We start from the raw sequence: 115343 nt of genomic DNA, 5'->3' as shown, positions 1-115343 counted from the left end.
TTTGAAAATGCATCAACAATTACTGCAACAGACGCGATTGTTGGATGGGCTTGGGATTTTGGTGATGGGAATTTTGAATTAGGAGAAGATGTCTATCATACTTATGCTGCTGATGGATCCTACGAAGTGAAATTAGTCACAGTAAGTAATAATTTTTGTGCAGATACCTTAATAGATACTGTAGTCGTATACCCGATGCCACAGACTAATTTTACCTTGACAAATGAATGTCTATATGATAGTTTAGCTTTAAATGACCTTTCTACAATCAATGCGCCAGACCTCATTAATGCTTGGGAATGGAGCTATGGAGACGGACAGACCAGTAATCAGCAAAATAATGCTCATTTATACGCTTTAGATGGGGCTTACGAAATTACACTCCTAACAACCAGTAACCATGGTTGTTCAGATACCTTAAGAGATTCGGTTGTGATATATCCTGTGCCACTCACTAATTTTTCATTAGTCAACCAATGTCAAATAGATACATTTAGTTTTGGTGACTTGTCAACAATAAATGGCCCTGATTCAATTACAGCATGGAATTGGAACTTTGGTGATGGAAACGGAGGACTTAACCAAAATGAAAGTCATCATTATTCCAATGATGGAACTTATCAAGTTACATTAATTACAACCTCTAATAATAATTGTTATGATACACTAGCGTTGCCTTTAGTCGTATATCCAATGCCGCAGGCTAATTTTTCTATAATGAATCAATGTATCGCAGAAGAGTATGCGTATAACAGTACATCAACAATAAATGCTCCAGATAATATTATTGGTTGGGAATGGACCTATGGTGATGGAAATGGAAGTATGCAAGAAAATGATACCCATTATTATTCAAGTAATGGTAATTATGAGGTGTCTTTAGTTACTATTTCAGACAATGGATGTAGGGATACATTAGTGGATTCGATAACGGTTTATCCAATGCCAAATTCCGTCTTTAACCTTTCAAATTTGTGTTTAACAGATACAGTGAATGTGAGTGATTTGTCAATCATCAATGCACCAGACAATATCCCCGTACGTCAATGGGATTTTGGAGATGGATCTAATGTAAATACAGATTCTTCAACATTTCATGTTTACCAAACTAGTGGAACATTTGATGTTTCGTTGATTACAATCTCAAATAATGATTGTAGAGATACATTAGTTCAAACAGTGGTCGTACACCCTTTGCCAAATGTTAATTTTACAACATCAAATGCTTGTATCAATGAACAACCAATTACTTTTACCAATAATTCAACAATTGTAAGTGGAAGTAATGTTGGGTACTCATGGAGTTTCGGAGATACTCAAAATTCGATGTCAACACAGGAAAATCCAAGTTTTCATTATCCAAGTCATGGGATATATGATGTACAGTTAATCGTAACGTCTGATTTGAATTGTCAGGATAGTCTAACACAAACAGTTCAAGTTTATCATAAACCAACAGCATATTTTTTACAAGATACAACAGAAGGTTGTGCGCCACTTTGTGTTACTTTTAATAGTATTTCAAACGATAGCTTAGGAATTGCAGACTGGAATTGGCAATTTGAAAATAGTTTAGGTGAAGGATCAAGTAAATATGTAGGGTATTGTTATGAAGGAGCAGGAACTTATGATGTAACTTTGATTGTTCAAAATACTGAGGGATGCTATGACACGATTGTGAAGCCAGCATTGATTACGACTTATCCGTTTCCAACGGCAGATTTTGAGCTAACACCTTCTACAACAACAGTCCAAGAGCCGAATATTACATTTACAAATTTAAGTGTAGATGCCGTATCATGGGTTTGGGATTTCGCTGATGGAACTTTGGATAGTATTCATTATGATCCAGCTCATGACTATCAAGATACAGGAGTTTATAATATTTCGTTGACTGTATATAACGATATTGGTTGCCCCAATACCGTATATCATCAATTAATTGTTCTGCCTATTGAGAATATATTTGTTCCATCTGCTTTTTCTCCAAATGGAGATGGGGAGAATGATGAGCTTTTTGTTAGAGGTTATGCCCAAGCAATGTATTTTACAGTGTATGATCGTTGGGGGAAAAAAGTATTTGAAACCAATAACCAAAATGTAGGTTGGGATGGTACAATACATGAGAAACCAGCAGTAGAAGGGGTTTATATGTGGTATTTACAAACTTCATTTAATGGAGAGAATAAGGTTTATAAAGGAGATGTTTCACTATTTAGATAAGATAAAATGATGAATAAAATTTTTAAATTAATGACAGTTTTAGCATTTGTATTTGCAGGGATGCAAACAATTGCTCAGGAAGCAGATAATGAGGGGTATGTTTTAATGAAAGTTAAAAGTGATATTTTAGATTGTCCCCATTTTAGTGTGCTTTTGCCTCAAGAGCTTGAAATGAAAAAGAAAATTAAGCTAACAAAAACAGACAACAAAACATACATGTTGTTTAAGGCTAAAAATTACTCAGATTCTACTTCAAATGAATTTTATCAAGTGGTAAAAGAAATTTATTTTCCAACCGAGAATATTGTAGAGTTAATAGTCAAAGAAGATTATGACGAGGTGATGAAGTTAATCAATGAATAAGAGGTGTATAGATGAATAAGTATTATTGTTTATTAGTTTTATTTAGTTTTCTTGTTGGGACGACTAGAGCTCAATATGTTCGATCGTTTAATTTTCCAGGAATGACTGGAGGTTTAGGGTTGGCTCCAACCAATGATGGAGGGTTTGTAGGTACTGGACAGCATAATGGAGGACTTGCAGGAGCTTGTGATAACTATGTTTATAAACTGAATACTTGTGGCGAGTTGATGTGGTATAAAACATACGGTTCGGCAGGATCTGATGGTGGAAGAAAAGTAATTGAAGCCCAAGATGGGGGCGTGTTAGTTTCTGGCTTGTATGATTCAGATGGAGGAGATGGATATGATTATTTATTGCAAAAATTAGATGCGAATGGGAACCAACAATGGATTACCGTTTGGAACAACTTGAATGGAAATTCAAATGATTATGCACATTGGGTAACCGAAGTCTCTAATCAGATTATAGTAAGCGGTTCTACTACAGGATTCCCTTATGGAGGTTGGGATGCTGTAGTGTCAAGTTATTCTAGCACAGGGAATCATCAGTGGAGTAAGGCTTTTGGAGGGGCAGGAGAAGATAATTTGTGTTCTGTTCATGCGGCTCCGACTCATATTTATATAGGAGGGATAACAACTTCATTCGGAGCTGGAAGTAGAGATTTGATGGTGATCAAAACAGATTTGCAAGGTAATGTAATCTGGATGAATGCTTATGGAACACCAGGTGTTGAAGGTGGGTATTGGGATACAGAGGGAACGCCTACGTTAGATGGAGGGTATTTGATGACTGGATCAACCGATCAAGCTGGATTAACAGCTGGGGGAAGAGATATCTTAGTCGTAAAATTAGATTCCTTAGGAAATGTAGAATGGTCTAAGTCTTACGGTGGCCCAAGTAACGATTGGTCAGAAGGAGTGTTAGTTTCTCCCGCTGGAGGTTATGCCATAGTTGGTACAAGTGAAAGTTATACCAATGGAGGAAGAGATGCTGTACTATTGAAAATAGACGATAATGGTAATTTTGAATGGGCAAATTCCTATGGGCAAGCTGGGTGCGATAGAGGAGTAGATGTGATTGCCAAAGACGGAGGTTATGTGTTGTCAATGAACTATAATAATAATTTGTCTGCTTGTGGTGTTGACAATGAATACGATCCGATGTTTATTAAGACGGATAGTGTAGGGAATTGTGGTTGTTCATTTGTCAATGCACCATATACATCAATAGATATGACAACTAGTACAGTAACAACTCCATTAAATCCAACAACTGCATCACAAATAATAACTTCAAATGTTCAAGTGTATTCTCCACCTGTAATAGAAGATGCACCAGCAGTTAATGAGAATACAATTTGTTCAGTCTGTACTTCAATCAATCCGCAATGGGCTTATAATGATACAGTGGGCTGTCATGGAGATACGTTGAAGTTTTATAATCAAACCGCAAGCTCTGTGGGATGTTTTTACTGGGAAAGTAGTAATGTAGGAACCCTTTCTAGTGGAGATACTTTACTATTCGTTTTAGATACGACCTATGGTTTAAATCAACAGGTTATGCTAATTTCTGTATGTGGAACCCTTTCAGATACACTATATCAAGATGTAGTTGTAAAAAACAAACCTACAGCTAACTTTTATCAAGAAACAGTATGTCTAATGGATACCAGTTTCTTTTTGGACTCTTCAATTATTGCAACAAGTGATACGATTGTTTCTTGGTCTTGGGACTTTGGAAATGGAGGTGGGAGTACTGTTCCGTCAACCAATTATATTTATAGCCAACCTGGAACTTATCAAGTAGAACTTAAAGTGGTTTCTAACTTAGGTTGTGCAGACAGTATTGTTTATAGTCATTTAGTTCATCCAATACCATATACTTATGCAGGGCTTGATACGACGATTAATTGTTCAGGAGATAGTGTAATGTTGGATGGAAGCCTTTCCGATCATGGGATTTATTATGCCAATTCTTGGAGTACAACTAACGGAATAATACTAGGGAATAGCGATTCCTTGTTTGTTTATATTGATAGCGTTGGAACTTACGTCTTAGAATCAGAAGATTTAAATACTGGTTGTTTGTCTAGAGATAGTTTGGTGGTAACTCTAGATACTGTAAAGCCTAATTTTAATTACCAAGATACGATCTTGAATTGTAGTTACCCAATGGTGTTTTTAACCGCTTTTATCAATCCTCAAAATCCATATTATCTTTTCGAGTGGACAACAGTTGATGGGAATATTTTATTTGGAAATTCCACTGATAGCCCATTGGTTGATTCAGCTGGAACTTATGTGGCGACAATTACCAATTCATTGAATCAATGTGTAACAGTAGATTCTCTTTTAGTGTCAATGGATACCGTTAAACCAATAGTGAATATTCTTTTGAATGGAGCAATAGCTTGGGATGAGTCAATTTATACGTTTGTAGAAAATATCTATTCTTATGTTGGTGATACCAATACTTTTGTATGGTATATAGATGGGCAATACCTAACTGAAGACTCAGTGTTTAATTATACATTCTTCGATGAAAATGAACACGACATAACAATTGTAATGACTAATATGTCAAACGGATGTGTTAATGCTGATACGTTGTTTTTAAATGTGACACATCAATTGAAAATCCCGTCAGCTTTTTCGCCTAATAGCGATGGTTGGAATGATGTGTTTGAAATTTTAGAGTTACAAGCTTTTGATCACAGCGAGTTGGTGATTTTTAATCGTTGGGGAGATGTTGTTTACCAAGCAACACCCTATCAAAATAATTGGATTGGTCAATCTAATACTACCAGCTTGAAAATAGGAGAAGAAGTTGTTGATGGAACATATTTTTATACCCTAAAATTAACCAAAGATGGAGAGGAGCAAATCTTTAAAGGCTCAGTTGAGCTAAAAAGATAGTTTATTCATTGACTTTTAGTCTTGCATTAGGAGTTGTAGCCTGGGTACTAAAGTCTTGATTTAAATATTGATAATAACCTGTAATAGCAATCATCCCTGCATTGTCTGTGCAGTATTGGAAATCTGGAATGAAAGTTTTCCAAGCATGCTTTGTTCCAAGTCGTTTTAGTTCATTTCTTAAGCGGCTGTTGGCAGATACCCCACCCGCTATAGCTATCTGATGAATGTTGTGGTCAAAAGCAGCTTTTTTTAGTTTCTTAAAGAGGTAGTTGATGATGTGAGCTTGATAAGAAGCACAAATATCATTCAGATTATGCTCAATAAAGGATTCGTCTTTAGAGAGTTCCTTTTTTAGAAAATTCATAAACTGAGTTTTTAAACCACTAAAACTGTAGTTGTATCCCGTGGTTTTAGGAAACGTAAAAGTAAACCTGTCTGGATTTCCCTTTTGGGCATGTTTATCAATTAAAGGGCCTCCAGGGTATGGAAGACCTAATAATTTAGCAGCTTTGTCAAATGCTTCTCCAGCAGCGTCATCAATCGTTTCTCCAATAACTTCCATTTCTAAAGGTGCCGTAACTTTAACAAGTTGTGTATGTCCACCAGAAACTGTTAGGCAGATAAAAGGAAATTGAGGTACCGCTTTTTCTTTACCTTCTTCTTGTATAAAGTGAGCGAGAATATGTCCTTTCATGTGGTTAACACCAATCAAAGGAATATTTAATCCTAGACTCAAAGATTTCGCAAAAGAAGCACCTACCAAAAGCGAACCAAGTAATCCAGGTCCTTTTGTAAATGCAATAGCAGTTAAGTCATTGAGTTCAATATTGGCCTTGTTTAAAGCCGCTTGAATAACTGGAACAATGTTTTGTTGGTGAGCTCTAGAGGCTAATTCAGGAACCACTCCTCCATACATTTCATGAACTTCTTGGCCAGCAGTAATATTTGAAAGCATTTTATCGTTTAAAATAATAGCAGCAGAAGTATCATCGCAACTTGATTCTATCCCAAGAATGATGTTATCTTTGTTCATTGTTTGATTGTAAAGCGGTTTTAATTGCACAAAAATATTAAAAATATACTCATCTATAGTAAAAGAACGCTCGGATATACCCTTGAGTTGCTCTTTTTCTTTTTGGTGTTTTGTTCTTTTGCAATTCAGTCTGAGGCCTTTCAACGAAAAGTAGCTCAGCAAGCAACCAATTATCTTAGCCAAGAGCTCAATGCAGAAGTGCATATCGATAACATAAGAATAAATGGTTTACATTATGTTAAAGCCGAAGGGGTGTACATTGAAGATCAGGAAGGAGATACTTTACTGTATGCCAATACAGTTATTGCCAATGTAAAAGAGTACAGTATTCAAAATAAATTAGTAGTACTCAACACTGTTGATTTGGTAGATGCTACAGTTAAATTGCAGAAATATAAGGAGCAAGAAAAGCTTAATTTGCAATTCTTGATCGAATACTTTAAAAGGACAGAAAAAAAAGATGAAAAAACAACTCCTTTTAAGTTCTTAGCAGATGATATTCGTTTAACTCATGTAAATTTCTCTTACAATGATTGGAATGTTGCTCAAAAATCATACGGTATAGACTATAAACATATAGGTATAACAGATCTAAATGGAGTTGTTAAGGATTTGCAAAATCATCAAGAAACAACTCGTTTTTCTTTGGAAAAGTTGACATTCAACGAAAAATCAGGTTTTGTATCAGAAAACTTATCAGCCTTTGTATTGATTACCCCTAATTTGATAGAGGTAAAGCAGCTAGAAATTTTAACTCCAGCTTCTGATATTAATGCCAATCAAATAACATTGTCTTATCACGATTATAAGGATTTTAGAGATTTTGTAAATGCAGTTGTAATGAAAGGGGATATTCAGTCGTCGCAATTAAACATGAAAGACCTTTCGTATTTCGCTCCTGTTTTTAAAAAAATGAGTAATACTGTAACACTTAAAGGGGAAGTTTTTGGGCCTGTCAATGAATTAGATTTGAAGCATTTGTTTGTAGGTTTGACCTCCAATACATTCCTTAGTTGTAATGCAGAAATGAAAGGGTTGCCCTACCTAGATGAAGCACTTTTCTATATTGATATCAATGAAGTGCAGACCTATCGTAAAGATTTGGAATTGATTGATTTTAAGTCTTTAGGCTTAAAAAATGATTTAGAGTTACCAGAACAGCTAAATAGTTTAGGTGTTGTAAACCTCTCTGGTGTTATAGACGGTTTTTATAATGATTTTAAAATGAATTTAGATATAGCTTCTGATATTGGAGCTGTAGAAGCAGATTTGCTGTGCTCAATTGATGAGCAAAATAAATTGGGGTACAAAGGAGTCTTAAATACATCAATGTTAGCATTGGGAGACCTGAGTGGTATGAGTGACTTAGGAGCGATATCAACCAACCTTAAGATCGATGGAAAGGGAACATCTTTAAGTGATTTGAACTTATTTATAGAAGGTGAGGCTCCATCTTTAGAATTCAGAGGGTATCACTATAAAAATATTGCACTAAAAGGAGATTTTAAGAATTCATCATTTAATGGAAACGTAGGGATGAAAGATAAAAATATTGATTTTTCGTTTGATGGTATTGTAGACTTAAACCAAAAGCCCGTCCAGTTTAATTTTGAAGCAGACCTTCAAAAAGTTGATTTAGAAGCTTTGAATTTGATTCAAAATAGAACCAATGCAATCGTATCTGTTAATGTTGATGCGAATGGTTTTGGAAGTAATTTAGACGAGTTTTCAGGGTATGTCCATTTTAATGATATTTCTTATTTTGAAAATGGTAAAAACTATTATTTTGATTCAATTCTTTTTGAATCACAGAGTAACACTAGATTTCATAGTATAGATGTTTTTGCTCAGTTTGCCGAATTAAGTATGAGAGGAGATTATAGCTTAGATTCATTGCCTCAAAGTTTATACGGGTTAGGAGCAAAAATACTGCCCTCTATTTTTACAGAGGAGGAACGAACAGAAATGGCCAACCAATATTTTGATTTAAACTTAAAAGTGAATGATTTATCAATGTTAACAGAGTTGTTTTATCCTGCTTTATCTGTTTCAAATGAAACAAAAATGAGTTGTGAATATCAAAGCAATGACGATTTGTTAGAATTGGCATTTCAATCAGATTATGTAAAATATAATAACATCGAATTCAGAGGAGTTCAATTGGATACCACCAGAAAAATAGCAGGGTTTGATCCATTCTATATTTTTGATTTAACAATCGACACGCTAATTCCTGTTCAAGGTCGCTTTATTGAAAATGTAGAAATACAGGCAAAAGCATACCAAGATAATGTAGCTTCAGCAGTATTATGGGGTAGCCCTGATTCTTCATATTGGGGGCATATAGATGTCGATGGGTATGTATTAAGTCCGCATCATTTTGAAACAGAAGTGTTGCCATCTGTTTTCTTTGCCGAAAAAGTAGGGCGTTGGGAAATACAACGTATCGCTAATATATCAATTGATACCACAGCTATAAAGGTCGATAATCTAGTAGCACACAATGAGTATCAAACAATACGATTAAATGGTAAAGTTTCAGAAAAACCAATTGATCAATTAAATTTTGAGTTAGGGAGCTTTGAGTTGAGTAATTTAAATAATGTTCTTAATAATGGAGATAGTGCATTAATGTTAGAGGGAGTAGTTAATTTATCAGGATTTGTTTCAGACGTTTATAATGATTTGTTTTTTGATGCTTATTCATGGGTCGACGATTTAACAATTAATAAAGAGCTAGTTGGAGATGTAGAATTAAATTCTAATTGGAATGAAGTAGAAAATAGGATAGAGCTTCTGGGAAATCTAAAAAGAGAAGATGGAATTCAAGACTTAGAATTAGTTCAAGGGTATTACTATCCTAAAAAGGAATACGATAATTTAGATATGATTTTGGCTTTTCAAGAAACAAATTTAGCGTTTGTTAACGTGTTCTTACCTTCAACATTACAGCATTTGAAAGGAAAGTTAAAAGGGGAATTGTTGGTTAAAGGTGAGCTCAAGGCTCCTCAATTAAAAGGAGACCTGTTGCTAGATAGCGCTGAGGTTACCATCGAAATGTTGAATACAACCTATTACACTAATGGCCCAATAAAAATAGAAGAAGATTTAATAGGGCTAGAAGCACTCACCGTAAAAGATAAGTTTGGAAGTGAGGCAATATTAATTGGGTCGTTTTTTCATGAAAATTTTAAAAATTATAGTTATGATTTCTTCGCCTTTTTTGATGCTCCTTTTTTGGTGATGAATACCAACTATGAACAAAATAACTTGTACTATGGAAATGCTTTTGCTACAGGAGATGTATCCATCAATTATGAGAAAGTTTTGGAAATTACAGTTAATGCTAAATCTGAAAAAGGAACCAACGTAACGCTGCCTTTGTATGGGTCAGAAGAAGTTGTGCTAGAAGATTTTATAACTTTTGTTGATGTCAATGAAAATGAAGAAGAATATGAAGTTGATTTAGATGGGGTTAACTTGAACTTAAGTTTAGATATTACAGAAGATGCCGAAATTCAATTGGTGTTTGATGATGTTGTAGGGGATGCAATGCGGGGAACAGGCTCAGGGCATATAGATATGTATATTGATCAATTTTATGATTTTTACATGTTTGGAAACTATACCGTTAAAGAAGGAAGTTACCTCTTTACGCTTCGAGATTTTATCAATAAGAAGTTTAATGTAAAAGAAGGGGGAACAATTAGTTGGTATGGTAACCCTTATGATGCAGATGTTAACTTAACAGCTATTTACCCTTTAAAAGCAAGTTTGTATGATATTATGCCAGAAAGTGAAAGAGATTTATATCGTCAAAAAGTTGCGGTGGATTGTGAGATGAACCTAACGAATAGTTTATTTAACCCAAACATCGACTTTAATGTGAGCTTACCTAGAAGTGATGAAAATGCTAAAAGTATATTGGCCAATTTGGTAAGTACACCAACAGAAATGAATCGCCAAGTATTTTCATTGTTGATTTTAAATAAATTTTTACCAAGAGTAGATGCCGTTTCAGCAACAGCCAATTCAGGAGTCTTGGGAGCAACAACTAGTGAAATGTTATCCAATCAATTGAGTAATATGTTGTCTAATTTTACAGATGATTTCGATGTGGGATTCAATTACCGACCAGGTGATGAAATTAGTAACAATGAGGTGGCTTTAGCTTTGTCAACACAGTTGTTGAATGATAAATTAACGATTTCCACCAACCTAGGAGTTTCAAGTGGAACCAATGGAAGTAGTACAGAGGAGTCAACGAATAATTTTATTGGAGATGTTGATGTAGAATATCAATTGAATGATAAAGGTAATGTGAGGGTTCATGCTTTTAATAAATCCAATGAATTTGATATTTCAAGCGCAGATAATAGCGCTAATACACAGGGGGTTGGTGTGTTTTATCAAGAAAATTTTAGCACTTTCAAAGAATTGTGGTGTAAGCTCAGAAATGTCTTTAAATCTAATGATAAAGACTGTAATATAGATGAATAAGTTAAATAACTCTCCTAAGTGAGTGTTTTTCCTGAATTATTGATATAAAAAAGCAACTACATATTTTATTTTTCGTTAGCTTAGAGAACTAAATATCAAGTAGCTATGAAATATTTTATAGGCTTTGTGTGGTTGCTGTTGGGATGGGGTAGTGTGTTAGGTCAATATGAAGCGACTCCATTTGAACAAAAAGTTTTTATCGAAAATAAAAAACAATTCAATCATGAACTACCCAAAGCATATCAAGACTTTGAGTATTGTGTTGATAACCAAACATTGGTATTAATCCAAAAGAACCAACTTGTTTATCGCTTTATAGAAAGGCATGACAAGGAATGGTTAGAAGAGGAAAAAAGAGAAGCTGAGAAAGGAGGGTTTAAGTCTGAAGAAGAAGAAGAGAGAGAAAAGGAGAAGTTTAAACCAACATATCAATATGTTGTTCTAAATTGGCTTAATGCTAATCCTAATGCAACAATAGAAGTAGAGGAGTTGTCTACAGTAAAATATGGGTATGCTGTTGATTGGGAAGAGCGCCAAAAAGGGAAAACTATTTTTTGTAAGGGGTATAAGAAGATGACGATAAAGAACCTTTATGAAGGGGTTGATGCAGAGTATTTCTTTACCGAAAATCAAGGAGAAATAAAGTACAACTTAATAGTTCAGCCCCATGCTGACTTGAGTCAGATTAACTATCGTTATGATGGTGCGAAACAAGAAATGATAGCTGGAAATATTGTCGTAGAGACAATCAAAGGGAAGTTGGTAGAAAATGCGCCTATATCTTACTTGTTAGAAGATAAAACTCCAGTAAAATCTTCATTTTATTTATCTCAAAACAATGTTGTAGGTTTCGATATTGTTCCTGCACAAGAAACAATAGTTATAGATCCTTTAATTGCTGTTCCTGGATTAAATGGAGGTCCTCCTGTTGATAATGGAATTGATCAATGGGGAAACCATTATGTGACAAGTTCAGCATTTCGTTTAGAAAAATATGATCCAGCTGGAACGTTGTTACATTCCGTAACTACTGGAAGTGGATTATATGGAGATATGTTAACAAGCTCTACAGGAGATTGCTTTTTTAATGCTGTAATTGGAACCAATAGTATAGCCTATGATGCTGGAGGGAATTTTCTTTGGAGTAGTGGAGGTATCGCAGAGTGTTGGCGTTTTGTTTTAAATGAATGTTATGGGCAAGTCTATTCACTTACAGGTAAAAGACATAGTGTAAGTGGTTTTGCGACAATTGATGCAGCAACTGGAGCTTTATTAAATTATAATGGAGGTGGGAGCTGTTGTTATGATCCACATTCAGGCGTAGTAGATGATAATGGAGATGTTTTTACAGTCGCTTCTAACCCGGCTACCATACACCATTGGAGTGCTGCGAATACTTCGATTGCAACATATCCATCGCCAATTCCATTCGGATATGCAAGTGGATATGCAGGAATGCAGGGGTATAATGGTATGGCTAAATTAGGTGATTTCTTGTTTTTACACAATGGAGCAACAATAGCTAAAGTGAATAAATTAACAGGAGCTTTAGTAGGCCAAAAAGCCGTGCCCAATGGGTCGAAAGGTGGTTGTGGAGGAATTTATATCACTTCATGTGGATATTTGTTAATCGGGTCGACAGATGGGGTTTATCTGTTGGATAATAATTTTAATCAATTGGATTTTAGGGCAACTAATGGAGCCGTTTATGATTTAGTTTTTAATGAGTTTAACCAAAATTTTGCAGTTTGCGGACCAGGACATGTAAGTGAAGTTAGTTTTAATATCCCACCATGTATTTTTGAAACCAATCCAGAAATAGTTCCATCTTGTAACAATACAGCTTCAGGAAGTATCAAATTGAATCTCACAGGAGGAGTGCCAAGTTATACTTATGTTTGGTCTGGAAATGGTTTGGTGGCCAATACAGATAGCGTTGGTGGATTAATGCCAGGAACATATAAATGTGTTTATGCTGATAATCGATGCCCTGTGCCTACGGTAGATTCTGTTGAGGTAACTGTGGGAGTTCAAACTGTTGTAGCAGCCTTTTCAGCAAACGATGTATGTCTGGGAGAAGTAACAGAATTTGAAAATAACAGTACGACCTCAGTAGGAAGTATCACCAATGTAGAATGGGATTTTGCAGATGGAAATAGTTCCTTGCTTTCATCTCCGGAAAATCTATATTTAACTGATGGAGGCTATCCTGTTAAACTAGTCGTTACCGCCACAAATTCTTGTCAAGATTCTGTAGATACACAATTAGTAACTGTTAATCCCTTACCAGTAGCAGATTTTACTAATCCAATAGAATGCCACAATGAAAGTCTGCAATTTACATCAGCAGCCACAGTGTCGTCTGGAAATATTGCTCAATGGGAATGGCATTTTGGAGATCATACTTATGGAAATGTAGAACATCCGAGTCATCAATACCCTGTAGATATTTATCCATTTTTGTCGACCTACGATGTTTATTTAAAAGTAACGACAAACCATGGATGTGTGGATGATACCATGATTCAATATAGGCCTCATCCTATGCCTAGAGCTGCTTTTGCAGGAGAAAATATCTGTGTGAATACACCAGTACAATTTACAAACCTTTCACAAGTAGTTGCTCCTGATGTGTTAAATAACCCTATCTATAATTTTGATGATGGTTCGGCTTTGGTGAGTATCAATAATCCCATTCATACTTTTACTACCGCAGGAGATTATAATGTTTCCATCATAGCGACATCAAATAATGGATGTGTTAACGATACAACAATAGTTATCTCAGTATATCCTGAACCAATAGCAAGTTTTTCAGCTAATACAATTTGTGAAAATGAACCGCCTACACAATTCCAAAACCTATCAACAATATCAGGAGGATCAATAGTTGGTTACACATGGAATTTTGGTGACGAAACATCATCATTTGCAAATCCATCACATGTTTTCGATGAAGCAGGGGTGTATCAAGTCGTGTTAACAGCTGTTTCAAATTATAATTGTGTCAATGTATATTCAGCTCCAGTCACTGTAAATGCAGCACCTCTTTCAAAGTTTATAGTAGATGCGCCAGAGGGGTGTGATGAGCATTGTGTACAGTTTACAGATTTATCGATTGCTAATTCCTCAAGTATAGTTAATTACCTATGGCATTTTGAGAATGGAGACACGTTAACAGAAGCCTCTCCAAATGTTTGCTTCACCAATAAAAGCAACACAGAAGATATCAGTTTTGACGTGAGAATGATTACACAAAATGACTTAGGCTGTAAAGACACCTTGAGCTTGCAGGACTACATTACCGTTTACCATAATCCATTAGCAATATTTTCGCCGACAGAATTACAAGAAAATATGTATGAATCGGAATTTTTGATGGAGAATACTTCAATAGGTAGTGATGGCTATGTTTGGGATTTTGGAGATGGAGCAAAAGGATTCGATTTTGAACCAGTACATTGGTATGCTGATACTGGGACTTACTATATTACATTGGTCGCTTATACCAATAACAATTGTATGGATACAACAGTTCAAGGAATCAGCGTTACACCTGTTATTAGTGTATACGTTCCCAATACTTTTACACCCAATGGAGATGGGGAAAATGATGTGTTTAATTTAAAATCTTATGGAATTGTAGAGGACGGATTTGAATTGTTTATTTTTGATCGATGGGGAGATCAAATTTATTATACAACAACGTTAGGTGAAGGATGGGATGGTACTCATAAATCAAATTTGTCGCAACAAGATACTTATGTCTATAAAATAATTTGTAAAGACGTTTTTGGAGAAATGCATGAGTATAAAGGTCATATTAATCTCTTAAAATAATGCGCGTTATGAAGTGTTTAGTAAGTGCCATATTGCTGTTTTTTTTGATGATTAATGTAGCTTTAGCTCAATGTACACAAGCTACAGGTACTGTTGTGATAACCGAACCTGGTTGTGATGGGAATTCAGGACAAATAGAAGTGTTGGCATCAGGAGGAACAGGACCTTATGAATATGGAATTGGAGGTTGGAATACACAAACAAGTAATATTTTTACAGGACTTTCTGCAGGAACGTATAATGTAAGAATTCTAACAGCAGATAATTGTGAAAGTTGGATTTATGGTGTTACACTGAATTATACTCCAATGGAATTTTCAGGTTCAATTGTTCAACAAACTTGCTATGACTATGTGGCAGGGTCAGTCAATATTATACCATCAAGAGGTGTGGCACCCTATACCTATAGCAGCGATGGTGGAGCTACTTATAATTCGATTAACTTTTTTCAGCAGTTAGATGTAGGTTCATATTCTTATAAAATAAAAGATGCCAATGGATGTGTCGAAGATGCTAGTTTTACCATCACAAAATCACATATAGACCCCTCAGTAGTGACTACACCTGTTCAATGTTCAGGGATCATGGGGACTGCTGTGGTTACATTTGGTGGGCCAGATAATTATACTTTTTCAATAGATAATAATGTAAGTATCCAAACAGCAACAGGAACTTATTCATATACTCAGCTAACACCAGGGAATTATCAATTACAATGTAGCGACATTAATGGATGTAACGAAACGGTAGATTTTGTTGTGGGAGATGAGAATATAGCTTCTTCAATTACAGGAGTGACACACGAAACCTGTAACGATACGAATGGAGTGTTTACAATAACGACAAGTAATGGAGTAGGTCCTTATCAATATAGTATTGATGAAGGACTCACTTTTGTAGGAACCAATCAATTTACCAATTTAGATGAGGGAGTATATCAAACAAAAGTAATTGATAGCAGAGGTTGCGAATCTGCCGATACAATTATAATTACCAATACAGGAGGTGTTGTTGCTACGATTAATCAAGATACAACAATATGTAGTGGGGATGGAGCGGTATTAGAAGTTAATGCAACAGGAGAGCAATTAAGTTTTAATTGGGATAATGGATTGTCCAATGATTCTATTCATAGTCTTTCTCCAGTTGTTACAACTCAATATAATGTAGCTGTAACCGATGTGTATGGTTGTACAGAAGCTTTAAATGTAACGATTGAAGTAAATGATTATCCTAGTTTGACAACATCTGTAAGTGCTATCGATTTGTGTAGGGGAGATTCAATAGCAATTAGTTCATCAGGAGCAACAACATATTTATGGAGCAACGGAGATACAGTAGCCAATACTATTGTGAATACACCTTTTGGGGCGGATTCAATCATCGCTTATGGATATAATGGGAATTGTGAGGTAAGTATTTCAATACCAGTTGTCGAGCATTCAATAGATGCGTCAATTACAGACACGCAACATGTTTGTATAGGAAATTCCACAACCTTATATGTGAATAGTGTGACTCCAGTTCTATATGAGTGGAGCAATGGAACAGCTACAGCATCCAGTCAAACTGTGTTTCCCAATACAGATACATATTATGAAGTCGTTTTAACAGATGCTTATGGTTGTAAGGATACATTGGGAACAATGGTTGTCGTTGATGAAGATGTTAACTTGGCTGTTTCGCCAACAACAATTGAAGTTTGTTTAGGCGAGGAGTTTATGTTGGAAGCAAGTGGAGCAACAGACTATCTATGGAGTGATGGCCAAACAATATCACTGGTTAATCATACAGCAACAGCAAACGAAGTGATTTCTGTTACAGGAATAAATGGAGAATGCAGCAATAGGATTGACGTTCCAGTAACAGTTCTTCCATTACCTGTAGTTGATATTTCTGCTAATGCATCTTCAATCAATACAGGAGATGGTATTCAGTTTGGTGTAGGGGCTTCCAATGCTTCAAGTTACACTTGGGACTTTGGAGATGGTACAACTGCTAATTATAGTATTCCATATCATGAATTTTTATTTCCTGGGGCGTATTATGTAACGTTAACAGGTACTGTTGGTCATTGTTCAACAGTTGATACGCTTTTAGTATACGTCGGTTTTATGGGAAAAGAAACTTTTGATCAAGAAGTTGTTACAGTTTATCCCAACCCAACATCCGATAAGATAACGATTAATATTCCTAGTTCAGTTGTTTATCAAGTTAACATATACAATGCTGGTGGAAAGTTAATGAATAGCTTTTACAATGAAACAGGAGAAACGATCATCTCTATAGAAGATTATCCTACAGGAGTTTATTATTTAGAAGTTCAGTCAGAACAAAAGAAAATAGTTAAAGTGATAGGCAAACAATAAAAGTACGATCCCACACGTTTTTGATAAATTACACTAAATAAAGTATATTTGTACAAAAGCATGGCTTATGTTTAAAAATAATAACGATAACACAAAAAGTAGAATGGGTAATTTAAATTCTCCAGAAAGATTAAATAGAATAGTTGAAGGGACAAGTATTGAAGGGAGTATTTCTTCTGAGAGCAATATTAGAATAGATGGAGAGGTAAAAGGTACGATTACCACCAAAGGGAGGTTAGTTGTAGGTGTATCTGGAGTTATTAAAGGCGATGTTGTTTGTCAGAATGCTGAGATAGAAGGTCATGTAAAAGGATCAATGAAAGTAGGGGAGTTACTTTCTTTAAAGTCAACAGCAAAAGTAGAGGGAGACGTCATAACAGGTAAACTAGCGATTGAGCCAGGAGCAATTTTTGCTGTAACTTGTAGTATGGGTGGAGTTTCGCCATCTAAAAAATCTATAGAAAATAAAGAAAGAAAAGAAGAGGAAGTTGTCGCTTAAATGAAGAGCACCAATAAATACTTAAAATTTACTTCTGTAGCTTTTCAAATGATCTTCATTATAGGAGGAGGAGCTTTGTTAGGAATCTATCTTGATGGAGAGGAGGGGAAATTATATACTATTTTGTTTTCCTTATTAGGTGTTTTTGTTGGAATGTATTTGGTGATCAAAGAAGCCATTAACATGATGAAGAAATAAGATGGAAAAAATATACTCTTCCATGAAATTAGGGGGAATAGGAGTTCTGATTTGTTTAGTTCATATCCTAATTAATTATTTATTAGCAATTAAGGTCAGTTTAAGCTTTATTGTCTGTTTACACCTCTTTTATCTTGTTTTTCTAGTACTAACGAATTGGATTATCGCTAAGAAATCAGTTAAAAACTATGATCGTGTGTGGGTGGTGTATATAGGAATTGCTTCCATTAAGTTTTTTACTTTTTTGGGATATATCTATTGGTTAAAAACAGCTTTTGAAATTTCAAAAACTCAGGCATTATTACATGTTTTTTTATGGTTTTTTGTCTATACATTGATCGAAATTAAAGCCTTAATGAAAATTTTAAAAATTAATAAAAGAGGAATTTTTAAAAACTAAAAATAAGCATGTTTTTGCTATCTAAATGTCGAGAAGCCTTGCATAGCTCGATAAAAATAATTAATATTACGCAGGAAAATAAAACTAAGTAAAAAATAGAAATTTTATATAGATGAGTACAAAACCAATTTTAGTACCAACAGATTTCACTGAAGTTGCTCATACAGCTATAAATCATGCTGTTGAATTGGCAAAGACAATCAATACTTCGGTTGTAATATTACATGTGGTGAAGGGGGAGTCTGAAATTCATTCAGCTAATGAAAAATTAGAAGAAGAATTGAAGTTAGCGAAAAGCATTGAAGGAGATGTAGAAGTTTCGAAACTGGTAAAAGTTGGAAATATATTTGATGATATTGGAGATGCTGCCAATGAAGTGAATGCTTCATTAATTGTTATGGGAACTCATGGAGCTAGTGGATGGCAAAGAATTACAGGTAGTAATGCACTAAAAGTAATCACCAATTCAACTGTGCCTTTTGTGGTTGTTCAGAAGCAAGTGATGAAAGAATCTGGATATGATTGTATTATTGCTCCATTAGATTTGCATAATGAAACAAAGCAAAAGTTAGAGGTTGTTGCTGATATGGCGCAATACTTTGATTCGGAAGTTCATATTGTAACACCTAAAGAGACGGATGAATTTTTAATTCACAAGTTAAATGGAAATATTGCTTGGGCTAAAAAATATCTTAAAGAGAGAGGAGTAAGAAATACTACTCATATTTCGAAGAAAAAAGGAGATTTTGTAGAGCAAATGTTAGAGGTTGCAAATGAGGTAGATGCAGATTTGATTTCTATTATGAATTTACAAAAGAACTCTTTAATTGGAATGTTGAGTAATTATGAACAAGAAATAATTACGAACAAGAGCCAAATTCCTGTGCTTTGTGTAAACCCTGTTTATATTGGGAATTCAGGAAGTGTTTTTACTAGATAAACCTTTAGGAAGAAAAAAAAGAATGAAAGCACAGAGTATATTAGATATTTTTAATTTGATGACCAATGGGAAAGTTATTTATGTTTTCCATGGGGAGTTTAATTATAAACTAGTAAATACTTTGTTGACTGATATAAAGAAAGAACTTTCTTTATATCAAGATAAAAAAAGGGCTGCAAAAAAAACATACAAAGTACTTGTAGAGTGCTTAGAAAATGTACATAGACATACTAGCAAACCAACGATAGAAGACGAGCATTTAAATGAAGGAGTTTTTACCCTTTTACAAGAAGAAGCGGGCTTTTCTGTAGTAGTAGGAAATGTAGTTAAATCTTCAGATGTAGAGCCTATTAAAGCTCGTATAGAAGAAGTTAATGCTATGAATGCTGAGATGTTAAAACTCAGGTATAGAGAGATGATAAAAGAAGCTACTATATCAGATAAAGGTGGTGCAGGATTAGGATTGATCGATATGGCGATGAAGTCTGGGAGTCAATTACAATATAATTTTGATAAACATATAAAAGACAAACATTTTTTTACTCTTAGAGTAGACATACTTGCATAAAACAAATAAAAATGGAAGCATTAAAACTAGAATTAACGGAGAATACTCCAAAAATAGTATTAGATCATACAACACATGCATTAGAATTTGAAGGAGATTCAAGACCTGAAGATGTTCAGAAGTTTTTTCAGCCTGTAATGAATTGGTTGAATGATTATGAGAGCTATGTTCAATCGGCTGGAGATGTTACCTTAAATGCAAATTTTAAATTAGAGTATTTTAACTCTTCATCAGCGAAGTATATCATGGATATTATCTTAAAATTAGGAAAAATAGCTGAGCCTGGGAATGTAACCTTAAACATTAACTGGCACTATGATGAAATGGATGAAGATATGTTAGATGCTGGAGAAGAATTTGAAGATATGTTAGATGTGGAATTTAATTTTGTTGAAATACCAGATTAATTGATACTAAAATAGAATTGAAAAACTCGAAGTTTATTTATGCTTCGAGTTTTTCTGTTTTTATAAGTTAATGATCGATGAAAAAAGAAGACCCTTTAGGTAATGCATGTCTAACTTTTATGGAGGGAGTTAGAGGAGAAGAAATAGAAGTGTTTTGTTCTATTACAGAACAAGATGTGATCCCCGTTGATTATTTGTTTAGAGCCTATGATGAAATGCCTAAGGTTGAGCAAATAGCTTTAAGTCTTTGTAAGGGAACCGTTTTAGATGTAGGAGCTGGAGCTGGTAGCCATGCGCTTTGGTTGCAAGATAAAGGAATAGAAACCTATGCTTTAGATGTCTCTGAAGGAGCAGCTGAAGCCATGAAAAAGCAAGGGGTTAAAGAGGTGGTTTGTTCTAACTTTTATACCTTAGAAGAGCATAAAAAGTTTGATACCTTATTGTTTTTGATGAATGGAATAGGAATCGCAGGAACCTTAGAAGGTTTGCCCGAATTTTTTAATAAATGTTTGAGGCTACTAAAAGATGGTGGGCAAATATTATTAGATTCTACCGATTTAATCTATTTAATTGAAGGGGAAGATTATAGTGAAGAAAACGAGGGATATTTGGGAGAAGTAGCCTATCAAATGAAATATAAAAATTCTGAAACAGGCTGGTTCAACTGGTTGTATATTGATCAAGAAAAGTTAAAAGATGTATGCAATAAAATGAACTTAAACATGGAAGTAATAATAGAAGCAAATTATAATTTTTTAGTAAAAATAACACGTTAACTTTATGAGAAAAATGATTACCCTAATTGCATTGTTATCCATTGGGATAGCAAATGCTCAAGTTATACCAACCCAAAGAATATTTGAATGGAATAAAGCTGGGTTGAAAACCGAAGTAAATTTTAATGATACAGTATTCTTATCCGATTATGGTGCAGTTGGAGATGGTGTTACACTCAATGACCAGGCTTTTCAACAAGCATTAAATGCGGTAAATAATCCACCAACTGTAGTGATTATCCCTAATGGTAACTTTTACCTTACAGACCCTTTAGTGTTACCATCTAATGTATTGTTAAAAGGACAGGGGGCTAACCATACTGTACTTACTTTTAAGCTTGATTCTAATGAAACTGATTTGATCTCGATGAGCGGTAGTGTTAGTTCAAATGCACTCAATTTGTCTGCAAATGCAGCAACTTTCGACGATAAAATCGTTTTAAATACTAATGGAAATACAGGTTTAAACAGTGGAGATTATATCCAGCTACTTAAAAATGATTCCAATTTGATTACAAGTAGTTGGTCTTTAAATACTGTAGGGCAAATTGTGGAAATAGATAGTCTAAATGGTGACTCTTTGTTTTTGAATAGTAAAATCAGAACGAATTATCCCTTGATAAAGTCGCCCTATATAAAAAAAATTACCCCTATAAAAAATGCAGGACTTGAATGCTTAAAAATAGTCAGAAAAGATACCCAAACGGTACATTGTGCAAATGTCCGATTCAACTACGCAATCAATTGTTGGGTAAAAGGGATCGAAAGCGAAAACTGTAATTATTCACATATTAATTTGATTCGTTCTTCAAATATCTACGTTGCAGATTCATATTTTCATCATGCATTTGATTATGGAGGTGGAGGAGCAGGATATGGAGTGGTAGCCATGTATGCATCAGGAGAATGTTTAGTAGAAAATAATATTTTTGAGCACCTCAGACACAGTATGCTTCTACAAGGAGGAAGCAATGGAAATGTGTTTGGTTATAATTATTCTTTAGATCCTTTTTGGACAGGTGTCGCTTTACCTAGCAACTCGGCAGGTGATATGGTTTTGCATGGAAATTATGTGTATGCTAATTTATTTGAAGGAAATATAGGGCAAAACATCGTGATTGATGATTCGCATGGAGCTAATGGACCTTATAATATGTTTTTTAGGAATCGGGCAAACCTTTATGGTATTTTTATGAATAATGGAGTCCCAACTGATAGTTGTAGTTTTGTAGGGAACGAAATCACCAATACAACAACATTTCTAGGTAATTATTTGTTGTTTGGTAATGGCCATTTTGAGTACGGAAATAACGTGAAAGGGGTAATAAAACCCGTTGGAACAAATTCGATGTTTCCTACATCATTGTATTTAGCTCAACAACCAGACTTTTTATCTGCTGCACAATTCCCTTTTTGTGGTGCACCAGCAGTTTATAATGTCGAGGATATTCCAAGTAAACAACGTTATGATACTCCAGTAAAAACAGTTTGTAAAAGCAACCAACATCTTGCAATTAACAATTTTTCAGAAAAGAAATTAAGTATTTATCCTAATCCCTCAGCATCAATTGTTAATTTTGACCATCCAACAAGTATCACAATATATAACCAGCTGGGAGTAAAGGTCTTTAATACACAGGAGAAACTCAATTTTATTGATTTATCAAGCTATAAAAAAGGAGTTTACCTAGTCAAAACAGATTTTGGTTTCCAAAAATTAATCCTAAAATGAAAAAGATAACGGTTTTGTTTTTTCTGTTCAGTAGCCTTTTTATGATTGGGCAAAGATCTGGAGGTCCTATAAAGGGTAAAGGAGGGGGAGAAATAACAGGGAAAGTTATCGACTCAGAAACTCAAAAAGCAATGGAATATGTTACCGTTGCTTTGTTTAAAGAGAAAGATTCGTCATTAGTTACAGGTCAAATAACAGATACTAAAGGCGAGTTTTATTTAAAAGAGCTACCGTTGGGAAAATATTATTTAAGGTTCTCATTTATTGGATATAAAAATACATTTAAACGAAATATACTGTTAGGGCCTAATCAATTGAATATTGATTTCAATAAAGTCATACTCTCACCAGATCAAGAGGTCTTGGAAGATGTTGAGGTTATCGTAGATAGACCGCAAATTGTTTATGAAATAGATAAAAAAGTGGTTAATGTAGAAGATATGAATACAGTAGCATCTGCAACGGCAATTGAGGTGTTAGAAAATATTCCTTCAATAACAGTTGATATGGATGGAAATGTGAGTTTGAGAGGAAGCGCAGGATTTACATTATTAATCGATAATAAACCCTCTCCTTTGGAAGCCTCAGAAGCATTACAATTAATACCTGCAAGTAATATTAAAGATATAGAAATCATTACCAATCCATCAGCTAAATATAATGCAGAAGGAACAAGTGGAATTATTAATGTTATTCTAAAGAAGAATAAATTAGAAGGAATAAGCACATTAATAAATTTGAATGGGGCAACATTTAACAATTATGGCGGAGACTTTTTGGTAAGTGTTAATAAGAATAAAATAAAATTGAATGTAGGAGGGAATTTTAGAAATCGTAATAGGTATAGAGACATTACCCAAGAAAGAATTATTACCTATGATGAAAATATATCACAAGTAAATTCAGAGGGATTGCATCGTTTTTTTAGTACAAACTATGGTATAAATGCTGCTCTTGAATGGAGTCCCAATAGAAAAAATTCATTTTCATTAGGAGTGAATGGGAATCAAAGACAGTTTAATGCTGCTGCCAATTATGACTTTTTGGAGTATAGTAATAACATGTTAACCAATAAGTATACGAATAAAGAAAGAACCTTGCGACAGTTTTTTGGAGCAACAGCTAGTGCAGGGTACGAACATTTAATAGGAGGAGATAAAGAACATCGAGTTAACGTAACAGCAGTATATAACTTACATGACGGTGATGAGGATGCGCTTACAGAAAGTTTTGATGAAAATGAGTTAAGAGTCCAAGGGAATCAATCAACAGAAGTTGGGCCTTCTCAAATGTATAGGGTAAATGTTGATTACGAAAAACCATTAAAAGGAAAAGCTAAATTTAAGTTAGGGCTAAGATCAGATTTTGGAAATAATAAAGACGATCAGGACTCTTATGAGTTAAATACATCGACAGGAGAATATGTAAAGTTACCCCTGTTTTCAACAGATGTGGATTATATCCAAAATGTATATGCTGGGTATGCAATCTATAGTGGTGAATACCAATCTAAATTAGGGTATCAGTTCGGATTGAGGTCAGAGTATACGGATAGAAATATTTATATGGAAACTTTAAATAGTAATACTGATATAGAGCGATTAGACTGGTTTCCTTCAGCTCATTTTTCATATAAGTTAAATAAAAAGGATCAATTAAAAGCTAATTTTTCAAGAAGAATACAACGTCCAAGAAGCTGGAATTTAGAGCCTTTTATATCATGGGAAGATCCCTATACTGTTAGGCAGGGAAACCCTGATTTATTACCAGAATATATTCAATCCTATGAATTGGGCTGGATCAAAAATTTAAAAAAAGGAAGTTTTTCATTGGAGCTTTATTATCGAAATACAATAAATACAATCGAAAGAATTCAAGAGGCGTATGATTCTACGGTAATCATTAAGCGACCAGTTAATGCAGGAATTTCCAATTCATTAGGGCTTGAGCTTTCTTATAGAAAACGCTTGCTAAAGTGGTGGGGAGTAGATTTGGGAGTCAATAGTTTTTACTATCAAATAAGTGGAGTATTAAGTAATGAAACGTTTGAAAGAGAATCATTTTCATATAATCTTAGATTATCAAATACCTTTAATTTAAAGAAAGATTGGAAAGTTCAAGCTATTTCTAGGTATACCAGTGCTATTGCAACAGCACAGGGAAGAACAAATGGTTTTTTTACACTGGATTTGGCTGTTAAAAAAGATTTTTGGCAAAACAGGCTTTCTGGAGCGCTACAGTTTAGAAATGCGTTAAACTCGATGAGAAGAGAGACATGGGTAGAAACAGCAGCCTTATATTCATATCGATTAGCAGAGCCTAGATGGCCTGAAATAGCACTGTCAATAGCTTTAAGGCTTAATAATTACAATCATCAAGATAAAATTAAAACAGTAAAAGGAGAGGAATTCTAATAAAAATAGTCATAAAAAAAGCTCAACATTAGTTGAGCTTTTTTTTTATGATCAATTATTCGTCCTAATTATTTGTCCCATGTACTAGGGGATTTTCTCCAATCTTTTAGCGCATCAATTTCTTCGTCTTTTACAAAACGAGTGTTTAATGCTTGTTGTAATAAGCTATCATAGTTCGTCAATGTAGCTAACTTACAATTTGCAGCTTTAAAATTTTCTTCAGCTATAGCAAACCCATAGGTAAAAATAGCAGCCATACCCTTTATGGTAGCTCCAGCTTCTTTAAGAGCCTTTACAGCAGTTAAACTACTATTTCCTGTAGAAACTAAGTCCTCTAAAACCACAACAGATTGTCCTTGCTCTAAAACACCTTCTATTTGATTAGTTAGCCCATGAGCCTTAGCTGATGAACGAACATAAACAAATGGAATACCTAAATCTTGAGCTACCAAGGCCCCCATTGCTATACCACCAGTTGCAACACCAGCGATTACATCAGGTTTCCCAAATTCATCAGTAATGAGGTCAACAAATTGTTGTCTAATGTATGTTCTTATTTGTGGATAAGATAATGTCTTGCGATTATCACAATAGATTGGAGATTTCCATCCTGAAGCCCAAGTTATTGGTGTCGAGGGCGTTAGCTTTACAGCTTTGATTTGTAGCAAAAATTCTGCTACCTTTAACTCCGATTCAATTCTATTATTCATAAAGCAAATGTACAAAGTTTTTATAGATTCATTAGCAGTTTATTTTGCAAAAAAAGCCCCAGAAATTAAAAATATTTTTGTAGAGCAAACAAAAATATACAAAGTACAAAAAGGGGAATTTAATGTTGTTTTAACGAAAATTTTAGATTTTAAAGATCAAAACATAGATAAACTTGTTTTTATTACTGAAAATGTAGAGGAATTGTGGTTATTTTTTAAATCCAATTTTCAACATAGAATAGCAGGAGGTGGAGTTGTTTTTAACAAAAAAAGCAACGTGTTAATGATCTATAGAAATGAAAAGTGGGATTTACCCAAGGGGCACTTAGATAACAATGAAACTATTGAAGCTTGTGCAATTAGGGAAGTTGAAGAAGAGTGCGGAATTGTTCAGCCTAAAATAGTAAAAAAAATATCGGTTACTTATCATACTTATGAGTACAAAGGGAAAAACGTCTTAAAGGAAAATCATTGGTTTTTGATGAGTTATGACGGAGAAGGTCAATTTCAACCTCAAATTGAAGAGGGAATTACAGAAGTGGCTTGGAAGACACAAGATGAAATTAAGGACTGTCTCCAAAATTCATACGGTTCTATTCAAGATGTTATTGAGGCATTAGGCGAACTATAATAAAGAGGTATCAATATAAGGATTAGGTAGATAGGTAGTTAAACTTCATTTTTTTATTGTATATTCGAGAACTTAATTTTATTCAAATATTATGAAAAAAATACTTTTTTCTGTATTAGCGTTATCAAGTTTTGCGGCTTATGCAGGAGGCTTTCAAGTCAACCTTCAAGGGATTCGTTCTGTAGCATTAGGAGGAGCTTATGTAGGTTTGGCTCATGGTCCAGCTACAGCATTCTTTAACCCAGGTGGTTTAGTTAACAATAGAGGACATCAATTTAGTTTAGGTTTTAATACCATTCATCCCTCGATATCTTTACAAACTGAGGCTTATGATAATATTGATTTAACCACTAAAATGTCGACTCCAATTTACTTTTATTACAGTGGTCAGTTAACAGAAAAATTATCTGTAGGTTTTGGTTTAAATAACCAGTTTGGAAATAGCTCTTCTTTTGAGGATGATTGGCAAGGGAGATATATCGTTCAAAATATAGGTTTAAGAACTTTTATGTTTCAACCTACTGTAGCCTATAAAATACACGAAAAGCTAAGTGTGGGATTAGGAGGTGTATATACAACAGGAGCTTTTAGTTATGAAAAAGCTGTACCTCTTACTGGAAGTGCTGCCGAATATGGAAAAGCCAGATTAGAAGGTGGAGCAAATAGCTTTAGTTTTAATGTTGGATTATTCTCTAAACTGGTAGAAACAGAAAAAGTGACATTGAGCATTGGAGCAGATTATCGTTCTGGAATTAATTTGTCTATTGATGATGGGACAGCAACTTTTACCGATATTCCACCTTCTTTATTGGAAACTTTTCCAGAAAGCACCAAGTTTAGTGGTAAATTAAGTTTGCCAAGTGTGACTACAGCTGGTTTAGCTCTAAATTATAAGTTAAGTGAAAAAAATGAAATCACATTCTTATACGACTATGCATTAAACGGTTGGTCGAGTTACGATACTTTAGCTTTTGATTTTGAAAATGAAGCCACACCAGATTCTAAAACACCTAAAAACTGGACCAATGCTTCGGCACATCGATTTGGGGTTGAGTTTAAAATGAACAAAATTTACTTTAGAGCAGGGGTTTATCACGATCAAACTCCTACAGAAGAAAATAATGTGAGTCCAGAGGCTCCAGAGCGTACACACATGGCTCCAACATTTGGTTTAGGAGCGAATATTTCAGATAATATTGAATTGGATTTATCTTACATTCCTCAAAATTATTCAGGAGAAACCGCAGCAGGAACCGCAGGTTTTGAATATAAGTATAACAGAAGTATCAATGTTTTGAGTATAAGTGCTACCATTAAGCTTAAAGGAAAAGAGAAAGAAACTGAAATTAAATAAAATAGAAACGATGAAAAACACAATTTACATAGTAGCGATTGGATTAGGATTGTTTTCTAGTTGTAAAAAAACAGCATTTGATACAGTAGAAAGAACCAATGGAACAACAGATTTTAAAAATTATATCTCTGTGGGGAACTCTTTAACTCAAGGTTATCAAGATGGAGGATTGTATGAAGAGGGACAGTCAATGTCTTATCCAGCTATCATTGCTCAACAAATGAAAAAGGTTCAAACCAATATGGGGGAGTTTAAACAACCCATAGCGAGAGGTAGAGGTTCTGGATATATGCATTTAGCTAATATTAATGGAGAATTAAAACCTATTTCAGCGAATGACCCTACTGTTTCTGGTAGTATCTTAGAAGATCCGAGTTGGGAGAATTGGGGAACAGCAGAAAAAAATCAAAAGTATAATAATCTTGGAATAGCTGGTGTTAAACTCATTCAATGTGTCAATTCTTATCCTGATGATAATACAACCAATGCAATTATTTTAGGTGGCTTAGATATTTCTATTCCATTGGTTGGTTCGTTTCAAGAAGAAGGAAATCCTTTTTCTCGTTTCTTAGATTTTGGAGAAGCAGAAGTTAATGTTCCTATTTTAGGTAATGTAGGAGGAACTCCTAGAGAGTATTTAGACCATGTTGAATCAAGTAATGCTACATTCTTTACTTGTTGGTTGGGGAATAATGATGTCTTAGGATATGTTGTTAATGGAGGAGTTCCAAATGTTGTAGAAAATTCAACTATAGGTTTGAGTGTTGATTTAAATGCTTTATCTGATGCCGCAGAGTTTGAGTCTAAATACAATGACATTATCAGTGCATTTAGTCAAATGGGGGCAGATGGTGTTTGTGCTACATTGCCAAATGTAACTTCAATCCCTTTTGTAACAACCTTTACGGTTGAGAAATTAAAAGCAGATTATAATTATACCGAAGTATGGATCACCGAAAACGATGGAACTGTTAGAGAAGCAACCGATAAAGATTATATTCTATTACATGCATCAGCGAGTATAACTGATGGAGATGGGCACTCACAAGCTGTCCCTTTCTCAAATTATGATGTATTAGATGAAGAAGAAGTAATCATTGCTCAATCTCACACAATAACATTAAACACTAGTATCAGAAATATTGCTGGTAGTTATGGGTATCCAGTAGTAGATATGTATAACTATATGAATAATTTATCTGCTGGCTTTACTTTTGATGGAATTGATATGAACATCTCTTACATTGAGGGAGGAACGTTTTCTCTAGATGGAATTCATCCAAACCCAAGAGGGTATGCAGTAGTTGCTAACGAATTTATTCGTGTAATTAATAGTTATTATGGTTCAAATATTCCCAAAGTAGCAGTAGGAAATTATAGAGGAATTAAATTCCCTTAATTATTTTTAGAATTATAAAAACAATAAATATTACTTAGAGCAGTTAAATGGCTTACATTAAAGCTGTTCAATAAAATAAGAATATAAATATCAAGTGTCGTAAAAAAATATTATTTTCGAACACTTAAAAAAATCCAAGAATATAAAATTATGAGTACGGTAGCTGAGAGAGGTATGCAAGAAAAGCAAATATTTGGTCACCCAGTTGGACTATATGTTTTGTTTTTTACAGAAATGTGGGAACGTTTTAGTTACTACGGAATGAGAGCTTTATTGGTATTGTATATATCAACGAGTTTAGGAGATGGAGGTTTAGGTTGGACCAAAGCAGAAGCCTTAGCTCTTTATGGTTGGTATACGATGTTGGTTTATGTGATGTCTATTCCTGGAGGAATTATTGCCGATAAGTTTTTAGGACAAAAAAAATCAGTATTGTATGGAGCTATTATACTCTGTTTAGGTCATGGAATCATGGCAGTAGAGTATGAATGGGCATTTTTTACAGGGCTAGGACTTATTATTTTTGGGGTAGGGATGCTGAAACCAAATATTTCTACTATGGTCGGTGGATTGTATAAACAAGGAGACCTTAGAAGAGATAAAGGTTTTACTATATTCTATATAGGAATTAATATTGGAGCGTTTTTATCTGCTATTATCGTAGGTTATGTTGGAGAAAAAATTGGCTGGCATTATGGATTTGGGTTAGCAGGTATCGGAATGCTTTTAGGGCTATTGGTTTACATTAGAGGACAAAAATATTTAGAGCATGTAGGAAATTTCTTAGGAGCTTCCGAAGAAAGTTCAGAGGTCATGAAAAAGCCACTGACTAAAGTTGAAAAAGACCGAATGATTGTTTTGATTCTTTCTTTCTTAATCATCATTGTATTTTGGGGAGCATTTGAACAAGCTGGTGGACTTTTGAATATCTATGCCAATGAAAAAATTAATACTTCTATTCTAGGATGGGAAATGCCAGCAACATGGTTTCAATCGTTTAATGCAGCATTTATTGTCATTTTTGGAACAGCAGTAGCTGGTTTTTGGGCGAATAGAAAATTAAAAGGAAAGGAAACTTCTACTTTACTAAAAATGGCTGTGGGAACAATCATCATGGGATTAGGTTTCTTATTAATGGTATTCGCATCTAATGAAGCTGGGAAAATTGAGTTTGGTACCGCTTCTTTTTGGTGGTTAACTTTTGCTTACTTATTACATACAATTGGAGAGTTATGCGCTTCACCAACAGCATTATCATTTATTACCAAATTGGCGCCAGTAAAATACGCGTCAATTATGATGGGAGTTTATTTTGCAGCAACTGGATTCGGGAATAAGTTAGCAGGAACAATTGGTGAAGCTTCACAAAGTGAACCTGTAGAAATTTTTTATCAAGCTGGAGAGTTGGCAACCAACGATAGTATTGTTTCAAAAATTGCTGATGATGAATCATTCCAAGTCAAAGCAAATATTTTTGTTGAGAATGAAGAATTGAATATTTTAGATTATGAAACAGGAAAATCAATTAAGAATTCAATTGGTTTTACTGAAGCAGAAAGTGAAGCTGAGATAAAAGCAATTTTAATTGCAGAAAATGCTACAAGTGCAGCTCCATATCATGCAAAGTTTTCGTTTGAAAAAGATTTTGAAGCGAAAAAAATAAAAGAAAATAAAGGAGATGGAAAAAATTATGAAGCTGATTTCATTATTGACGAAATTCAGACGAAAAAAGAACACGATATTTTCCTTTTTATTTTCATTTTAACAGCTGTTTTTGGAGTTTTAGTCATCTTATTGTTAAAACCTCTAAAAAGATTAACTCATGGTGCTGAAGATGATGAGGTAATGGAATCGAGTAACTAATTTTAATAAAAATATTTCTTAATTTATATAATGGCAGAACAACAAAATTCTAAGTTTTTTGAGTCACAAGTTTTAGGGCATCCAGCAGGGTTATTTGTCCTATTTTTTACTGAGATGTGGGAGCGATTTTCATTCTATGGAATGAGGGTTTTATTAATTAATTTCTTAACGATTGCAGCAGTTGGTTACAATCCTGGTTGGGAGTGGACAGCAGACAATGCAACAGCACTGTTTGGTACTTATGCAATGTTATTGTATTTAACACCAATTTTAGGGGGAATCATAGCAGATAAATATATTGGATATAGATGGGCAGTTGTGGTAGGAGCCATTATTATGACCTTAGGGCATGCTTCCATGGCTTTTGAGACAGAACTCTCGCTATATGTAGGTTTAGGATTACTAGTCATTGGAACAGGTTTCTTTAAACCAACAATGACTTCTATTATTTCCGAGATGTATAAAGATTTACCAGAGAAAAAGGACGGTGCTTATACGATCTTTTATATGGGAGTAAATGCAGGAGCTTTCTTTGGAATGATGTTGTGTGGATATATCGCTGAGAAAGTTGGTTGGAGTTATGGATTTGGTTTAGCTGGAGTGTTTATGTTATTAGGAACACTACAATTCTGGTTGTCTAAACCTTTGTTCGGAAAAATTGGAGAAGTTCCAGATCGTACCGCAATTAAGGCAGCTGAAGCAGAACAAAATACAGCTGAGTTAGAAGGTGAAGACAAAAGAAATCCATTTACAATGGTAGATACAGTATTAATTGTAATTGTTACAATCATAGGACTGTTATATGCTTTTAATGATCCTATTTCAAAAATCGGAGGATTTGATATGTTTCCATTCAAAGTCGGTGAATTAGCAGGTCAATATTTCGTAGTATTGATAGGTTTGGCCCTCTTTTTATATCTTGTTTTTTCGAGGATTTCACGCTATGCTAAAGTAACACGTGATCGAATGATTGCTTTTGTCATTTTTGCATTTTTCACCATATTTTTCTGGATGTCCTTTGAGCAAGGAGCCTCATCTCTGGTGATTTTCGCACGTGATTCAGTACAACGAGTTTTAACAGGAAACGCAGCAACGACATTCAATATTATCAATGCGTTGTTAACGATAGTTCCGTTAGTGTTTATATCTTATGTGTTGTTTTTATTAGCTAAAAGAACTGGAAAAAAGATACCTGGGGCAAATATTGTATTAATTATTTGTTTTGCTGGAGTTTGGGCTGTAGCGGGATGGATGTTAAATAGAGATTGGAATACAAAATCTTATAACGTTACTTATCCAATTTACGAATTAGTTGAACAGAAAGACGGGAAAGAGGTAAAAACAGTTAAACCATTAACCATAGATCAAACCGCTCCAGAGGGGGCAACAATTTCATCTGATACGGTTTCTATTGGTGAACTAAAAGACTTTACTGTTGGACAAGAAATCTTCCTAGCAGCAAAAGATGCTAAAATGACAAGTTTTGGTTATGCAGATGATATTCGTGTAAAGAAGAATAAAGAGTATGCAGAACAAAATAATGTGAGTAATGGATTAATACAAGCAAAAGTATTAGAATTAAAAGATGGAGGAGAGGTTGAAATTACAACTTCTTGGTTTAGTATCTTAAACTCTTTCTTTATCATTGTCTTTGCCTCAATGATTTCAAAGATATGGGAATCTAAATACAACCCTTCTGCTCCTGTAAAATATGCAGTAGGATTAATTATTATGGCTGTAGGCTTTGGATTGTTGTCAATGGGGTCAAATGTTGATGCTGGAACTAAAGTGTCGTTATGGTGGCTCGTTTTTGCTTACTTGTTCCATACTCTAGGAGAGCTTTGTCTATCTCCAGTTGGGTTATCATACGTATCAAAGCTTGTTCCTGCAAGAATGATCGCATTTATGTTTGGTATGTGGTACTTAGCAATCGCAATTGGAAATAAATTGGCAGCTGTATTAGGAGGGCAAATAGAAAATATTACAGAGAATTATTCACTGTCAACTTTCTTTTTGATTTTTACTATTGTTCCTGCTGTAGCAGGTGTGTTAATACTTCTGATTAACCCATTGATTAAAAAGTTAATGCACGGTATTAAATAATACGTTAAAAAATAGCATGATCATAAACCTTTAGAATTCTTTATTCTAAAGGTTTTTTTTTGATGAAATATTTTATAGCGGAATGGTCATTAGCTTACTGTTACTTTCATCCTTTTGGAGGTTATTCTAATCAACCGAATTTCTCCGCCAGATTTTGAGTTATTTTCTAAAACACTAAAACAAGTAGAGTTAGAAAATTATTTTTCTTCTTTTCCTTTTTATCTCTTGGTGTCTGCTTGGTTGGTTCCAGTAGTGCTTTTTAGGGGATTAAACAAGGTGCTTTCGACCATAATATCAAAGCAAAGATGTATTTCTTTGAAAGCTTAATAGCTGGTGTAACAATATATGGGGCTTCAAATTGAATTACGCTATTACCTTAGAAATAGACTGTTTTGTGCAAGAAGTTTTACCAACCTATTAAGAGGGGAAAGTTTTATCCATACAAAAAAAGGGCATAATGAATATGCCCTTTTTGATAATCATGTTGAATGATCTTTTATTGAATGATAACTTTCTTAGTATATACTTCTTGATTGCTGTATACATTAATCAAATAGCTTCCATTAGCATATTGATCAGTATTTATAGAAATTGTATTGCCATTAATTGATTGACTGTAAACTTGTTTTCCACTAAGGTCAGTAATCGAAAGAGTAGCATTAGTTAGTAACGCTTTAAAATTAACAGTGATATAGCTATCGAAACTAATTACTTCAAACTTATTAGCTGTTAAGTCTTCTATTGATGTTGTAGCTTTAACTTCTATAGTCGAAGTAAATGTTGATTCACAACCATTGCTTTCAACTGTTAATGTAATCGTGTAAGTACCCGGTGCACTATAAGTATGCGATGGATTTTCATCAAAACTAATATTCCCATCACCAAAATCCCAAGAATAGTTATCGCCTGTAGAATTATTTTGTGGAGTAATTGTGGCGTTATCATCAAGATAAATAGTAGCGCTATTAAGTTCAAAACTTGCAATAACTTCCTGCGGATTAGTAATCGTGATATTTAAACTATTATATCCACATGCAGAGCTTTGAGATGAAGTTACCGTATAATCTCCACTAGGAAGATCTTCAAAAGAAATTTGACTACCAGTAGCAACAACAGAGGTAATCACTCCAGAACTGTTAGCTAATGTAAATGTGTTACCGTTAACGTTAGCTCCTTCTATTTCAATAGAACCATCAGTTAGGTTAGCACATGAAGGAGATAATACAGTAGACTCAAAAGGCGAGGTAATATGAATTAAGAAACGATCTTGTGGAGAACTTGCAGTTGTAACAAAACTATAAGCTGGAGTTGTCTTCAAGTCTGTAATGATACCTGTTTCTAAGTCTTCTAGGGTTACACATGAGTTGATTAAGGTGTTTTCCGGGAAATCAAATTCAATGGTATAATTCCCATGAGCACTGTCACCAGCATAAGCTTTCAGAGGAATTGTTGTGCTCATAAATTCATTAACCCCAGCAATTGATAAATTATAGTTGTCCGTTGTAGTGATAGCTAAACTTGGCGCTGCCTGGGTAAGTTCGGTAAATAACTTATTTTGATCAATCCCAGCATCATATTGTGCTGTTGCATTTTGATTAAACGTAAGGATTGCTTCATCAGAGTATGAGTTAACTGCTCCAGATAACTTTATTCTTACAAATTCATCATTGTTACTACTTTTAACAAATGCTTTATCATTTCTTACTTTACTCGTTTCAGAAAAAATTAAGAAACCACTTGCTGCTGATGCATGTACCCAAAACGCTTGACTATGTGCAATATGATTGTCAACTCCATTAGTACCTGATCCAGCTCCAGTTTGATAGACTCCATAATTTCCAGCAGTTGCATTCCAAATCCAATAAGCAGCATCTACACTTACAGGTGTTAGTGTATTCCAGTCAATAGTACATGGGTAGGGGTTACCAATAAGGTTCCAACCATTTTGATCATCTCCAGAACCACTTCCTCCATTGGTTACATTAGCCAATGTAAAGCCATTATTAGGAGCTCCTTTCACTGATAAAGTCGTGTTTCCAGTTCCGATATATATTCGATGACCGTTAGTAAAAGCAGTAGGATTGGTATTGCTAGTCGCAGCAGTCCAACCATTATCCTTTGTTCCAGAAGCACTTGGTTCGCTATAGGTCCAAGAGTTAATCCACCCATACCAATTTGAAGCATCATAATCGGCTCCTGTAAAACCTGTTAAAATGACTCCATCGTCTTGCCAGTTAGCTAAAGTTGTACTTGTTACAGGAGAGGTAAGCTCTCTCCATCCATCATTGCCCATCGCTAAAAAACGTTGTACGACTAGATCTCCAGTATATGTAGCACCTGCTTCAATGACATCTAATTGCGCAGTACCACTAGCACTACTCAATAGGGTTACATTAGCTCCAGCAGAAACGTTAAAAGTTCCAGCATCTAAATCTAATATACTTGTAATATCTTGGTTACCAGAAGGAACACTAACAGTCTGCCCTGATTTATTAATCACTAATTCATAAAAATTGTTGTTACCGATAATTGAAGCGCCAGCGCTAGTTCCATCTAGTGTTACAATATCTCCACTTTGATGAGTATATGTTCCTGTATTATTCCAATCACCTTCTAAATTAATATTAGATCCAGAAGAAGTAAATGTACCGCTTGAAATAAAATCTCCAGCTAAATCTATATTAGCATTCGCATTGATTGTTCCTGCATTATTGATGTCTCCAGGAACAGCAATGTCAAAGTTGTTCAAATTAAAAATTCCACTTCCTATTGTACTAATACTCCCATTGAAATTAGAAGCCGTTAATTGTGCATTGATGGAAGCACCTGTGGTATTCGAAATTTCAATGTTATCAAAAACAAAAGTTGTCGTAGCAGCAGGAATTGTAATGGCAGCAGTACCAGCGAACCTAACAACACTACCAGCACTTCCTCCTGTCAGCGTAAGGTCATTACCCGAAAAAGAGTTTGAAGTTTCAAATACCCCTGTCCCTGATGATAGATCGATGATGGTATTTGCAGCTGCTGTATTATTTGTGGTGAATGTACTTGTGGTATAAGTCCCCCCTGAATTAATGGTTAAATTGGCTGTACCAGTAGCTTCATTAAATACAGATTGCGTAGTTGTTATTGCTCCATTATTCGTCAATGTTGCTAATGCTGCAGCATTAGAAGTGTTAAGCTCAACTTTAGAAGTATTAATTGTCCCATCATTATCAAGAGAAGAGTTTCCATCACCAGTTGGATATAAATATAAACTGTCGGTAGTTAACGTTACACCTGAATTTAAAATAAGTTTAGCTGGTGTAAGTGTAGAGGTGGAATATACCGTTACGGATGCTGCGTTAGCATTGGCTGCTGCAGTTACCGTGTGCCCATCATTAATCGATACATAATCTGTAGCAGTAGGAGGGGTTGTTGCTGGAGCAGTAACCGGTACGAAATGTGGAAAAGGAGTCGGTACAAAAATATAAGTGGTAATCTGCCATGTAGCAGCGACATTCCAGTTTCCTGTATTGGCACTATTATAGACTGTTTGAGCACTTGTTTGAGCACTGATTAAAAATAATAATGAGACAATTATAAGTGTAATATTTTTTATCATAGTCGTAGGTATTAGTTCTCTTGTGGGGTAAAATCTATCTAATAAGTAAAAATAAAAGAATTTATTCTAAAACTTGTTAAGTTTTTGATAAAAATACTATTATTAAGAATAAATTAGGAAGAAATAAGGATAATTACTGTAACATAAACCTTAATGCAAATCCAGCTTTTGTATTTGCTGTAGGGAATGACGTAGAAATTACAGGGGTATTTACTACTCGATCATAATAGGCTCTAATCATTAAGTTTTTACTAAGATTATATTGTCCATTAAATTTGATCGAAATCATATTTTGTCCAGCAGTTGCTTGGTTTTGATTCTCTATAATTTTACGAGTTATAGTCTTATTATCCCTAATAGAAATACTTAAATCTAAATTAAGGTCACTAGGGTCAATTTTCTTTCCGTTAAATTTAAACGGCAATTGTAATTTCTTAAAAATATATCCTGAACCAATAACCAATTCACTTCCTTTAATTTCTGTAATTTGATTGTTGGATAAGCTCAATGCAATATTTCTATCTTTCTTTATTTCAAGTTTTCCTTTTACTCCATTTTTTAAGGTTAAATTGGCTCCTAATAATGGTTGGAATTGTTCTGTAATAGCAACATTTAGTATTTGTTTTTCACTGATGAAATTTCCAGCCATATCTAGTTCTGTTGCTCCAAGCTGATCACTTTCAAAACCTAAATTTGTAGTATAGTTCCCCATATTAAAGTTAGAACGATAAGCATGTGTAAAAGATAGTGTTCTGACATACTTCTTAACCCATTTAATCTTAGATAATCCATCATACGAGATTCTCCAGTTTGGCAATGGCATTTTTCTAAATGGATTGGTACTCTTTTCATTAACATTTTGACCAGTATAAGCTGCTAAAAACGCTCCAATGACAACATCTTGCTGAGCACCATTGTACCCCCCTGCATAACTGCTTTCAGCTGAAGTTGTGTCTGAATGTGCATTAGTTCCTGCTATAAGGTGAGAAACTTCTGGTCTGATCGCTCTTAAATTGTCAAAGGTTATATTTTGTAAATCATCGCTATTGTCTCCTTTGTCTCTAACAAATGCAGTATTCCATGTAATGATTGAACGGCTATATGAACCATTAAACTGTTGATTTAAATGTCTAAATTCATTGCCATTAACACCAAGATTAGAAGTATTTCTGGTTGCAATATTGTAATTGGCTGTTAAATCAATTCTAAATCCTTTAATAGGTTTTAAAGTAGCTTTTAAATTTAACTTCTCTGAATGGGTTACAAGGTGTTGAGTGTTAATTAATCCAAACTTAGTCGTATCTACTAACCAACCATTTGTATAAGCTGTTTCTGCATAATTAAAAGATGTTGGTCTCCCAAAAATATCCATCTCTTGGAAGCCTCCTGTTACAAATTCCCAAGATTGGCCTTGAAAATTTTCATCTAATCCTAAAATATCCGTTCGATTAGCAAATCCAGGAAGTAATATTCCATCATTAGTTGCGTAGGTTCCTGAGACATTCTTTAGCGACATTAAAATTTTGGCAGTTTCTTCTAAGATGTTAAATTTATTTTGTTCTTTATCCTCTTTCTTTTTGCCTTTATCGTCCTCTTCTGTTTTTTTCTTTTGGCCAACACTTCTTCTAGAAGTAGGACGTCTTCTGTTCGACTTTTGATTGATTTTTTTGAAATAAGGAACTTTATTGTACAAATTGGTCATGTTCAATTTCCCATTCCATTGTATTTGCCTTGAGTTTTGGACAACATTTCCAACATCACTAAAAGCTAGAGGTGCTTGGGTCCAATCAAAATCAGCCGAATATCTTGTGTTTAATGAAATCCAGTCGGTAATTGGGAATTTATTTAAAGGCCATTTATAAGACACTTTAATAGAATGACCGTAATTCATCGTTTCTCCAAAATTTCTTAAACTTGTTTGAACGGAATCGGTAGCAGATTCTCTATTATAACCAAAAGCTCCATAATCTACTTTACCATAGGGATCATTAATAAATGCTCTATTGGATGCTGTAAAATCAAATTTTAAACTTTTGGTTAGATCATATTTAAAGTCGTAGTTTCTATCCCAATTAAAGGTTTTTGTATAGTTAGGAATAGTTAAACCACCTTCAATATTACTACGAATTTCATACTCATTGTAAGTACGGTCCATCGTTGTTCTAAATCCTAGCTTTTTAGGCGCAAAATAAAGGTTGAAATCTTTAATGGGTCTTAGCCATTTCGATTTTCTAAAAAGCTTATTCCTTTTAAATGGTTCCCAAGGCTTAGGAGAATTACTAAATCCATAAGTCAGCCCTCCAAGATAACTTACTTTTCGATCTAATTGAGTATTAATGTCTACGTGTGTAATCTCATTGTATGAATAAGATGCCGAAATGTTTTTCACATCATAAAAACGAGGTTTTTTCACTTTTTTAGGATCTTTTTCTTTCTTGGCTGAAGGGTCAAGACGAACATTGGTGAAGTTTAAAGATTTACGTTCAGTGATATTACTTCCATTTCTAAAGCGTTCTTGCCACTCTTCGTCAGTTTCTTCTGGATTTTTTTCAAAATTCAAATCTGGATTTAATGGATCGTACAGCGGTTTGATGGTATTGTTGGAATAGCCCATATACATTGGAAGTTGTAAACCAGTTTTGTTTCCAAAAAACTTACCTAGCTGAACAGTGGTAGAGGCATCAACTCCATAAACATATTCCTGTTGCCTTTCTCCTACACGTTGTTCTATACTTCCAAAGTATGGAGTAGAATAATTTCCTGAAAGGGAAACATCAGCAAAGTCAGCTAATTGCGCATTCAACCTACCAATAGTAGCCCATCCTCCTTGTTGGTTAAAATCAGTCAGTCTTAATTCATTTACCCAAACTTCAATACATTTTTCTAACCCATCATCATTCGTTCCTAAATTTGTAGGGTCATCTTTTTTAGGGTTTCTAACCCCAATCATAATGGTTTTTAGGTTTTGAAGATTAGGATTACCTATTACAGAAATATTTCTTGTATTATCAGATGGGTCACGCTCCGTATAACGCGTAAAGGTAGAGAAATTAGCAGCATTTCTATTCTTTTTTACTTGTTTGATGTTAGCCAAGTTAATCACCATGTTGTTCTCAGTTGGCCAAACAGATTCAGGAGTATGATTATTCCATGGACTTAATTTTAGTGGCATTTCATACTCATAGTAATTATTTACAAAATCCGTCCCTAACCGGACAAAAACTGTAGCATCACCATCTTTGACATCATCGAATTCATTGTTCTTTTCACCATGAACAAACATTTCAATTTTATTATAATTTCTTACATCAAAACCAACATTTTTAAATGCAGCCCTAGCATCACCATCTTGTAAACCACAAACGTCTAAAACTAAAGATTGCTCGTTCAATTGAGCTAAGTTTGCTGTTTGATAATTCACTTGTCTTTGAATTCCATCAGGTAAAACATAATGAATAGGCTCACGACTACCATTTTGCTCAATGTTTACAGCATTAATAACAAATGAAGTGTTCGATTCTTCTCCTTGGATATATTCTCCTGGAGAAAGCATATTCCCTTGATAAGTTCGCCACTGACCTCTAATTAAGTCTAATCGTGCAAAACGTAAAACAGCTTCTTGCGACCAGCCATGCATAAACATTCTCATAAAACGAATTGCTCTAAAGTCCTGAATATCGTTTACTTTTTTCTGGTACTCTCTAATTGGAATTCTAAATTGGTACCAATAAACTTGTTTGTTACTGTTGTTGTCTGTAGCTAAAATTCTATCTGTAATAAAGTTCTTTCCAACAACCATATCCTGGGGACGCATACTTACTTTATATTGAAAATAGCTTTCTGTTTCATTCAAGTTATTGTCCCTATTTATATCTTCAACATTTGGTAGGGTAGTGGCAGAAGTTGGATAACCATCAGCATTTAAAGTTGCAGACGTTTCAGAAGATGGAGAATTACCTTCAGGGTTGTTAAACTTCTTATAACGTTCTAAAATATCTACTTGTTGCGCGTCATAATCATCGTCTAAGAAATAGTTATAATCATCAGAAGAGGGATCATCTAAAATTTCTTGTAAAGCTGTTGGATTAGTTACAATTCCACTAATTTCATTAATAAAATCTGAAAAGAAATTACTTTCTTCTGCATCGATAAGTCCATCTAATCCAACATCTTGGTTAACACGATTATTAGGGTCGTTATCGAAAGCATTCACAATAACTTGAGTTGTTGGTATCCTTCCCCATTCTGTAGTGGTGAGCGTTTGTGGATCATATACACCATCTGCTGGAAGTCCATTTTCAAAAGATTTTTGTCCATCTTTTAAGATATCTTCTGAAATATTACCTAAGTTAAAATAGAGATCTCCACCTGTAGTATTAGGAGAATCTTCATTCGACGCTGGTTCACCCTCACTGTTAGAAGTTGTACTACTAAAAGGATCCATCATCCAAAATTGAATAAACTCTACATTAGCTGCTTCAAAATCATTTGTTGTTAGTGGACGCATAATTCCTCCCCATCTAGAAGCTGGATCATTCAATCCCCCTGTACTAGGGTTTGCCCCGGCAGAAATTGCGTTTGGAGTTGCATCAAAGTTATATGGACCACGCTCTGAAGGGTAGTAATTTAAGTCAAATACTGGGATGTTGGTTAGCTGCCCTGTTCCTAACTGTTGGTTAGGAAAAACCTCACTTACAAGTACTTGTCTTGTTCTGTTGTCTTTTTGGATATCACTATCCTTAATATAATCGGGAGTTTGACTATTATTATTTAGAAACAAAGGATCAACGACATGCCAAGCAATTCGAGCTCTATTTTTTCCGTATATTAAGTCATTATAGGCCTCACCTTCTGGAAATAAATCTTGTTGTCCTTGCGGAGTCGAAGCTAAAACCCATGTGTTGTATGAACGAATATCAATTGCAGATTGACTCCCCTCAAAGGCGTCTATGTAGGAGTTCCCTTCGTCTCCAATAGCTCTATTGTGCCCAGGAATAAGAGCTGCAACTTCTCCACTAAAGCTGATGCTTGATTTTTCTTTTGTATTAATCAAAGGGATTTTATCGACTAGTTTGGTTAATATTGGTGCTTCTCGTTTAAAACCTCCATCAAGCCCTAACATGGTATTAGAAATAGGTTCATCTCCAATATTTACTTTTTGGGTTAGCGGTTTTTCAGTAAGGTGCATGACTGTAGCACCTATATTTGCATTCTTATTAATTCTATAGTCAAAATGCGTTCCTATCAATGATTTGGTTTGAATACTGAATAAAGAGTTACTTTCTAAAGCAATTTTTATTGGAGTACCAGAGCTTAAAATTCCATCATCAAGAATTTTGACACGTCCAAGGTTGTAATCAACAGTATAGTGTGTCCCTTCTTGTAAAACTCTACCTCCTGCAGTTACAACAACAGAACCTTCTGGTATATTAAGGGCATTTAATGAAATCTCAGAACTAACAGAAGATTGATAAGTTCCCTTTATTTTAAATCGGTTAAGTTCAGGTATTTGTCGAGCAGCTGTTACAGTACTGTCATATAGCGGACTAAAAACAATGGTGTTCCTCACATTTTGGGATACTCCAGCATTTGCCAGTTGTGTGTCTAAAGTCTTACCAAAAGGTTCTACAGTAGTAAAATAAACCCTACCATTCCTAGGGTTGATAGTTCCTGCGTTACTGATTACGCCATTACTTGAACTTACAGGAACAAAGTCAAATACACCATCGGAGTATGGACGTTGTTGCTGATCCAAACGATCCAATTGAATGAGTTGAGTTAACAACTTGGTCTCTACTTGTTGTTTAGGAATATAATTGATATCAATACCATTACTAGGGTTAGTGTATACGATATCCAGTCTGAAATTTTCTTGATCCACTTGATAGGCTCCTAATGAATAAACATTTTTCATCATCAAGTCCCATAGTTTCTTTTTAGGGTTCCTAACTGTCGACTTTAGAAGTTTTAGATAAAGAGCATCTTGTCCAGCAATACCATCTGTTGAAAATTCTCCTACTTGATAGGTGTTACCATTATAGGTATATTGATAAGCAACGGCTAGTACTTCATCGTTATTGAGTGACTGATTTAAGGAAATGAATCCCAGTAGCGCATTGTATGAATATTCGTTAGAGGTTAATAGTCGTGCATTTTGAAGCTTTTCATATTCTACACTTTGACTCATATTGTATTGTGGCCCAGATAATATATTTGAAGCAGAAGCATAGTCTCTTATTCCTTGGTTAGAATTCACACTGTTGTATAGTGCATTATGAGAATTGTCTGGTATTGATGGAGAATTGGTATTCCAAGAAGGATTTTCCATATTCGTTTGGTTACTTTCTCCTAAATCGGTAAATGCGATGATATTTCTTGTTTCATCGTAGTCATTTGTTCTATTGGTAATCCAAACCTCCATTCTTTGGATTTGTATTCCAGATGTAACTACAGGGAGAGTGGTTAAAGAAGCATCATAATTATCATAAAAATGATAGTTTAAAAAGTAATGTCTGTTTTCTTCATAATTGTCAGCGAATAGCTCAAATTCATTTACTTGAGCTCCTCCAGCAACTTCGATTTCTTTCTTTTCACCTTTTTGCTGAGACAATACTGTAGTAGTGGTTAATCGACCGAATTTTAACTCCGTTTTAATTCCAAATAAACTTTGTGATCCTGTAATTAAAGAGCTATTTAGTGGCATACTAACATTACCAGCTTCAATTTTTTGGATAATATCATCTTCTTCTCCAGAGTAGTCTAATTTTAATTTATTATCAAAATCAAAGGTTGCTTCTGTATTATAGTTAAACCCAATTTGCATTAAGTCTCCTATCTTTCCTGTTAAATTCATTTGAATCTGTTGATCAAAATCAAATGTTGTAATTCTTCTTTGTTTTACAGGAATAATAGGGTTTTCGGTTTTAGAGATATTCAATCCAAAACTTAGCTCAGCACTACCTTGTGGTCTAATCTCAATAAAATCACTTCCAAAGATTTTACGAACACCTTTACCCGCATTAATTTTAGGTCTAAAATTACTGTTGTCACTATTCTGTTCTCTAGCTTCTTGCACCTGTTCATCCACACGATCTTTCCAATATTTATCCATGGATTGATTGTTTTGGTATTGTAGATACTCCTCAAGTGTCATTGAACTGGTTGGACGATAGTTAATGTCTTCCCCAACTTTAGATGTAAATACATATTTACCTGTTACTGGGTCATATTGTACATCATAATTAAGGTTAAGAGGATCGTCGAAGTCAATTAAACTTCCACCAGATTGAGTAGGATCGTAACCATCTTGCATGGGGTAAATAAGATTAGTACTATCTTCTTGAGCTACAACAGATTGAACAGTTATACACAAAAGTAATACTACAATCCAGTTGGTTGTGGTCAATAATATGTGATTGGATTCTCTCAAAAAATGTTAAAAATTATAAAGTATAAACGGCAAAAATAAAATAAATTGTCTATTCTACTATTTTATTTGTTTTTATATCCCTTTAAGAGTTGATTTTATTACTTCTTCTACAGTAATATCGCTTCCAGCTTTAGCTAAAATTTTATCAATACTAGTCTCAGCTTTCTTTTTATCAATTCCTAAAACGACTAGGGCAGATAACGCCTCAATTTTAATAGTATTGTTTTGAGGAGTAATATTTTCAATATCAAGCCCTGTTTTTTCTACTTTATCTTTTAAGTCAACAATGATTCTTTGAGCAGATTTAGCACCTATTCCTTTTACGCGTTTAAATGCATTAACATCTTCTGAAAGTATAGCTTGTGCTGCCTCATCAGAGGTAAGAGATGATAGTATCATTCTTGCAGTACTTGGACCAACTCCAGATACACTAATTAATAAACGGTACATCTCTCGTTCTTTTTTGGTTCCAAATCCAAATAGAGTATGAGCATCTTCTCTTATAGACAAATGAGTGAATAGTCGAACACGTCCTTTATCTGGTAAATTCGAAAATGTAGTTAAGGTAATGTGTAAGAAATAACCTACTCCATTAACATCAATTACTGCATAAGCAGGATTTTTTTCTTCTAATATACCGTCTATATGTGTAATCATAGTTTTTATTTTCTAGTTTGAACATCTGCTACTGCCACAGTAACCATGTTTAATATTTCTCTAACAGAAGAACCTATTTGCAGTACGTGAACAGGTTTTTTCATTCCCATTAAGATAGGCCCTATTGCCTCGGCCTCGGCCATTTCTTGAACCATCTTATAGGCAATGTTTCCTGCCGATAGATTAGGGAAAATAAATGTATTGGTACTTCTATTAGCTAGTTGAGAAAAAGAAAAGTAATCATTCATTAACTCTTTATTAAGCGCAAAATTGGCTTGTATTTCTCCATCTACAATCAAGTTAGGATGACGCTCGTGAAGTAGCTTGGTTGCATTTCTCATTTTTATAGAATCTTCTCCCTCCGAAGAGCCAAAGTTGGAGTAGGAAAGCATAGCTATTCTAGGTTGAACCTTAAAGCGTCTTACTATTTTAGCGGTTAACAATGTAATGTCTGCTATTTCTTCTGCTGTAGGATTAGGGTTTACTGTTGTATCTGCAAAAAAGTAAGGCCCTTTTTTGGTCATTAAAATATACATTCCTGCTATTTTGTTGATGCCCTCATCAACTCCAATGACTTGCAATGCTGGTCGGATAGTATCTCGATAATTTCTTGTTAAACCTGAGATTAATGCATCTGCTTCTCCCATTTCGACCATAGCAGAACCAAAATAGTTTCTTTCTTTCATTGCTTTACGACATTCGTATAATGTCATCCCTCTTCTTTGGCGATGTTCAAACAAAAGATCGGCATATCTATTTCTACGTTCTAACTCAGCATCTTCTCTTGGGTCAATAATTTCACAATTTGAAAGCTCAAGTCCAAACTCTTCAATCATTTGTTCAATACGCTCTCGTTTTCCTAATAAAACAGGTAAAGCTATGCCCTCATCTCTAGCTATTTGAGCAGCTTTTAAAATTTTGTAATGATCAGCTTCAGCAAAAACCACCTTTTTAGGATTTCTTTTGGCACGTTCAGTAATGTTTTTAATCAGCTTGTTATCGAGCCCTAATCTGACCATTAATTTTTCTTTGTAAGCTTCAATATCCTCTATTGGAGCTTGAGCAATCCCCGAATCCATTGCAGCTTGAGCAACCGCAGGAGAAACCCAATAGATTAAACGAGGGTCAACAGGCTTAGGTATAATATGCTCTTTTCCAAAAGAAAGGTTCTTTTCGTCATAAGCTTCATTAACCTCTTCAGGAATAGGTTCTTTAGCTAGGTCGGCAATCGCTCTAACAGCGGCTAATTTCATCTCTTCATTGATACCTGTAGCTCTAACATCTAAAGCTCCTCTAAAAATATAAGGGAATCCAAGGACATTATTCACCTGGTTAGGATTATCCGATCGTCCAGTAGCCATAATAATATCTTCACGAACACTGGTTGCATCTTTATACGAAATTTCTGGATTTGGATTCGCTAAAGCAAAAACAATTGGATTTGGAGGCATCGAAGCAATCATTTCTTTATTCACAATATCTCCTTTGGATAATCCTAAAAAGACATCAGTTTGCTTAAAAGCCTCCTCAAGTGTTTCGATACTTGTATCTATTGCAAAGTATTGTTTTTGTTGATCTAAATTCTTACGCTTTGTTGTTATAGGACCTTTGGAGTCAAATAATAAAATGTTTTCTTTCTTAACTCCAAGTGAGATGTATAACTTAGCACATGAGATTGCTGCTGCTCCAGCTCCACTAACTAATACTTGAATATCTGCTATGTTTTTACCGCAGAGTTCTAAAGCATTTAATAAAGCCGCTGAAGAAATAATTGCTGTACCGTGTTGGTCGTCGTGCATGATCGGAATATTCAATTCCTTCTTTAAACGCTCTTCAATTTCAAAAGCTTCTGGTGCTTTAATATCTTCTAAGTTTATTCCCCCAAAAGTTGGTGAAATAGCTTTCACTGTATCTACAAATTTATCAATGTCAGTGGCATCTACTTCTATATCAAAAACATCAAGATCGGCATATATTTTGAATAGAAGACCTTTACCTTCCATTACTGGTTTGGAGGCTTCAGGTCCTATGTTCCCTAACCCTAAAACAGCCGTTCCGTTCGAGATTACTGCAACTAAATTGCCTTTAGCTGTATAATCATAAACTTTACTCCTGTCTTTTTCAATTTCGATACACGGTTCTGCTACTCCTGGAGAATATGCTAATGATAAATCTCTTTGAGTACTGTACGGTTTAGTAGGTGTTACCTCTATTTTTCCTTTTTTACCATTACTATGATAATCTAACGCCTCTTTTCTTCTTATTTTCATAATCTTGTGTAGTGTGCTAATTTAGTGCTTCAAAGATATAAAAATAGACTCAACAGCCTCTCACTCCTCTTGATTTCTTTTTCTGTTAGCCCATCCTGTTAATTGATCTTTTTTCTATGCAAGGGGGGATGGGTACTAAAAAAGAGGGAAGAAGTTCGCTTGTTGGTTGATGGAAAAATAATAGCTTAGGAATCTTCCAGTTTTTCTAAAGAAACATATTCTATTTTTGCTTGAGAAACTTCTAGAATGGTGATTTCATAATTATCTACTTTTATCACATCTCCTTGTTCTGGGATTTCTTCTATTTGTTTGATGATATACCCCGCTAACGTTTCATACTCTTCGTTCTCTGGTATGTTAAGAGGGTAGTTGTCGTTGATGAAATCGATTTCTGTTCTTCCTGAGAATTCAAATTTGTTTTTGGTTAATTGTTGGTGAGAGATGTCTCCTAAATCATGTTCATCTATAATTTCTCCAAAAATCTCCTCAATAACATCCTCCATGGTAATCATCCCAGCTGTTCCACCATATTCATCAATAACGATGGCAATACTTCTATTTTTTTGTATTAATTCTTCAAGAATGTTATTAGCAGTAATAGATTCGGGAACGATATTAACAGGGAGTAAAGCCGATTTAATATTTTCAGGGTGTTTAAACATCTCATAAGAGTGGATGTATCCAATGATGTTGTCGATGGTATCGCGATAAATTAAAATTTTAGAAAGTCCAGTTTCGATAAACTTTTCTTTTAATTCATTAAGGTCATCCTCTAGTTCAAATGCTATAATTTCATTACGAGGAATCATGCAATCTCTAGCTATAACTTCAGAAAAGTTTAAAGCATTGTGAAATATTTTTACTTCATGATCTAACTCTTCTTGATCGTCAGTTTTGTTTAAACTTTCTTCTAAATAACTATCTAAATCAGTTTTTTCAAAAGCAATAACTTCTACATCTTCATCAATGTCTTTAATAAATATTTTTAGAATGAGGTTGGCTAAACCTACTGTGAAAAAAGTAAAAGGTAAAAGAATGATACTTATGATTTGTAAGGGGATCGCGAATATAGATATGATTCTATTGGGATTTATCCTAAAAATAGCTTTGGGCAAAAACTCAGCAAAAACAAGCACTAATAATGTAGATATAATTGTTTGTAATAGGAGGATTAACACCGCACTATCTGTATATTGGGCAATCACCGGATCTAATACAATGGCCATTAGCATACCATAAACAACAATTGCTACATTGTTACCGAGCAACATTGTTCCAATAAATCTTGAGGGTTGTTTGGCAAATTTAGCTAAGATGTTCGCACGGATCCCACCTTGGTTTTCATCAAGAGCAATTTTAAGCCTGTTAGCAGATATAAAAGCGATTTCCATTCCTGAAAAGAAAGCTGAAAATGCTAGGGTAATGATAATTAATATTAAGTAAATGACGGAGTCTTCGTCCATAATTCAATTTATAATGATAAGGGCAAATATAATTATTTTTTGTTTTCTTGTTTTTGCTCGTTTTCAAATTTATCCATTCTTTTTCTAATTCCTCTTCTCACAAGAAACATTCCCCAGACAAGACCAGTTATTAAGATGTAAAATTTAGCGCCATTAAAGCCATCTTTTACAATAAGGTAGAGGGTTAATAAAGTGGTTAGAATGGCTACTCCAAACCAGAATTTCTCTAATAGTATATGAATTTTCATCGCTTTATTTTTCAGGGTCTTTAAAGTTATAGTGACTATCTGTTATTTTATGTAGTTGATATTTCGAAAAACTGGTATTCGAAGTTAATCCTTCTCCCATAATAATACCATCCTTGGTTGTTATTTTAACAACTTCATCTGTGGTGATACTGTCTTTATTGAAAAAGATATGTAATAACTCTGTTTCTAATTTCTCTTTTTTAGGGTTAGTGAAAACAACACTATCTCTAACAAGTAAATATTGGTCCTCTGAAAGTAATTTTCCATACTTGGAAAAAAGTTGAGACTCTTCAGTTCCAACAGAATCATAAAAGGTAACAAGCATCCCTTTAGGGCAAATTAGATTTGTATTAATGTTTTCTTCTTGCTCATCACTGTAGACCGAAATCTTTTTGAGTATGGGTGCTTCTAACTTTATTTTAGTGACACCTTTATCAGAAAAATAAAGGGTAACATTTTCAGAGATTTCACCTAAGTTGGTATTGTTTTCTACCATCTCGTTGACTTCTTCCAAAGAGTTACTACAAGAAAAAAGCATTCCTGTCATCACAACAAGAATGCTTTTAAAAATATTAAGATTGTTTAGTTGCATTTGATATGCTTAGTCAATAGCTCTAACTTTGGTGCTTTCTCCCCAACATGGAACTTTAACCGTTTGACCTGGGGTGATTTCAACTAAGAATAATTCAGATTTACTAGCTAGTCTATTTTTCCAAGCTGAAATTGTAGATGAACTTACACAACCTTTAGCCTTGTTAGCATAGTCAATAGCTAAACAGTAAACATAGCTAACTTCTACTTTAGAATTTCCACAAGAGTTTGCAGACATTGCAATAGCTCTAGCTATAATTCCATTTGCTTTGCATTTATCTTCCATCTTTCTAGCGTATGAAGCTGCAGATTTATAACTTCTTCTTGAAAGTTCAATTTGAGCTAATCTTTCATATAGCTTAGCTTTTTCTGTAGCATCTTCTGTTAATGATAATCCTTCTTCATAAAAGCTAGCAGCTTTTTTATAATCTTTTTGTGCATACCAATAGTTACCAATGCTTATAGCCGATTCTGCCGATGGAGACCAAGTATGAATTTTAGTCGCTAATTCAATGTAGAAGTCACTCGAGTTACATTTTCTACCGTCTAACATTTTAACTGCTTTTTTTATTAAAGCGGTGTCATTAGGAGCTGCTTCTACTTTTGGTTTAAATAGTTCTTCTAATTTATCACAGCTAGCGCATGGTGCAACGTTTTTGTCTAAGTAAGCTTGTGTTTTTTGGTAATATCCTTTTTTCTTTTCATTATCAGCATATTGAGCGATGTTAACATCACAGATCTTAGACAGTTTATCATACTGGTTTAATAAAACATCACACTCAGCTTTTTCATTTTTAACCATATAAAAAGCGGATAAAATAGAAGCATTGATCCATTTTGTTTTTACTTTTTTATCATCACAAGTTTCTAATCCCTTATTAATTGAATTATAAGCAGCTTCATATTCTTTTTTTCCTTTATACTTCATTAAGTCAGCTCCTCGGTCTAGTTGTATTTTATTACAATCTCCAAAGTTTTCAACCCATAAGTCGTAAATCATAAAAACCGTATCAGCCAAAGCAGCTTTTTTCACTTTGTCTTTCTCATTTTTGATCGCATCTTTATAGATGTATATTCCATGAGAATATAAAATTGGTTTATACTTTGGTGCTTTCTTTTGTGCATCCCACCAAAATAATTTAGCGTCAGCATAGTTCTTTTGTTTAAACGGTTCAGAATATAATGAGACAGCTGCTTTTCCAGCATTTTCATCTTCTCCCCAGTTGGGTTCAGTTTGTTTTGCACAATCTTGTCCAAAAGAAAGACCTCCAACTAAAATACCTAGTAATGTAATTATATTTTTCATCTTGTTTAAGCTTTAATTTTATTAATCATATTTACGTTTTCTAAACCATCTATCGTAGTTTGATGGAGCTAAAGAAAAACCTAAATAAAATCTAAAGTAATTATCTTCTATTAAGTTATTGTCTGTTGTTCCTAATTTTCCTAAATCTATTCCTAAATCAACTGAAGAAAAAGATCTCGAACTTAGTAACGGTGTAGATATACCAAAACTTATGCCATAATCTTTAATAACCGTGCTATTGATTGCAATATTAGTGTTTACAGTTTTTAGACCTAAGCGATAAGTTGATTTTTGGAAGATGCTTCTACTTTTGCTGTTCCAATCTTTCATTAATGTTGGAGTATAGGCAACTCCTAAGGATAATTTACTCGAATTGTTTAATTCAGAAGGTGTATTTTCTATCCCATCGTATAGTTCGCTATAGTCATTCCAGTTTGATTGCTCATATTGGAGTGACGTCGTTAATTTTTGGTTGAACGTAGCGGCTATCCCAACTTTAATACCTGTTGGTAAGTTTATTTTTCCAGTGATGTTTTCTTGAAAATCAACAGTATCTTTTTCTGTTTCAATCACACTAAATGTAGAGTATTTATAATTATAGGCATAATAATCTTTACTCACATTTAATTGGTTATTCATTGTATAGTCTATACCGAAAGCAAGGGTTAAACCTTTATTGATTTGCTGGCTATATTGAAGTCCAAAATCAAGGTTTACGCCATTGATGGTTTTAAAGTCATTGATTCTTGAGTTATAAAAAGTAGTGTTATCAAAAATAACAGAACGTGAATGATCAATGGTTCCAAATAAATAAGAAGCATTGGCACCAATAGATAATTTTAAACTATCACCTTTATTAATAAGCGTTCTTCCAACTCCAACAAATACTTTATTAATACCACCATTTCCCTCATAATTGTATCGAACAGAGTCTCCCTCATTTAGTGTATATGAATTAATATCATAACCAACAGTAGAGTAGGGCATTAATCCAAATGCGACCCCTGTTTTAGAACCAATTGGCATCCCTAATGAAAAGTTTCTTAATGCAAAATTACTCTGTGTAGAGTTGTCATTGGTAGTTTTTAAGTTTTGGACTTTTCCAAAAATTCCCACATCAAATATTGGTTTATACTTAATCAATGAACTATAAGATGCTGGGTTGGCGATGTTGAGGTGATTAAATTCAGCCAAAGCAACATTTGCACCACTCATACCAAAGTAGGTAGCTGTTGTTGGTTCAGAAAGTTCTCCCAACCCGTATCTTGTGTAAGGAGAGTTGTTTAATTTTTGTCCATAACCAATCAGGCTGAAAAAAGCAGTACAAGCTATGATAATTGATTTGTTTATTTTATTCATTGTAATCTAAAATTACTTTCAGCCCTTTTAACGTTAGTAATGGGTCTGCAAATATGCTATTTTTTTGTGATAATTCCTCGTTTTTGAAATAAGATAAATCTCCTCCAGTTAAAAAAATATTGAGTTGTTTATATTTAGACTCATAGTCTTGAATAAATTGCTTGATTTCGGAGAGCATTCCTTTGTATGTTCCAGAAACCATCGAAGACTTTGTATCGTTACCTATCAGTTGATTTGTTATTTCGTTTTCAAATAACGGTAAATTATCAGTAAAAGTATGTAGGGATTTATATCGCATTGAAAAACCCAATGAAATACTGCCTCCAAGATATTCATTGTTGCGATTGATAAAGTCAAACTTTAAACATGTGCCAATATCAATGATGAGGTTGTTTTGGTTGGGCTTTAAGTGGTATGCTGCTACTGCATTAGCTAAGCGATCCTGTCCTAAGGTAGCAGGAGTTTTATATTGGTTTGTGATTGGAGTTTTGGTGGTCTCAGCAAGTACAAGGACTGATGAAAATAAAGAAACAATCGAAGCAGTGTTTTTAGGATTCCTTACAGAACTAACAATTACTTTAGTATTGTGCTGTAGTTGACGTTCTTTAATGTATGTAGAAAATAAATTGTCGTCCTCAAATATCTTTAACGAGCCAAAGCTTCCGTTAGAATAAGAGAGCATCTTTATTCTTGTATTGCCTATATCTATGATTAGTTGAGTCATATTTTCAAAGTTTCTATTATAACTCAAAAATATTGAAATTTAAAGTTCTATGACTTCATTTTTTGAATTTACAAATTGATATTGTAATAAAGTGAAGTCAGCAACTCCTTTAACAGGAACCCATTTTTTCTGATTTAGAAACCAAGTACGTTGAATACTTTTTAAGCCTCGTTTAAGGTAAGCCTCTATAAAAGGATGTACTTGTAATGTTAAATCACTTCCTTTATATTCCTCAAGATGGTAGCGTAAGCTATTCTCGATTTCATCAATAATTAAAATAGAGGATTCAACTTCTCCTGTTCCTTTACATGTAGGGCAAGTTTCTGCTGTTTTAATGTCAGTTACAGGTCTTACTCGTTGTCTAGTTAACTCTATTACACCAAAACGAGTAGGAGGAATAATGTTGTGTTTAGCACGGTCAGAACGCATTGCTTCTCTAAGCGTCTCATAAAGCTTATGGTTGTTTTCTTTTTTGTGCATATCGATGAAGTCGATAGCTACAATTCCTCCCATATCTCTTAAACGCAATATTCTTGCAATCTCATGAGCAACTTCTATATTGGTTTCAAAAGCGTTTTGCTCTTGATTCTGAACAGAAGCTTTTCTATTACCAGAGTTGACGTCTATAACATGCATCGCCTCAGTATGCTCTATAATTAAATAGGCACCAGAAGATAACATCACTTTTTTCCCAAAAGAAGCTTTAATTTGTTTGGTAATCCCTAGTTGTTCATAGATGTTTACCTTTCCTGTATAATGTTTTACTATCCCTACTTTTTTAGGGGCAATAGTCTGAACATAAGACTTAATCTCTTCAAAAAGCGCTCCATCATTGACTTTGATACTGGTAAATTCTTCAGTTAAAATATCTCTCAGAACAGTTGATGTTCTGTTCATTTCACCTAATATCCTTTTTACAGGAACAGCATTTCTCAAAGATTTATGCATAGATTCCCATTTAGACATTAAGTCACTCATGTCTTGATCTAGGTCTGCTACTTTTCTGTTTTGAGCAACAGTTCGTATAATTACCCCAAAGTTTTTAGGTTTTATACTAGAAATTAAACGTTTTAAACGCTCTTTCTCAGCAGGATCTTTTATTTTTTGAGAAATTGATATCTTATCAGAAAATGGAACTAAAACAATGTACCTACCTGCTAATGTAACTTCTGCACTAAGTCGAGGCCCTTTTGATGAAATGGGCTCTTTAGCTATTTGTACAGTTATTAATTGGTTAGCGGATAAGATGTCTGCAATTTTACCATCCTTTTCTATGTCTTTTGAAATCTTATTGTAGGATAAGTTGGATGTTTTTTGAGCACCATTGATTGATCCGTCAAAGTATTTCTTCATTGAAAGAAACTGTGGACCTAAATCTAAATAGTGAAGAAAAGCATCTTTTTCATACCCTACATCAACAAACGCAGCATTTAAACTCGGTACAACCTTTCGGATTTTACCAAGATAAATATCACCTACACTAAAGTCTTTATTGTGTTTTTCTTTATGAAGTTCAATTAGTTTTTTATCCTTCAATAAAGCAATGTCGACTTCGTTAGGTTTAGAATTAATGATTAATTCGAAACTCACGCGTTTTGTTTATTTTATAATATTAAAAATGACATCTCGAAAAGATATATCTAACTTTATTATTCAGAAAATATAAAGCACAAAATAACAAGCTACTGTAAAAACAATAACTTGCTATTTAAAATATCTGATCGAACCTAATCTTAGATTAGATTATTTCTTCTTCTTGTGACGGTTTTTTCTCAAACGTTTTTTACGTTTGTGAGTTGCTATCTTATGTCTTTTTCTTTTTTTACCACTTGGCATAACAATATAGTTTTAATAATGATTATTACTCTAATTAACTTACTTTTACTTTGTTCTTTACTCCTTCAACAAAGGTTTTTGCTGGTTTGAAAGAAGGAATGTTGTGTGCTGGAATAATAATAGTAGTGTTTTTAGAAATGTTTCTTCCTGTTTTTTCCGCACGTTCTTTAATGATAAAACTACCAAAACCTCTTAAGTAAACGTTGTCTCCACCTTCTAAAGCGTCTTTGATCTCTCCCATAAAGGCCTCTACAGTTGCTTGAACTGCAATTTTTTCAACCCCTGTCTTCTCCGCAATATTTGCTACAATATCTGCTTTTGTCATTTAATTCTAAATTTTAATCTTTCCTTACTCAGTTTATCTTTTTGGGGGTGCGAAGATAAGTATTCTTTTTATAAGTATGAAAGAATATTTTATATTTTATTATTAATTCATGTAAAAAATAGTGTGGATTAGGTATTTTTGTTGTGATAAAAGCAAAAAAATAGATGAGTTTTGGTGAGAAAATAATTGAATGGTATGGCGTTTATAAAAGAGATTTGCCTTGGAGAGGAGTAAATGATCCCTACAAGATTTGGTTGTCTGAAGTTTTGTTACAACAAACTAGGGTAGATCAAGGGTTGTCATATTATTTAGCGTTTGTTGAAGCTTTTCCTACAGTTCAAGATCTGGCTAGTGCATCAGAAGAAGAGGTGCTCAATCTTTGGCAAGGGTTGGGGTATTATTCAAGAGCTAGAAATTTACATTTTGCTGCTCAACAAGTAGTCAATGATTTTAATGGTGCCTTTCCGACAACCTATAAAACAATTAAAATGCTAAAAGGTGTAGGGGATTATACGGCAGCGGCGATAGCTTCAATTAGTTTTGGGGAGTCAGAAGCTGTTGTTGATGGAAATGTCTATAGAGTCTTGTCTCGTAATTTTAAGATTGATACTCCTATTGATTCTACGAAAGGAAAACATGAGTTTAAAAAAGTGGCACAAGAGCTTTTAGGGACTAATGATCCAAGTTTGTTTAATCAAGGGGTGATGGAGCTAGGAGCAATGGTTTGTAGTCCCAAAAAACCAAATTGTAACGAGTGTCCTGTGAATAGCAGCTGTCTAGCATTTGCTGATAATAGTCCATTAGATTATCCTATAAAATCAAAGAAAATTAAACAACAAACTCGCTATTTTAATTATTTAGTGATTAAAAGTGATGATCGTTTCTATATAGAGCAACGAAAAGGAAAAGGAATATGGGAGAATATGTATCAGTTTCCTTTGATAGAGACTCCAAAAGAAATGGAGAATTGGAATAATGAGGTGGAGGGGATAAGGTTATTGTCTATAAGCTTGCCCGTTAAACATGTGCTTTCTCATCAAAAGATTTATGCCAAATTTTGGGAGTTTGAAGTGGAACAAAAACATTTTTCTGAAAATAAAAATTGGAGATTAACCAATAAAGAAAATATAGCTAATAAACCAATTCCTAAGCTGATAGAAAATTATATTGTCAAAAGTAGTTGGCTATAGTTAGGTGATAATGTTGAACCTTGTTTTTTTAGTAAGAGATAATGTTTTATCTTTGACTTTTTAAACAGATAAGTAAATATGGCAAGAAGTTTAAACAAAGTAATGCTAATAGGTAATCTGGGAAGAGATCCTGAAGTTCGTCATTTAGAAAATGGAACAGCTGTGGCTAATTTTTCTATAGCAACATCTGAAAGTTATAGAGATAGAAATACAGGTGAAACCATTACCAATACAGACTGGCATAATGTAGTGCTTTGGAGAGGACTTGCTGATGTAGCAGAGAAGTACCTAAAAAAAGGTGATAAGGTTTATTTAGAAGGGAAATTGAGAAGTCGATCGTATCAAGATCAGCAAGGTGTAACAAAGTACATCACTGAAGTTGTTGTTGATGATATGGTAATGCTAGGGAATAGAAATTCTGGTGAAATGGGAGGAGGGCAAATGCCTCAACAGTCATCACCATCACCTAAAGCACCAGATTTGAAGTTGGAAGAGGAAGACGATGATTTACCGTTTTAATTAATTGAAAATGGAAGTAGCCCAGAGGTTCACTTTTGATGTTATCTTGTCGATTTTTAATCCAATAACAGGAGAGGTTTTGGTTGTGCTAATTTTAATGTTGGTGTTTATTGTAATGTCGGCATTAATATCAGGATCAGAAGTTGCTTATTTTTCTATTTCATCAAAAGATAAAACAGATTTAGAATCAGAAAAAGATAAGGGAGGAGTAAGGGTGCTATCCCTTTTGGAACGGCCTAAAAAATTATTGGCGACGATTTTAATAGCCAACAATTTTATTAATGTAGCCATTGTGATGTTTTCTACTTATGTCATGAATGAAGTGCTCAATGAAGAGGCGTTGTCTAAAGAACTCAAGTTTGGAATTCAGGTTATTTTAGTAACATTTATCATTCTTTTATTGGGAGAGGTAATGCCAAAAGTTTATGCAACTCGTTATAAGCTTAAACTTGCTAAAATAATGTCATCACCTTTGGTTGTTATTCAAGGTATGGTTGGAGGGCTAAGTAATTTGTTGGTTGCGAGTACATCAATCATTGATAAAAGAATTAAGAAGAAACGAGAAAATATTTCAGTTGATGATCTGGGATATGCTTTAGATTTAACGGGAGGAATTTCAAATAATAAAGAAGAAAAAAAGATTTTAGAAGGGATTGTTAAGTTTGGGCAAACTGATGTTAAGCAGATTATGACGCCAAGAATGGATGTCAAGGCAATTGAGTATGATAGTAATTATAAGGAGGTTCTCGCTTCTGTGTTAGAGGCTAAATATTCTAGAATACCAGTCTACGAGGATACTTTTGATACGATAAAGGGCGTCTTGTATATTAAAGATTTATTGCCTTATCTAGAGGAAAAAGAATTTTTTGATTGGAAAAGGCTTGTCCGTGAGGCGAAATTTGTTCCTGAAAATAAAAAGTTGGATGATTTGCTGAGAGATTTCCAAGAGCAAAAAAGGCATATTGCTATTGTTGTAGACGAATATGGTGGCTCTTCGGGAATTGTAACATTGGAAGATATTCTAGAAGAAATTGTAGGGGATATTACTGATGAATTTGATGATGATGATGTCGTGTTTTCTAAATTAGATGAGCATGTATATGTTTTTGAGGGGAAAACAGCTTTAATGGATGTGTATAGAGTGCTATCAATTGATGGGGAAGAGTTTGAAAACGCTAAGGGAGAAGCAGATACAATCGCTGGATTTTGTATTGAACAGGCAGGGAAGATTTTGTTAAAAAATGAGCGTATTCAGTTCAGAAATTACACCTTTGTGATTGAGGCTGCTGACAAAAGAAGAATAAAACAAGTTAAAATAATCATAGATCAAACAAAAGAGGATGAATAAGATCGCTTATTTTATGGTGTTGATAGTGGTTGGTTTTTTGTCTAGCTGTAGAGAACCAGAGGTATTTCCTAAACCCAAAAGTTATTTGCGTATTGAGCTTCCAGAACATCAGTATCAGTTGTTTGAAGATAGCTGCAATTATACTTTTGAGTATTCTACTTTAGCAAAGGTTATTGATAAGCCCAATTCTCCAGAGTCTAATTGTTTTAAAAATATTGTTTATCCTCAATTTAAAGCATCGTTATATTGTACGTATGCAGCTTTGGATTCTAATTTATTTCAATACTCAGAGTATTCAAGAAAGTTAGCTTATGAGCATACTATAAAGTCTAATGGGATTGAGGAAATAAATTTAATGAATAAAGAAAGAAAAGTTTACGGAACCAGTTTTGAAATAAAAGGAGATGTGGCGTGTAACTATTTGTTTTATTTAACAGATAGTACAGCTCATTATTTTGCGGGGTCTCTATATTTTGAAACTGTACCTAACTATGATTCACTGCAACCTGTGCTAAATTATGTAGTGAAAGATATAGAACATATGATTAACACTTTTGAATGGAAATAAAAAAAGCACTTGTTAAAGTGCTTTTTTAGTTAATTAGGAGTGTGAATACTTTCTGGAATGACAACAGGTTTGTTTAACATTTTCCATAATTTATATCCCCCTGCTAAACTTGAAACTTGATTGAATCCGTTGTGTTTTAAGATGAGGCGAGCAATGTAGCCTCTAAGTCCTTTTTGGCAATAGAGAATAATTGGTTTGGTTTTGTCCAAAATATCAAGATTTTCTCTCAATTTAGGAAGTGAGATATTAAGCGCTTCTGGAAGATGTCCATCAAGAAATTCATGCTCGTTTCTAACGTCTAGTAAAGTGTAGGAATCGCTTTTATTGTTAGAGATGTAATCGTCGAAAGTTGCTACGCTAATTTGGTTACAATTATCAGAAGAGATATTTTCTGATACAAAACCACTTACAACAAGCGGGTCTTTTGCAGGAGAGAAAGGAGGGGCGTAAGCTAAATCTAATTGAGCTAAGTCATGGACTTTTAGTTTAGCAAATATAGCAGTACTCAATACGTCAATCCTTTTGTCAACTCCTATTTCACCAAATAGTTCAGCTCCTAAAATTTCGTTAGTATCTGCATGATAATAAATTTCCGTAATCAAATCGGTTTGTCCTGGGTAGTAACTCGGTGTAGATCCAGTGATGGTTAGAACGGTTTTAAAAGGAATCTCTGCTTTAGTTAGAGCACTGGAGTTCATCCCTGTTCTAGCTAAGGTATAATCAAACACTTTTATGATAGCAGTTTTGTAAGCGCCTTTGAAACTTAGATTAAGCCCTGAAGCATTGGCCCCGGCAGTTCTTCCTCCTTTATTCGAATGCGTTCCTAAAGGGAAGTAGTCATGTTCATTGGTTTGTAAGTTTTTTATGGAAACGTTATCGCCAGCAGCATAAATATCTTTGAGACTGGTTTCCATTCTTTCATTGACAATTAAAGCTCCATTAGCAATATGTTGAGCCCCTTCATTAATCAGTAATTCTGTGTTAGGTTTTATCCCTATACTCATAATTACATAATCTGTTTTGATGTGTTTGGTGTCACTAATCTTAATGCTTTTTATTTTGTTATTAGTGGTTTCAAATGTATTGACAAGTGTATTGGTAATGACTTCAATACCTTTCTCTTCAAGGGCACTTTTAGCAAAGTATCCAAACTTATTTTCCCACATTGGTAAAATTTCGTTAGCACCTTCAATTAATGTAACTTTTTTTCCTGCTTCAATCAAGTTTTCAGCAACTTCAACTCCAATTAAGCCAGCTCCAATAACAGTAATGTGTTGAGCTTCTTCAGGTAAGGCTTCTTTCGATATTTTGTCGAAATCTCCCATGGTTCTACAAGTTGACCAGTTGTCCGACTCTTGAATTCCTTTTATCGGAGGAACGATTGAACGTGCGCCAGTAGCAAAAATTAAACTGTCGTACTCATAGTCTCCCTTTGAACTATAAACAACTTTATTTTTGCTATCTACCTTGATAATTTCTTCATTTAATTTAACATTGATGTTAAAGCGTTCTCTCATTAAGTCTGGTTTAACAACGATGAGTTTTTCTCTGTTTTCAATAACTCCAGAAAGTGCGTATGGCATTCCACATGTTGCATAGCTAATGTTTGCTCCTTTTTCAAACAAAATAATCTCAGCTTCTTCATTCTCTCGTCTTGCTTTGGCCGCCGCCGATGGTCCAGCAGATAGTCCTCCTATTACAATTATTCTTTTCATTCGTTTACATATTGTTCTTCAGCAAAAGTAAGAAGGACTATTGGTTTGTACTGTAACCAATATATCCAAAATCTAAGAGGGAAAAAGCCTTTTGTGTAACTTTTGTAACAGCGATCTTCTATTGCTTTCCATAAATTGGGTGTTCTAACTAAAACATAAAAACACATTTTAATATGTCTAAACATCACCAAGTTTTAATAATAGGAGGAGGGTCAGGAGGATTAATGACTGCTTCTAAATTGATAAAAGAGCGTTCATCAGTAGATGTAGCAGTAGTTGAACCTTCAGAAAAACATGTTTACCAGCCTGCTTGGACTTTAGTGGGGGCAAATGCTTATGATTACGATAAAACAATAAGAAGTGAAGCGTCAGTAATACCCAAGGGAGTGAACTGGATTAAAGATAAAGCAGTGACTTTTAACCCCGAAGAAAATGAAGTTACTTTAGGTAGTGGAGAAAAGGTTACTTACGATTATTTGGTCTTATCGCCAGGTATTCAAATTGATTTAGATGGAATAGAGGGATTAAAAGAAAATATAGGTAGAAATGGAGTCTGTAGTAATTATGTAGATCCTAAATACACTTGGGAAGTACTTAAAAACTTTAAAGGAGGAAATGCTTTGTTTACACAGCCAACAACGCCAATTAAATGTGGTGGAGCTCCGCAAAAGATCATGTATTTAGCGGAGGAGCACTTTGTAAAGTCAAAAGTAAGGGAGCAGACCAATGTTATTTTTGCTTCACCAGGGAGTGTTATTTTTGGAGTGCATCCATTTAAAGAAGAGTTAGAAAGAATTGTTCAAAAGAAACAAATTGTTACAAAATTTCATTATGCGATTACAAAAATTGATGGGGAGAAAAAAGAAGCACATTTTAAATTAGCAGCTACAGGAGATAATCAATGTGTCGTTAATGAGGACCCTGAAATAGATGAAAAAGTGACAGGTGATATGCATGTGGTTATTCCTTTTGATATGTTACATTTAGCACCGCCACAATCGGCTCCTGATTTTATTAAAGCATCGCCGTTTAGTAATGAAGCAGGGTGGATAGATGTTGATATTAATACTTTGCAACATAAAAAATACAAGAATGTTTTTGGTGTAGGAGATGCAGCGGCTCTTCCAACTGCAAAAACAGGGGCAGCATTGAGAAAACAAGCTCCTGTAGTCGTGGGAAATATCTTGCACCTTATGGATAATAAAGGGTTAGGGAATAAAAAATATAAAGGTTATTCTTCTTGTCCTTTAGTTACAGGATACGGAAAAATGTTGTTGGCAGAATTTGGCTATAATAATGTAAGAATGAGTGATCCTGTATTAACCAAATTTGTAGATACATCTAAAGAGAAAAAGAGTATGTGGTATTTGAAAAAATACGGGTTGCCTTATTTGTATTGGAACAAAATGCTAAAAGGGAAAATGATGGATTAATTGTTAGGGTTGATAAGTAAAAAGTGGTTGCAGGTTTATGTCGCCACTTTTTTTATTTAAAAGCTTTTACTAAACTGTTTTCTGATTAAGTATTTTACCGGAAGATAGGAAGAAACTACACCAATAATGATAATCGTAGAGAAAACAAGTAGAAGATCCTTTGCTTCAATTTCAACAGGCCAGTAGTCAATTACTGAGTTTTGAAGTTTGACCAAATGAAATTTAATTTGAAGAAAGCAAATGCCTAATCCAACAATAATTCCTAAGATTCCACCTAGAAAGTTGATAAATAATCCTTCTAAAAAGAAAATTTGTTGAATAAATCGTTGGGTTGCTCCCATGCTTATTAAGGTCTTGATATCCTTTTGTTTGTCAAATAGTAACATGCTTATTGAAGCAATAATGTTAAATGTAGAGAGGATTAAAATGAATCCTAGAATTAAAAAGACCATCCATTTTTCTGTCTGATTGGTTTTAAAAATGAGTTCGTTTTGTTCATATCTAGTTTTAACCACAAAGTTATCGTCTAAGGTAGCAGTGATTTGCTCTTTAACTTCTTTTGACGAGGCATCTTTATGGAGTCCAATTTCGACTGCGGTAATAGAATGATCGTACTCTAAAAGTTTTTTTGTGAAGTCAAGTGAGGTGATAATGTATTGATTATCAAATTCAGGATTAATAGAAAAAACACCGCTTACATTTAACATTAAAGGCTTAAAAGCTTTTCGATTATTCTTCGATAGTTTTTTGTTTCGAAGTAGTCCATAAGCAGTGAGTGTATTGCTGTAGCGAGGGTCACTTGAAACCTGTAGTTGATTTTGAATTCCTAACCCAATAATGGTGTTTTCAAAACCATTACTTTTCAAAGTGGTCTCCCCCTCAATTAGAGCCGAAGAAATATTACAAACATCAAAAAAAATAGAGTCAACACCTTTGATAGTTGCAGTGATCCATTGATCTCCATGTTTAAGCATTGTGATTTCTTCAATTACTTTTGAAACAGAAGAGATGCCTTCTATTTTGTTAAGTTGATTAATATTTATTTGATTTTCATCAAAGGTTTTTCCCTCTTTAATAGTGATCTTTAAGGCAGGGTCAAAAGAGCTAAATAGGTTTTCAACAAGCCCCTCAATACCATTGAAAGCACTAAGTACAATAATCATTGCTGTGGTACTGATAAAGATTCCCAAAACAGAGATAAGGGAAATGATGTTGATTGCACTATGCGATTTTTTAGAAAAAATGTACCGTTTAGCTATGTATAGTGCTGTATTCAAAATAAGATTTTATTTAAGTTGTTTTAAAGCCTCTTGAATGTCTTTGTCAAAAGGGATGTTGATTAAAGAACGAGTACTTACATCAAATAGATAAGTTGCAATTTCAGCTTTTAAATTAATTTTTATCCGTTCTTTAGAGTGCTGAAATTCAGTTATAATTTTTGGAATATCGTATTCTTTTTCAGCAAAATCAGTAAATTGATTTAACAACTCTTCTGTTATTTTAAAGTTCTTATTAAAGTTTTCAACGTCGTTAAAACGTAATTGTTTTCTGTTTTTATCAATGTAATTGAAGCAGAAATTTCTGAATGCAGAAGAGTAGAGTAAGCTCGTTAAATAAAGCGAAGAACCAGTGGTGTCAATAGGAACAAAGATGTCTGGCATAATTCCTCCTCCTCCATATACAATTTTACCTTTTGGGGTCGTAAATTGTTCTAGGTTTTCAAAGTGAGAACTATCCAATTCCTGTAGTTCTCCATTTTCATACCTTTCCATAATATCAGAGTGGTAATCGATACCATCTCCATAAGCTTTTTGAATACATCTTCCTGTAGGAGTGTAGTAACGAGAGACAGTTAAGCGCATCTCAGAGCCATCTTCTAAAATCATTGGTTGTTGAACCAAACCTTTTCCAAATGAACGTCTTCCAATAATTGTTGCACGATCGTTGTCTTGTAAGGCTCCGCTTACAATTTCACTGGCAGAAGCAGAAGAGCTGTTAATGAGAACAACTACAGCATTGTTTTCAAAATTTCCATAGGCACTGGCAAAGGTTTCGTTTTTGTCTAAGTGTAGTCCTTGGGTATAGACAATGAGTTTTCCATCTGGTAAGAATTCATCAACTACATTTACTGCCGTATGCATGTATCCGCCTCCATTATGTCTAAGGTCAAGGATTAATTTGGTCATTCCTTTTCGTTTTAACTTTCCTAATGCTTGAGCAAACTCTACGCCTGTTTTGTTAGAAAAATTATCGATTTTAATATATCCAATGTCATCTGTAATTTGGTAAGAAGCGTTGATTGAAGGAAGAGGGATTTGACCTCGGATAATATCAATCTCTTTTTCAGTTCCTTCTCTAAGAATCGTAAGGTGTACTGGGGTGCCGCTTTTACCTTTGAGTTTTTTATGTACATTTTCGATTGCCAAACCAACTCCAGCAATTACAGAGTCATCAACGGCTATAATTCGGTCAGAAGCCAATAGCCCTGCTTTATCTGATGGACCTCCTTTGATAATGTTAGTAACCATTAAGGTGTCGCGTAGAACAATAAAGCGAATTCCAACACCACCAAAATGACCTTGTAACCTTTCATTTTCAACTTCAGTATTGACGGCTGAAATGTATGCTGAATGTGGATCTAGTTCAGCAAGCATATTTTTTATTGTTAATTCAATAAGTTCATTTTTCTTTACCGAGTCAACATATCTGTTTTCAATAAGTTCTAATACATGGTTTAATTTTGAAACTTCTTCCTGTTGGATGACTTTTTTTTGAGAAATAAATTTTCCTGAGCCAACATAGTAAGCTAATGCAGAGCAAAGTGCTATAAGTAAAGGTGTGATAATTAAATAAGACTTCATGAAATAGTACGTTTGGTATAGGTTAGTCTTCTACAGGGTTTTGAATTTGAACAACTTCTACATCAACTTTTTCTAAGAATTCTATCCCCTCTGTATTTTTATATCTGTCAATAAACACAACACGTTTAATACCTGACTGGTGAATTAGTTTTGAGCAGTCTTTACATGGTGACAAAGTAACATATAGTGTAGCTCCTTCACAGCTGTTAGTGCTTGAAGCTACTTTTAAAATGGCATTTGCTTCAGCATGTAATACAGACCATTTGGTGTAGCCCTCGTCATCTTCACAGCAATTATCCATCCCTGTTGGCGTACCATTAAAACCATCTGAAATAATTCTTCTTCCACTAACAATTAATGCTCCAACCTGTTTACGTTCACAATGCGATAGTTTAGACCATTCTTTAGCCATTCTTAAGTAGGCTTTGTCGAATTTTTCTTGCTTTTTTTTGTCTTCTCCTTTTTTCACGCGATAAAAATAGATAAAAAAAGCCAATCATGTTAGATGATTGGCTTTCAGTAAGTTTTAAAAAACGTTAATATTAGTGCGCTTCTTTGTGAGCACATGCTTTTTTAGCGTCACCTTTTTTGCATTCTGTTTTCCCAGTGCAAGCTTTTTTAGATTCTCCTTTTTTACACTCAGTTTTCCCAGTGCATGCTTTTTTTGAAGCACTTTTACTACAACAAGACTTTGTCGCTGCTGTATCTCCTTTGCTACATTTTTTTGCACAATCCTTTTTCCCTTTACAATCTTTTTTCTTGCATTTATCTCCGTCTCCATCTTGGTCAGAAGAAACAGCAGTTTCATGCGATTGATTGAAGTTTGAAGTTGCAGCTGTTACTGTAAATGCTAATGCTAGGATGATACCAAATGCTAATAAGAACTTTTTCATAGTGGTTATTTTTGTTTGTAAATAATATACGCTTTATACGGCGAAAATAATAAAAAGTTGGAAATATTATTGTTAATTTATTACAAAAGTGTTTCTTAGTTGTTAATTAATTGTAGATAAACTAACTGTAAATAGGCCAATACAAAGGGAGCAGAGAATAACACCCCATCAAATCGATCAAGAATTCCTCCATGTCCTGGTAATAAGTTTCCTGAATCTTTAACTCCACAACTTCTTTTGATTTGAGATTCTGTTAAATCACCTAAAGTCCCAAATATTACAATAATTAAAGCAACAATAATCCAGTGAATGGTTTTGCCATCAAAGAATTGTCCAAAGATAATACCTGTGATAACTGCTAATATAGCACCTCCATAAAACCCTTCCCATGTTTTGTTGGGAGAAATTCTTTCAAATAATTTGTATTTTCCCAATAACGAGCCAAATAAATATGCACCAGAGTCATTAGCCCATTGAATAACAAAGAAACCGACTAATAACAAACTTGAATAGTTATTAGTATTAATGTCCATTTCATTGTAGTAAGTCGGATCGTAAGCAAAAAAATTAAGGATAGCTAGTGGGATTACTACATATAAAATGCCCATCACCGAAAAAGCGATGTTAGTAACAGGATCTTTACTTTTTCTAAATAATTCTAGAGCAACTAAAGTAACTAATAAAGGAAAGATAAATAATAAATAGGCAAAGTTAAACTCCCCAAAACTATACATTACAATGATCCCATAGATGATAGAGCCTACTATCATAGCGGCACTTTTTTTAGGTTTAAAGCTAACTTGTTCCATTAACATGTAAAACTCATAGAGGCCTGCCATAGAAACAATGTAGAATAAACCTGCCAAGGTGTATTTATTGGTAGTTATTGCGAGTAATAAAACAACAACAAATAAAATTCCCGTTATAATACGTTTCGTTAAATCGTTCAAAATAATTGATTTAGGTTTAATAAAAGCCGCAAATGTACATAAAAAAATAAACTTGTTTTGGAGTACTTGGTTTACAGGTTGCTATTTACTGTTATTACTTCTGTAATTAAAGTACTTAATTTGATGTCCTCCAATGCTGCCATTTGTGGGATTAAACTTTCGGCTGCCATCCCAGGAACAGTATTGACTTCAATCAAAAAAGGTAAGTCGTTAACAATAATATAATCAATTCGAGCAATACCTTTAAGGTGCAGTATTTCGGCTACTTTTTTGGTGGTTTGCTTAATTTTTTTTGTGAGCTCTTCTGATATTGGAGCAGGAGTGATTTCCTGAGATTCACCTTTGTATTTGGCATCGAAATCAAAAAAATCATTATTCGTTACAATTTCTGTAATAGGTAGTGTTTGATAACCTTTTTGAGATAGGAAAATTCCATTGGTAACTTCTCGTCCTGAGAGGAAAGACTCTATAATGACTTGAGTGCCATGAATCATCCCTTTTTTTATCGCCTCATCTAATTGATCCTCTTTTGTTACTTTGGTAATCCCAAAACTGCTACCTCCGTCAGCTGGTTTTACAAAGCAAGGAAGTCCTAAATCATTAATGATTGCTGTCTTGTTGTAACTCTCATTTTTTCTCACGAGTTTAGCTTGAGCTACATTTATTCCAAAGTTTTGTAAGAATTGATTGCAGACAAACTTGTTAAATGTTAGCGTTGATATGAGTTGCGATGAGGTGTTGTAAGGAATATTCAGTAAGTCAAAATAAGCCTGAAGTTTTCCATCTTCCCCTGGTGTTCCGTGAATAACAATGAAGGCAAAATCAAAATGTTGCTTTTGATGATTAACTGTGAATGAAAAGTCGTTCTTATCGATGGGGTATTCTTTTTGATCTAGAATAGCAAACCATCCTTTTTCATCAATGGAAACTCTGATTGGTGAAAAATGTTTACGGTCAATGTTTTTAAAGATTGTTTGGGCACTTTTTCTCGATATGATCTCTTCGTGACTATGGCCTCCCTCAATAATCGCAACTGTTTTCATTTTAATGTCATTTTTGGCAATAACCAAAAATATAAAACAGGGAAAACTTAATTACATAAGGTGAACTGATTTTATGAACAGTTAACTGTGTTAAGAATTGTACAATTATTTAAAAGATTTAGATACTATAGGGAATAAGAATGCTAAAAATAAATATCTTTGTTCGTTTAGATTTTGAAAAATTAATCAATTATAATGTTAAAGTTTTTATCGATAGGTGTAGTTGTAGTTGTGTTGCTTTTGATTGTACTATTCAGAAAAAGTATTAAGCCTTTTTTCCGTTTTGTATTTAGTAAAACGTTTTTAATTAATTTGGTGCTAGCGCTTTTAGTATTGTTTTTAGTGCCCTATTTCACATTGAAATATTTAGATTCATATACGAATCATGGTGTTAAATTACCCGTACCTAATTTTGTAGGAACAAGTGTGAACGATATTGAACAATTAGCAAAAGATAATCAGATTCAAGTGGTGATTAGTGACTCGGTATATTCAGATGATTTCCCTAGAGGAACAGTGTTGAGGCAAGATCCATTGCCTAATTCTGAGAGTTACTCTTCTTTTGTAAAGCCCAATAGAAAAATATATGTCACTATTGTTAAGCAATCTGGTGAGTATAAAGAAATTCCTGATTTAACAGGAGATTTTAGAGTTTCAAAGAAAATTGCTAAGGTGCGTCTGGAGATGCTAGGGTTTAAACCATTTTTTACACCAAAAGCAAGTAAGGATGACTATGTCTTAGAATTGCGTCATAATGGAAAAATAGTAAAGAAAGGAGATCGAGTTTTAAAAGGAGAAAGAATAGAAGTGATCCATGGTAATGGAGGTGGGGGAGTTCCAATTACTTTACCAAATGTGGTGAATAAAACGGTCGCTGATGCAAGTCAAGTTCTTTCTTTAGCTGGTTTAAATGTAGAAGTGAAGTATGATGGAGACAATATTACTGCAGAAGATTCTTTAAATTTTGTGGTGTCGATTCAAAATCCTCATCCAAGAAATCTGGTTCAAGGTATGATTCAAACAGGTTCTACCATCTATTTAATTGCAGAGAAAGGAGTGCCAGCACAAGATACTACCAAGACAGAATAATAAAAATAGATCTTTAGCGTTTCTATAGTTTAAAACTAATTTTTAATGAAATTATTAAGTAGTATAATCCTGATATTCATAATTCTTTTCGCTGTAGCGCAGGAAGAATTAGCTCCCTTGAGATATAATAGCGCCCTATTAGAGCCTTTGGATGAGAAAACAGGAGCAATTCACAATGACTTTATTTATGCTATAGATACGATTAAACTGCCTTTAATTGATGATTTTTCAAAAGATAAATTCAAAAAATATACGGCAGATACCGCTGATGCTCATGTGTCTGATACTACTTGGTATAGATTGAATGTTGGTGGGGTAGCGGAACCAATGGGGACAACATACATGACTGATACAACCTTTACCTATACCTATGATACTGTTCCTGGTTCTGGGTTTGATTCCATTATTTTAGTTTCGAAAACACCTTTTCCATCAACATTTGTAGATGTGTACGATATTGATAATTATGAAATAACGATTCAAAATACAGAGGTTTGGCCTGCACACAATTATTATGACTCCTTATGGACAGGAAGCGCTCCTGATCTAATTTTAGTTGAGCAAGCTCCAGATTTATTTCAAGATTCGTCAACCGTTTATTTTGTAGCACCTTTACCAGAAGATTCTTTCGATATATGGATTGATAGTTATGTCTATAGAAACAATACTTATCCGATTAATCCACTGTCAATAGGCGTTGCTACCTTTGATGGACTAAATGCCAATGGGTATCCTTATGATTGGTCATCACCATCAGCGGAAGGTATTGCAGATTATTTAACTTCCAAACCTATACAGCTTGGGACTAAAGTTGGTGGAGGAAATTATACCGATGCTGATTCTATTTATTTAAGTTTTGCATTTCAGACGACTGGGCTAGGAGAGGCTCCTGAAGAAGAGGATTCTTTAGTGTTGGAATTTTGGTCACCTGTATTTGCTTCATGGACTTCAGTTTGGGTATCCCCAGGAGTTCCACAAGATGATTTTGAGGTTGTGATGATTCCTATTACTGAATCTTTTTACCTACAAAATGGGTTTCAATTCCGTTTTAAAAATTACGGAACATTAACAGGAAGTTTGGATCATTGGCATATTGATTATGTTATTCTGGATGACTTTAGAACCATAGATGATAATAAAATGAATGATTGGGCTTTTCAATATCCTGCCCCGTCCTTATTAAAAAACTACACTTCCATGCCTTGGTATCACTACGAAACGGATCCTTATGGACTGCTGAAAACATCTGTAGAAGTAGAAACGTTTAATTCATTAAATCAAGCTAAAATTATTCAGCCAAGTGGTATGGATCTGCTGTATGAATCAACACTCGTTGATAATGTTCCCTATGTGAATACAGCTGGTAATGTTGGAGCTTTTAGTAATTTTGATATGTCTTATGATTTACCATCAACATTTTATTTTGATACAATTTTAGCACATGCTGATACGAGTTTGATCTTTAATGTTCAATATACATTGAGTACCAATACAACTCCTGAACGATTAACGGATAATGATACTATTGTCACGGATCAAATTTTTCATGATTATTATGCTTATGATGATGGTTCTGCTGAAGCAGCTTTCGGATTGGTTACTAATGGGGCTGAATTGGCTTATAAGTTTACATTACCCAATGGAATTCAGGATACATTAAAATCAATCGATATGCATTTCGTTTCATCAGTTAATGATGTGAGTAATAGTTTATTCTTTTTACAGATTTGGGACGACAATAATGGTCAGCCGGGTGAGTTGATTTATACAACAGATGATGAAAATTTACCAGTAACATTCAGGCCGCATTATAATTGGGGGAATAATAGTTTTTATGAATATATTTTGCCAGAGGGAGTTGTTGTCTCAGGAACTTACTACATTGGTTGGAAACAGTCCTCTTCAGATCGTTTAAACATAGGGTTTGATAAAAATATAGATAATAGTGCTAAAATATTTTACAATTTAGGAACCAACTGGTCCAATACAAGTTTTTCTGGTTCTTTAATGATGAGACCAGTTTTTAAAACATCTTATGATTCTTTCTTGTCAATGAATGAAAAAGTAGAAGCATCAAATGTAAGAGTATATCCTAATCCTTCTTCAAGCCATGTGACTTTTGAAATAGATAAAGAGATTAATGGAAGTATCGAATTATATGATATGTATGGCAGAGTGGTTTATAATGCACAATTTATAGGAGCTAGTCAACAAATTCAAGTCAATACTTTGGCTGAGGGGAACTACATTGGTGTGCTCAAAGATGAACAAGGTGTAGTTTTAACCAAAAAGAAGCTGCTAATTTTAAGATAGTATTACCTAGAGATTAAATAACAATATAAAAAGCCACTCTTATTAGCGAGGGCTTTTTTTTTGTGCAACCTTTTCAGTATTTTTGCAGTCTCAAAATAAAAATAAGAATGAAGTCAATTATTGCTATAGTTAGTGTGTTACTATTTGCTAATCTATTTATTGGACAAAATTTAGTCCCCAATTCAGATTTTGAAACGTTTACAGGTTGTCCTATTGGTCCAGGTCAAATAACAAATGCGACAGGTTGGACTAATCCTGATACTTCATCTGCAGATTATTTTCACTCATGTAACACTGGAGGTTTTCCTTTACCATCTTTAAGTGTGCCATCTAATATCATGGGGTATCAACAAGCAAGATCTGGTAACGCTTATGGAGGGATTATTTGTAATGAAGTGATTAACTTTCCTCCCTTACCTGCTTTTGAAGATGATTATAGAGAATATTTGCAAGTTCAATTAACAGCTCCATTGGTTGCTGGGACAGAGTATGAAGTAGAGTTTTATTGGAGTTTATCAAACGCTTCTACACATTATGTGGAGGAGTTAGGAGCCTATTTTTCTAATACATTTACTAATTTACAACAAAGTACAGCTTTAAGTTTTGTTCCTCAAGTTTCAGTTAGTGGAACGCCTTTGAATGATACTTCAAATTGGGTTTTGTTCAGACAATCTTTTGTCGCTAGTGGAGGGGAACAGTATATGATTATTGGTAATTTTAATGATCCAAATAATACAACTTCTGGTACAACTGGTGTTGCTTCTAATATACAAACTGGTGGAGATCATGCTTATTACTATATAGAGGATGTTAGCGTACAAGAAGCAACATGTTTCGAAATAGAAAAGATTTTAGTTGATGCTTGTGGAACCCCTGAGGGGCAAAATGAAATGGTTACTTTTAGAGTAGGAAGCCAGGATTTAAATGTGGCAGATTTAACCGTAAATTGGCCAAGTAATTCTTATGGAGGTATTATTCAAAATACTCAAACAGCTCAACAAGTTGCAACTGTTAACTCAACAATACAAGGATGTGGTCATTTAATTGAGCCTACAGGAGGTGTGTTGCCTGCTGGTAGTGAAGTGTTACTGATAACCAGTTATAATTTTGATCCAACAGCACATTCGTTTGCGAATTTAAATGATACTTTAGTTGTGATCTTTCAAAATTCGACAGCAACAGGAGGACATTTTGCGAATTATAATTCATCAGGAGGAACAAGAACATTAAGTATGTCTTTTTCAAACCCATCTGGTTGTTCTGATGTGGTTTCTTATGAGCGAGATCAATTGGTGAACCAGAATGGAACAACAGGTGGTAGTTCTGCTGATAGAGATGGAGCATTCGTCGTTTTTTCAGCAGATGGAACACCTACTTATGATAACTTAGGTTGCCAAGTTCCAGCGGGAATTTTATCCATAGATATTTCAAGTAATGTTAATTCGGTTTGCGGAGGTGAGACGATTGATTTAACAGCAACTGTTGAGGGGGATTACCAAAGTATAGTTTGGAATTCTAGTGAGGGAACTTTCTCGAGTCAAGGAACAACAACTACGACAATGACCGTTAGTAACTCCGTTTCAAGTGCCTTTTATATTTATGGAGGAGTCGTTTCGAGTTGTAATGATACTATTTATGATAGTTTGTTAATCAATATCAATGGAACTCCTAATGTGTCGATCAATGTTTCAGATGATACCTTATGTACAGGTCAGAATGTGGTATTAACTGCTAGTGGGGCTAGTTCTTATGTTTGGAATGGAGGAGTTTCAACCAATAACCCTTTAACCATCACTTCGGGTGGAAATTATACAGTGGTTGGAACTTCAGGGTGTGGTACTGATTCAGCAACAGTAATTATTTATGAAATGGCCGCTCCTCAACCAGTTAGTGTGCCGTCTCCATTGAATAGTTGTGATAGTAATGAAGTGCATAGCGTAGATTTAACTAGCCATGTTTGTGAAAGTTGCACTTATACATGGAGTGATGGGAGTAACGGACAAACATATACTGGAAATACGCCTAATTTTTCAGTGTCAATTCAAAACTATTGTGGTACAGAAACAGTCAATTATAATTATAATGTCGTTACTGTTTCAGCAGACATCTTCGTTCAAGATTCTATTGGTGATTCTCCTTTTGAGGTTGCTTTTACTTCCAATAGCCAAGGTGTTGCTTATACATGGGATTTTGATAATGGAAATAATAGTTCTCTTGAGAACCCAACAGAAACATTTTTACTTCCAGGAGAATATAATGTGTTATTAACTGTTACAGAGCAAGGGTGTACTGCTATGGCTACTCAAACTATTATCGTCAATGGAGAGTTGCCAACAGCAGCGGTTATACCTAATGTCTTCACTCCAAATGGAGATGGTGTAAACGAGGTCTTCAAAATCGCAACAATTAATGGAAAAGATTTGAGAGGCGCAATCTTTAATAGATGGGGAAGAAAAGTAACAGAGTTAAATGGATTAAGTGCGACATGGGATGGTGGAAATCATAATTCAGGAACTTATTATTATGTTATTGAAGTGGATTATGTTAACGATTCCACCCAAACGTATGAGGGGGCTATTCAGTTGATAAAATAAAGCCTGGTTCTCTATACAAAAAGAATGAAAATCCCCTCTCCTCTACATCCATTACGACATCCTTTGTTTGAGAAGAAAGGTATTGAGGTTTGGGTGAAAAGAGATGACTTAATTCATGATGAGGTTTCGGGGAATAAATGGCGTAAATTGAAATACAATATCCAAGCTTTTAAAGAAGGGAATTATCGTTCAATTTTAACGTTTGGAGGAGCATATTCTAATCATATTTTAGCTACAGCTAAGGTAGGTTTTGATTTTGGAATACCGACTTTTGGAGTGATAAGAGGTGAGGAACAGCAGGTATTAAACCCTACACTATCTAGAGCAAAAGAGCTGGGAATGCAACTGCATTATATTTCTAGAACAGCTTATAGGGAAAAACATTCAGAGTCATTTATAAAGCGTATAAAAGAGCAGTTTAATGGTGCTTATATTATTCCAGAGGGAGGAGGAAATATTGAAGGTGTTTTAGGTTGTAAAGATATTGTTGATGAGATAACATTGGATTTTGATGTGATTCTAACCGACTGTGGGACTGGAGCAACTTTAGCAGGAATCAGTTTAGCATTATCTCCTTATCAAAAAGCTATAGGTATTCCCGTATTAAAAGGAGGAAGTTTTATAGAGGAAGAAGTAAACAGTTTTTATAAACTAATGGGAGAAGATGTCGCTCATACTCATAGAATAGAGTTGCATACAGATTACCATTTTGGAGGTTATGCTAAGTATCAACCTGAGTTGATAACGTTTATGCAAGATTTTTATAAGCAGACAGCAATAAAAACTGACCCAGTATATACAGGTAAGCTGTTCTATGCCTTAATGGATCTTGTCCAAAAAGATTATTTCCCGAAACAATCAAAAATTGTAGTTGTGCATACAGGTGGACTACAAGGGATTGCTGGTTTTGAAAAAAGATATAAGCGCTCAATCTATGATGCATAAGGAATAAGTCGTTGTTGAAAACGAGTCTTATCTTAAAATTTGAATTCCTATTGCACAGTTTAAACATTCTTTACGCTGACAGTAGTTAGCATATAGTTCAATTAAACTTTGTGATTGCATTGCAGATTTAGCCAAAAGGCCAATGTTTTCCCAGTTTTGGATAATAGCGTTGCTTTCTGCTGGTAGATTGGTAGTTAATTCTGTAGCATAGTTACAGTACCGCTCATCATTAATAGATTTTCCATAGGTAAAACTAATGGGGCTTATAACGTTGATAATAAGATGGTGTATAAACATTTTACCCACCGTACTTTTGGTTGTTTTACTTTCTTTCTTAAATGTATAATGCGTAGACCAAAAGCTACTTGGTGTCACTTTTAAGAGTTTAGTGTAGGTCTCTACACTAGCAAATGCTCTGATGTGTTCAAATAGTTCATGGTTTAAGTATAGTAATTGTGCTAATTGTGCAATTCTGATTGTAGGAAAGTTGGGTGGCCTAAGTTTTGAATACTTCCAATTGGTAAGTTTCATTGAATTAAGTTGATATTTTTGTTTAATAAAAAGGTATTCTTTTCTTAGTGAAAGAAAGTAAGGGGCTTTGATCTCAGAAGTATTTAGCATACCTGCTTGTCCAAATAATAGCGCTTCAAGGTTTAGTAGGTTGTATCGTTCTTTGTTGATGTATAATAAAGGAGTTTTGGTAGACAAATCAGCCATGGCATCTCCATTTACTTTCATCCCAAAATAACGCATTAAAAAATGAATTAAGGTTTGGTTCCAATCACCTTTATATTGATTTAGTTTTTTTCGTATCAAATGCGTTTTTTGAGCCAGTCTATTTATCGCAAGACGCTCAAGCCAGCTATTAGTTATGAACGGATCTATGGTGTTGATTTGTCGTTGGCATGGAATGGATAAGCCGTTATTAATAAAGTGTTTATATTGGAGAAAATGTTTGGGGTCAAGTATCGAGTTTAGGATTAGGGTTGGGATCTTTTCTCCATTTTCATTTTTGATTAATAAATCATTTTCAAAAACCACATGGAGAATAACATTGTTATAAGCTTTGTCGTTTTGATGTTGATGTTTATTCCAATCAGAAGCTTTTACATGGATTTCTATATTTCCAAACCATTCAGTATCTCCAATAATGAGGTTGCTTTCTAAAAAATCAGGTCCTGCATTTGCATTATGATATCCTGTTTTTTTGATAATGATGGTTTCATTCTCTGATGTTTTTAAATAGCTGGGGTTAAACTTTTGGAATTTCCAAATGTAGTGGAGATAGTCTTCTTTCATGGTGGGGGATTTTTTCAATAAAAAAGGAGGATACATAAGCATCCTCCTTCCAAAAGTATAATAAATTTATTGAATTTTATAATTCTAATAAACCATTTGTTTTCTTCACACCTTCGGCACTTTCTTGCATTTTAGCTTTTTCAGCATCTGAAAGTTCGATAGAAACAACTTTCTCAATACCGTTCTTTCCTAATAATACAGGAACACCAATACATAAGTCATTTAATCCGTATTCTCCTTCTAATAACGTAGAACAAGGGAACATCTTTTTAGAGTCTAGTGCAATTGCTTTAACTAATTCAGATACAGCTGCTCCAGGAGCATACCAAGCAGAAGTTCCTAATAAACCTGTTAATGTAGCACCTCCAACTTTAGTATCTGCTGCAACTTGCTCTAAACGCTCGTTGGTTAAGAATTCAGAAACTGAAACACCATTTCTAGTAGCTTTAGCAGTTAATGGAACCATACCTTTATCAGAGTGTCCACCTATAACCATTCCGTCAACATCAGAAATAGGACATTCTAAAGCTTCTGCTAAACGATATTTAAAACGTGCACTATCTAAAGCTCCACCCATTCCAATAATTTTGTTCTTAGGTAAATCCGTTGTTTTATGAACTAAGTAGGTCATTGTGTCCATAGGATTAGAAACAACAATGATAATTGTATTAGGAGAATGTTCGATTAAACTTGCAGAAACAGATTTTACAATACCTGCATTGATTCCGATTAATTCTTCTCTTGTCATTCCTGGTTTTCTAGGAATACCAGATGTAATTACACAAACATCACTTCCAGCAGTTTTAGAATAATCGTTTGTACTTCCAATAATTTTAGTGTCAAACCCGTTTAAAGAAGCTGTTTGCATTAAGTCCATAGCTTTCCCCTCAGCAAATCCCTCTTTAATATCAAGGATAACTACCTCAGAAGCAAAATTTTTCATCGCGATATACTCTGCGCAACTAGCACCTACAGCTCCAGCACCTACAACCGTTACTTTCATAATTATATTTTTTGTTTTTTATGGTTAAAAATTTCTGGCACTAAGGTAATAAATCTTTGCCTAATTATAGGTATCTATTTCATTATTAATCTGTCTGTGAATGTGTTTACTGGATGATCGGCTCAAGTCCTCTTAACCCCATATCTACAACCGTATCTCCTGCAGCAGGTTCATAAACACCATTAGCATTGACATCACTCCACTCAAAACTGTTGTTGGTTGATAGAGAGATAATTAATTCAATGTCTTCAGTCTCAGTTCCAGTAATTGTAAAAGGAATGTCAAAATCACCAGTTACCACGCAGGAACCTGGTGGTACTGGAGAGGTGGCAGAAAGAGGGTTAGGAACTGTAGTTGAAGGAGATTGCCCTTCTAGCACTTGTCCTACACTTTCAAATCCCCAATACCCCTGAAGCTTATTGCCATTTACAACAACATTTTGGTTGTCAATGGTATAAGAACTGATATAGGTGTTGAAGCCTACAAAGGAAGCTAATCTTCCTGTTAAGTTCATACTGTTATAACGGTATTTAATGTCGTAATTTTGATAGGTTAATGAGACTCTCAACCATTGATAAGTATTAGGTGTGATTTCGCTTAATGGAATTGAAGTGAAAACTTCATTATTTCCTTTAGTAATAGCTTTACTAAAATCAACAGCATTACTTCCTCCAGTTGTTGTTTCTTCTCCTTTATAGATGATATCTCCGTCTCCTAGCTGAGTATATTGATTGGGGGCTAATTCAATATAGTGAGCGCTCATTCCATGGAATATCGGTGATTGAGCGGAGTTGCCATTGGGAATAGTAGCAGGTTGTCCAAAGTTGTCTAAACGTGCCTGAGTAGAATCAAATCGAAGTTTGATGATAAGCTGTGGAACAGCTTCTTCGATAGGGTATACGCAAGAATTATCATCTTTTTGAGCTGCATTGTCGTAGTTGGTTGCAGCAGCGTCAGTACAACCTTTCTTTTTACATCCCGTAATCAAAAGAGGGAGGCAAATTAGTGAATACAATATGGTGTTTTTCATAGTCAGTGTTTTAATCTTTAACGTGTTAGTGTTTTGTTTATTGGTCTAAAGTATAAATAAATTAAGCAATATACTATTTGTTGTTAGAGGGTTTATTGTTCAATTAATGAGTTAATTAACATAACTTATATATATTTGGCAAGTTTTTTAATAAAAACAAGCAACCCCCTAAAGATAGCTTCGTCATTAAAGCAACTAAGATGAAACTTGAGCAAGAAGAGTTAGAGAAAATAATAGAAGGATGCAAAAAGAGACATAGACTGAGCCAGCAAAAGGTTTATGAAATGTTTTATGGTAGGATGTTACCAGTTTGTAAGCGTTATGCTAAAAACTCTGAAGAAGCAAAAGATATCTTGCAAAATGGTTTTATCAAGGTTTTTGAAAAAATAGATAAATATGATTTTAATGGTTCATTTGGTGGCTGGGTCAGAAGATTAATTGTAAATACGGCAATAGATCATTATAGAAAGCACAAAAATGAATTTTTAATTGAGGATGAGTCTAGAATAGAAGATAATGAACATTGGTATGAAGAAGAGCCAACAACTAAATATGAGGGAATCAGTACAAAAGATATCCAAGAGGCTATAGGAAGTTTATCGCCTGCATATAAGATGGTTTTTAGTTTATACATTATGGAAGGGTTTTCTCATCAAGAGATTGCAGATGAACTTGGAATAAGTGTTGGTACATCAAAATCGAACTTAGCTAAAGCTAAAGCCAATGTAAAGAAATTATTAATGAAGAAGTTAAAAAATGGAAACAAACAAATTAGATAGCTTTGAACAATTTGTGAAAGAAACGCTTTCTACAGAAGAAGTTGCTTACAACTCTTCTGATTGGAATGATTTGTCAAAGCGATTGGATGCGCTCTCGCCAAAACCTTTCTATAAAAGTAAGTGGTTTTTAGGTGGGGCTGCTGTGGCTGTTTTAGGACTGAGTACATACGCTTTTTACCCTTCTTCAAATAATGTTGTTGAAGAGGATAGAAAGCTTGTAGAACTGGTTGAAAAAAATACAGAAGTGTCTGGGTCTACTGTTGAAGAAAAATCAAGTACTTCTGTAATAACAACTAAAGAGGTAGCATCTGAAGTTGTAAAAAATGAATTAAAAGAGAATAAAAATATAGCAAGTGAAACCATAAGTAAGAAGAACAAAGCAGGTAATGAAGTGGATAATAACCACCAACCACCACAGAATGCTTCATTACCTGAATATTCTTCTTCAAACACTCAAAAGAACGACTTGAATCAAGTTAATGAAGTAATCATTGATAGGCCAATAGCAGACTTCAAAGTTACTTCTGGTTTAACGGGTTGTAAAGGATTAATGGTCGATTTTGAGGCCAACGAGCAACCGAATGTAAAGTATTTATGGAGCTTTGGAGATGGAACTTACAGTTCAGAGCTTAAGCCTACTCACAAATATACACAATCAGGTAAATTCAAGGTTGATTTGATTGTGCAGTCTACATTGGACGACAAGATTATGGAAAAATCTTCAGGATCAGTTTTGGTTACGGTCTATGATGACCCAACTTTGGAAATTGTTGCTGACAAAGAAATAAATAAAGGGATTACCACAATTTCCTATACTGCTGTAGGAGATGAAGTCGGTGAGGTTTTTTGGAGTTTTGGTAACGGAAAAACGTCAAATCAATTAGAAGCCTCAACAGTTTACAAGAAAAGAGGGAACTATAAAGTGATGTTAGAAGTAGCGAATGAACATGGCTGTAAGTCAATTGTAGAAAAGAGTGTTTTTGTAGAAGATGATTATAATTTATTAGCGCCTAATGCGTTTACTCCTGATGGAGATGGATTAAATGATTTGTTCATCCCAGAAGCGTTAAAATCTATGAATTGTAATTTTACAATGGTGATTAGAAGTCGAACTGAGGGAATAGTCTTTGAGTCAACAAGTTTAGATAGACCATGGGATGGTAAGAATCAAAAAACTGGTATGGACTGCCCTGAAACGAATTATGTTTGGATTGTTAACCTTATTAATGAAGCTGGGGAGAAAGAACAATATACCGGAACAATTTTAATTAGAAGATAACTGTTTTAGGCTACATTTATAGCTTCTTAAATGCCAATCTAATGATTGGCATTTTTTGTTTATATTTACTCAAATATTTTTTGATATGAATAAGTGGAGCTTAATTGTGCTTACTCAACTGATTACATTGGTCGGTGTGTGCCAGGTAAAATATACTGTAAAATCTGAGCAAAAAACAGTTTTTCAACCAGAAAACGTCGAGCAAGACTTCTTTGTGAATTTATATAATTTAGAAGAGCCATCTCCTGATGGAGCTAGTTATCGATCATTTTTATTACGACAAAAAGAGCATGCTAAAACGTATTTTAAGCAAAAAGCGGTGGTTAAAAAAGCTGTCAATAAAAACAGTGCTCAGTTAAGCTTTGGACAAGATTTTGATTTAATTCGTTATACGAATAGCGGGGTTGCTTATCATTTATATGGAGGAATTCCGAATGATAATACTGTTGCCGTTTCAAATGAGGGGGTAGTTGTGGCATCAATTAATTCTTTTGTGTATGCCTATGATTTGAATACGGATACAGCAATTTTTTCTAATTATAGAATTTCATTGTCTCAATTTTCTAACGGAGTAACTGGAGGGCATTATTTTGACCCGAAAGTGATATATGACCCCTTAGCTGATCGATTTATATTGGCTTTGTTGAAGAATTCAGATCCAGAAACCAATCGTATTATTTTATGCTTTTCTACAACAAATAATCCTAATGATCCTTGGAATGTTTATGATCTACCCGGGAATCCATTGGATAACAATAGATGGACAGATTTTCCAACAATAGCAATTACCAAAGATAAGTTATATTTTACAGGGAATTTGATTGTTCCAGATGAACCTTGGCAAACTGGATTTGATGGTTCAATTATTTGGGAAGTACCAACTGCGCAAGGATATGAGGGAGTTGATAGTTTAACTTCTAATTTGTATAGTGATATCAAGTATGAGGGGCAGTATATTCGAAATTTACATGCTGTTCAAGGGGCAGAAGGGATTGCAGATAAAATGTATTTTCTGTCCAATAGAAATTTTGATGTGTTGAATGATTCTATTTTTGTTTTAGCGCTTGAAAGTACTTCGGATTCTAGTTATTTAGATATCAATGTTTATCAATCTAATACAAGCTATGGAGTGCCACCTAATGCTAGACAACAAGATACCGATACTTCAGATGTAACAAGTGGACTGCAAACCAATGATGCGAGAGTCTTGGGAGCAATAAAGATCAACGATGAAATTCAGTTTGTAGGAAATACTCGAAATCCTGAAACTGGCTTTTGCGGTGTGTACCATGGGGTGGTTTCTTCATTGTCAACGTCCCCTCAAGTGACAGGGAGTATTATAGGTGATTCTATTAAGGATTATGGCTATCCCAATATTGCTTTTAGTGGAAATGAAGCCTGTGACAAAGAGGTGATTATAGGCTTTAATTATTCCTCATTTACAGATTTTCCAGGAATGGCTGCTGTCTATTGTGATAATAATTTAACCTATTCGGATGTAATAACCTTGAAAGAAGGAGAAAATTATGTGAATAGGTTGAGTGGTACCTATGAACGTTGGGGGGATTATTATGGTTTACAGAGGATGTATCATAAGCCAGGACATGTGTTGGCTTTTGGCTATGTTGCAAAATCAAATAAGCTGAATACAGGTTATGGAATTGAACTCATGAGTCCTGATACTTCAAGTTTACAAGTTAGCTATAAAATCAATTCAGATCAGGGGCTTTGTGAACAAGTGATTGATTTATCTGTTGAGGGAGGTCTTGCCCCATATGTTATAATGTGGAATGGAGAAGAGGGAGAGCTATCTAAAGATAAAGTATGTGTGGGGGACTCGATTATGTTAATAGTTTCAGATAGTAGAGGTTGCCAAAAGGAAGTTAAAATTATCATTCCCTTTGCCGATAATAATGAAGAGCTACTTGTGTATCCTAACCCATCTTCAGATTGGGTAGCACTACAATTTGAATTAAAAAAAGAAAGTCATTTAGAAGCATATTTATATGATGACAAAGGAGCTTTAGTTGCTTTAATATTGGAAAGAGATGGAAAGGCAGGTACTAATGAATTAGTATTCTCCTTAGAAAATCTAGCTATAGGCAATTATGTGCTTACGTTATTGGTTGATGGTAAAGTCTATAAATCTTCTAATATTATTAAGAATTAACTAGTTTTAATTCTATTTTTGCGTTTTTAGAATTCAAGGTCATGCAAGAGGATATTAATAAAGAGGGAAATGGTGTTTCAGAAGAATTATTTGAGCATCATAAGGTACAAGCAGATAAAGGGCAAGAGCCTGTAAGAATCGACAAGTTTTTGATGGATCGAATTCCTAATACATCTAGGAATAAATTACAGATTGCTGCTAAAAACGGAAATATCTTAGTTAATAATTTGGCTGTTAAATCCAACTATAAGGTAAAGCCTAATGATGAAATATCAATAGTATTACCGTACCCCATTCGAAATATTGAATTAATCCCTGAAGATTTGCCGCTTGATATTGTTTATGAAGATGATGAGTTAATTGTAATTAATAAAAAAGCAGGAATGGTTGTCCATCCAGGTTTTGGAAATTATACAGGGACCCTAGTAAATGCTTTAGTGTATCATTTTGATAATTTACCATCTTTACCTAATAATTATTTTGGTCGACCAGGCCTAGTTCACCGATTAGATAAAAATACTTCTGGTATTATGGTGGTAGCGAAGACTGAAGATGCATTAACACATTTAGCTAAACAGTTTTTTGATCGTACAACCCATAGAAGATACCATGCGTTGGTGTGGGGAGACTTTGAAGAAGAAGAGGGAACAGTTACAGGTAATTTAGCAAGATCGTTGAGTAATAGAAAAATAATGGCGGTGTATGAAGATCCTGAAATCGGAAAACATGCAGTGACTCATTATAAGGTCTTGGAGCGATTTGGGTATGTGAGTTTAATAGAGTGTCGTTTAGAAACAGGAAGAACGCACCAGATTAGAATTCATATGAAACATATTGGTCATACGCTGTTTAACGATGAAGAATATGGTGGGAATAGGATATTAAAAGGTACAATGTTTAATAAATATAAGCAGTTTGTGGAAAATTGTTTCGATTTGTTGCCTCGCCAAGCTTTACATGCGAAATCGCTTGGGTTTACGCATCCTAAAACAGGAGAATGGATGCAGTTTGAGTCCGAATTACCAGAAGATATGACATTAGGGATAGATAAGTGGAGAAAATATGGAAACACAGTAAAGTAATCCTTTACTTGTCCCTTTTGATAAGGGTGGTAAATCTAAAATATTTAAAACTAGCACATCAATCAGGAGGATCAGTACATACTATTGAAGAGGACCTAGACAGTCTATATAAATTAAAAGAAAACGAATGTTTTACTTTTATGGGTAAAAGATATATGATAAAAAATGGAGCGCTAATGCCATTAATTCTTGATTGATTTTGGAGAAGAAAGGATTCCCATTATTATAGATAATACGACATAGCTAAAAAAGAAGTAAAGACCAACAAGTGTTTTACTTTCTGTATCAATGCCTACATTCATATTAGAAAAAGAGAGGTATGCCAAGAAGCAACTTGCAACAAAAACATCTGCCATGCTCCACTTTCCAACGTAAGAAAGTATTTTAGAAAGTGTATGATAGCTCTTTGAACTTAATGCTAAAAAGAGGGTTAGGGAGAGCTTTAAAATTGGTAAAATAATACTGAAAAGTAAGATTGAGATTCCAACAAGAAAATTTTTGTCATCAAACAATATTGTAATTAGTTGAGCGATGGATTTACTTTGGTAGTAGTAGTACATCTTTCCTTCAAAAATGATGTTTGTTTCTAGTTTATCTGGAATTACTGATTCCGAAGTGTGTAGTCCTGTCCATTCGTCCAAGTATTCTAACCCCTTTTCAATTGGAGAAGTTAAAGCGCTTAAATCTAATCCTATAGGAATTGTCAAGTCATTATTTGACGCGCTAATAGACAGCATAGGAGTGGTGATTCCCAGGTAGAGAAATACAGTACAGATAACAAATAAAGGAAGTATTAGTTGTTGTTGAAGGTTTTTTCTAAAGTAAATTAATCCTAAGAATAGAAGTAGCGCAAAAGCAGCGGCTCCAATTTCAGTACTCTTTTCTTGCATCAAATTATAGTCATTTTCAGCTTCTAAAAGCAAATGAACAGCAGCTTGTTCTTTGGCGCTCCATTCAGTGTCGTCAACAAAGTGGAATGCTTTTTCAATGAGTAGCAGACTCCATTCTTTAGCATTGAAAAGCCTGTCTTCAAATTTTAAGACTTCCACATGTTGTTGCATGTGAGCTTGATAGTCGACATTGTGTTGGACGATTTCTAGTGTTCTGTAGACGGAGAATCCTAAAAAGACAATGCTAAAAATAAAGCTGTAAAAATAGGTTTTGAATATGTGCATAGACCTTAAATCTAAACAAACAATTTCCTAAAAAGCAATTCTATCTGTTAAAATAAATTAACACCTGTATAATTACTTGGCGTGATTAATTTTAATTCAGCCTTAATCGTTTCTGAAACATCCAATCCATCAACAAATGTAGCAATGGAGTTGGCATCAATTTTTGCATTTGTTCTGGTAAGTGCTTTAAGAGCTTCATAAGGGTTAGGATAGTTTTCTCTTCTAAGTACTGTTTGAATAGCTTCTGCAACAACTGCCCAGTTATTTTCTAAATCTTCTGCTATTTTTCCTTCGTTTAACAACAATTTATTTAAACCTTTATTTAATGAAGTAAGAGCAAGGATAGAATGTGCGATAGGAACTCCGATGTTTCTTAAAACGGTACTGTCTGTTAAGTCCCTTTGAAGTCTAGATACAGGAAGTTTTGCAGCAAGGTGCTCAAAAAGAGCGTTGGCAATACCAAGATTACCTTCAGAATTTTCAAAGTCAATAGGGTTTACTTTATGCGGCATTGCAGAAGAACCTACTTCTCCTTTTTTTATTTTTTGTTTAAAATAATCCATTGATACATAAGTCCAGATATCACGATCTAGATCAATAAGTATGGTGTTGATTCGTTTAAGCGCATCAAATAAAGATGCAATATTGTCGTAATGTTCTATTTGAGTAGTGGTTTGGCTTCTGTTAATGCCAAGCTTATTGTTTACTAAATCATTGGCGAAATCAACCCAGTTAAACTCAGGGTAAGCCACATTGTGAGCATTAAAGTTTCCTGTTGCACCTCCAAATTTAGCAGAAAAAGGAATGGCAAGTAATTGTTGTTTTTGAATGTTTAAACGTTCTATAAAAACATAAATCTCTTTACCAAGTTTGGTTGGAGAAGCAGGTTGTCCATGTGTTCTTGCTAATAAAGGGATTTCTTTCCATTCATTAGCTTTTTCAGTTAATAGTTCAATTGATTGTTCAAGTAAAGGAAGATAGCTGTCTAAAATCGCATCTTTCAAAGACTTAGGAATCGCTGTATTGTTGATGTCTTGTGAGGTAAGACCAAAGTGAATGAACTCTTTGCTGTCTTTAAGACCTAAGGCATCAAATTTTTCTTTAATGAAATATTCTACAGCTTTTACGTCATGGTTGGTTGTTTTTTCAATCTCCTTTATTCTTAATGCATCTTCCAAAGTAAATTCTGAGTAGATAGCTCTCAAAGCTGGAGTTTTAGTCAAATCAAAATCCTTAAGTTGAGGAAGAGGGAGTTCACATAATGCAATAAAGTATTCAATTTCAACAAAAACCCTGTATTTTATTAAAGCAAATTCAGAAAAATAGTTTTCTAGGTTTGAAGTTACTCTTCTATATCTACCGTCTATTGGGCTAATTGCTGTTAATGTGCTTAAGTTCATGGTTTTGTTTTGCTATTGAAATTGATTATTTTAGCGCAAAAATACAAAGAACTTGTTAAAGATTAGTGAATTCTAAGTTGTATTTTTTTATGTTTTTAATATCGATATTAGGAAAGAGTTTTACGAACTATGTTTAAGGATTTGTTATTAGGCTATAGAAGCTATTTAAACGCTTTGAAGTTTATAAAAGAGCATAAGCTCTATTTGTATTTTTTATTGCCCATTTTGTTGTTTGTTGGAATTTATTATTTGGGATTTGCGTTTGAGTCATGGAAAAATGAAGCTGCTCAAAGCTCAGAATCAGCAGGCTTTTGGTCAAAGATTTGGAGCGCCATTGTGTATGGTTTTTATACTGCTATGGCTTATTTGGTCTTTAAGTTTATGCGTTATATTTTGATCATCTGTTTATCTCCTATTTTATCTATTGTTTCAGAAAGAGTTGAAAGAATTATTACGGGTAATGTTTATAAATTTAATTTAAAGCAGTTAATAAAAGATGTTAAGCGAACCATTAATTTATCGATCAGAAATTTAATTTGGGAATTTGGTATCGTTTATTCTATTTGGCTGGTGATTATGATTTTGGGGTGGATATTTCAACTACCATCGGTAATTACAGGTTATATTCAAACAGCTGTTGCGATGCTGATCGGTTTTTATTATTATGGCTTTAGTTTTATTGATTACATGAATGAGAGGAGGCGATTGACCATTTCAGAAAGTGTCAGCTTTGTTAAAAAACATCGTGGATTTGCTTTTGCTTTAGGATCAGTCTTTACTATTTTGTTTCATTATACCAATAAGTATTTTGTAGGAGCAAAAGATGATTTCTCAACAAATGCATTTCTGGTTATTGTAATTGTATCATCAATTATCATGTCGATTATACCTATTGTTACAATAGTCGCTGCTACTTTAGGGGTTCATGAAATTGTAGATTTAAGCCAGAATACTACAGCAAAAGAGCTTGAAAATCACGATGATGTTAAAAAAACAGATGAGTTATAAACAATTGTAAAGGTAAAGTTAGCTTTTTTCAAGAAATCAATATATTTGTTTATTTTAACGGATAATTTTTATTCTAAGTTATGATAAAATATATACTTTTTATACTTGTTTTTATATCTGGAAATTTAGCGATTGCCAATGGTTATATCGCCTTAACAGATACTAATAAGAACATCATTCAGCGCGCTAAAATTGATTTTAAAGTAGCCGAGGGAACGCGTAAGTTTTATGAGCATAATTACAGAGGAGCATTAAATTTGTTTAGAGAAATATTGTCAATTGATGAAAACAATGCAAAAGCAAATTATGGTATTGCTCAATGTCAATATGCCTTGAATAAATACGATTTGTCTAAAGAGTATTTAGATAAGTCTTATAGTCTTAATAAGGAAGTTGATAGAGATGTGTTGTTGTTGAAAGGGAAAATCGAACATCGTTTAGGGAATTTAGATGAAGCAATAGCTAATTTCGAAGCCTATAAGTTAACACTTAATGGAAATGAGCGTAAGATTCAAGATTCTGACGTTGATTTATTTGTGGCTCAATGTAATTATGCTAAAAAGCAAATGCAAGCTCCTAAAGATGTTACAATTACGAATTTAGGAGACAAGATCAATACCTTTGCTCCTGAATTTGCGCCATGTATCTCCCAAGATGGTAAAACATTAGTGTTTACTTCAAGAAGATCAGATACTAAAGGGGGGAATTTAGATCGAAATTTTGATTATTTATATTATACAGATATTTACATTTCAACATTAGATACTGTTACAGGAGAATGGACAAAAGGAAAGTCTGTAAATGGTAGAGTGAATACAGAGTTTCATGATGGAGCTCTTGGTTTTACTCCTGATGGAAAGATGTTGGTTTATAGAAATATCACCAATGTAACAGGAAGTGGGGATATTTATATTGCTAAACAGAGTAAGTCTGGAAAATGGGGTGAACCTAAACCTTTACTAGAAAAAGAAGATAAAAAGATCAGTAAAAAGATAAATTCTAGTTATTTCGAATCTTCAGCTAGTATGACGGGAGATGGAAAAGCGATCTATTTTGTTTCTGAAAGACCTGGAGGTGAGGGGAGAGCTGATATCTATGTCGTAAAAAAAGAGGGAGGTTCGTGGACTGAACCAAGAAACTTGGGGGCAAGTATCAATACAACAGGAGATGAAAAATGTGTGTTTATTTCTTTAGATGGTAAGCGTTTGTTTTATTCTTCAAATGGATTTGAAAACAGTTTAGGATCTTATGATATTTACATGTCTGAGATGGATGAGCAAGGAGTTTGGAGTGCACCAATGAATATGGGATATCCAATAAATACAGTTAAAGAAGAGAAAACAATATCTGTAAGCCCTGATGGTAAGACAGCTTATGTAAGTGCATACTATAAAAAAGACTCTAAAGGAGGAGCAGATATCTTTTCGATAGATATTTCCAAGTTAAAATAAGAAAATGAGACTTTGGTTTTCATTGTGTTTTTTATCTTTTTTATCCTTTACAGCTTGTAAGAAACAAAAAGAAACAGAGCTTCGTTTAAGTCTTTCATCTTTTGTTAATGATAATGCAATCGTAGATGCTGATGTAGCATTTTATGTAAAGAGCGTTTCTGGTAGTACTTTTTCCAATTCATTTGAACTGATAAACTCTGGAAAAACAGATTGGAAAGGAGAGTACTTGGTTGGCTTGTCTAAAACTTCTTCAGATATAGCCTATCAATTTAGAATAACTAAAGCTGGTTTTTTGACTAAAGTTGTTGAGCTAAGTCCAGATTTGATTGATGCCGCGACAATCAACGATGTCAAGGTGGCTTATAAGCCTATTGCTGAAATAGTATTTAAATTAGTCTGGGGGGCGGGAGCAATGCCTGGTGATCAAGTGTATTTCAGTTTTAACAATGACCAAGAGGTTGGTGAGTCCTATAATAGTTTAAGTTTTTCAGCTAGCCAAATAGATACTTTGTTAACAACAAGAGTGCTTGCAGATCAGTATAACCATTATTCTTATGTTTTAAACAGAAATGGTGTGTTAACACAAGTGAATGATTCAGTATATTGCTCAATTGGGGGAAGTGTATTTCAGTTCGTGGAGTTTTAATTTGCTAACGAATTGATATACAACCTTTTTTTTTACCTTTTTTCTTAAAAAGAGGTGCTAAATATTGGAATTAAAAAAAAATAGATTACCTTTGCAGACCCTAAATGTAATTTTAGGATAAAAATCAATTAGAAAGAATTAAATATTATTATGCCAACTATTCAACAGTTAGTAAGAAAAGGAAGGACTAGTAAAGTACAGGTAAGTAAATCTGCAGCTTTAGATTCATGTCCACAAAGAAGAGGAGTTTGTGTTAGGGTTTATACTACAACACCTAAGAAACCTAACTCTGCAATGAGAAAAGTAGCAAGGGTGAGATTAACCAATGGAAAAGAGGTTAATGCTTACATCGGTGGTGAAGGTCACAACTTACAAGAACACAGTATTGTTTTGGTAAGAGGTGGAAGAGTTAAAGATTTACCAGGTGTAAGATATCATATTGTACGTGGTGCTTTAGATACTGCAGGTGTGGAAGGAAGAACACAAAGAAGATCAAAATACGGGGCGAAAAGACCTAAGAAATAATAAATTAAAAGTAAAGACAAGTTAAGTCATGAGAAGAAGAAAGGCCAAAAAGCATATTATCTTACCAGATCCTAAGTTTAATGACGTTCAGGTAACAAAGTTTGTAAATAATTTAATGTTAGACGGAAAGAAAAGTGTTGCGTTTAAGATTTTTTACGATGCTATTGATATTTTAGATGAGCGTTCTGAGGAGAATGAAGGGTTAGAAATATGGAAGAAAGCTTTAGTAAATGTCACTCCAGGCGTTGAAGTAAGAAGTAGAAGAGTAGGTGGTGCTACATATCAAATTCCATCTCCAGTTAGAGATTCAAGAAAGCATTCATTGGCAATGAAATGGTTGATTGGTTTCGCTAGAAAAAGAAATGAAAAGTCAATGAGTCAAAAGTTGGCTGCGGAAATTTCTGCTGCTGCAAAAGAAGAAGGGGCGGCATTTAAAAAGAAAGAGGATATGCACAGAATGGCTGAGGCTAATAAAGCATTTTCTCATTTTAGATTCTAATTAAGATTTTTATAAAGTATAATAAGATAGCAAAATGGCTAAAAGAGATTTAAAGTACACAAGAAACATTGGGATTATGGCCCATGTTGACGCTGGTAAAACAACTACTACTGAGCGTATCCTTTATTACACTGGAGTTTCTCACAAGATAGGTGAGGTACACGATGGTGCAGCTACAATGGACTGGATGGAGCAAGAGCAAGAAAGAGGTATTACAATTACTTCTGCTGCGACAACAGTTTTTTGGAACTACTTAGATGAAGAGTACAAGATTAATATTATTGATACTCCAGGACACGTTGATTTTACAGTAGAAGTAGAGCGTTCTTTACGTGTATTAGATGGAGCAGTAGCTTTATTCTGTGCTTCAAGTGGAGTAGAGCCTCAATCTGAAACGGTTTGGAGACAAGCTGATAAATATAATGTTCCTAGAATTGGATTCATTAACAAAATGGATAGAATTGGAGCTGATTTCTTTGGTACTATAGATCAAATTAAAGAGCGTTTAGGAGCGAATCCTATTCCTTTGACTATTCCTATTGGAGCAGAAGATGATTTCAAAGGTTTAGTTGATTTAATTAAAATGAAAGCTTTTGTTTGGGCAGGAGATGATAACGGAATGTCTTTTGATGTTCTTGATATTCCTGAAGATTTAAAAGAAGAAGCTGAAGAGTGGAGAAATGTATTGATTGAAGCTGTTGCTGAAAGTGATGATGAATTAATGGAGAAGTTTTTCGAAGATCCAGATTCAATCACTGAAGAAGAAATCATGAATGCAATTCGTGTAGCTACAATTAATATGTCTATTAATCCTATTATTTGTGGTTCAGCATTTAAAAACAAAGGGGTTCAAACATTATTAGATTATGTAATGGCGTTTTTACCATCTCCAGTTGATATTGATGCAATTGAAGGTACAGATGTAGAAGGAAATGAAACATTAACAAGAAAGCCTAATAACGATGAACCAATGTCGGCATTAGCGTTTAAAATTGCAACAGATCCTTTCGTAGGTAGATTGTGTTTCTTTAGAATGTATTCAGGAGTTTTAGATGCAGGTTCGTATGTTTTAAATACTAGAACAAACAAGAAGGAGCGTATCTCTAGAATTTTCCAAATGCACTCTAATAAACAAAATGCTTTAGATAGAATCGAAGCAGGAGATATTGGTGCTGGAGTTGGATTTAAAGACATTAGAACTGGTGATACATTGTGTGCTGAAAAACACCCAATCGTATTAGAATCAATGGAATTCCCTGATCCAGTAATTGGTATTGCTATCGAGCCTAAAACTAAGGCAGATGTTGATAAGTTAGGTGTTGCATTATCTAAGTTAGGAGAAGAGGATCCAACGTTCCAAATTAAAACGGATGAAGATTCAGGTCAAACGATTATCTCAGGAATGGGTGAGTTACACTTAGAGGTATTAATTGATCGTTTAAAAAGAGAATTTAAAGTAGAGGTTAACGAAGGTGCTCCTCAAGTAAACTATAAAGAGGCAATTAAAAGAGCTGCAAACCATAGAGAGGTTTATAAGAAACAATCAGGTGGTCGTGGTAAATTTGCTGATATTGTAGTTGAAATTAAGCCTCGTGAAGATGGAAAAGAAGGATTAGAATTTATCAATGAAGTAAAAGGTGGTAATATTCCTAGAGAATTTATTCCTAACGTTGAGAAAGGATTTACTGAAGCTATGAAGAATGGTGTATTAGCAGGGTTCTCAATGGATAGTATGACCGTTACTTTAAAAGATGGATCTTTCCACGCTGTAGATTCAGATGGTTTATCATTTGAGTTGTGTGCTAAGTTAGCATACAAAGCTGCAGCACCAGCATGTGGAGCTGTTCTTTTAGAGCCAATCATGAAATTGGAAGTTGTAACTCCAGAAGAAAACATGGGAGATATCGTTGGAGATTTGAACAGAAGAAGAGGTCAAATCGAAGGAATGGACGATAGAAATGGAGCTAAAGTTGTTAAAGCGTTAGTGCCATTATCAGAAATGTTTGGATACGTTACAGCATTAAGAACAATGTCTTCAGGTAGAGCAACTTCTACAATGGAGTTCAATAACTATGCAGAATGTCCAAAAGGAATTGCTGATGCAGTAATTGCTAAATCTAAAGGAGAAGTAGAGGCTTAATTAACAAATAAGATAAAAGACAAAATGAGTCAAAAAATAAGAATAAAATTAAAATCTTACGATTACAACTTAGTAGATAAGTCTGCTGAGAAGATTGTAAAAACAGTAAAAACTACTGGTGCAGTTGTTAGCGGTCCTATTCCGCTACCAACGCACAAAAGAATTTACACCGTGTTAAAGTCACCACACGTAAATAAGAAAGCTCGTGAGCAGTTTCAATTATGCTCTTACAAAAGATTAATGGATATTTATAGCTCTTCATCAAAGACTATTGATGCATTAATGAAGTTAGAGTTACCAAGTGGTGTAGAAGTAGAAATTAAAGTATAATTATAAATAAAGTAAAATGGCTGGTATCATAGGCAAAAAAGTAGGGATGACTAGCGTATTCAGTACCGATGGTAAAAACATACCATGTACGATTATTGAGGCAGGACCTTGTGTTGTAACACAAATCAAGTCTCAAGAAAAAGATGGATACGAAGCAGTTCAAATTGGTTACGGAGAGCGCAAAGAAAAAAACACTTCAAGCGCTTTGAAAGGACACTTCAAAAAAGCTAGTACAACTCCAAAAAGTAAATTAGTAGAGTTTAGATCTTTTGATTCTGATTTAAACTTAGGAGATGAAATTACTGTTGAATTATTCCAAGAAGGAGAATTCGTAGATGCAGTAGGAACTTCAAAAGGTAAAGGATTCCAAGGTGTTGTTAAACGTCACAACTTTAGAGGAGTAGGTGATGCAACACATGGTCAGCACAACAGATTAAGAGCTCCAGGTTCTATCGGTGCTGCATCTTACCCAGCGAGAGTTTTTAAAGGAATGAAAATGGCAGGAAGAACTGGTGGTGATAGAGTTAAAGTTTCTAATCTAGAAGTATTAAAAGTTTTAGCTGATAAAAACATCATCGTTATTAAAGGTTCTGTGCCAGGAGCTAAAGGATCATACGTAATACTTGAGAAATAATGGAATTAGCAGTTTATAATAAAGAAGGTAAAGCAACAGCAAAGAAAGTTACTTTAGCAGATTCAATCTTTGGTTTAGAGCCAAATGAGCATGCTGTTTATTTGGATGTTAAACTTTACCTAGCTAATCAGCGTCAAGGAACGCATAAAGCTAAAGAAAGAGGAGAAATTACTGGAAGTACTAAGAAAATCAAAAAACAAAAAGGAACAGGTACTGCCAGAGCAGGTAGTATTAAGAACCCATTGTTTAGAGGTGGAGGACGTGTTTTTGGACCAAGACCAAGAAACTATAGCTTCAAGTTAAATAAGAAGTTAAGAAAGTTAGCTCGTGCTACAGCTCTATCGCATAAAGCTATCGAAAACCAAATCACAATTTTAGAAGATCAAAAGTTTGATACACCTAAAACAAGTGAATTTGTTTCGCTATTAGAAAATTTAAAAGTTTCTGATAAAAAAACATTATTTGTGGTTGCAAATGAAGAAAGAAATGTATATTTGTCGTCTCGAAATTTGAAAAAGAGTAAAGTCGTTTCTGCCGACAAGTTAAATACATTCGATATTCTTAATGCTGATGCATTAGTTTTAGCTGAAGGAGCCGTAGAGAAAATTGAAAACTTATTTAACGCGTAAGAGAAATGCAAGATATTATTAAAAGACCAGTCTTGACTGAAAAGTCTAACACATTAAGTGAAAAGTCAAATACTTACACTTTTATTGTGAATAAGGATTCAAACAAGATTGAGATAAAGAATGCCATCGAGAAATTGTACAATGTTGCTGTTGACTCTGTGAACACAATGAATTATGGTGGTGGAAAAAGAAAAATGAAGCACACAAGTCGTGGGATTTCTTTTCAACGTAACAAGCTTTACAAGAAAGCTGTAGTTACAGTAGCGGAAGGAGATATCATTGATTTGTATGAAAACATTTAACAACAGAAATTAATTAGAAATGGGATTAAGAAAATTAAAACCAATGACACCAGGTCAACGACACAAGATTGTCGATGACTTTTCTAATATTACAGCTTCAAAGCCAGAGAAATCTTTAGTAAAAGGTTTAAATAAATCTGGAGGAAGAAATAATACAGGGAAAATGACGATGAGATACATCGGTGGTGGTCATAAGAGAAAGTACAGAGCTATCGATTTTAAAAGGAATAAACAAGATATTCCAGCTACTGTAAAAACTATCGAGTATGATCCAAATAGATCTGCTAGAATTGCATTATTATACTATGCTGATGGAGAAAAGAGATATATTATCGCTCCTGAAGGATTAGAAGTAGGTCAGACAGTGATGTCTGGTAAAAATGCAACTCCAGATGTTGGAAATACACTTTATTTAAGTGATATTCCTTTAGGAACAGTAATTCACAACATTGAATTATACCCTGGTAAAGGAGGTTCATTAGTGAGAAGTGCAGGTGCTTACGCACAATTAAACGCTAGAGATGGTAAATATGCAATTGTTAAATTACCTTCTGGTGAAGTAAGAATGATCTTATTGACATGTACTGCAACAATCGGTGTGGTTTCAAATTCAGAGCATAGTTTAACTAGATCTGGTAAAGCGGGACGTTCTAGATGGTTAGGAAGAAGACCTCGTGTAAGAGGTGTTGTAATGAATCCAGTTGATCACCCAATGGGTGGTGGTGAAGGTAAGTCTTCAGGAGGACACCCAAGATCAAGAACTGGATTACCAGCTAAAGGATACAAAACAAGAAGTAAAACTAAAGCTTCAAACCGCTTTATAATTTCAAAAAGAAAATAATTTAAGAAATGGCTAGATCGTTAAAAAAACCACCATTTGTACATTATAAACTAATTAAGAGAGTTGACGAAGCACAAGAATCTGGATCTAAAAGTGTAATTAAGACTTGGTCTAGAGCTTCAACTATTACTCCTGAATTTGTAGGTTTAACTATTGCAGTTTACAACGGGAAAAAATTTATCCCTGTATATGTAACTGAGAATATGGTTGGACATAAGTTAGGCGAATTTGCACCAACTCGTACTTTTAGAGGACATGGTGGAAAGAAAGATAAAGGTAAAAGATAACCACTCTAAAAGTTTATTGAAATGGGAAAAAGAAAAAGAGAAACTGCGGAACTTAAGAAAGAGCTTAAGAGCAGTACAGCAATAGCAAAATTAAATAACTGTCCTACTTCACCTAGAAAAATGCGTTTAGTTGCAGATATCATTAGAGGGGAGAACGTTTATACAGCATTAAATATTTTAAAATTTAATCCTAAAGAAGCGTCAAATAGAATGGAAAAGTTATTAGTTTCTGCAATTAATAACTGGGAGCAGAAAAATGAAGGAGAAGATCCTTCAACTGCTAACCTAATAGTAAAGGATGTTTACGTTGATAGTGCTAGAATGTTGAAAAGAATTCAGCCAGCACCACAAGGTAGAGCACACAGAATTAGAAAAAGATCAAATCACGTTACACTTGTAATTGATAAAACGAAGTAAAAGACAATATTAATGGGACAAAAAACTAATCCAATAGGAAATAGATTAGGATTCATCAGAGGATGGGATTCTAACTGGTACGGTGGAAAAGATTATTCTGCTAAGATTGTTGAAGATGATAAAATACGTAAGTATATCTCTACTCGTCTTAGAAAAGCAAGTGTATCTAAAGTAATTATTGAGAGAACTTTAAAATTAGTTACAATTACTATCAATACTGCAAGACCAGGTGTTATTATCGGGAAAGGTGGTGCTGAAGTTGATAAACTAAAAGAAGAGTTAAAGAAAATTACTGGTAAAGAGATTCAAATCAATATTTTTGAAATCAAAAGACCAGAGTTAGACGCTCAATTAGTTGCTGATAGTATCGCAAGACAAATCGAAGGAAGAATTTCTTTTAGACGTGCTATTAAAATGGCTATTGCTTCTACAATGAGAATGGGAGCTGAAGGAATAAAAGTTAAGATTTCTGGAAGATTGAACGGAGCTGAAATGGCGCGTTCTGAACAATATAAAGATGGTAGAACACCATTACATACTTTCAGAGCTGATATTGATTATGCTTTAGCTGAAGCACATACAACGTACGGAAGAATCGGTGTAAAAGTATGGATTTGTAAAGGTGAAGTTTACGGTAAAAGAGATTTAAGTCCTAATTTTGGAATGGCTAAAGGTGGTTCTAAAAGAGGTTCTGGAGCCGGAAAGAGAAAGAGAAATTAATTTGAAGCACTAAAAGAATTAAGTAATGTTACAACCAAAAAGAACAAAGTTTAGAAGAGTTCAGAAAGGAAGAATGAAAGGTTTGGCGCAAAGAGGAAGCCAAATTTCATTCGGATCTTTTGCAATCAAATCTTTAGATGAAGGATTTATTACTTCTAGACAAATTGAGGCTGCACGTATCGCGGTAACTCGTTATATGAAAAGGGAAGGAAAAGTTTGGATTAGAATTTTTCCAGACAAGCCTTTAACAGCTAAGCCAGCAGAGGTAAGGATGGGTAAAGGTAAAGGTGCTCCAAGTCACTGGGTTGCTCCAGTTAAACCTGGAAGAATCATGTTCGAATGTGATGGAGTTCCATTTGAGGTAGCTAAAGAGGCAATGAGATTAGCAGCACAAAAGTTACCTGTTAAAACCAAATTTGTAGTGCGTAGAGATTACGCATAAATTAAAAGAAGTTATGAAGGCAACAGAATTAAAAGAACTAAGTGTCGCTGATTTGCAAGAGCTTTTAGTAGAAAATAAAGCTACATTATCAAAGCTAATGATCAATCACAAAATCGCTGAGTTGGAGAATCCAATTCAAATTAAAAATTATAGAAGAACTATAGCTCGAATTAAAACCGAATTAACTAGTAGAAATCTTGAAGTAGCAAAATAGTTATGAGAAATTTAAGAAAGGAAAGAGTTGGGGTGGTTACAAGTAATAAGATGGAGAAATCTATCGTAGTAACAGTAGAAAGAAAAGTAAAACATCCAATGTATGGTAAGTTTATGAAAAAATCTACTAAATTTGTAGCGCACGACGAGAAAAATGATTGTAACGAAGGTGATACAGTTAGAATAATGGAGACTCGTCCATTAAGTAAAAGAAAGAATTGGAGACTAGTAGAAATAGTTGAAAGAGCTAAATAATTAATTACAATGATACAGCAAGAAAGTAGACTTTCAGTAGCAGACAATAGTGGTGCTAAAGAAGTGCTTTGTATAAGAGTTTTAGGTGGAACAAAAAGAAGATATGCTTCTGTTGGTGATAAAATAGTTGTGACTATTAAAAATGCATTACCATCAGGAAGTGTTAAAAAAGGACAAGTTTCACAAGCTGTTATAGTTAGAACAAAGAAAGAAGTAAGAAGAGCAGACGGATCTTATATTAGATTCGACGATAATGCAGTAGTATTGTTAAATACAGGTGGAGAAATGAGAGGTACTCGTATTTTTGGACCTGTTGCAAGAGAGTTAAGAGATAAACAATTTATGAAAATTGTATCTTTGGCTCCTGAAGTATTATAGTCATTTAAAAGATATGAAGACGAATTATAGAATAAAAAAGGGTGATACTGTAAAAGTAATTGCCGGAGCGGCAAAAGGTCAGCAAGGAGAAATCCTAGATATCGACGCAAAGAAGAACCGCGTATTTATTGAAGGTTTGACGAAAAAAGTAAAAAAACACGTTAAGCCACAAACAGATAAAGCAAATCCTGAAGGCGGGATTGTAGAATTAGATTACGGAGTACACGTATCTAATGTGATGTTAGTTGATCCTGTATCTGGAGATACTACTAAAGTTGGTTATAAATTCGACGAAAACAACAAAAAAGTTCGTTTCGCTAAAAAATCAGGGGAGGTAATTAAGTAATGAGCTATTCACCAAGATTAAAAGGTGTTTATGAGAACGAAGTCGTTCCAGCACTAAAGGAAAAGTTTGGGTACAACACAATCATGCAAGTACCAAAAATTGAGAAGATAGTATTAAGCCAAGGAATTGGTGAAGCTGTAGCAGATAAGAAGATTGCTGAATCAGCAGTTAAAGAATTAACTGAAATCGCTGGTCAGAAAGCTCAAATTTGTTTGTCTAAAAAGGATGTTTCTAACTTTAAATTAAGAAAAGGAATGCCTGTAGGAACTAAAGTTACATTGAGAAGAGAAAAAATGTACGAGTTCTTAGACAGATTAATTACAGTATCATTACCAAGAACTAGAGATTTTAGAGGAGTTCAATCTAAAGGAGATGGAAGCGGAAACTTCACTATTGGAGTAAAAGAACACATCATATTCCCAGAAATCAATATTGATAAGGTAAACAGAATTTTAGGAATGGATATAACAATCGTTACATCTGCAAATACGAACGAAGAAGGGAGAGCTTTATTAGAGCAATTTGGTTTTCCTTTTGCAAAAAAATAAGAAGATGGCAAAAGAATCAATGAAAGCTAAAGAGCTTAAAAGAGCTCGTTTAACAGATCGTTACGCTGAAAAAAGAGCTGCTTTAAGAAAAGCTGCTGCAGAAGGAGATTGGGATGCTATGTTAGCATTACAAAAACTTCCTAAGAATTCAATGTATATTAGAAAACACAATCGTTGTCAGTTAACAGGTCGTCCAAGAGGATATATGAGACAATTTGGAATCTCTCGTGTGACGTTTAGAGAAATGGCGTTAGCTGGTAAAATACCAGGAGTAAGAAAAGCTAGCTGGTAATTAGAAATATAAGAAATAAAGAATATGAAAATTACTGATCCAATAGCTGATTACTTAACTAGATTGAGAAACGCAATTAAAGCAAATCATAAAGTAGTTGAAATACCAGCTTCGAATATAAAGAAAGAAATGACGAAGATTTTATTCGAAAAAGGGTATATCTTAAATTATAAATTCATTGATGATAATAAACAAGGAGTTATTAAAATTGCTTTAAAATATCATCCACAAACAAAAGAATCTGCAATCTCTAACTTAACGAGAATTAGTAAGTCAGGTTTAAGAAAATATGCTAGTGCAGATAACTTGCCACGTGTATTAAATGGTTTAGGAATTGCTATTATCTCAACTTCAAAAGGAGTAATTACAGATAAAGAAGCAAGAAAGGAGAATGTAGGTGGTGAAGTACTTTGCTACGTTCATTAAAATTAAAGATTTAAAGAAATGTCAAGAATAGGAAAAGCACCAATTAGCATACCAGAAGGTGTTGAAATAAATATCTCAGAAGATAACGTTGTTACTGTAAAAGGTAAGTTAGGAGAGTTAACTCAAACAATTGATAAATCAATTTCATTATCTGTAAGTGATGGTGAAGTTGTTGTAGAAAGAAGTTCTGAAGCTAAAGATGTTAAAGCTAAGCACGGTTTATACCGTTCATTAGTTAACAATATGGTTGAAGGCGTATCTAAAGGATTCTCTACAGTGCAAGAATTGGTAGGGGTTGGATATAGAGCATCTTCACAAGGTCAAAGATTAGAATTAGCATTAGGATTTTCTCATCCAATAGTTTTTGAAATCCCATCAGAGGTGAAATTAGAAACTGTATCTGAGAAAGGGAAAAATCCTTTAATTAAGCTTACTTCACATGACAAGCAATTAGTTGGTCAAGTAGCTGCTAAAATTAGATCACTTAGAAAGCCAGAGCCTTACAAAGGAAAGGGAGTACGTTTTCAAGGTGAAGAAATTAGAAGAAAGGCTGGTAAAACTGCTGGGTAATTCTTGAATTTAATACATTAAGAAAATGGCTTTATCGAAATTAGAAAAAAGAAAAAGAATAAAAAGAAGAATCCGTAAAAATATAAACGGTTCTGAGCAAAAACCAAGATTATCTGTTTTTAGAAGCAACAGACAAATGTATGCTCAATTAATTGATGATGTTACTGGTAGAACTTTATTATCAGCTTCATCACTTAAAAATGAAAAAGCTCAAAATATTAACAAAATTGAGCAAGCTAAAATTGTAGGTACTGAGATCGCTGAAAAAGCATTAAGTGCAGGAATTGAAGCATGCGTTTTTGATAGAAATGGGTTTTTATACCACGGAAGAGTTCAAGCATTAGCTGAAGCAGCTAGAGAAAAAGGATTAAAATTTTAAAATACGATGTCTAAGGTGAATACAAAAAAAATGAACTCTAGTGAAATAGAGTTGAAAGATAAATTAGTAGCAATTAATCGTGTTACTAAAGTTACTAAAGGAGGACGTAACTTCAGCTTCTCTGCAATAGTAGTAGTAGGAGATGAAAATGGTCTTGTAGGACATGGACTTGGTAAAGCAAATGAGGTAACTGAAGCTATTTCTAAAGCAATTGATGATGCTAAGAAAAATGTAGTTAGAGTAGCGTTAGTGAACAACACTGTTCCTCATGAAATTTTAATCAAATCTGACGGAGCTAAGGTTTTCTTAAAACCAGCTTCTGAAGGTACAGGAGTAATTGCAGGTGGTGCGATGCGTGCTGTGTTAGAAAGCGCAGGGATTCATAACGTATTAGCAAAATCTCAAGGATCATCTAACCCACACAACGTAGTTAAAGCTACTATCAAAGCGTTAGGAGAAATGAGAGATGCCAATGCTGTTGCAAGAAAAAGAGGAATCTCTTTAGAGAAAGTGTTTAACGGGTAATACAATAACCATGGCAACTATTAAAGTAAAAAAAGTACGTAGCATTATAAATAGACCTAAAAATCAAAAGCTTACTATGCAAGCTTTAGGTCTTAACAAAATGAACAGAGTTGTAGAGCACGAAGCTACACCTCAAATTTTGGGAATGATTAAAAAAGTAGAACATTTAGTTGAAGTAGTTAAATAATTAACTCCACTAAGTTTACTATTAATTTGATAAAAAAAATTGAAATGAAATTAAATAATTTAACACCAGCAAAGGGTTCTACAAAAAACAAAAAGAGAATTGGTAGAGGTCAAGGATCTGGATATGGTGGAACTTCTACAAGAGGTCATAAAGGTGCTAAATCTCGTTCAGGGTACAGCAGTAAAATTGGTTTCGAAGGTGGACAAATGCCACTTCAAAGAAGAGTTCCTAAATTTGGATTTAAAAATATTAATCGAGTTGAATACAAAGGGATTAATTTAGATTCTATCCAAAGTTTAGTTGATAATAAAAATATTACAGAAATCACCCCTGAAGTATTAGTTGCAAATGGTTTAGCTTCTAAGAAAGATTTAGTTAAAATCTTAAATAGAGGTGAATTAAATGCGAAAGTTACTATAAAAGCAAATGCTTTTTCAGCTTCAGCTAAAGCAGCAATTGAAGCAAAAGGTGGGGTTGCAGAAGTAATTAAATAATTACAACAAATTGATTAATGAAAAGGTTTTTAACAACATTAAAACACATTTGGAGTGTTGAAGATTTAAGAAAGCGTATTATATATACGCTTCTTTTAATATTGGTATATAGAATAGGATCATATATCATTTTACCTGGTATTAATTCGTCCATAATGGATGCAAAATCAACTCAAGGAGGAATTCTTTCTTTGATTGATATGTTTGCTGGAGGGTCTTTTTCAAGAGCCTCTATTATGGCTTTAGGTATAATGCCTTATATCTCAGCTTCAATTGTGATGCAGTTAATGGGAATGGCGGTGCCAGCTGTTCAAAAAATGCAAAAAGAAGGAGAAAGTGGACGTAAGAAAATTACACGTTATACACGTTTACTAACAATCGTAATTTGTTTATTCCAAGGTCCTACTTATATCGCAGCTTATGCCAAGGATTATTTACCAGCTAATGCTGACTTCTTATGGTGGACGCAAACGGTAGCTATTTTAACTGCAGGAACAATGTTCGTTACATGGCTTGGAGAGAGAATTACAGATAGAGGATTAGGAAACGGAGTTTCTTTAATTATTACAATTGGTATTATTGCCAACTTACCAGGAGCATTTTTTGCCGAATTAGGTTCTAAATTGACTGGAGGTGGTATGGTATTATTACTAGTTGAAATCGTAGTCTTACTATTTGTTATCTTATTAACGATACTATTAGTTCAAGGAACCAGAAGAATACCAGTTCAAACAGCAAAAAGAGTTATCGGTAGAGGTAATAGACAAGCTGTAGCAGGTGGACAAAGAAGTTATATTCCATTAAAAGTCAATCAATCAGGAGTAATGCCAATTATCTTTGCTCAAGCATTGATGTTTATTCCTGCTTTGTTTGGAGGTTCTGTTGGTAACGCTTTCAGTGATGTCTCAGGACTTTGGTACAATTTGTTATTCTTTGCATTAATTGTTGTATTTACTTACTTCTATACTGCAATAACAATGAACCCTAATCAAATGGCTGATGAGCTGAAAAGAAATGGATCTTTTATTCCAGGTGTTAAACCAGGAAGATCAACAGCAGAGTTTATTGATAACCTCATTTCAAAGCTTGTATTCCCTGGATCAATATTCTTAGGAATTATAGCCATCTTACCAGCCTTTGCAATGAACGCAGGGATTAGTACAGGTTTCGCTTACTTCTATGGAGGAACATCTTTACTAATTATGGTAGGAGTAGTGTTAGATACATTACAACAAATAGAAAGCCACTTGTTAAATCGTCATTATGATGGTTTAATGAAAGGAACAAGAATAAAAGGTAGAACAAATACTCAGTCTGCAGTTTCAATGACGCAATCTTTATAATAGAATGATTTATTATAAAACGAAAGAAGAAATTGAAATCCAAAGAGAGAGTTGCCTTTTAGTAGGTAAGACCTTAGCAGAAGTCGCTAAACTAATTCAACCAGGAGTAACTACAGCTTATTTAGATAAAATTGCAGAAGAGTTTATCAGAGATAATGGAGCTGTTCCTGGGTTTAAAGGCTTATACGATTGTCCAAGTACACTGCTGACTTCTGTTAATGATGCAGTCGTTCATGGATTGCCATCAGACAAACCATTAGAAGATGGAGATATCGTTTCAGTCGATTGTGGAGTTTTGATGAATGAGTTCTATGGAGACTCCGCTTATACCTTTGAAATAGGGGAAGTTTCACAAGAAATTAAAAAATTACTTGAAGTTACGAAAGAAAGTCTTACCTTTGCAATCCAAAATGCCGTAGCAGGTAAAAGAATTGGTGACATTGGTTATGCGGTTCAATCGCATGCTGAGGCCAATGGATATGGAGTTGTTAGAGAAATGGTTGGTCATGGATTAGGAAAGAAATTACATGAAAAACCTGAAGTACCTAACTATGGTAGAAGAGGGAAAGGTCTCTTATTAAAAGAAGGTTTGGTTATCGCAATTGAACCAATGATTAATATGGGGACTAAAGACATTAGACAAGATAAGGACGGTTGGACGATCAGAACAAAAGATGGAAAACCCTCTGCTCATTTTGAGCATGATGTAGTAGTAATGAAAGGTAAGGCAGATGTCTTATCTACATTTGATTATATAGAAGAAGTATTAAATAATAAATAGTATGGCTAAACAAGCAGCTATAGAACAAGACGGAACAATTTTAGAGGCATTACCAAATGCCATTTTTCGTGTAGAATTAGAAAATGGACATACAATCATTGCCCATATTTCTGGTAAGATGAGAAAGTTTTATATTCGTATTCTACCAGGAGATCGTGTTAAGGTTGAAATGTCGCCATACGACTTAACAAAAGGAAGAATAACTTTTAGATATAAATAAAAAGTACAATGAAAACAAGAGCTTCAGTAAAGAAACGTTCTGCCGATTGTAAAATCGTTAGAAGGAAAGGAAGATTGTATGTAATCAACAAAAAGAACCCGAAGTTTAAACAACGTCAGGGCTAAAAAAACAATTTAAACTAGAATATGGCAAGGATTGCAGGTATTGATATACCAAAAAACAAAAGAGGCGTAATCGCTTTAACTTATGTTTATGGTATTGGAAGAAGCACCGCTAAGAAAATTTTAGACAAAGCAGGTGTAGATGAGAACATTAAAGTTCAAGACTGGAATGATGAACAAACAGGAACCATTCGTAATATCATCAGTGAAGAAATCACTGTTGAGGGAGCATTACGTTCGGAAATCCAATTGAACATCAAGCGTTTAATGGATATTGGATGTCAAAGAGGTATACGTCACCGTATGGGATTACCTTTGAGAGGACAAAGAACAAAGAATAACGCAAGAACAAGAAAAGGAAGAAAGAAAACTGTTGCTAACAAGAAAAAAGCAACTAAATAAAAGATAATCTTTTTTAATTATGGCTAAGTCACAAAAAAAGAAAAAAAAGGTTGTTGTAGAACCTGTAGGACAAGCGCACATTAAAGCTAGTTTTAACAATATAATTATTTCATTAACTAACGCATCAGGGCAAGTTATTTCTTGGTCTTCTGCTGGTAAAATGGGATTCAGAGGTTCTAAGAAGAACACACCTTACGCTGCTCAAGTTGCAGCAGAAGAATGCGCTAGAGAAGCTCACGAATTTGGATTAAGAAAAGTAAAAGTTTACGTTAAAGGACCTGGTTCTGGACGTGAATCAGCAATAAGAAGTATTCATAACAGCGGAATCGAAGTAACTGAAATTATCGATGTTACTCCATTACCACACAATGGATGTCGTCCTCCAAAAAGACGTAGAGTTTAATTTAATTTATAGAAATTACTATTTAAAATGGCTAGATATAGAGGTCCAAAATCGAAGATTGCTCGTAAATTCAATGAACCAATTTTTGGAGCAGATAAAGTTCTAGAGAAAAAGAACTATCCTCCAGGAATGCACGGGAATAACAGAAGAAGAAAGAAGCAGTCAGAATATGCAATTCAATTAGCAGAAAAGCAAAAAGCTAAATATACTTACGGTATCTTAGAGCGTCAATTCTCTAATTTATTTAAGAAAGCAAATGCTAAGTCAGGAATTACAGGTGAGGTATTGTTACAATTATGTGAAACTAGATTAGATAACATCGTTTATCGTTTAGGTATCGCTAATTCTCGTAATGCTGCTCGTCAGTTAGTTTCTCATAGACACATAACTATTAACGGAAAAGTTTTAAATATCCCTTCTTACAGTGTTAAAATTGGAGATGTAGTAGGAGTAAGAGAAAAGTCTAAATCTTTAGAGGTTATTAACAATTCTTTAGCAGCTACAAATACAAAGCACGAATGGTTAGATTGGGATGCATCTACTATGTCAGGACAAATTAATACTGTCCCTAATAGAGATCAAATTCCTGAGAATATAAAAGAACAACTTATCGTTGAGTTATATTCTAAATAATAGTTGAACGAATAATAAAACAATTAAAATGGCAATTTTAGATTTCCAAAAACCAGATAAAGTTATCATGCTAGATTCAACTGACACTTTTGGTCAGTTCGAATTCAGACCACTAGAGCCAGGTTATGGTATTACAGTGGGAAATGCTTTAAGAAGAATTTTATTAAATTCTCTTGAAGGGCATGCAATATCTTCTGTTAGAATTGAAGGAGTAGAACACGAATTTGATACTATTAAAGGAGTTGTTGAAGATGTAACTGAAATTATCTTAAACTTAAAACAAGTTCGTTTTAAGAAACAAATCGAAGATACAGATTCAGAAAAAATAGTTATCAATATTTCTGGTCAAGATACATTTACTGCTGGAGACATCGGTAAATTTACTTCATCTTTTCAGATCTTAAATCCTGAGCAAGTAATTTGTAAAATGGAATCTTCTGTTAAGTTGAACATTGAAATGACTATTGCTTCTGGTAGAGGTTACGTTCCTTCTGAAGAGAATAAAACTTCTAACGCACCTGTAGGTACAATCTTTATTGATTCAATCTTTACTCCAATTAAAAACGTTAAGTATTCTATTGCTAACTTTCGTGTTGAGCAAAAAACAGATTACGAAAAGTTATTAATGGATATTACAACTGATGGATCAATTAATCCTAAAGATGCATTAAAAGAAGCTGCTAAAATCTTAATCCATCACTTTATGTTATTCTCTGATGAAAGAATTACATTGGATGATGCTGATAGAGCTGAAGCAGAAGAGTTCGATGAAACTTCTCTACATATGCGTCAACTATTGAAAACTAGATTAGTTGATATGGATTTATCTGTAAGAGCTTTAAACTGTTTAAAGGCTGCAGATGTGGAAACATTAGGAGAGTTAGTATCTTTCAAAAAGAACGATTTATTGAAGTTCAGAAACTTTGGTAAAAAATCACTTACTGAATTAGAAGACCTTATCGAATCTAAAGGACTTTCATTTGGTATGGATATCTCAAAATATAAATTGGATAGAGAATAAATATATTCAAATCCTATAAAGAAAAGTTTGAAAAATGAGACACGGTAAGAAATTTAATCATTTAGGACGTAAGTCTGCACATAGAAAAGCAATGCTTTCTAATATGGCTTGTTCTTTAATTGAGCATAAAAGAATAGTTACAACTTTAGCTAAAGCTAAAGCTTTAAGAGTATACGTAGAACCTTTAGTTACAAAATCTAAAACGGATACGACTCACTCTAGAAGAACTGTATTTAGCTACTTAAAGAACAAAGATGCTGCAGCAGAATTGTTTAGAACAGTTGCTCCTAAAGTACAAGAAAGACAAGGTGGGTATACTAGAATTATTAAGTTACCAAACCGTTTAGGTGATAATGCAGAAATGGCAATGATAGAGTTAGTTGATTTCAACGATTTATTATTGGCTGATGCAGCTCCTAAGAAAAAGACAAGAAGAAGATCTAAAAAATCAGCAGCTCCAAAAACTGAAGCTCCTGCTCCTAAAGCAGAAGATTCAGCTGCAGCTGAAGAAGAATAAGATTTACTTATTATTTATAGTAAAAGGGATAATTCATACGAGTTATCCCTTTTCTTTTGGTAAAATATTTGAATCATGAATAATTTAATTTCATTGCTCATTAACGAAATAAATGCACAAAACCTTTGGGAAAATAGGTTAACCATTAAAAGAAATGAATACCTAAATAAAAAGGGCATTATTAATTCTAATTTATACTTTATTAAGAAAGGTACCTTTAGAATATATACAGTTGATGGTGAAACTGAATATACCATCCGTTTTGGTTATCAAAACAACATGATAACAGCAATTGATTCTTTTATTACTAATCAACCATCTCAATTCTATATTCAAGCTTTAAAAGAAAGCCAGGTTTATTCAATTTCAAAACAACGTTTTAAGTGTTTAATTGAGGAAAAGAAAGAATATCAGCAAGCTTATGAAGCTATTTTAGAACAGTTGATTTTACAACAAATGGAAAGAGAAATGGATTTGTTAATTGCTAATCCTAAAGAACGTTATGAAAGAGTGCTTAAACGAAGCCCTCTATTATTTCAAGAAATCCCGCTGAAGTATATAGCATCTTATTTAAGAATGGCTCCAGAAACTTTGTCAAGAATGTAAGTTAGCTGAATAAGCTAAAACATTGACTTCAATCAAGGATAATTAAAAAGCAACGCCTTTACTTTGCAATAAAAAATGAATAGCAATCAATTATTAGACGAGTTAATAAGCCTATCAGAAGAGTTAAGCAAAAAAGTAGCCGATTTACAACAGCTGCCAATTAAACAGTTAAATAATAGACCAGATAGTGCCTCTTGGAGTGCATTAGAATGTATTGAACACCTTAATTTATATTTTGCCTTTTATATCCCAGAGATAAGCAAAAGAATGGCAAAACAAAAAGGTATTAATGCCTCAGTTACTTTCCGCCCAGGTTGGTTAGGTAATTATTTTGCAAATGCAATGAAAATAAAAGAGGGAAAGTTCAAAAAAATGAAAACATTTCAAGACAAGAATCCTATTGGAAGTAAACTTGATAATAAGACTATAGAGCAGTTTATAGCCTATCAAAACGAATTAATAAAATTATTAACCGAAGCAAAAGCATCGAACTTAAACCAGATCAGAACCAGTATTACAATCTCTAAGTTAATCAAATTAAAATTAGGAGATACCTTTCGCTTTTTAATTTATCACAATGAAAGACATGTTGTACAAGCTATAAATGCGTTAAACTGATTCTTAGTTAGAACTATAGTTCTATTTCTTTAAAGATGAATATAAAGTAAATTAGCATTGGAGGGGATAAGGAAGAATGGGGGGATGAATAAGATTGTAGCGGATTAGTTTCTGCATAAATAATTTAATTTTTATATGAAACCTAGCATAATTTTGTTTTTGGTAATATTATTAGCAAAAGTTACTTATTGTCAGTTTAATTACACACCGAAAGATTCATTAAGGCTATTAAAAACGGAGTTTGGAAAAAAAATAAAATTAACAAGGTGCTCTTCTTGTTTTTATAGAAAGTTCAGTGATAGCAGTGTTATTTTGATTAAAGGTTTTGATAAAACATTATTAAATAAGAAAATGCTCTTACATTCTGATGTAAATACACATGAGAAGAATATCGATTTACAGGCAGGGTCACCAACGTTTGGTATGGAAAAAGCTGGAGGAAGACCTACAACAAGCACTTCTGTAACGTACAATATAGAATTTGAGGGGACTCAAACATATGTTTCTTTTGATAATTTACTAGTTCTTGAAAGTTATTTTAGACAGTACCCGCAATCAAAGAGAAAATATAAAACCTATAAAAGGTCTATTTATGCAGCAAGTTCTAGTGTTATGCTTTTCCTAACAGGTGGAGTGTTAGGTATAGTCGGATTATCGAAAGAAAAAAAAGCATTAGCAACCACAGGTGGTGCGCTTTTTGGAGTAGGAACGTTAGGTATGTATATTTCACTCCCTTTGTATACAAGGGGATTAAATAGAGCAATTGAATCCTATAACAATAATGTGGAGTAAGCCAAATTTAATTATTTATGTTGGTTAAAAGTTGTGGTGACCAAACTGTGATTTATCTCAAAATAATTTAGGGAAACAAATATAGGGCTTAAACCAGTTTTTTAATAAACTTTCGTTTTTATAAGGTATCTAGTTCTAAAGATTAGAGACATTATTTTAAATCTATTTCATAAGAAGTTACCTTACGGCAATTGAGTATATGAGTATACATAGATAGAGTATATTATTATACTATTTTGTTCAACCCCTAAAAGTTTATTCACTAACCCCATGAAAAAACTACTTTTCACGCTACTATCCTTTTTCTATGTCATCACAACGACAGCAGGGATTTATCCTCAGCATAGCCGTGTAACAGGAAATCAAATCAGTGTCAATAGTACAATAGAAGTAGAAGATGCCGATTATAGCTGCCTTACAAGCCCAAGTTGTACCAGTGTAGAACTCGCTTCATCGACGCTCTATTTAAAACTGTGGTTAGAAGAAAGCGTGGCTATACCAACCACACCATTTGAACTTAGAATAGATTACACCGTGACCCTCAACCCAGGGAATGTAACTCAAACAGGAAGTTTAACCATCGACTATAGCAACTTTGGGAGTTATACCGACATTGATTACCAACAATTCATCAGTAGCAATACTAGTTCACCCTACACGAAAGCTAAAGTCACCATCACCAACGTAAGCGGATCAGTTCCCGTTAATGTCCATTTAGACCTAAACCTCAGTACAGAAAAATACCAACCCCTATCAACCAACTATCCCATCGTAAAATGGGATGGAGTAGGGCAGCTCCCCACCAACGAACTCCAGATCTATTGGCCACACATAGAAGGAGCGGAGAGTTACGACGTAGAATGGCTTTTTATCGATGCCCCAGGCTCATCAATGCTCCCCCACAATAAAAGCTATGATTATAACTTTAAAAACGCCACCCGCATCAATACCAGTCAACTCCATTATAACATATCACTCGCCTACCCAGAAGGCCTCTTAATCTTCAGAGCAAGAGCCGTACAAAACAAACAAAACGGCGATCGAACAGAAGGAAAATGGTCCAGTGCCACCACCGGAACCCTTATCCCCCACAATACCTTTCAATATACCCAACACCAAACCACGACCACCACAGTAGCCACCCCATCTTATTCCTATCCAGGTCTAGAACAAGGCCGAAACTGGCAATACAACGTAAGCTATGCCGAGGGCGGAAAACGCAAAGAAATGATGAGCTATTACGATCCCACCTTAAGAAATCGCCAACAAGTCACCATCCTAAGCACCGAGAATAGAGCAGTAGTCGGAGAAACCATCTACGATTACGTAGGTAGACCAGCCATAACAACCCTGCCCAGTCCCCAACAAAATCAAGGGATCCGTTTCTATAATAACCAAAACAAATCCCCCCAAACAGGCCTTTACAACTACCAGGACTTCGATACCGATACCCAATACGAAACCCCGAACCCCATCGACAGCATAAACTCATTAGGAAGCGCCCACTATTACTCCAAATCCAACAATAGTCCCTTTGGGATCAATGGACAATACACCCCAACAGCCCAAGGATATAGCTATATCCGAACCCAATACCTAAACGATGGGACCAACCGTCCCCAACGCCAAAGCGGAATAGGAGAGACCTTTAAAATAAGCTCCGGAAAAGAAACCCAATACCACTATGGCAAACCCACCCAAGAAGAACTAGACCGCCTCTTTGGAAACGAAGCCGGATATGCCAAAATGTACACCAAAAAAGCCGTAATCGATGCCAATGGACAAGCCAGCATTACCTATAACGATAACTATGGAAGAACCATCGCCACCGCGCTAGCAGGCAGTACCCCAGAAAACTTAACCGACATCGACACCCAACCCACATTCGATAGCATCACCACCAACCTAAGTCACGAAAATCAATTAGACGCCAATGGCAACATCACCGTCTCCAATAGCATTATCGTGGTCAATCCAACAACCTATCACTTTACCTACCAATTAGACTCCGCAGCCGTAGACTTTGGCTGCCTCAATAACCAACCCTGTAAATACGACTACACCATCTTTATCACCGATGTTTATGGCAATAAAATCCCCTTTACCGATAGCAGCACAACCCTCACAGCAACAGGCATAACCCACCAAGAAACAATCAGCTTTACCATCAACATCAGCACTCCCGGTACCTATAAAATCAATAAAATATTAAAATTAAACACCGACCATTTACTAAATCTAGTCAACACCATCATCGAAAATAACGCCTGTCTAACAGTATCAATAGACTCCATTACCGATTGTAACCCCACCTGTTCAGAAGCCTGTAGAGACGCTTTCACCAGTGTCAACAAAAAAGGAGACACCACCTACTTTACCCCAACTGGAGACGTAGTCGCCGTAATAGATAGCAACGGAACCATCATTGAGTACGGAGTCAACTATACCACAAGCAATGCCCCCGACACCATAGCCAACCTACGCCATCAAATCAAAACCTGTACAGACAGTTGTACCCAAATAGCCGATTACCTAGGAGACGGAGACCAAACACCCTGTCAAATCCAATACAATCAATTAGCCGCCGACCTCTCCCCAGGCGGACAATACTTCGACAACCACCCCCTACAAAACACCAGTACCTACGAACCCAACCGCTACAACCAACTCATCACCCTGATGCAAACCACCAGTGAATTTGCAGACTATACCCAACTCTCCAACTGTTTAAACATCACCTTTAATGGAGACACCGTAGAATTTTGGAAAACCGTACACCTTAACTGGGATGACAACTACAGCGATATCCTAATCCGTCTACACCCCGAGTTTTGCGCCTATAAAAGCGAATGCTGCGCGATCATCAAAGACTGCGGAGTATCAATCAACTGCAACAGCCCATACACCCCCAATCCATCGACAATCACAGCCCACCTCAGTAATTACCTAGGCACAGGTTACGACATTCGAGAAATCGCAAAAGACACCTCAATGACGGACTATCCAACTTCGAATACCACCATCGACAGCATCTATCATTTGCTACACGATAGCACTGGCGTAATCGGATCAGGCATCATGACACCAGCCGACTTTATCAACGCCACCAGCACCTACTTTACCCAATACGAAAAATACCAATACATCAAGAATAAATGCACAAACCTCTACCTAGCAGGAACCTATGGCATCACAGCCGAAGGATTTATCCTCCGCTATCCCCAAAACCCCGTATTCGAAAACTACACCCCACCCATGCCCAACACCACCACCATCACCCAAGAAGTCGTAGACTTATGCCATCAAGAAGCAACAGAATACACCCAACACTTTATGCAGAACTTTGCATGTATCGACCAAATCACCGATACCGCAGCCCTCAGCAGCTATATCCAAACACAAATGCAAAACAACTGCAACAATGGACTAAACCATAACGAAAACATGAACTATCAAATCGCTCATTACCTCGACAGTATAGGCGTAGTAGCCTCATGCCTATACAGCCTTTGGCCAGAAGAATCAGAAGACCATTGCAAATGCGATCAAACCATCGCCTATTTAGCCGATTACCATGAAAAAAGCATCACAGAAATCACCCTCAACTGGAGTAGCTACGTCCAAAGCATCAACACCAGTCAATTCAATGAACTCCTAGATTCCATAGACCTCACCCAAGGATACAACCTCACCACCCTCGACAGTATCCTCACCAAATGCAACCAATTAAGCTTTCACCAAAACAATAACACCAACGGAAGCAACCAACTCGCAGTACCCAGCTATTTCACATGCCTTGCTGACACCATTACCCAAGACACCAATGCTTGTGTAAGCACCCTCAACGAGATCACCTATCAAAACGCACTAGCCCAAGTCCAACAACAAGCCCTCGACAGTGCAACCCACTACCGAAACCACTATACCAACACCTGCTTTCATCCCGACAGCATGGCCCAAAGAGAAACCTTCACCATGCGTTACCTCCTAGAAGAATACCATTACACCCTCTATTACTACGACCAAGCCGGCAACAAGATCAAAACCGTACCCCCATCAGGACTCTACCAAGAAAACAACACAGGCACAGTCATCCATAAAAGCATCTTAACCAATGCACAAATAGACTCCGTACAACACTACAGAGCAAACACAAGCGGATATTCATTCATCCATCCCCAACACACCTTAGTCACCAACTATAAATACAACTCGCTCAACCAACTCACCAGTCAACACACCCCCGACGGAGACAGTACCATTTACTTTTACGACGCCCTAGGAAGAATCATTGCCTCACAAAACGCCGAACAATTAACCCGCGGGACCTACAGTTATACCCTATACGACGCCCTAGGCAGAACCTATCAAGCCGGAGAACTCCAACCAAGCACAACCCTCAGTCAAACCACCGCACAAGACGCAACCGACTTTTTAAACCGAAACCTCAGTACCACCACCAATCCCTTTTTAATGTGGGTACACAATGCCACCAGCAAAAAAAGTGTCATCACCACCCGCTACAACAATTACAACCCCACATATACCATCCCCATCACCGGAGAAAACCTACGCAACCGAATCGCCCACATCCACTATTACGACGATTACAGTCAAGGACACCAAACCGCGACCTACTATAGTTACGATATCAACGGAAACGTCAAAACCATCATTCAAGAAAACAAAAACATGCCCAACGGACAAACCCAAAAACGCATCGACTATAGCTACGACTTAGTCAGTGGGAATGTCAACGAAGTCTCCTACCAAGCCGGCGAGAACGACCAATTCTACCACCAATACGAATACGATGCCGACAACCGATTAACCGTAGCCTATACCAGTAGAAACGGAATCATCTGGGAAAAAGAAGCCAAATACTACTATTACCCCCACGGACCACTCGCCCGTGTAGAAATCGGCGACCAACAAGTCCAAGCCCAAGACTACGCCTATACCATCCACGGTTGGTTAAAAACCATCAACTCCAGCACAGGAAAAGCAGAACGCGATCTCGGAGAAGACGGAAAGATCGGAGGACTCAATGCCGAATTTGGACAAGACGTTTATGGAATCTCGCTCCATTACTATACCGGCGACTATCAAGCCATCGGAAGTGCTGCCAATAGCGCCATTCTAGCCAACACCACCAACATAACCGCCAATAACCTCTATAACGGGAACATCGGAAAAATGATTACAGCCATATCCGACGAAAACGAAAACAACATCGCCATTCACGGTAACGGTTACAGTTACGACGCCCTAAACCGAATCAAAAGTGCTCAAGTCTGGAAAGACCAGAGCAATCACAGCATCTTCGAAAATAATACCTTTATAAACGCAACCAATAACGGCGATTACCGTAGTACTTATAAATACGACGGAAATGGTAACCTCACTTACCTAAAACGAAACGGATACCAATCGGCAACCACCGACACCCTCATGGACGAATTCAGCTACATATACGACCTAAGTGCAGGCTATAAAACCAACAATAAACTGCACCAAGTCACCGACAATGTAGCAGCCAGCAACTACGAAATAGACATCGATAACCTTAGCGCCAACAATTACCAATACGATGAAATAGGGCGCCTCACCCGAGACCTTTCCGAAGAAATCGACAGCATCAAATGGAACGTATCCAACAAAGTCGTCGAAATCATCAGGACAGCCGGAAGCAATCAGCCCAACATCAAGTTTAGCTACGATCCACTAGGCAACAGAACCAGCAAAAAAGTCACCCATACCAATGGCGATCAAACCATCACCCATTACACCTTAGATGCCCAAGGCAACACGATGGCCACCTACAAAGAAAACATACCAAGCGGAGAAGCATCCAGTCTCAGCCTACAAGAATACATGCTCTATGGAAGCAGTCGATTAGGCGTAAAAACAGAAGATGTTTACCTAATAGACCCCAACTTACTCTCCTTAGTCAACGTAGCAGGATTAGGGATCAACAACGGCGAACTCCTCAAAGAAACAGGAACCAGTTGGAACAATGGCGGCGCATCATCCGCCTACCAACTCAACGGAGACGGCTACATCAAATGGACCTTAGATGCCACCAACAGCTCCAATGTAGACATAGCCGTAGGACTCTCCTATAGCGATGCCTCCCCAAGTCTCTTTACGATCAGCTACGCTTGGCACACCAGTTCCATCAGTTCAGGAGCAAAAATATACGAAAACGGAAGCTACAAATCCAGCCATGGAAGCTATACAGGAGGAACCGAACTCATGGTACGAAGAAGCAACAACGGAACCACCATAGAATACCTAAAAAACGGAGTCGTAGTCGCCACCCGAAACAACCTATCCGCCGCCCCAATGGTTGTAGATATAAGTTTAAAAATCCAAAACCAAAGTAAAATCACCTCCCTAGAGCTCTACGACAGCCAAAAAAACAGAACCCTCACCCTAAGCGGAAGTTCAGGAGCAGTCAACGCAGTAGACCTTAGTTATAGAACCTTAGACCACAAACAATACGAACTAAGTAACCACCTAGGCAACGTCTTACAAACCATTTCCGACCGAAAATTAAGACCAACCAGTCTCACCAGTACCAGTTTAATAACCAGTGGAAGCATGGCCACACAAAGTGGAGTCACCTATGGCATCAATTATATCGAGAGAAATGCTACAGGCAGCACATGGGG

Annotated in this window: 99 protein-coding genes (1 of these 99 running past the window's edge); 73 read left to right on the top strand and 26 right to left on the bottom strand. The window is 34.7% G+C overall.

What is annotated here, in order from left to right; genetic code table 11:
* The 3 genes in view from N4A35_14370 to N4A35_14360 are tightly spaced (at most 11 nt apart) and all read left to right on the top strand, a layout consistent with a single transcriptional unit that may run on beyond the window.
* Positions 1 to 2223: the 3' portion of a PKD domain-containing protein gene (locus N4A35_14370; GenBank protein ID MCT4582598.1), read on the top strand. Its footprint begins 1869 nt before the window's first position; 2223 of the gene's 4092 nt are visible here — the last part of the coding sequence; its start codon lies beyond the left edge, outside the window; it ends in the stop codon at positions 2221 to 2223.
* A gap of 6 nt (positions 2224 to 2229) precedes the next feature.
* On the top strand, positions 2230 to 2586 hold the full coding sequence (locus N4A35_14365; GenBank protein MCT4582597.1) for a hypothetical protein: 357 nt from the start codon (positions 2230 to 2232) through the stop codon (positions 2584 to 2586).
* Between the two features lie 11 nt (positions 2587 to 2597).
* The gene (locus tag N4A35_14360) at positions 2598 to 5501 is read left to right on the top strand and encodes a gliding motility-associated C-terminal domain-containing protein (protein ID MCT4582596.1); all 2904 of its coding nucleotides are present in this window, start codon (positions 2598 to 2600) and stop codon (positions 5499 to 5501) included.
* Position 5502: 1 nt separating this feature from the next.
* Here N4A35_14360 and tsaD read toward each other — a convergent pair whose 3' ends face one another.
* Positions 5503 to 6534 (bottom strand): tRNA (adenosine(37)-N6)-threonylcarbamoyltransferase complex transferase subunit TsaD, encoded by a 1032-nt coding sequence (tsaD, locus tag N4A35_14355; protein MCT4582595.1) that lies wholly within the window; start codon positions 6532 to 6534, stop codon positions 5503 to 5505.
* 24 nt (positions 6535 to 6558) lie between these two features.
* Between tsaD and N4A35_14350 the strand changes: the two genes are divergently transcribed.
* From N4A35_14350 to N4A35_14295, 12 genes are all read left to right on the top strand, one after another.
* Complete coding sequence (locus tag N4A35_14350) at positions 6559 to 11034, top strand: translocation/assembly module TamB (GenBank protein MCT4582594.1); 4476 nt, start codon at positions 6559 to 6561, stop codon at positions 11032 to 11034.
* Between the two features lie 105 nt (positions 11035 to 11139).
* Positions 11140 to 14874, top strand: coding sequence for a PKD domain-containing protein (locus N4A35_14345; GenBank protein ID MCT4582593.1), 3735 nt, complete (start codon positions 11140 to 11142; stop codon positions 14872 to 14874).
* An 8-nt stretch (positions 14875 to 14882) separates the two neighbouring features.
* Positions 14883 to 17243: a PKD domain-containing protein gene (locus N4A35_14340; protein MCT4582592.1), complete on the top strand. Its 2361-nt coding sequence runs from the start codon at positions 14883 to 14885 to the stop codon at positions 17241 to 17243.
* A gap of 103 nt (positions 17244 to 17346) precedes the next feature.
* Positions 17347 to 17742: a polymer-forming cytoskeletal protein gene (locus N4A35_14335; GenBank protein MCT4582591.1), complete on the top strand. Its 396-nt coding sequence runs from the start codon at positions 17347 to 17349 to the stop codon at positions 17740 to 17742.
* Entirely contained in the window at positions 17743 to 17940 is a 198-nt protein-coding gene (locus tag N4A35_14330) for an AtpZ/AtpI family protein (protein ID MCT4582590.1), read from the top strand.
* Position 17941: 1 nt separating this feature from the next.
* Positions 17942 to 18340, top strand: coding sequence for a hypothetical protein (locus tag N4A35_14325; GenBank protein ID MCT4582589.1), 399 nt, complete (start codon positions 17942 to 17944; stop codon positions 18338 to 18340).
* Between the two features lie 112 nt (positions 18341 to 18452).
* A complete protein-coding gene (locus N4A35_14320) occupies positions 18453 to 19280 on the top strand; it encodes a universal stress protein (GenBank protein ID MCT4582588.1) in 828 nt (275 codons plus the stop codon).
* Positions 19249 to 19848, top strand: coding sequence for a SiaB family protein kinase (locus N4A35_14315; protein MCT4582587.1), 600 nt, complete (start codon positions 19249 to 19251; stop codon positions 19846 to 19848). Before N4A35_14320 ends, N4A35_14315 begins: the two co-directional genes overlap by 32 nt.
* 11 nt (positions 19849 to 19859) lie before the next feature.
* Positions 19860 to 20255: a DUF1987 domain-containing protein gene (locus N4A35_14310; protein ID MCT4582586.1), complete on the top strand. Its 396-nt coding sequence runs from the start codon at positions 19860 to 19862 to the stop codon at positions 20253 to 20255.
* A 77-nt stretch (positions 20256 to 20332) separates the two neighbouring features.
* Positions 20333 to 21031: a class I SAM-dependent methyltransferase gene (locus N4A35_14305; protein MCT4582585.1), complete on the top strand. Its 699-nt coding sequence runs from the start codon at positions 20333 to 20335 to the stop codon at positions 21029 to 21031.
* A 4-nt stretch (positions 21032 to 21035) separates the two neighbouring features.
* The gene (locus N4A35_14300) at positions 21036 to 22763 is read left to right on the top strand and encodes a T9SS type A sorting domain-containing protein (GenBank protein ID MCT4582584.1); all 1728 of its coding nucleotides are present in this window, start codon (positions 21036 to 21038) and stop codon (positions 22761 to 22763) included.
* Positions 22760 to 25177 (top strand): TonB-dependent receptor, encoded by a 2418-nt coding sequence (locus tag N4A35_14295; protein ID MCT4582583.1) that lies wholly within the window; start codon positions 22760 to 22762, stop codon positions 25175 to 25177. Before N4A35_14300 ends, N4A35_14295 begins: the two co-directional genes overlap by 4 nt.
* A 68-nt stretch (positions 25178 to 25245) precedes the next feature.
* On the opposite strand, the gene pyrE is transcribed toward N4A35_14295, so the two are convergent.
* Positions 25246 to 25887: an orotate phosphoribosyltransferase gene (pyrE, locus tag N4A35_14290; GenBank protein ID MCT4582582.1), complete on the bottom strand. Its 642-nt coding sequence runs from the start codon at positions 25885 to 25887 to the stop codon at positions 25246 to 25248.
* 7 nt (positions 25888 to 25894) lie between these two features.
* On the opposite strand from pyrE, the gene N4A35_14285 reads away from it, so the two are divergent.
* From N4A35_14285 to N4A35_14265, 5 genes are all read left to right on the top strand, one after another.
* The gene (locus N4A35_14285) at positions 25895 to 26518 is read left to right on the top strand and encodes an NUDIX domain-containing protein (GenBank protein MCT4582581.1); all 624 of its coding nucleotides are present in this window, start codon (positions 25895 to 25897) and stop codon (positions 26516 to 26518) included.
* Positions 26519 to 26609: 91 nt separating this feature from the next.
* Positions 26610 to 27872 (top strand): outer membrane protein transport protein, encoded by a 1263-nt coding sequence (locus N4A35_14280; GenBank protein ID MCT4582580.1) that lies wholly within the window; start codon positions 26610 to 26612, stop codon positions 27870 to 27872.
* A 10-nt stretch (positions 27873 to 27882) separates the two neighbouring features.
* Positions 27883 to 29271 (top strand): SGNH/GDSL hydrolase family protein, encoded by a 1389-nt coding sequence (locus tag N4A35_14275; GenBank protein ID MCT4582579.1) that lies wholly within the window; start codon positions 27883 to 27885, stop codon positions 29269 to 29271.
* A 150-nt stretch (positions 29272 to 29421) separates the two neighbouring features.
* Complete coding sequence (locus N4A35_14270; protein MCT4582578.1) at positions 29422 to 31134, top strand: peptide MFS transporter; 1713 nt, start codon at positions 29422 to 29424, stop codon at positions 31132 to 31134.
* Between the two features lie 30 nt (positions 31135 to 31164).
* Entirely contained in the window at positions 31165 to 33237 is a 2073-nt protein-coding gene (locus tag N4A35_14265) for a peptide MFS transporter (GenBank protein MCT4582577.1), read from the top strand.
* Positions 33238 to 33733: 496 nt separating this feature from the next.
* Here the strand turns inward: N4A35_14265 and N4A35_14260 are convergent, their stop codons facing one another.
* From N4A35_14260 to N4A35_14205, 12 genes are all read right to left on the bottom strand, one after another.
* Complete coding sequence (locus N4A35_14260; protein MCT4582576.1) at positions 33734 to 36841, bottom strand: PKD domain-containing protein; 3108 nt, start codon at positions 36839 to 36841, stop codon at positions 33734 to 33736.
* A 133-nt stretch (positions 36842 to 36974) separates the two neighbouring features.
* Positions 36975 to 44270, bottom strand: a complete 7296-nt coding sequence (sprA, locus tag N4A35_14255; GenBank protein ID MCT4582575.1) for a cell surface protein SprA — start codon at positions 44268 to 44270, stop codon at positions 36975 to 36977.
* A 72-nt stretch (positions 44271 to 44342) separates the two neighbouring features.
* Positions 44343 to 44927, bottom strand: a complete 585-nt coding sequence (gene ruvA / locus N4A35_14250) for a Holliday junction branch migration protein RuvA (protein ID MCT4582574.1) — start codon at positions 44925 to 44927, stop codon at positions 44343 to 44345.
* Positions 44928 to 44932: 5 nt separating this feature from the next.
* Entirely contained in the window at positions 44933 to 47200 is a 2268-nt protein-coding gene (locus tag N4A35_14245; GenBank protein MCT4582573.1) for an NADP-dependent malic enzyme, read from the bottom strand.
* Between the two features lie 182 nt (positions 47201 to 47382).
* Positions 47383 to 48660 (bottom strand): hemolysin family protein, encoded by a 1278-nt coding sequence (locus N4A35_14240; protein ID MCT4582572.1) that lies wholly within the window; start codon positions 48658 to 48660, stop codon positions 47383 to 47385.
* A 32-nt stretch (positions 48661 to 48692) separates the two neighbouring features.
* Positions 48693 to 48908, bottom strand: a complete 216-nt coding sequence (locus tag N4A35_14235) for a hypothetical protein (protein MCT4582571.1) — start codon at positions 48906 to 48908, stop codon at positions 48693 to 48695.
* A gap of 4 nt (positions 48909 to 48912) precedes the next feature.
* Entirely contained in the window at positions 48913 to 49500 is a 588-nt protein-coding gene (gene lptC, locus N4A35_14230) for an LPS export ABC transporter periplasmic protein LptC (GenBank protein MCT4582570.1), read from the bottom strand.
* 9 nt (positions 49501 to 49509) lie between these two features.
* Positions 49510 to 50805, bottom strand: a complete 1296-nt coding sequence (locus N4A35_14225; protein MCT4582569.1) for a hypothetical protein — start codon at positions 50803 to 50805, stop codon at positions 49510 to 49512.
* Positions 50806 to 50826: 21 nt separating this feature from the next.
* Positions 50827 to 52164 carry a hypothetical protein gene (locus N4A35_14220; protein MCT4582568.1) on the bottom strand — a complete coding sequence of 446 codons (1338 nt, stop codon included), beginning with the start codon at positions 52162 to 52164 and terminating at the stop codon, positions 50827 to 50829.
* Positions 52157 to 52888 (bottom strand): type III pantothenate kinase, encoded by a 732-nt coding sequence (locus N4A35_14215; GenBank protein MCT4582567.1) that lies wholly within the window; start codon positions 52886 to 52888, stop codon positions 52157 to 52159. The genes N4A35_14220 and N4A35_14215 overlap by 8 nt, the downstream gene beginning before the upstream one ends.
* Positions 52889 to 52927: 39 nt before the next feature.
* Positions 52928 to 54478 (bottom strand): Rne/Rng family ribonuclease, encoded by a 1551-nt coding sequence (locus tag N4A35_14210; GenBank protein MCT4582566.1) that lies wholly within the window; start codon positions 54476 to 54478, stop codon positions 52928 to 52930.
* Positions 54479 to 54758: 280 nt separating this feature from the next.
* Positions 54759 to 55049, bottom strand: a complete 291-nt coding sequence (locus N4A35_14205; protein MCT4582565.1) for an integration host factor subunit beta — start codon at positions 55047 to 55049, stop codon at positions 54759 to 54761.
* Between the two features lie 164 nt (positions 55050 to 55213).
* Between N4A35_14205 and mutY the strand changes: the two genes are divergently transcribed.
* From mutY to gldD, 4 genes are all read left to right on the top strand, one after another.
* Entirely contained in the window at positions 55214 to 56239 is a 1026-nt protein-coding gene (mutY, locus tag N4A35_14200) for an A/G-specific adenine glycosylase (GenBank protein MCT4582564.1), read from the top strand.
* 78 nt (positions 56240 to 56317) lie between these two features.
* Positions 56318 to 56758, top strand: a complete 441-nt coding sequence (ssb, locus tag N4A35_14195; protein MCT4582563.1) for a single-stranded DNA-binding protein — start codon at positions 56318 to 56320, stop codon at positions 56756 to 56758.
* Between the two features lie 10 nt (positions 56759 to 56768).
* Positions 56769 to 58106, top strand: a complete 1338-nt coding sequence (gldE, locus tag N4A35_14190; GenBank protein ID MCT4582562.1) for a gliding motility-associated protein GldE — start codon at positions 56769 to 56771, stop codon at positions 58104 to 58106.
* A complete protein-coding gene (gldD, locus tag N4A35_14185) occupies positions 58099 to 58674 on the top strand; it encodes a gliding motility lipoprotein GldD (GenBank protein ID MCT4582561.1) in 576 nt (191 codons plus the stop codon). Before gldE ends, gldD begins: the two co-directional genes overlap by 8 nt.
* A 29-nt stretch (positions 58675 to 58703) precedes the next feature.
* On the opposite strand, the gene N4A35_14180 is transcribed toward gldD, so the two are convergent.
* Positions 58704 to 60389: an FAD-dependent oxidoreductase gene (locus N4A35_14180; GenBank protein MCT4582560.1), complete on the bottom strand. Its 1686-nt coding sequence runs from the start codon at positions 60387 to 60389 to the stop codon at positions 58704 to 58706.
* 173 nt (positions 60390 to 60562) lie between these two features.
* On the opposite strand from N4A35_14180, the gene N4A35_14175 reads away from it, so the two are divergent.
* Positions 60563 to 61822, top strand: coding sequence for an NAD(P)/FAD-dependent oxidoreductase (locus tag N4A35_14175; protein ID MCT4582559.1), 1260 nt, complete (start codon positions 60563 to 60565; stop codon positions 61820 to 61822).
* Positions 61823 to 61878: 56 nt separating this feature from the next.
* Here N4A35_14175 and N4A35_14170 read toward each other — a convergent pair whose 3' ends face one another.
* From N4A35_14170 to N4A35_14145, 6 genes are all read right to left on the bottom strand, one after another.
* A complete protein-coding gene (locus tag N4A35_14170; protein ID MCT4582558.1) occupies positions 61879 to 63099 on the bottom strand; it encodes an FtsX-like permease family protein in 1221 nt (406 codons plus the stop codon).
* A gap of 9 nt (positions 63100 to 63108) precedes the next feature.
* The gene (locus N4A35_14165; protein ID MCT4582557.1) at positions 63109 to 64683 is read right to left on the bottom strand and encodes a S41 family peptidase; all 1575 of its coding nucleotides are present in this window, start codon (positions 64681 to 64683) and stop codon (positions 63109 to 63111) included.
* A 22-nt stretch (positions 64684 to 64705) separates the two neighbouring features.
* A complete protein-coding gene (locus tag N4A35_14160; protein ID MCT4582556.1) occupies positions 64706 to 65152 on the bottom strand; it encodes a dCMP deaminase family protein in 447 nt (148 codons plus the stop codon).
* A gap of 73 nt (positions 65153 to 65225) precedes the next feature.
* A complete protein-coding gene (locus N4A35_14155) occupies positions 65226 to 65576 on the bottom strand; it encodes a hypothetical protein (GenBank protein MCT4582555.1) in 351 nt (116 codons plus the stop codon).
* A gap of 95 nt (positions 65577 to 65671) precedes the next feature.
* Entirely contained in the window at positions 65672 to 66526 is an 855-nt protein-coding gene (locus N4A35_14150) for a phosphatidate cytidylyltransferase (protein MCT4582554.1), read from the bottom strand.
* 71 nt (positions 66527 to 66597) lie between these two features.
* Positions 66598 to 67569, bottom strand: coding sequence for a D-alanine--D-alanine ligase (locus tag N4A35_14145; protein MCT4582553.1), 972 nt, complete (start codon positions 67567 to 67569; stop codon positions 66598 to 66600).
* A gap of 195 nt (positions 67570 to 67764) precedes the next feature.
* Here N4A35_14145 and N4A35_14140 point away from each other — a divergent pair, with 195 nt between their 5' ends.
* The 4 genes from N4A35_14140 to N4A35_14125 all read left to right on the top strand — a co-directional run bounded on the left by N4A35_14140 (position 67765) and on the right by N4A35_14125 (position 74510).
* A complete protein-coding gene (locus N4A35_14140; GenBank protein MCT4582552.1) occupies positions 67765 to 68658 on the top strand; it encodes a PASTA domain-containing protein in 894 nt (297 codons plus the stop codon).
* Between the two features lie 45 nt (positions 68659 to 68703).
* Positions 68704 to 70971: a T9SS type A sorting domain-containing protein gene (locus N4A35_14135; protein ID MCT4582551.1), complete on the top strand. Its 2268-nt coding sequence runs from the start codon at positions 68704 to 68706 to the stop codon at positions 70969 to 70971.
* 107 nt (positions 70972 to 71078) lie between these two features.
* Entirely contained in the window at positions 71079 to 73565 is a 2487-nt protein-coding gene (locus N4A35_14130; GenBank protein ID MCT4582550.1) for a gliding motility-associated C-terminal domain-containing protein, read from the top strand.
* A 24-nt stretch (positions 73566 to 73589) separates the two neighbouring features.
* On the top strand, positions 73590 to 74510 hold the full coding sequence (locus N4A35_14125) for a pyridoxal-phosphate dependent enzyme (protein MCT4582549.1): 921 nt from the start codon (positions 73590 to 73592) through the stop codon (positions 74508 to 74510).
* A 27-nt stretch (positions 74511 to 74537) separates the two neighbouring features.
* Here the strand turns inward: N4A35_14125 and N4A35_14120 are convergent, their stop codons facing one another.
* The 3 genes from N4A35_14120 to N4A35_14110 form a co-directional block, all read right to left on the bottom strand.
* Entirely contained in the window at positions 74538 to 75809 is a 1272-nt protein-coding gene (locus N4A35_14120; GenBank protein ID MCT4582548.1) for a DUF2851 family protein, read from the bottom strand.
* A 76-nt stretch (positions 75810 to 75885) separates the two neighbouring features.
* Entirely contained in the window at positions 75886 to 76812 is a 927-nt protein-coding gene (locus tag N4A35_14115; GenBank protein MCT4582547.1) for a malate dehydrogenase, read from the bottom strand.
* A gap of 106 nt (positions 76813 to 76918) precedes the next feature.
* Entirely contained in the window at positions 76919 to 77842 is a 924-nt protein-coding gene (locus tag N4A35_14110) for a hypothetical protein (GenBank protein MCT4582546.1), read from the bottom strand.
* A 200-nt stretch (positions 77843 to 78042) separates the two neighbouring features.
* Here N4A35_14110 and N4A35_14105 point away from each other — a divergent pair, with 200 nt between their 5' ends.
* From N4A35_14105 to N4A35_14090, 4 genes are all read left to right on the top strand, one after another.
* Complete coding sequence (locus N4A35_14105; GenBank protein MCT4582545.1) at positions 78043 to 78621, top strand: sigma-70 family RNA polymerase sigma factor; 579 nt, start codon at positions 78043 to 78045, stop codon at positions 78619 to 78621.
* Positions 78599 to 79900 (top strand): PKD domain-containing protein, encoded by a 1302-nt coding sequence (locus N4A35_14100; GenBank protein ID MCT4582544.1) that lies wholly within the window; start codon positions 78599 to 78601, stop codon positions 79898 to 79900. The genes N4A35_14105 and N4A35_14100 overlap by 23 nt, the downstream gene beginning before the upstream one ends.
* An 85-nt stretch (positions 79901 to 79985) precedes the next feature.
* Positions 79986 to 82070 carry a hypothetical protein gene (locus N4A35_14095; GenBank protein ID MCT4582543.1) on the top strand — a complete coding sequence of 695 codons (2085 nt, stop codon included), beginning with the start codon at positions 79986 to 79988 and terminating at the stop codon, positions 82068 to 82070.
* Positions 82071 to 82111: 41 nt separating this feature from the next.
* Positions 82112 to 83152 (top strand): RluA family pseudouridine synthase, encoded by a 1041-nt coding sequence (locus N4A35_14090; protein ID MCT4582542.1) that lies wholly within the window; start codon positions 82112 to 82114, stop codon positions 83150 to 83152.
* A gap of 182 nt (positions 83153 to 83334) precedes the next feature.
* Here the strand turns inward: N4A35_14090 and N4A35_14085 are convergent, their stop codons facing one another.
* On the bottom strand, positions 83335 to 84327 hold the full coding sequence (locus N4A35_14085; protein ID MCT4582541.1) for a paraquat-inducible protein A: 993 nt from the start codon (positions 84325 to 84327) through the stop codon (positions 83335 to 83337).
* Positions 84328 to 84374: 47 nt separating this feature from the next.
* The gene (purB, locus tag N4A35_14080) at positions 84375 to 85727 is read right to left on the bottom strand and encodes an adenylosuccinate lyase (protein MCT4582540.1); all 1353 of its coding nucleotides are present in this window, start codon (positions 85725 to 85727) and stop codon (positions 84375 to 84377) included.
* A gap of 174 nt (positions 85728 to 85901) precedes the next feature.
* Between purB and N4A35_14075 the strand changes: the two genes are divergently transcribed.
* The 40 genes from N4A35_14075 to N4A35_13880 form a co-directional block, all read left to right on the top strand.
* On the top strand, positions 85902 to 86735 hold the full coding sequence (locus tag N4A35_14075; GenBank protein MCT4582539.1) for an EI24 domain-containing protein: 834 nt from the start codon (positions 85902 to 85904) through the stop codon (positions 86733 to 86735).
* A gap of 80 nt (positions 86736 to 86815) precedes the next feature.
* Positions 86816 to 88186, top strand: coding sequence for a tetratricopeptide repeat protein (locus tag N4A35_14070; protein ID MCT4582538.1), 1371 nt, complete (start codon positions 86816 to 86818; stop codon positions 88184 to 88186).
* 4 nt (positions 88187 to 88190) lie between these two features.
* Complete coding sequence (locus N4A35_14065; GenBank protein ID MCT4582537.1) at positions 88191 to 88832, top strand: hypothetical protein; 642 nt, start codon at positions 88191 to 88193, stop codon at positions 88830 to 88832.
* A gap of 150 nt (positions 88833 to 88982) precedes the next feature.
* Complete coding sequence (rpsL, locus tag N4A35_14060; protein MCT4582536.1) at positions 88983 to 89357, top strand: 30S ribosomal protein S12; 375 nt, start codon at positions 88983 to 88985, stop codon at positions 89355 to 89357.
* Positions 89358 to 89385: 28 nt separating this feature from the next.
* Entirely contained in the window at positions 89386 to 89856 is a 471-nt protein-coding gene (gene rpsG / locus N4A35_14055; protein MCT4582535.1) for a 30S ribosomal protein S7, read from the top strand.
* Positions 89857 to 89890: 34 nt separating this feature from the next.
* Complete coding sequence (fusA, locus tag N4A35_14050; protein MCT4582534.1) at positions 89891 to 91996, top strand: elongation factor G; 2106 nt, start codon at positions 89891 to 89893, stop codon at positions 91994 to 91996.
* 24 nt (positions 91997 to 92020) lie between these two features.
* Positions 92021 to 92326, top strand: a complete 306-nt coding sequence (gene rpsJ / locus N4A35_14045; protein MCT4582533.1) for a 30S ribosomal protein S10 — start codon at positions 92021 to 92023, stop codon at positions 92324 to 92326.
* A 16-nt stretch (positions 92327 to 92342) separates the two neighbouring features.
* Positions 92343 to 92960: a 50S ribosomal protein L3 gene (gene rplC, locus N4A35_14040; GenBank protein MCT4582532.1), complete on the top strand. Its 618-nt coding sequence runs from the start codon at positions 92343 to 92345 to the stop codon at positions 92958 to 92960.
* Positions 92960 to 93589 (top strand): 50S ribosomal protein L4, encoded by a 630-nt coding sequence (rplD, locus tag N4A35_14035; protein ID MCT4582531.1) that lies wholly within the window; start codon positions 92960 to 92962, stop codon positions 93587 to 93589. Before rplC ends, rplD begins: the two co-directional genes overlap by 1 nt.
* A gap of 5 nt (positions 93590 to 93594) precedes the next feature.
* Complete coding sequence (gene rplW / locus N4A35_14030) at positions 93595 to 93891, top strand: 50S ribosomal protein L23 (GenBank protein MCT4582530.1); 297 nt, start codon at positions 93595 to 93597, stop codon at positions 93889 to 93891.
* Positions 93892 to 93910: 19 nt separating this feature from the next.
* Complete coding sequence (gene rplB, locus N4A35_14025; protein MCT4582529.1) at positions 93911 to 94732, top strand: 50S ribosomal protein L2; 822 nt, start codon at positions 93911 to 93913, stop codon at positions 94730 to 94732.
* Between the two features lie 8 nt (positions 94733 to 94740).
* On the top strand, positions 94741 to 95019 hold the full coding sequence (gene rpsS / locus N4A35_14020; protein MCT4582528.1) for a 30S ribosomal protein S19: 279 nt from the start codon (positions 94741 to 94743) through the stop codon (positions 95017 to 95019).
* Between the two features lie 21 nt (positions 95020 to 95040).
* Entirely contained in the window at positions 95041 to 95436 is a 396-nt protein-coding gene (rplV, locus tag N4A35_14015; protein ID MCT4582527.1) for a 50S ribosomal protein L22, read from the top strand.
* 12 nt (positions 95437 to 95448) lie between these two features.
* Positions 95449 to 96156, top strand: a complete 708-nt coding sequence (gene rpsC / locus N4A35_14010) for a 30S ribosomal protein S3 (GenBank protein ID MCT4582526.1) — start codon at positions 95449 to 95451, stop codon at positions 96154 to 96156.
* Between the two features lie 25 nt (positions 96157 to 96181).
* The gene (rplP, locus tag N4A35_14005; protein ID MCT4582525.1) at positions 96182 to 96598 is read left to right on the top strand and encodes a 50S ribosomal protein L16; all 417 of its coding nucleotides are present in this window, start codon (positions 96182 to 96184) and stop codon (positions 96596 to 96598) included.
* Positions 96599 to 96611: 13 nt separating this feature from the next.
* Positions 96612 to 96812, top strand: coding sequence for a 50S ribosomal protein L29 (gene rpmC, locus N4A35_14000; GenBank protein ID MCT4582524.1), 201 nt, complete (start codon positions 96612 to 96614; stop codon positions 96810 to 96812).
* Positions 96809 to 97066, top strand: a complete 258-nt coding sequence (gene rpsQ / locus N4A35_13995; protein MCT4582523.1) for a 30S ribosomal protein S17 — start codon at positions 96809 to 96811, stop codon at positions 97064 to 97066. Before rpmC ends, rpsQ begins: the two co-directional genes overlap by 4 nt.
* A 9-nt stretch (positions 97067 to 97075) precedes the next feature.
* A complete protein-coding gene (gene rplN, locus N4A35_13990; GenBank protein MCT4582522.1) occupies positions 97076 to 97444 on the top strand; it encodes a 50S ribosomal protein L14 in 369 nt (122 codons plus the stop codon).
* 13 nt (positions 97445 to 97457) lie between these two features.
* On the top strand, positions 97458 to 97790 hold the full coding sequence (gene rplX, locus N4A35_13985; GenBank protein MCT4582521.1) for a 50S ribosomal protein L24: 333 nt from the start codon (positions 97458 to 97460) through the stop codon (positions 97788 to 97790).
* The gene (gene rplE, locus N4A35_13980; protein ID MCT4582520.1) at positions 97790 to 98338 is read left to right on the top strand and encodes a 50S ribosomal protein L5; all 549 of its coding nucleotides are present in this window, start codon (positions 97790 to 97792) and stop codon (positions 98336 to 98338) included. The genes rplX and rplE overlap by 1 nt, the downstream gene beginning before the upstream one ends.
* Before the next feature lie 4 nt (positions 98339 to 98342).
* A complete protein-coding gene (gene rpsN, locus N4A35_13975) occupies positions 98343 to 98630 on the top strand; it encodes a 30S ribosomal protein S14 (protein MCT4582519.1) in 288 nt (95 codons plus the stop codon).
* Between the two features lie 24 nt (positions 98631 to 98654).
* Positions 98655 to 99056: a 30S ribosomal protein S8 gene (gene rpsH, locus N4A35_13970; protein ID MCT4582518.1), complete on the top strand. Its 402-nt coding sequence runs from the start codon at positions 98655 to 98657 to the stop codon at positions 99054 to 99056.
* 18 nt (positions 99057 to 99074) lie between these two features.
* Positions 99075 to 99626: a 50S ribosomal protein L6 gene (gene rplF / locus N4A35_13965; protein MCT4582517.1), complete on the top strand. Its 552-nt coding sequence runs from the start codon at positions 99075 to 99077 to the stop codon at positions 99624 to 99626.
* Positions 99627 to 99651: 25 nt separating this feature from the next.
* On the top strand, positions 99652 to 100005 hold the full coding sequence (rplR, locus tag N4A35_13960) for a 50S ribosomal protein L18 (GenBank protein MCT4582516.1): 354 nt from the start codon (positions 99652 to 99654) through the stop codon (positions 100003 to 100005).
* A 6-nt stretch (positions 100006 to 100011) separates the two neighbouring features.
* Positions 100012 to 100530: a 30S ribosomal protein S5 gene (gene rpsE, locus N4A35_13955; protein MCT4582515.1), complete on the top strand. Its 519-nt coding sequence runs from the start codon at positions 100012 to 100014 to the stop codon at positions 100528 to 100530.
* A gap of 10 nt (positions 100531 to 100540) precedes the next feature.
* On the top strand, positions 100541 to 100717 hold the full coding sequence (gene rpmD, locus N4A35_13950) for a 50S ribosomal protein L30 (protein MCT4582514.1): 177 nt from the start codon (positions 100541 to 100543) through the stop codon (positions 100715 to 100717).
* Positions 100718 to 100761: 44 nt separating this feature from the next.
* Positions 100762 to 101211 carry a 50S ribosomal protein L15 gene (gene rplO / locus N4A35_13945; protein MCT4582513.1) on the top strand — a complete coding sequence of 150 codons (450 nt, stop codon included), beginning with the start codon at positions 100762 to 100764 and terminating at the stop codon, positions 101209 to 101211.
* A gap of 17 nt (positions 101212 to 101228) precedes the next feature.
* Positions 101229 to 102554, top strand: coding sequence for a preprotein translocase subunit SecY (gene secY, locus N4A35_13940; GenBank protein ID MCT4582512.1), 1326 nt, complete (start codon positions 101229 to 101231; stop codon positions 102552 to 102554).
* A 4-nt stretch (positions 102555 to 102558) separates the two neighbouring features.
* Entirely contained in the window at positions 102559 to 103335 is a 777-nt protein-coding gene (map, locus tag N4A35_13935; protein ID MCT4582511.1) for a type I methionyl aminopeptidase, read from the top strand.
* Between the two features lies 1 nt (position 103336).
* A complete protein-coding gene (infA, locus tag N4A35_13930; GenBank protein ID MCT4582510.1) occupies positions 103337 to 103555 on the top strand; it encodes a translation initiation factor IF-1 in 219 nt (72 codons plus the stop codon).
* 8 nt (positions 103556 to 103563) lie between these two features.
* Positions 103564 to 103680, top strand: a complete 117-nt coding sequence (gene ykgO / locus N4A35_13925) for a type B 50S ribosomal protein L36 (protein MCT4582509.1) — start codon at positions 103564 to 103566, stop codon at positions 103678 to 103680.
* A gap of 21 nt (positions 103681 to 103701) precedes the next feature.
* Positions 103702 to 104079, top strand: coding sequence for a 30S ribosomal protein S13 (rpsM, locus tag N4A35_13920; GenBank protein MCT4582508.1), 378 nt, complete (start codon positions 103702 to 103704; stop codon positions 104077 to 104079).
* A 19-nt stretch (positions 104080 to 104098) separates the two neighbouring features.
* Complete coding sequence (gene rpsK, locus N4A35_13915) at positions 104099 to 104482, top strand: 30S ribosomal protein S11 (protein ID MCT4582507.1); 384 nt, start codon at positions 104099 to 104101, stop codon at positions 104480 to 104482.
* A 27-nt stretch (positions 104483 to 104509) separates the two neighbouring features.
* Positions 104510 to 105115: a 30S ribosomal protein S4 gene (gene rpsD, locus N4A35_13910; GenBank protein MCT4582506.1), complete on the top strand. Its 606-nt coding sequence runs from the start codon at positions 104510 to 104512 to the stop codon at positions 105113 to 105115.
* A 28-nt stretch (positions 105116 to 105143) separates the two neighbouring features.
* Entirely contained in the window at positions 105144 to 106136 is a 993-nt protein-coding gene (locus N4A35_13905; GenBank protein MCT4582505.1) for a DNA-directed RNA polymerase subunit alpha, read from the top strand.
* Between the two features lie 34 nt (positions 106137 to 106170).
* Positions 106171 to 106653 (top strand): 50S ribosomal protein L17, encoded by a 483-nt coding sequence (gene rplQ / locus N4A35_13900; protein MCT4582504.1) that lies wholly within the window; start codon positions 106171 to 106173, stop codon positions 106651 to 106653.
* A 75-nt stretch (positions 106654 to 106728) separates the two neighbouring features.
* A complete protein-coding gene (locus N4A35_13895) occupies positions 106729 to 107259 on the top strand; it encodes a Crp/Fnr family transcriptional regulator (protein MCT4582503.1) in 531 nt (176 codons plus the stop codon).
* 75 nt (positions 107260 to 107334) lie between these two features.
* A complete protein-coding gene (locus tag N4A35_13890) occupies positions 107335 to 107877 on the top strand; it encodes a DinB family protein (protein ID MCT4582502.1) in 543 nt (180 codons plus the stop codon).
* A 135-nt stretch (positions 107878 to 108012) separates the two neighbouring features.
* Complete coding sequence (locus N4A35_13885; GenBank protein ID MCT4582501.1) at positions 108013 to 108669, top strand: hypothetical protein; 657 nt, start codon at positions 108013 to 108015, stop codon at positions 108667 to 108669.
* A gap of 270 nt (positions 108670 to 108939) precedes the next feature.
* The coding region (locus N4A35_13880) for an RHS repeat protein (protein MCT4582500.1) at positions 108940 to 115343 on the top strand (6404 nt) is incomplete at its 3' end.

Source organism: Flavobacteriales bacterium, assembly GCA_025210295.1.
In the GTDB taxonomy this organism is placed as follows: Bacteria; Bacteroidota; Bacteroidia; order Flavobacteriales_D; family Parvicellaceae; genus S010-51.
Note: the sequence above shows the minus strand (reverse complement) of the source record. Positions and strands in the feature narration are given on the sequence as shown.

Excerpts from the sequence above, each read along its gene's own strand:
- rpsS (MCT4582528.1), top strand. The coding sequence starts at position 94,741 with ATGGCTAGATCGTTAAAAAAACCACCATTTGTACATTATAAACTAATT.
- rplN (MCT4582522.1), top strand. The coding sequence starts at position 97,076 with ATGATACAGCAAGAAAGTAGACTTTCAGTAGCAGACAATAGTGGTGCT.
- N4A35_13895 (MCT4582503.1), top strand. The coding sequence starts at position 106,729 with ATGAATAATTTAATTTCATTGCTCATTAACGAAATAAATGCACAAAAC.
- N4A35_14275 (MCT4582579.1), top strand. The coding sequence starts at position 27,883 with ATGAAAAACACAATTTACATAGTAGCGATTGGATTAGGATTGTTTTCT.
- rpmD (MCT4582514.1), top strand. The coding sequence starts at position 100,541 with ATGGCAACTATTAAAGTAAAAAAAGTACGTAGCATTATAAATAGACCT.
- N4A35_14180 (MCT4582560.1), bottom strand. The coding sequence starts at position 60,389 with ATGAAAAGAATAATTGTAATAGGAGGACTATCTGCTGGACCATCGGCG.
- N4A35_14215 (MCT4582567.1), bottom strand. The coding sequence starts at position 52,888 with ATGACTCAACTAATCATAGATATAGGCAATACAAGAATAAAGATGCTC.
- N4A35_14320 (MCT4582588.1), top strand. The coding sequence starts at position 18,453 with ATGAGTACAAAACCAATTTTAGTACCAACAGATTTCACTGAAGTTGCT.
- N4A35_14155 (MCT4582555.1), bottom strand. The coding sequence starts at position 65,576 with ATGAAAAAGTTCTTATTAGCATTTGGTATCATCCTAGCATTAGCATTT.
- N4A35_14325 (MCT4582589.1), top strand. The coding sequence starts at position 17,942 with ATGGAAAAAATATACTCTTCCATGAAATTAGGGGGAATAGGAGTTCTG.
- N4A35_14260 (MCT4582576.1), bottom strand. The coding sequence starts at position 36,841 with ATGATAAAAAATATTACACTTATAATTGTCTCATTATTATTTTTAATC.
- N4A35_14310 (MCT4582586.1), top strand. The coding sequence starts at position 19,860 with ATGGAAGCATTAAAACTAGAATTAACGGAGAATACTCCAAAAATAGTA.
- rpsK (MCT4582507.1), top strand. The coding sequence starts at position 104,099 with ATGGCTAAGTCACAAAAAAAGAAAAAAAAGGTTGTTGTAGAACCTGTA.
- infA (MCT4582510.1), top strand. The coding sequence starts at position 103,337 with ATGGCTAAACAAGCAGCTATAGAACAAGACGGAACAATTTTAGAGGCA.
- map (MCT4582511.1), top strand. The coding sequence starts at position 102,559 with ATGATTTATTATAAAACGAAAGAAGAAATTGAAATCCAAAGAGAGAGT.
- N4A35_14220 (MCT4582568.1), bottom strand. The coding sequence starts at position 52,164 with ATGAATAAAATAAACAAATCAATTATCATAGCTTGTACTGCTTTTTTC.
- rplE (MCT4582520.1), top strand. The coding sequence starts at position 97,790 with ATGAGCTATTCACCAAGATTAAAAGGTGTTTATGAGAACGAAGTCGTT.
- rplB (MCT4582529.1), top strand. The coding sequence starts at position 93,911 with ATGGGATTAAGAAAATTAAAACCAATGACACCAGGTCAACGACACAAG.
- rplW (MCT4582530.1), top strand. The coding sequence starts at position 93,595 with ATGCAAGATATTATTAAAAGACCAGTCTTGACTGAAAAGTCTAACACA.
- N4A35_14365 (MCT4582597.1), top strand. The coding sequence starts at position 2,230 with ATGATGAATAAAATTTTTAAATTAATGACAGTTTTAGCATTTGTATTT.
- rpsN (MCT4582519.1), top strand. The coding sequence starts at position 98,343 with ATGGCAAAAGAATCAATGAAAGCTAAAGAGCTTAAAAGAGCTCGTTTA.
- rpsJ (MCT4582533.1), top strand. The coding sequence starts at position 92,021 with ATGAGTCAAAAAATAAGAATAAAATTAAAATCTTACGATTACAACTTA.
- rpsD (MCT4582506.1), top strand. The coding sequence starts at position 104,510 with ATGGCTAGATATAGAGGTCCAAAATCGAAGATTGCTCGTAAATTCAAT.
- rpsH (MCT4582518.1), top strand. The coding sequence starts at position 98,655 with ATGAAAATTACTGATCCAATAGCTGATTACTTAACTAGATTGAGAAAC.
- N4A35_13885 (MCT4582501.1), top strand. The coding sequence starts at position 108,013 with ATGAAACCTAGCATAATTTTGTTTTTGGTAATATTATTAGCAAAAGTT.
- ykgO (MCT4582509.1), top strand. The coding sequence starts at position 103,564 with ATGAAAACAAGAGCTTCAGTAAAGAAACGTTCTGCCGATTGTAAAATC.
- N4A35_14120 (MCT4582548.1), bottom strand. The coding sequence starts at position 75,809 with ATGAAAGAAGACTATCTCCACTACATTTGGAAATTCCAAAAGTTTAAC.
- N4A35_14105 (MCT4582545.1), top strand. The coding sequence starts at position 78,043 with ATGAAACTTGAGCAAGAAGAGTTAGAGAAAATAATAGAAGGATGCAAA.
- fusA (MCT4582534.1), top strand. The coding sequence starts at position 89,891 with ATGGCTAAAAGAGATTTAAAGTACACAAGAAACATTGGGATTATGGCC.
- N4A35_14065 (MCT4582537.1), top strand. The coding sequence starts at position 88,191 with ATGAGACTTTGGTTTTCATTGTGTTTTTTATCTTTTTTATCCTTTACA.
- N4A35_14140 (MCT4582552.1), top strand. The coding sequence starts at position 67,765 with ATGTTAAAGTTTTTATCGATAGGTGTAGTTGTAGTTGTGTTGCTTTTG.
- N4A35_14340 (MCT4582592.1), top strand. The coding sequence starts at position 14,883 with ATGAAGTGTTTAGTAAGTGCCATATTGCTGTTTTTTTTGATGATTAAT.
- N4A35_14070 (MCT4582538.1), top strand. The coding sequence starts at position 86,816 with ATGATAAAATATATACTTTTTATACTTGTTTTTATATCTGGAAATTTA.
- N4A35_14270 (MCT4582578.1), top strand. The coding sequence starts at position 29,422 with ATGAGTACGGTAGCTGAGAGAGGTATGCAAGAAAAGCAAATATTTGGT.
- rpmC (MCT4582524.1), top strand. The coding sequence starts at position 96,612 with ATGAAGGCAACAGAATTAAAAGAACTAAGTGTCGCTGATTTGCAAGAG.
- rplV (MCT4582527.1), top strand. The coding sequence starts at position 95,041 with ATGGGAAAAAGAAAAAGAGAAACTGCGGAACTTAAGAAAGAGCTTAAG.
- N4A35_14130 (MCT4582550.1), top strand. The coding sequence starts at position 71,079 with ATGAAGTCAATTATTGCTATAGTTAGTGTGTTACTATTTGCTAATCTA.
- N4A35_13890 (MCT4582502.1), top strand. The coding sequence starts at position 107,335 with ATGAATAGCAATCAATTATTAGACGAGTTAATAAGCCTATCAGAAGAG.
- N4A35_14240 (MCT4582572.1), bottom strand. The coding sequence starts at position 48,660 with ATGGACGAAGACTCCGTCATTTACTTAATATTAATTATCATTACCCTA.
- N4A35_14225 (MCT4582569.1), bottom strand. The coding sequence starts at position 50,805 with ATGAAAAATATAATTACATTACTAGGTATTTTAGTTGGAGGTCTTTCT.
- ssb (MCT4582563.1), top strand. The coding sequence starts at position 56,318 with ATGGCAAGAAGTTTAAACAAAGTAATGCTAATAGGTAATCTGGGAAGA.
- rpsM (MCT4582508.1), top strand. The coding sequence starts at position 103,702 with ATGGCAAGGATTGCAGGTATTGATATACCAAAAAACAAAAGAGGCGTA.
- N4A35_14280 (MCT4582580.1), top strand. The coding sequence starts at position 26,610 with ATGAAAAAAATACTTTTTTCTGTATTAGCGTTATCAAGTTTTGCGGCT.
- rpsL (MCT4582536.1), top strand. The coding sequence starts at position 88,983 with ATGCCAACTATTCAACAGTTAGTAAGAAAAGGAAGGACTAGTAAAGTA.
- N4A35_14360 (MCT4582596.1), top strand. The coding sequence starts at position 2,598 with ATGAATAAGTATTATTGTTTATTAGTTTTATTTAGTTTTCTTGTTGGG.
- N4A35_14335 (MCT4582591.1), top strand. The coding sequence starts at position 17,347 with ATGGGTAATTTAAATTCTCCAGAAAGATTAAATAGAATAGTTGAAGGG.
- rplC (MCT4582532.1), top strand. The coding sequence starts at position 92,343 with ATGGCTGGTATCATAGGCAAAAAAGTAGGGATGACTAGCGTATTCAGT.
- N4A35_14330 (MCT4582590.1), top strand. The coding sequence starts at position 17,743 with ATGAAGAGCACCAATAAATACTTAAAATTTACTTCTGTAGCTTTTCAA.
- tsaD (MCT4582595.1), bottom strand. The coding sequence starts at position 6,534 with ATGAACAAAGATAACATCATTCTTGGGATAGAATCAAGTTGCGATGAT.
- mutY (MCT4582564.1), top strand. The coding sequence starts at position 55,214 with ATGAGTTTTGGTGAGAAAATAATTGAATGGTATGGCGTTTATAAAAGA.
- rplQ (MCT4582504.1), top strand. The coding sequence starts at position 106,171 with ATGAGACACGGTAAGAAATTTAATCATTTAGGACGTAAGTCTGCACAT.
- rplP (MCT4582525.1), top strand. The coding sequence starts at position 96,182 with ATGTTACAACCAAAAAGAACAAAGTTTAGAAGAGTTCAGAAAGGAAGA.
- N4A35_14265 (MCT4582577.1), top strand. The coding sequence starts at position 31,165 with ATGGCAGAACAACAAAATTCTAAGTTTTTTGAGTCACAAGTTTTAGGG.
- N4A35_14115 (MCT4582547.1), bottom strand. The coding sequence starts at position 76,812 with ATGAAAGTAACGGTTGTAGGTGCTGGAGCTGTAGGTGCTAGTTGCGCA.
- rplF (MCT4582517.1), top strand. The coding sequence starts at position 99,075 with ATGTCAAGAATAGGAAAAGCACCAATTAGCATACCAGAAGGTGTTGAA.
- N4A35_14125 (MCT4582549.1), top strand. The coding sequence starts at position 73,590 with ATGAAAATCCCCTCTCCTCTACATCCATTACGACATCCTTTGTTTGAG.
- N4A35_14145 (MCT4582553.1), bottom strand. The coding sequence starts at position 67,569 with ATGAAAACAGTTGCGATTATTGAGGGAGGCCATAGTCACGAAGAGATC.
- N4A35_14090 (MCT4582542.1), top strand. The coding sequence starts at position 82,112 with ATGCAAGAGGATATTAATAAAGAGGGAAATGGTGTTTCAGAAGAATTA.
- ruvA (MCT4582574.1), bottom strand. The coding sequence starts at position 44,927 with ATGATTACACATATAGACGGTATATTAGAAGAAAAAAATCCTGCTTAT.
- gldD (MCT4582561.1), top strand. The coding sequence starts at position 58,099 with ATGAATAAGATCGCTTATTTTATGGTGTTGATAGTGGTTGGTTTTTTG.
- rplX (MCT4582521.1), top strand. The coding sequence starts at position 97,458 with ATGAAGACGAATTATAGAATAAAAAAGGGTGATACTGTAAAAGTAATT.
- N4A35_14345 (MCT4582593.1), top strand. The coding sequence starts at position 11,140 with ATGAAATATTTTATAGGCTTTGTGTGGTTGCTGTTGGGATGGGGTAGT.
- N4A35_14285 (MCT4582581.1), top strand. The coding sequence starts at position 25,895 with ATGTACAAAGTTTTTATAGATTCATTAGCAGTTTATTTTGCAAAAAAA.
- N4A35_14110 (MCT4582546.1), bottom strand. The coding sequence starts at position 77,842 with ATGAAAAACACCATATTGTATTCACTAATTTGCCTCCCTCTTTTGATT.
- pyrE (MCT4582582.1), bottom strand. The coding sequence starts at position 25,887 with ATGAATAATAGAATTGAATCGGAGTTAAAGGTAGCAGAATTTTTGCTA.
- N4A35_14300 (MCT4582584.1), top strand. The coding sequence starts at position 21,036 with ATGAGAAAAATGATTACCCTAATTGCATTGTTATCCATTGGGATAGCA.
- secY (MCT4582512.1), top strand. The coding sequence starts at position 101,229 with ATGAAAAGGTTTTTAACAACATTAAAACACATTTGGAGTGTTGAAGAT.
- N4A35_14100 (MCT4582544.1), top strand. The coding sequence starts at position 78,599 with ATGGAAACAAACAAATTAGATAGCTTTGAACAATTTGTGAAAGAAACG.
- rplR (MCT4582516.1), top strand. The coding sequence starts at position 99,652 with ATGGCTTTATCGAAATTAGAAAAAAGAAAAAGAATAAAAAGAAGAATC.
- N4A35_14305 (MCT4582585.1), top strand. The coding sequence starts at position 20,333 with ATGAAAAAAGAAGACCCTTTAGGTAATGCATGTCTAACTTTTATGGAG.
- N4A35_14235 (MCT4582571.1), bottom strand. The coding sequence starts at position 48,908 with ATGAAAATTCATATACTATTAGAGAAATTCTGGTTTGGAGTAGCCATT.
- rpsE (MCT4582515.1), top strand. The coding sequence starts at position 100,012 with ATGTCTAAGGTGAATACAAAAAAAATGAACTCTAGTGAAATAGAGTTG.
- N4A35_14085 (MCT4582541.1), bottom strand. The coding sequence starts at position 84,327 with ATGCACATATTCAAAACCTATTTTTACAGCTTTATTTTTAGCATTGTC.
- N4A35_14165 (MCT4582557.1), bottom strand. The coding sequence starts at position 64,683 with ATGAAGTCTTATTTAATTATCACACCTTTACTTATAGCACTTTGCTCT.
- N4A35_14205 (MCT4582565.1), bottom strand. The coding sequence starts at position 55,049 with ATGACAAAAGCAGATATTGTAGCAAATATTGCGGAGAAGACAGGGGTT.
- N4A35_14135 (MCT4582551.1), top strand. The coding sequence starts at position 68,704 with ATGAAATTATTAAGTAGTATAATCCTGATATTCATAATTCTTTTCGCT.
- rplD (MCT4582531.1), top strand. The coding sequence starts at position 92,960 with ATGGAATTAGCAGTTTATAATAAAGAAGGTAAAGCAACAGCAAAGAAA.
- rplO (MCT4582513.1), top strand. The coding sequence starts at position 100,762 with ATGAAATTAAATAATTTAACACCAGCAAAGGGTTCTACAAAAAACAAA.
- rpsC (MCT4582526.1), top strand. The coding sequence starts at position 95,449 with ATGGGACAAAAAACTAATCCAATAGGAAATAGATTAGGATTCATCAGA.
- purB (MCT4582540.1), bottom strand. The coding sequence starts at position 85,727 with ATGAACTTAAGCACATTAACAGCAATTAGCCCAATAGACGGTAGATAT.
- N4A35_14095 (MCT4582543.1), top strand. The coding sequence starts at position 79,986 with ATGAATAAGTGGAGCTTAATTGTGCTTACTCAACTGATTACATTGGTC.
- N4A35_14295 (MCT4582583.1), top strand. The coding sequence starts at position 22,760 with ATGAAAAAGATAACGGTTTTGTTTTTTCTGTTCAGTAGCCTTTTTATG.
- rpsG (MCT4582535.1), top strand. The coding sequence starts at position 89,386 with ATGAGAAGAAGAAAGGCCAAAAAGCATATTATCTTACCAGATCCTAAG.
- N4A35_13905 (MCT4582505.1), top strand. The coding sequence starts at position 105,144 with ATGGCAATTTTAGATTTCCAAAAACCAGATAAAGTTATCATGCTAGAT.
- N4A35_14175 (MCT4582559.1), top strand. The coding sequence starts at position 60,563 with ATGTCTAAACATCACCAAGTTTTAATAATAGGAGGAGGGTCAGGAGGA.
- lptC (MCT4582570.1), bottom strand. The coding sequence starts at position 49,500 with ATGCAACTAAACAATCTTAATATTTTTAAAAGCATTCTTGTTGTGATG.
- gldE (MCT4582562.1), top strand. The coding sequence starts at position 56,769 with ATGGAAGTAGCCCAGAGGTTCACTTTTGATGTTATCTTGTCGATTTTT.